This window comes from Bacillus pretiosus (assembly GCF_051294775.1).
Lineage (GTDB): Bacteria > Bacillota > Bacilli > Bacillales > Bacillaceae_G > Bacillus_A > Bacillus_A wiedmannii.
Genome location: NZ_JBPPHF010000002.1, coordinates 1,523,329 through 1,606,001 on the forward strand (window position 1 = coordinate 1,523,329; position 82,673 = coordinate 1,606,001).

The following is an 82,673-nucleotide window of genomic DNA, read 5'->3' on the forward strand; positions in this document are numbered from 1 at the left end:
TTGATCAATCTTTAATGAGTCCTAATGTACAGCTAGAGGAAGTCCCAGCTTTAAATACCAATCAATTCCTAATTAAACAAGATATGAAGGAATGGTCATCGGAACTCTATCCACAGTTAATTCTATTAAATTCAAAAAGTAAAGGATTTGTAACGAAATTTAATAGCTATTACCCGACATTAAAATCGTATGTAGACAATAAAGAAGATAGAGAAGGATTTTCGGATAGACTTGAAGTTCTTCAAGAAATGGCTATGACGAATCAAGAAAATGCGCAACGACAAATTAATGAATTAACAGATCTTAAATTACAGCTTGATAAAAAATTAAAAGATTTCGATACTAATGTGGCAACTGCGCAAGGCATATTAGGTACAGATGGAACAGGAAAAATAGATCAGTTAAAAAATGAAATATTAAATACCAAAAAAGCAATTCAAAATGATTTACAACAAATTGCATTAATACCAGGAGCTTTAAATGAGCAGGGATTTGCTATATTCAAAGAAGTTTATAGTCTTTCAAAAGAAATTATTGAACCGGCTGCTCAAGCAGGGATGGCAGCGTATAACAAAGGAAAAGAAATTAACAACTCTATTCTAGAAGCGGAGAAAAAAGCGGCGCAAGAAGCGACAGAACAAGGTAAAACTGCTCTAGAGATTGAATCGGCCAAAAAAGCAGCTCGTGAAGCAATTGAGAAAAGCAAACAAGGTGAAATAGCTGCAGCTGCAGCCGCAAAAACGCAAGAATATGACCTGATGAAAGCCATTGATACTGAAAAGATTAAGAAAACATTTGGTGTCTTCGCAGAAGTAAATAAACTAACAGCAGAGCAGCGAGCATATTTAGATGACTTAGAGAAACAAAACCAAAAAATATATGATTTAACAACGAAACTATCAATAGCAGATTTACAAAAATCAATGCTTCTTCTTTCACAAAATGATTTGCATACGTTTGCAAACCAAGTAGATGTAGAACTTGACCTACTAAAGCGCTATAAAGAAGATTTGGATCTAATAAAAAATAACATTACAAAATTATCTACTAATGTTGATGCAACTAACGAGCAGTCTCAAAAAGATACATTAAGACAATTAAAAAATGTAATAAGTTACCTTGAAGAACAGGTATATAAATTTTGATATTACGTTTTTCAAAAAAACTATAAAGATTATAAGAATCTAGCGAAAGAAGGAGAATAGTTATGAAAAAATTCCCATTCAAAGTGCTAACTTTAGCCACTCTGGCAACGGTTATAACTGCTACTACTGGTAACACTATTCATGCATTTGCACAAGAAACGACCGCTCAAGAACAAAAAGTAGGCAATTATGCTTTAGGTCCCGAGGGACTGAAGAAAGCATTGGCTGAAACAGGGTCTCATATTCTTGTAATGGATTTGTACGCAAAAACAATGATTAAGCAACCGAATGTAAATTTATCTAATATCGATTTAGGATCAGAAGGAGGGGAGTTGCTCAAAAATATTCACCTTAATCAAGAACTGTCACGAATCAATGCGAATTATTGGTTAGATAAAGCGAAGCCACAGATTCAAAAAACAGCTCGTAATATTGTAAATTACGATGAACAATTTCAAAATTATTACGACACTTTAGTAGATACTGTACAAAAGAAAGATAAGGCAGGTCTAAAAGAGGGCATAAGTGATTTAATTACTACAATTAATACAAATTCAAAAGAGGTTACAGATGTAATTAAGATGCTACAAGACTTCAAAGGGAAACTATATCAAAATTCTACAGATTTTAAAAATAATGTTGGTGGTCCAGATGGCAAAGGTGGATTAACTGCAATATTAGCAGGTCAACAGGCAACGATTCCGCAACTTCAAGCTGAAATTGAGCAACTTCGTTCTACTCAGAAAAAACATTTTGATGATGTATTAGCATGGTCAATTGGTGGTGGATTGGGAGCAGCTATTTTAGTTATTGCAGCTATTGGAGGAGCAGTTGTAATTGTTGTAACTGGTGGTACAGCAACACCAGCTGTTGTTGGTGGACTTTCAGCTCTTGGAGCAGCTGGTATCGGTCTAGGAACTGCGGCGGGTGTCACGGCATCTAAGCATATGGACTCCTATAACGAAATTTCTAACAAAATCGGAGAATTAAGTATGAAAGCAGATCGTGCTAATCAAGCAGTTCTTTCGCTTACTAACGCGAAAGAAACATTGGCATATCTATATCAGACTGTAGATCAAGCGATATTATCTCTAACAAATATTCAAAAGCAATGGAATACAATGGGCGCAAATTATACAGATTTACTGGATAATATCGATTCTATGCAAGACCACAAATTCTCTTTAATACCGGATGATTTAAAAGCTGCTAAAGAAAGTTGGAATGATATTCATAAAGATGCAGAATTCATTTCAAAAGATATTGCTTTTAAACAGGAATAGAACTGAAAATTAAAACCTAAATTGGAGGAAAATGAAATGATAAAAAAAATCCCTTACAAATTACTCGCTGTATCGACGTTATTAACTATTACAACCGCTAATGTAGTTTCACCAGTAACAACTTTTGCAAGTGAAATTGAACAAACGAACAATGGAGATACGGCTCTTTCTGCAAATGAAGCGAGAATGAAAGAGACCTTGCAAAAGGCCGGTTTATTTGCAAAATCTATGAATGCCTATTCTTATATGTTAATTAAAAATCCAGATGTGAACTTTGAAGGAATTACTATTAATGGATATGTGGATTTACCTGGTAGAATTGTACAAGATCAAAAGAATGCAAGAGCACATGCTGTTACTTGGGATACAAAATTAAAAAAACAGCTTTTAGATACATTGACTGGTATTGTTGAATATGATACAACATTTGATAATTATTATGAAACAATGGTAGAGGCGATTAATACAGGGGATGGAGAAACTTTAAAAGAAGGGATTACAGATTTACGAGGTGAAATTCAACAAAATCAAAAGGTTGCACAACAACTAATAGAAGAATTAACTAAATTAAGAGACTCTATTGGACAAGATGTTAGAGCATTTGGAAGCAATAAAGATCTCTTGCAGTCGATTTTAAAAAACCAAGGTGCAGATGTTGAAGCCGATCAAAAGCGTCTAGAAGAAGTATTAGGATCAGTAAACTATTATAAACAATTAGAATCTGATGGGTTTAATGTAATGAAGGGTGCTATTTTGGGTCTACCGATAATTGGCGGTATTATAGTGGGAGTAGCAAGAGATAATTTAGGTAAGTTAGAGCCTTTATTAGCAGAATTACGTCAGACCGTGGATTATAAAGTAACATTAAATCGCGTAGTTGGAGTTGCTTATAGTAATATTAATGAAATGCACAAGGCACTTGATGATGCTATTAACGCTCTTACTTATATGTCCACGCAGTGGCATGATCTAGATTCTCAATATTCGGGCGTTCTAGGGCATATTGAGAATGCAGCTCAAAAAGCAGATCAAAATAAATTTAAATTCTTAAAACCTAATTTAAATGCAGCGAAAGACAGTTGGAAAACATTAAGAACAGATGCTGTTACATTAAAAGAAGGGATAAAGGAATTAAAAGTGGAAACTGTTACTCCACAAAAATAGGGAAATATTAATTCTGTTGCAAAGTGAACCATAACATAGAGAGTCTATGATTACACTGTTAAACAGTAAAGCGTTAATTAATAAATCCTTATATATTAAAAAGGCGGAGTCTCATTAAAGACTTCGCCTTTCACTTATATATAAGTTATATCCAAATAAAAAGATAGCCATGTAGTTTACTTGTTTTTAAAAATTTGTAACAGAATCGATTAATAGAGGACAGGTTATATAGATTTGCTTAATAATATTGAATCTATGCAACTACATCGTCTTTTAATAAGAATAGGACTTGAAATCAAACTCTATACAGGAGGAATAAGAAAAGATGAAAAAAAAACCTTATAAAATACTGGCTGTATCAGCATTTTTAATTATGACAACTACCTATGCAGTCACACCAGTAGCAACCTTTGCAATTGAAACTGAACAAACGAACACTGGAGATATGTCTCTTTCAGCAAATGAAGAAAAGATGAAAAAAACTGTACAAGATGCTGGGTTATTTGCAAAAGCTATGAATGAATATTCTTATTTGCTAATTAATAATCCGGATGTGAGTTTTGAAGGAATTTCTATTAATGGGTATGCAGATTTACCTAGTAAAATTGTACAGGATCAAAAGAATGCAAGAGCACATGCTGTTACATGGAATACAAAATTAAAAAAACAGCTTTTAGATACATTGACCGGCATTATTGAATACGATACAAAGCTTGAAAATTATTATGAAACATTAGTAGAGGCGATCAATAATGGAAATGGGGATACTTTAAAAAAGGGGATTACTGATTTAAGGGGGGGAATTCAACAAAATCAAAAGTCTGCAAAAGCATTAATAGAAGAATTAACTAAATTTAAAAACGCTATTGGAGAAGATGTTAGAGTATTTGGAAGCCATAAAGAGACCTTGCAATCGATTTTAAAAAACCAAGGAGCTGATGTGGAGACTGATCAAAAGCGTTTAGATGAAGTTTTTGGACAAGTAAACTATTATAAGAAATTAGAATCTGATGGATTAATAATGGTGAAAATACCTTTTATCCCCACGCTTATTTCTGGTGGCATAATGATAGGTACTGCTAGAGATAATTTAGGTCGATTAGAGCCTGCTTTAGCAGAATTACGTAAAACTGTAGATTATAAAATTACATTAAATCGTGTAGTCGGAGTTGCATTTCATAATATTAGTGATATGCATAGTACGATTGATAGTGCTATTACTGCTCTTACTTATATGTCCACACAATGGGATGATTTAGACTCTCAATATTCGGGTGTACTGGGGCATATTGATAAAGCTGATGAAAAAGCTGATCAAAATAGATATAAATTTTTAAAGCCTAACTTGAATTCAGCTAAAGATAGTTGGAAAACATTAAGAACAGATGTTGTCACATTACTAGAAGGCATAAAAATTGCAGAGAAGAAAGAACAGGATTTTATGAATCTACTTCTTCCATCAAACGTTTTTTACTTTTATAAAAAAATCCATAACGCATACACTTTTGAAATAAGGACTGGAACAAATGCACCAAATGCGTCTTATAAAGTTATGAATTTAACTAAAAACACTGTTCATCATATGTGGAGTGGAGGTGCTAGTACAAGCATGTGGGCTGACTGGCTTTCATTCAATCCAAATGATGAATTTGCGGTGGTAGCAGTAGTGGATGGGAAAGAATATGTTGTGTATAAAGACAAAGTAGAAAATATAATGAACTGAATCTGAAAGTAACGAAGTAATTGGAGCTGGACAATAAACTAGACACCAAGTTAATTGAAAAATTGCAATGGCATATATCTCCTTATATCCTAGAATAATTTGCTCAAGAAAAAGAATTTGTTCAGCGAAAAAGTAAATATTGAACCAAGGAGTTAGTTGTATTATGTGTATGGTTTTACCGAAAGGTTTCAAGTACATTACTCATACAATTATGTAGTTATCCTGAAGCATCTACAGGTGTTCTTATCGACCTTGAAGAACTACTTAGCTTCCTAAGTGGAGTGATTTTATGCAAAATTAAGTGAACGTTTTTGTACATAGATTAGTTGACATTTATATAGTTTTTTTCCATTTTCAAAGATAGTTTTGTTTTTTATGTTATTTTTCAAAAATTACTGCTGAAATTTCTATATTCATGACTCAGCATATAATCATTGTTTGATGAAATGACATACCACGTCCCTTAGAGTTTCAGACATATTACGATAACTTAAAGAAAAAAGATAATAGTAGTCAACGGTTACTATTATCTTTTTTGAACTATTTTTCATTAAAATATCTCATCTGCTGTGCTCCTTATTTACTTTTCTAGATTTTATCCTAGTTTAAAATTTATGCATTTGAACTGTTTATACAATTTGTAGGATTTTTAGCTTTTTTGTCGAATACACTTAATGCAAGGAGGGACATTACATGATTATTAAAGACTATTTCATCAATCTTTCTATTTTTTCTTTATTAGTTAGCGCAGCGATATTTATTCAAGTGTTTTTGATTCATTCCAGGCGATATTTCGAAAAATTCTATGGAGGGATTATTGCAGTTACTTTGATGCTCTTTTCTTTTCCATACATGGGATTTTCCTACGATCTTCGAGTTGTTCCTCTTATTCTATCTTTTATTTACTTTGGTCGCATTGCTGGTTGGATTACATTAATTAGCATTATTATAATGCGTATCTTTTACATTGGAGGTTACTGGGAACCTCCTGTGATTGCTTATTTAGGTTTGGGTATCCTATTTTTTACTTTTAAAACATATTTTAAAAACCTTCATCCTTTTAAAAGTGCATCTTTATATTTTTTTGTTTTTGTCGGAATAAAGTGGTTAGTTGGTGTATTCTTTAATACTAAGTTACTTTACACTGGAGGCTTATTATATATAGCTTTAGGGCTTTTAATTGGGCTATTTCTTATGGAAGCCTACCAGAGATTATATTATTTAACACAGGACTTATCTAAAATGAATCGGGAATTAAAAAAATCCAAGCAAGAACTCACAGATACCGTACATGAGCTTCAAGGAGGGATTTTTAAATTTAAAAAAGTGGGTAAGCACTTTATACACACTTTATGTGATGGACAGTTTTATTATCAAAAAGGATTTTATTCTGAACAGGTGGTAGGGAAAAGCTTACGGACTATTGATGCTTCTATTGTTCCACCACATTTAGTTCCACAATTGATGAAGTATTATCTTCAGGCATGGGAAGGGAAAGAAATTATATTCGAATTACCCTGGCCAGATGATAAAACGATTATTCTTATTGCACTTAGGCCGATTAAACGAAATGGACAAGTTATGGAAGTTGTTGGTTCTATAGTCGATATAACCGAAAGGAAAAAGGTAGAATCAGAATTAAGAGCTACCAAAGAATTACTAGAATCATTTATAAAGCATAATGTAGATGCTATTACCATTTCTGATCGAGAAGGGCATATTTTACAAGCAAATAAAGCTTATGAAAAGATATTTGGATGGTCATTACAAGAAATCATAGGTAAGAGATTACCCTGTGTACCAGATTTCTTAATGGAAGAATCACTTAAGAATATTCAGAAAATTCTAACAGTAGAATCCGTAGTTACCAGATTAGAAACTGTTAGACGACGTAACGATGGAAGTCTTCTTGATGTCAGTCTGACAGTTTCTCCTATACTAGACGTAAGAGGAAATGTGATAGCTTTATCTGCAATATGTAGAGACATCTCTGAAAGAAAACAAGCAGAAAGAGAACGACAGCGATTACACCAACAATTAAAAGATAGTGAAATGAAGTACCGTGCACTAATCGAACAAGCAACTGATGCAGTATATGTAGTAGAGCTGAATGAAAATCATGTTCCAAGTCGATTCATTGAGGTAAACCCTGTTGGTTGTAAAAGATTTGGATATAGTAGAGAAGAGCTGCTCTCGTTACCATTTCCAAATGTAGTACCACAAGATTCTAAAATGATTGTAAGGTTGTTAGAAAAAATTAGAGAGGGACAAACTTCCTTCACTTTGCAAGATGAATATGTTTTTCCAACAGGAAAAATAATAACAACTGAGTTTAGTGTCCGTGTTTTTAACTTAAATGGTAAAAAAGTTTTCCTAAGTATTTCTCGTGATATCACTGAACGGCTAAAAACAGAAGAATTACTACGGAAATCTGAAAAACTTGCTGTCGTAGGACAATTAGCGACTGCAATGGCTCATGAAATTAATAATCCATTAACCGCAATGAAAGGGTTTATGCAATTACTAAAATCAACGGAAACTGAGAATAATCGGGGTTATATAAATATAGTATCATCAGAGATTGAGCGTATAGAAAGTATTACTAATGAATTTATGGCGGTAGCCAAACCACAGGTGGTAAAGATACAACCTAATGATATTAGTGTGCTAATGGATCAAGTTTTAATGCTACTGCAACCTCAAGCAATGATGAATAATATAAAAATTAGAATTGATTTTACACCTGGTATTCCACTGATTCCATGTGAAGGAAATCAATTAAAACAAGTATTTGTTAATATTATAAAAAATGCAATTGAATCCATGCCAACAGGAGGAGAAATTTTGATTCAATTTGATAAACTTGATAATAATCAAATAAGGATTCGCTTTATCGATCAAGGATGTGGGATTCCAAAAGAACGTATACCATATTTAGGAGAACCTTTTTACAGTATTAAGGAAGAGGGAATCGGCTTAGGATTAATGGTCTGTTATAAAATTATTGAAACACACCAGGGGAAGGTATTTATTGAGAGTGAAGTGAATAAGGGGACTATAGTTGAAGTCACTCTCCCAATTTGCACACTTCAAAATTAATACATTCTTTTACTGAAATTTTGTAAGTTAGTGAGCAGTTAGCTTTGGCTAGCTGCTTTTTTGTATATATTGTAATTGATTCTTCATATTACGGCTTTTTGATGTTTCATATATATATTTTATGGCTTTTAAAAACTCTGTAAGTGTTTTGTAATATTTACGAGAGACTTTTTTAACAGTTATGAGAGAGAAAAGAAAGATTTGTTATATATGATGAAATTAATCTTACTAGTAGGTGTTCTAATGGATCTAGAAACAAAGGAGGAAAAATAACAATGAAACAATTGAAGCCAGCAATTAGTGTATTAGGTAGTGTATCGATGGCACTGACTTTAGCATCTCCTGCTTTAGCAGATGTAAAACAACCGAATCCAGGAGGTACAGTTGAAATATTCAAAGAGAATGCAGATGTAAAAAAAGAAGATAAGAATTTCACGCTCGGATCTGATGGAGAAATAGGTTCACTCATTACACAAAACATTGAAATGGCAAACAACGATTGGGATAAAGATGGTATTTCCAACGACTTAGAGATTAATGGATATAAAATTGAATTCAATTCACAAACTGGAAAAAATGAAGCGAAAGCATGGGATCCCGAGAAGGATAAAGGGAAACCAAAATTTATATCGAATCCTATGAATGCAAATACGGATGGTGATCCTTTTACTGATATGTATGAGGTTGAGAATTATAACAACGATTCTGATACTAATTTCAATCCGATAGTTGCCAACATGCCGAATTTGCAAATTGGTGTCAAACGAATTGAAGTAATTCCTATTGCAACCATTACGGATAATAATGGTGGATCAGTTAGTAGAGGATGGGAAAAAAGTGTATCTACACAACATTCATTTAATGTAGGTTTAAGTGGTTCAGGTGGTGTAGAAGGCTCAGCAGCCGGTCCTGTTCCTTCCGGAAGTGTTTCAGCAAATGTGGGATACGGATATTCAAAAACAACTACGGAAACGGAGAGTTATACAAATAATTTTGATTGGTCTACTGCAACAACTGTGGATACAGCGAACGCAGCAAAATTACGTGTACATTTGGAATATAAGAATGTAGGAACAGCATCCGCTGAAAATGTTTCGCCTCATTTTAATATTCGTTTAGGAAACAAAATTATTAATACTGTAAAGGCAACACAAGATCGTTATAAAGCAAACTATTTAAGTACAGAAAAAGGTGGACGGAATAAAACAGAAGTAGTAATTGACAGTTTAGAAGGACAAGCAGATGCGAATATTGTCTTATCTTTGGATGAATTGAAAGCTGTTGAACAAGGGGAACTTCTTTCGATTGAAGTTTTACCTACAAGTACAATGGATTTATCTATTGAAAAAGGTGAAGAAATTATGCATTTGGGGGATTCAGGGAGATATGAGTCTAGAGTAAATGCAGCTACTGAACAATTAGAAACAGATATAGGAAATATACCAAAGTTTAGGGCATATACTCCTAAAGACAAATCTCTTGCTGATAAGCCAGTTTTATCCTATAACGAAGTTTTTCAACAGGTAAATATAGATACGAAAAAAGTAAATCATATTGTAAACAAGGCTAAAAGTACTAATAACGTATCAGTGGTTTCAGCTAATAATGGAACTGATGCATTGAACGATTTAAAAGCGGGACAGGGAGATCGCGGTTATTTACATAAAGACTCTGTACACGGAGCTTTTGCAAAACTACAGCACCCAACATTAGTAGAAGGTAGTTATGATTCTGTGACGCAAAAGATTAGGGCAACAATTTTACCTGGTTTATTTGGAGTGAGTAAAGATATTCCTACTACTTATAGTAAGAAATGGAATGCTCCGTCACAAACAGTAACACTGGTTAAACGTGAAAATGGATTTACATATGAGTCTAGAGAAAATATACACCCTATTAAATCTGAAATTGCTGCGCACAGAAAAGTTACATTTGAAATCAATGACGCACACAATCTAACGCCTACACAAAAGATTGATACTGAAATTAAAGCTAATAAAGAATTTGAAGATTATGTAGTAGATAATTCAGGTGAATTTGTTACAGAAGGAGTTCCTTATACCGTGGCTTCATATGGAAATACAGCTTATTTGGGAAGTCATCATGCAGGGAATAAATGGGAGTATCTTTGGGCTGAAAAATCTAGCGATGAAAAAGTGAATGTAATTATTGAAAGAGTAGGTCAACCTAAACCTGGAAAACCAATTAAAAAGGATGAAGAGGTATTAATTAAATTTCAAAATCCTATTTATTCAGATTATGCATATTTAAAACTTCAAGATAGTTATATCCATTTAGATCAAAAACAGAACGCAAGTACTTTTAAATTTAATCATGCATATCCAAAGAATTTCACTGGACACCATAAGCAATGGAACATACTATCTAATGGTAATAAGTTAAAGGTAGGATATTTAATCGATTATATGAAATATGGTAATGGAGAGAATGGGACTGATACTATAGCATGGAATCTATCAAGAGTTCAGTAATAGGTAACAGTTCTGTTGCTAAGTTTGAAAAGAGAACCGGAAATGAATTGTATCTGAAAAGTTAGATGCAAAAATTTAGGTTACTATTAAGGAATGAGTTCGATGTTGAATCGGACTCATTCCTTTTAATTTATATATGATTTAGAAACTACTATTTTAAATACTTATCTAGTCATATAAGTAATCAAATGTTAAGATTACTATCTGTATTACATGATTTATTTTCCGAATTTTCATTCGTTTCGAGGGTGAAATGTGGAATTCTGATTTATTTATGTGATTAGTTTTTATATCTTTACCTATAAAGATATTTTTATTGGATAATAGAAAAAATTTTTTGTTATTGGTGAAAAAGAAGTGAGGATAGTATATGAAGAAAAGAATTTTAATCGTAGAAGATGAAGAAAATATTCGAGAAGTATGCAAACGGTATTTAGAAAGAGAAGAATATGAAGTTTATACCGCTGTAAATGGTAAAGAAGGTTGGGATTTATTTCTTACACATCAACCAGATTTAATTATATTAGATTTGATGATGCCAAAAAAAGATGGATGGGAATTATGCGAGGAAATTCGTCAACAATCAAATGTCCCTATTATTATGTTAACTGCTAAGGGAGAGGAAAGGGATCGAATTTTAGGCTTAACAATGGGGGCAGATGATTATTTAACAAAACCATTTTCCCCTCGTGAATTAGTATTAAGGGTTCAAATTATACTAAGAAGAGGAAGCCATGTACAAATACAAGCGAAAGAATCCTTATTGGAAGTGATAGAGTTTCCAGATTTAAAAATATATCCAAAGACAAGATATGTACTTGTTTGTAATAAGGAAGTGGAGTTAACGGTGAAAGAGTTTGAGGTACTTTATCTCATGGCAAAGCATCCAAAACAAGTATTTTCTCGCTCGCAGCTTCTTGAATTAATTTGGGATTTTGGACATGAAGGGGCATCAAACACAGTTACTGTGTTAGTGAGTCGTTTACGTGAAAAGCTCGAGAAGCATACGATAAAGAATCGTTGGATTCATACGGTTTGGGGTATAGGATATCGCTTTGAACCAAATGGAGGAAATGAAACATGAGATTACGTATTCAATTGTTACTCATGAATCTATTAAGTACTAGTATTATGGTAATTGCTATATGGTATAGTGATACGAAAATGTTACTTGAACCGGAACAAACGCGGTTATTAACAGTAATTGCATTTGTGGCATTCATTATTTCAACGTTTATTTATTGGTTAATGACACGTCCTATCATGAGATCTATACAAAATTTAATAAAATTGACGAAACAATTTAGTGATAGACACTTTGAAACGATGTATATAATTGGGCAAGAACCACGTGAGTTTAAAGAATTGGCAACAGCCTTTCAACAGATGGCAAAAAAATTAGAAGAAGGGTTTACTAAGTTAGAGGAACAGGAAAACTCTCGTAAGGAGCTAATTACCAATATCTCACACGACTTACGAACACCTATGACTAGCATGCAAATGATGATAGAAGCATTACAAGATAACCTGATTGAAGATCCTGAAATGAAAAAGCAATACTTAGCAACGGTTTTAAAAGAAATAGAAAGATTAAATGGATTAATTAACGACTTATTTGATCTTTCAAAGTTAGAGTTTGAGCAAGTAGATTTTCACCCAAGTTTCACACATTTAGATAAAGTTCTATTAGATGTATTAGAGTCACATTCTGTCTTATTAGGAAACAAACAAATCCATGTGCAATTGGATGTCCCTGATACATTACCTCGACTTTTGATTATGCCTTGTAAAATAGAAAGGGTCATAGGTAATTTATTACATAATGCAATTCGATATTCTCCTATCTCTGGAACAATTGAATTGACTGTAGTGGAAAATAAACCAACTCAACAGGTCCAATTCACTTTGCGGGATGAAGGAATGGGAATTTCTCCAAATGATCAATTACGCGTATTTGAACGTTTTTTTAGAACAGATCGATCAAGAAGTTCACAATCTGGAGGTTCCGGACTTGGATTAGCTATTGCAAAATCATTGATTGAAATGCACAAAGGGGAAATTGGTGTACGGAATCGCGCAGATGGTAAGCAGGGAAGTGAATTTTGGTTCACTCTTCCCATCACATCAGTAAAAAAATAAGACGGCTGAAAGACTTTTGTAACATTTACGTTAGAAAAATGAAAGACCTTCTTGTTAACATACTACTACACAGTATGTTACAGGAGGTTTTTTACTTTATGAAAAGAAAATATGTATGGCTTATAGGTGGTTTGATAATTGTATTGGGGATTTTATGGTCATTGTTCCGACCAGAGAAATTATTTATTGATAAGCACGTAAATGAATCATTGCCACAAGCAGAGATACAATCAACTGAAGTAAGGCAACAAAGTGATCGAGTAATAAGGGAAGGTCAGTTTCAAAACGGTGTCCATGAAACAACTGGAACGGCAAAAATTTACCAATTAGCGGATGGAAAACGTGTTTTACGACTTTCTGATTTTGCAACATCTAATGGGCCAGATGTACGAGTTGTATTAGTTCCTACAAATCGCTTAAAAAATAATGAAGACGTGAAAAACTATCAGTATATTGAATTAGGAAAATTAAAGGGAAATAAAGGAGACCAAAATTATGAAATTCCTGAAGGGATAGATGTAAGTGAATATGGTTCGGTTTCTGTTTGGTGTAAAAGATTTAATGAAAACTTTGGTGCGGTTTATTTTAATAATTAAATATGAACTTAAAATTTCCTCTTACAGGCAAAATTCATCGGGGTAATGATAATAGTTGCAGCGGACTTAGTTGCTAAGAAGGGCACTCATAAGAGTGTTTTTTTCATATTCTTCAATTTTTGTATATTTTAGAGCTATTGGACGTTTACGGAGAGATTTTATTTAGTGTGGAAGCGTATTGTCTGTGAATAGAAGGATGAATAATATGTTACAGGAAAACATTACTCTTTTATAACTTAATTTTGAAGGAACATATACTTTTTTCATTTATCGGCTTGTAAAGAAGTATGGAAATTAAAGTTTATAATTTAAAAGTCAGCTTAAAGATGCAATAAGCAATTTGAATAGTAATCTTAAGTAAATAAAAAAGAGAGAGGAGCATCGATGAGCTCTTCTCTCTTTTTAAATCTAATTAGGGTTTCCATAACTGTAAAGGGGATGGTGTAAATTGTTGGATATTACCAAAATATCACTTTAAGTTAAGATTATAAAAAAAGAAGTTCCTTTTTTCTGACAATGAATATTAATACAAAATTAATGATTAATATTCAAAAATGATTTTATAGTTCATTAATTTATTACTTGCTATCTATATTAATCATTTATTACAACAGCTTTCATGTCCAAAATTAAATGTTTCAACAAAGGATAATATAAGTATCATTATAATGATTTTCCAATATAATCAATGTGTTAATGAAAGGAACTCTGTGTTATTTTTGCTTTTCTACTAACTAATACAGCTTCAAACAAAGGACACAATTGCTACATGCTAAGTGTAATCTATTACCCATTCAAGATTCTGTTTATTCAATCTTTCTAAAAATAAAAAAATATTGTACTCATAAATATACAAGCTATAATGAGGGCGTCGAGAAAGAATTTATTACCTCTAGAGAAAGTATCAAACCTAGTTTTTTTGCAAAAATCCTAATGACATTGTAAGTAACCTTTTAAATTTGGACATACTCACATGATTACTCTAAGAAAGGTATGTGATCAAAAGGAAAAGTGTATTTGACACGAGAATGAAAGCGCATTCAATTAGATCTTGTTTTGAATCAGTCATTTTAATAACTTAGATTCAACTGTAATTAAAAATAATAAATTATGGGGGTGCTTATATGAACATGAATGTAGCATCTATTAAAGAAAAAAAGGTTGTTAAATACAAAAGTTGTTTTGATGTGATTGGGCCCATAATGATAGGTCCTTCAAGTTCACATACTGCAGGTGCTTTGGCTATTGGAACAGTAGCCAATAAATTATTTCAAGGTCTTCCAAAAAAAGTCGTGGTAAGGTATTATGAATCATTTGCTGAAACCCATAAAGGTCACGGAACTGATTTTGCAATTATTGCTGGGATATTAGGATTTGCTGCCGATGACAGCAAAGTGCCAGATGCTATTGAAATAGCAGAATCTAAAGGAATTGAAATTACCTTTATTGAAGAAGCAGGTGATAGTCCTGCTGGCCATCCAAATACGGCAGATGTATATTTAGAGGATGAAAATCGAAGTATTAGAACGATGGGGATTTCGGTTGGCGGTGGATTAATTGAAATCAAACATGTTGAAATCGACGGATTTAACTTAGACCTGCAGGAGCCATTGCCAGTCATTATTGCAATTTCCGAAAGAGCTGACTTTGAATTTGTCTTACGCAGGATCTTTAAACAATATGATGTGGAAATAAACAACTTTCATAGTTTAGAAGAAAACAGGAAATATTTATATGCATTCGCTTTGGATTCGCTATTGCCTGGTAATGTCCAGGAGGAATTAGGAAATTTAAGCAATATAGCTAAGCTCATTATTCTTTAGTTACATTAAGGAGTGAAAAAATATGTATATGGCCATAAAAGAAATTGTGGATGCAGCTAATAAAAGCCAAAAGACAATTTATGAATTAGCAATTGAACAGGAAATTGAACAAACTAAATCTACTTATGAAGAAGTTTGGAGTAAAATGGAACGAAATTTAGCGACTATGCAAAATGCTATAAATAAAAGTATCGAGGGCGACGGTGTATTTTCTCCAACTGGTTTAACCGGAGGTGATGCTGTTAAAATTAAAAACTATCGAGAAAATAGGAAAACCCTTTCTGGAGATTTGATGGTGTTAGGGATTCAAAGTGCTATCGGTGTTAATGAAGTAAATGCTGCATTAGGAGCTATTTGTGCAACTCCAACAGCAGGTGCGAGTGGGACGATTCCAGGAGTCCTTTTTAGTATTAAAGATACGTTGCAGTTAAGTCATGAAGATATGATTCATTTTCTATTTACTTCAGCGTTATTTGGAACGATAGTCGCAAACAACGCTTGTATTTCAGGAGCGTACGGAGGATGTCAAGCTGAAGTAGGCAGTGCCTCAGCGATGGCGGCTGCAGCTGCGGTTGAAGCTGCAGGTGGAACACCACAGCAATCTTCTGTAGCTTTTTCGATTGCATTACAAAATTTACTCGGTTTAGTTTGTGATCCGGTCGCTGGTTTAGTAGAAATTCCTTGTGTAAAGAGAAACGCCATTGGAACGGCAAATGCTTTAGCAGCAGCGGACATCGCATTAGCCGGCGTAAACAATATCATCAATGCTGACGAAGTCATTGAAGCGATGTATAGAGTTGGAAGACAGATGCCTCGCGAATTAAGAGAGACAGGTTTAGGTGGAATTGCAGCTACACCTACAGGGATTGCCATTAAAAATAAAATCTTTGGAGAGAAATAATCAAATCAATGAACAATTATCGGGTATATTGTGAAATAGTTAACAATCTATTCTCTATTGCTCGCCTAAGGATGTCTGTATATTGGGGGAATTACTAATAAAATATACCACTATATAATTGGGATATTTTATAATTTGTAACAACCCCGTCAGGTTGATGCTTCGCCAATTTTTTGATTTTGATTAACTTAGAAGAAGGATATACGATGTGGCGCACTTTGTAAGCAATTCATTTTTCAAGAACGGTCTATATTCCGATGCCTTAAATAGAGAAGTAAGAATAGAAAACTAGGAGGAATTATTATATGAATGGGAATACTGCAAAAAACATAGAATTTCAAGTTGATAATACTGCAGTAAAAAATGAGAAATATCTAGACTCTAAAAAGTGGCATAAACAGGATACTACCTGGGCATTGAGTCTATTTGGAACAGCAATTGGAGCAGGAGTACTCTTCTTACCTATTAATGCAGGTTCAGGTGGTTTATTATCATTGCTGCTAATTACCATACTTGCATATCCTGTTATGTATTACTCACATAGGGCGCTTGCTAAAATGATATACGCTTCTAATTCTGCTGATGAGGGGATTACAGGTACAATAAGAGAGTATTTCGGAAATAAGGCAAGTATAATTTTTAACATAGTATATTTCGTTTCAATTTATACGATCGTGCTGATGTATTCGGTTGCACTTACAAATACTGCAAGTAGTTTTATTGTGCATCAATTGCACATGCCGGAGCCTCCAAGGGCCATTTTATCACTTGTATTAGTACTCGGTCTTATCACTATACTAAATTTTGGTCAAGATATTACTGTAAAGATAATGAGCATGCTAGTATATCCTTTCATTGTTTCTCTACTTTTTATCGCAATATCTTTAATTCCACAGTGGAATACGTCAATGCTAAGTTTTTCAAGTGTTTCTACTGCTTCAACTGGAACAGGATATTTTGGAACAATATGGATGATACTACCAATCATAGTATTCTCGTTTAATCATTCTCCTATGATTTCGTCATTCGTTATGAAACAGAGAGCTACGTATGGAATAGATGCTACTGATGCCAAGTGTGCTCAAATACAAAAAGTTTGTTATATCATGACATTCGTTGTTGTTATGTTCTTTGTTTGGAGCAGTACTTTAAGTTTGACTCCAGATGATCTTAAGGTGGCAAAAGAACAGAACTTGTCAATCCTATCATATCTTGCTAATGAGCTTAATTCGCCAGTAATTACTATTGCGGCTCCTATCATTGCGTTTGTGGCTATTACAAAGTCTTTCCTTGGCCATTATATAGGAGCGTATGAGGTAATGCGTGACATGATTATTAAGTCCGGTAAAAAACGTGGGAAAGATTTAGGAGAGAAAACAGTTAAGACAATGATTCTTACTTTTGTCGTATTAACATGCTGGTATGTTGCTTATACAAATCCAAGTATTCTTGGAATTATTGATGCCCTTAGCGGTCCGTTAGTTGCTGCTATCTTATGTCTATTACCGATGTATGCAATCAATAAAGTACCAGTACTAGCTAAATACAAAGGGAAAATGAGTAATGTATTTGTAATTGTTATAGGAATACTTACTGTTCTAGCAAGTATTAAGTCATTATTCTAATTCTCTATTGTTCGTTCGGATGCAAAAATAGTAGGATATGAAAAGAGAATAAAAAACTTTTAGCGGAACTGAATTATATATTGTTAAACCATAGAGTTTATGGTTTTGGACAAACTATTCACCTTGGATAGTTTGTCCTTTTTTGATTATATGCATAACTTCTATTGCAGCATTTTTTTTAAGCTGTTTGTAATGATTTTAATCCAAGCATTTGAGGGCGCCTAACCATGTGCATCAAGCTAATATTTTAAAGTATCTCACATCTGTTTTCTTAGGTTAATGGGAATGGGCCGGTCCCCCATGTATGGCGAACAACTAAACTGGCTTCCTTATATCCTATGTCCGAAGCCAGTTCATCTCTCACATACTCACTTCGCGTTCCTTGAGGAAGGAATCTTCTTGGTTAGATTTATAAACTTAACTTATTGAGCTTAGGGTGATACTCCCGTTACAATTTTGATAGTTCATTGACCACACTTTCTAAAAATTGCTCTACCTTTTTTTTTGTAGTATCTGGCGAATGATAACCAATTGTAAATGTAAGTCTTCCATTATAAGAGCTTGCCCCCATTGTAAAGAATGGTGCATACATAATTGGTGATGTTATATACCCGTCCTGAGCTTGAACTTCACCAAACTTAATAGGTTCATCAGCTATCGATCCGAAATTAGTAAGTAACGGTAAAGCCATTCCCATTTGTAAAGCCCGTTCATATTGCTGTTTATACATTTCCTTAACTTCAGATAGCTTTTTACTTGCCAGTAACTCCATTCCTGCGGCTGAAGAAAGACCTGGATTTTGAGATTTTATTGTATCCATTGATTCTTTGACTCGAACTAGAGTTTGATTAAATGAGTCATCATTTTCCATTTTAATCACTGGCATTTCCATCCCGGATAAGTTGCAAATTGAACCAGTTGTATGATTAGGGAGATATCGGCGTAAATCAATTGTTAAACCAACCATTTTTTCTGCGGTACGAGGTTCTGCATACACAGCGAAATGTGATAAAGAGCGGAAGTATGCAGTCAGGATTGCATCATTTAAGGTAGCTTGTTGTGCCTTTGTCCATAGGGTTAAACGTAGAGTTTGCTCAAGGCTTAACCGTCGCACGGCTATTTTTGGATAAGCATTTTTGTTAGGTTGAGATGGAAAAGACCATAATGCTGCTTGTTGTTCTTGGCTGGGACGATACGCACTTTTTATGTCTGTTATTCCAGTATATTTGAATACAGGTGATTGATCGCGAAAACCCTCATTTTTTGCATTAAATCTCTTTATAATTTCATCCTTAGACTGTCCCAGAGAAAGGTGAGTATAAATTGCTCCCAGCAAATTAATATATTCCTTGACTCCAGCACCATCTGAACAAAGATGAGATAATTTAACAACTAATATATTTGTTGAAGTGCCTCGTAATAATTTTGTCTGAACCATAGGCCCTTGAATAGGATCTCCAGATTCCTTTATAAAATCTATTGCCATCACTTCAAGATTTTGATCATCTCCTTCTGCAAAAAAACAAATTGGTGAGTTAGTACTAGATGAATGTTCCTCCCAATAAGGCATATCACTTTCTACAAAACGGCTGTTTAAAACGGGCTGTAATTGTAACGTTATTCTTACTGATTGTTCAAGTACCTTTTTTGATATACCTATAGGAAAATAAAGAACGGCATTAATTTGTTGATTTGCGGAATAAAGACCAAGTATATAATTCATTCGATCTTGAGGTGTTACTGAATATTTCCTTTGTTCCATAATTTTCTCCCTCTTTTCAAGCTATTTTTGGTTACAATCTTGTTTTTCATAGGGTTGTAACTTTTTTAAAGGATCCATATTGTTTTATTTTCACTTTTTTAGTATTTCACTTATGAAAGTATGATTTCTGTATTGGTTCATGTTGTTATTGGTATTAATAATATTCATCAATTTTGTTTGGTTTTTGTATAAAAGTAGATAAATTTTATTTTCGTTTGATTATATATAAACATTTTACATAAATGTTTGTGTATAATCTACAAAAAATAATCGAGTCATTTTTATCTTTTTTCGACAGTATCTCCCATCTATTTACTAACGCTATCCCAACATCACACAAATTGAGTAGAAGGTCTTCTGACATAAAATATACACGTTGTAACTTCTAATCTTACAATATTGTAAGATTAGAAGTTAGATAGTTAGATAGAAGTCATTAACTTATGAAAAAATCACATCTATAATCCAGATATAAATCATTAATTAAAGGAGTATTCTAGTGAAAAAAATTATAAGTTATGTGGTGGTTATTGCTATTTTTATAGGAGTAGGATTAGGAGTAAAACGTTATGTGCAAGGTCCAGGATAACCAGTCGATGGGATTCTAGTTAGTGGTACTGCAGCTGATATAGAAAAAGTCAAACAAGAATTTAAAAATGATATTAAACAATCTAATGAAGTAAATATAAAAGTAATACAAACAAAAAGCGAATATAGATAAAAATTTTTTGATACATTTCTGAGTATAAAAATTTAATTATACGAAAAAGTAGATTCGGTTAGGGTATCAGAAAAAATTAAATAACTTCAATTGTAAAAAGATAAAAAAGGAGCGGAAATACGCTCTTTTTTTATTTACCTTACTATTTTTAGGAGGTTAGTATGAATAAGATATGGATAAAGGGTGAATAGCATTTTTATTGATGAAATTTCATTAAATATTCTTGTGGAATATATGTGAAACATTGTATAGAATAAGCAAGAATGCCAAAAATTATAGGAGGAAAGTTGTGAAGAAAAATAAGAGTTTAGTAAGTTTTTTAGGGGTGTTTATTATGTTGTTTTCTTTTTGTTTTCAAGGAAATGTACAGGCAGATGTAAATACTGTTCAATCTGGAAAAATCAAATCAGGAAATGTAACGGTATGGGAAGTTGGAAATGTGGCGAAAGTGTTAGCTGATGTAGAGCGTTTAAATTTAAATACAGTAAATGTACCAATTCAAGTAGATATTCCGAATGTAACTTCTACGAACATGGTAATTAATCAAGCGCAAAAGCAACAGGCTATTCTTTTAATTCAAGAATTATTAAAGCGTAATATTCAAGTTATTGTGGAACCGTTCCCATATATTCAGCAAGGAAATGTTGGGGAGACGGAATGGAATCCAAGTAATATTAATGATTTCTTTTGGAATTGGAAAACGGTTATTCTACAAGATATTTTTAATTCGATTACAAGTAAATACAATGTGTACGGGCTCAAGATTGCCTCTAATTTCGTGAATATGGAATATGCAGAAGGATATTGGAGCGATACGATTGATTTCGTCCGTCAGCAATATAAAGGAAATGTTTTGTATCAAATGAATTGGTGGTTAACAGCAAGCTTTGATCCATCTTATGAAGCGAAGTTTATAGAAAAAATAAATCGTCCATATTTAAAAAAGGTGGATATTGTTAGTATTGATAGTTGGTTTGAAGTTTCAGGAAAAAGAAATCCATCATACGAAGAAGTGAAGCAAAGTTTATTTGCCACAACAGTATATAATCGTGGGCAAAATGTTGTGCAGCAGTTAGAACAATTACATAATGCAACAGGAAAACCGGTTTATTTTGGTGGATTTAACGTTCCAGCACGTGAACTTGGACTACAAAATCCGTGGAATCCAGATGTATCTAATGTGTTTTCAAAGGACGTACAATTAAACGGGTGGCGTGCTTACCGAGATGTATTAGAACCAAAACCATATTTTAAAGGTTTTTCAATTTGGTTTATTGGCTCTCATAATAGTACGCATGCGTATCAAATACATAGTAAAGAAGCAGAGGCAGTTATTAACGGCTGGTACCGAAAATAATTTTTATTAAATAGGTAAGTTTTGAATTTTACCACATATATTTCTAGTGAAAGGCCTTTCACCATCTTATCACCTAGGGGGCAATCATAATGAAATTTTTGTCTTACCTTACAGTAATTTTGGTGATTCTTGGCGGTTTGAATTGGTTGTTTGTAGCGTTAGATTACAATGTAGTTGAGAAATGGTTTGGTTCTATGCCGGCGCTTGTGGACACTATTTATTGGCTCATTGGTCTTTCTGCTATTTATCAAATTTTTGATCGGTTCTTCACGGACAATTAGCAATTATACTTTATTACTAGAGTGTTAAGTACGATTATGTACTTAACACTTTTTTGTATGTTTATAAAAAAGTAGTTTGCACATGCAAGCGATTCCATTGCGTCTTACGCCGTAATAATAGAAAACAAATTGACCACGTATTATATTTTAGGTTATAATTCAGAAAGTTTAAAAATTAATAAAAATAAGAAATAGGGAGGTTATCAGGGTGATGGAGAGAGTATATAATTTTTCAGCTGGACCATCAATACTCCCTTTGCCAGTTTTAGAGAAAGTGCAAAAGGAGCTTGTAAATTATAACGGGACAGGCATGTCTATTATGGAAATGAGTCATCGATCTTCTTATTTTCAAAGTATTATAGATGAAGCAAGTAGCCTAATTCGTGAATTAATGAACATTCCTGATGAGTATGAAGTACTGTTTTTACAAGGCGGTGCGTCATTACAATTCTCTATGATACCGTTAAATGTAATGAATACGTACAAAAAAGCAGGGTACGTATTAACTGGCTCATGGTCTAAAAAGGCGATGCAAGAAGCTGAAAAAATAGGGGAAGTACAAGTGCTTGCTTCTTCTGAAAAAGAGAAGTTTACTACAATTCCTAAACTGGATGGTTTACCAAATGATGAAAAACTAGATTATGTACATATTACAACGAACAATACAATTGAGGGTACGAAATATGTGGACATTCCACGTTTAGATAGAGTACCGCTCGTTGCGGATATGTCCTCAAATATTTTATCAGAACAATATGATGTTACGAAGTTTGGTCTTATATATGCGGGAGCGCAAAAGAATTTAGGGCCAGCGGGCTTAACGATTGCAATTATAAAAAGAGATTTAATTGGGGGAGCAGATCGCTCTTGTCCTACGATGTTAAACTATGAAACTTACAGCAAAAATAACTCCTTATATAATACACCGCCATCCTTTAGTATTTACGTAACGAAACTTGTACTAGAGTGGTTGAAAGAGCAAGGCGGGGTATCTGCGATTGAAGAACAGAATAGAATGAAATCTTCACTTCTTTACAATTTCTTAGATGAATCAAAATTGTTTACTTCACCAGTTGATCCTACGTATCGATCACTTATGAACATTCCGTTTACAACACCGTCAGAAGAGCTGAACAATGAGTTTTTACAAAAAGCGAAAGAACGCGGCCTTGTTACGTTAAAAGGGCATCGCTCAGTCGGTGGTATGCGTGCAAGTATTTACAATGCGATGCCAGTACACGGTGTACAGCAATTAGTAAATTATATGAAGGAATTTGAGCTTGAGAATAGATAGGGAGATGGGGATATGTTTCGTGTTCAAACGTTAAATCAAATTGCGGAAAAGGGTTTGCAAGTACTTAGCGGAGAGCGTTATGAAGTAGGGGATAGAATGGACCACCCAGATGGTATTTTACTTCGTAGCTATTCTTTACACCAAGAAGAATTTTCAAAAGACTTAAAGGCGATTGCAAGAGCTGGTGCTGGTGTAAATAATATTCCTGTCGAGCGATGTACAGAAAAAGGGATTGTAGTATTTAATACACCAGGAGCGAATGCCAATGCAGTAAAGGAACTTATTATCGCCAGCCTTATTATGTCTTCACGTAACATTATTAACGGTGTAAGCTGGACGAAAAATTTAGAGGGTGAAGAAGTACCGCAGCTTGTTGAATCAGGAAAAAAACAATTCGTTGGATCAGAAATTGCAGGGAAACGTCTAGGTGTAATTGGCCTCGGCGCAATCGGTGCTTTAGTTGCGAACGATGCGTTAGCTTTAGGGATGGACGTTGTCGGATATGATCCTTACATTTCAGTTGAAACAGCATGGCGCCTTTCTACACATGTACAAAGAGCATTTAGTTTAGATGAAATTTTCGCAACATGTGATTATATTACACTTCATATTCCTCTTACGAATCAAACGAAGGGGATTATTGGTGAACACGCTGTAGAGAAGATGAAAAAAGGTATGCGTTTATTCAATTTCTCTAGAGGAGAACTTGTAGATGAAAATGTTCTTCAAAAAGCGTTAGAAGAAGATGTTATTACGCATTACGTAACAGACTTCCCGAATGAAAATGTGATAAAGATGAAAAATGTAACAGCGACGCCTCACCTTGGTGCATCTACATCTGAATCAGAAGAAAATTGTGCAATCATGGCAGCGCGCCAATTACGTGAATATTTAGAGACAGGAAATATTCGTAATTCAGTAAACTATCCAAACGTCGAACTCCCTTATATCGGAAAGAAACGTATTACAATCATGCATCAAAACGTTCCGAACATGGTAGGACAAATTACAGGATGTTTAGCAGAACATCATATTAATATTGCGGATATGATTAATCGTAGTAAACATTCTTGGGCGTATACAATGATTGATATTGATAACGGAATTGATGATATAATAAAAGAGAACATTGTGGAAAATATAAGCAAAATTACAGGTGTTGTAGCCGTTCGAATGATTGTGTAAAGGAGAGAGGAAAACTTGGCAAAAATCCGACCGTTTCGGGCCATTCGTCCAGTAGAAGAAAAAGCAGCGGAAGTTGCAGCTTTACCGTATGACGTATTAAATAGTAAAGAGGCAAGAGAGGTTGTAAAAGGGAATCCGTATTCTTTCTTACACGTTGATAAAGCAGAAATTGATTTAGACCCGGCACTTTCACCGTACGATGATCGTGTATATGAAAAAGCGGGTGAAAATTTAAATCGATTTATACGAGAAGAAGTATTCATACAAGATGAAGAGCCATCACTGTACATTTATGAACTGACGATGGAAGGAAGAACGCAGTCAGGTCTTGTCGTTTGTACATCTATTGATGAGTATGAAGATGATACAATTAAAAAACATGAAAGAACGCGTCACGAAAAAGAATTAGATCGTATTCGCCACGTAGATGTGTGTGATGCAAATACGGGGCCTATCTTTTTAACGTATCGTACAAAAGAAGATGTGAAACGTATCATTGCAAGCTGTAAAGAAGAGCATGCGCCAATCTATACATTTACAGCAGAAGATGGCGTGGAGCATGTTGCCTGGAAAATAGTTGATGAGGATGTAATTGCTACTTTAGTAAACGCATTTGAAGATATTTCTAATCTTTATATTGCAGATGGGCATCATCGCTCAGCATCAGCAGCAAAAGTAGGGCTCATGCGAAGAGAACAATATCCGAATTACACAGGAGAAGAAGAGTTTAATTTCTTCCTATCTGTATTATTCCCTCACGATGAATTATCCATTTGGGACTATAACCGAGTTGTAAAAGATTTAAACGGCTTATCAGAAGAACAGTTTTTAAAGCAAATTGCACAATACTTTTATGTAGAAGAAGCAGCTGTTTCTCCGTATAAACCAAATGAGCCAAAAACATTTGGTATGTATGTAAACGAGAAATGGTATAGACTCACAGTGAAAGAGGAAACGTTTGATGCGAATGATCTCGTTAAAGGTTTAGATGTATCTATTCTGCAAGATCATTTATTAAGCCAAGTACTTGAAATACACGACCCGCGATCTGATTCACGCATTGACTTTGTCGGAGGAATCCGCGGATTAGAAGAACTAGAACGCCTTGTAAATAGCGGTGAATATAAAGCAGCGTTTTCATTATATCCGACATCAATGGAAGCTTTATTATCAATCGCAGACGCTGGAGAAATTATGCCGCCGAAGTCAACGTGGTTTGAACCGAAACTGCGTAGTGGGTTGTTTATACATTCTTTAAAGTAAATATAGACTGCTTTAGATTGAAAAACCGAAATGATTATAGTTTCGGTTTTTCTTATTTATAAAGTGTTTTTGAGGAGGGGTATAGATGAAATTGCAAGTAGGCGAAAAAATCACCTTTGAACGAACTTTTACGAAAGAGGATGTTGTTTTATTTACAGAAGTATCGAAAGATGAAGGTATTCATCATGTTACGCCAGATGAGCAGGGGAGATTTGTAGTACAAGGCCTGTTAACATCAACGCTACCTACAAAAATTGGCGGTGATTATAACGTACTAGCTCGCAAGATGGATTTTGAATTTGTACGTCCTGTTTTTAGCGGTGATACGATTCGTTGCGACGTAACTATTGAAAAATTTGAGCTTGATGAAAAAAATCGTACAAAAATTATTGCGATGTTTATATGTAGGAATCAACTTGAAAAAGAAGTTATGAAGGGGAGTTTTTCTGGGATTATTCTTTAATTGGTAGGAGAAGTAATGAATAAGTGGGGGCCCATGCTTCTCAGGCTTCGAGTTTTCATTCCCCTCAGAGTGTATACTCTTTTCTTAACAATTAGAAAAGAGTTGAATAAGCTCTTCAACAAAAAGGACATTCCTAGTATTACAAGAAATGTCCTTTCCACTACATTATAGGATATTTTGCTAAATTTCAAACTCTAAAATCAGTTTACTGGTTTGACCTGTAAACTGATAATGATAGGACCCTCTCAGACTTTCTAAGTTACCGGTAGCTTTAATAATTGTTCCTGGAGAATCTAAATTTCCTTTATCAAATATTCCTTGCTCTATAGCTGTAAATGTTCCTTGTTGTCCCTTATAAATTCCTTCAAAGTGTAAAAATCCAGAAATTTTAGCAGTAGCCAAGTGACCATCATTTATATTTGAGTCTAAATAATATAATAAGTATTCAACAAAAGCTTTTCCTTTTAATTCCCCATCAATATCATATTCAACATGAGCAATATTAATAGGAAAATCTTTTTTAGTATCATCGATTGGTTTTTCATCCCATTTACTTACTGTAAATGTTACTTCCATACACGTAATCTCCCTCCAATTATATACTTTTAAAAAGTATCCATTCACATTCATATCTCATAGGAGTGATTTTATTCACTCCACGCCACTTTCTAAAATAGAGAAAGATCCATTTCCACAATCAATTTCTGCCATTGCGCCGTAAGGTAAAATAAACTTCGGTTCAGTATGGCCAAAATTTAAATTATAAAGAATCGGCAAATCTTCTAAGTTATGTTCTTTCATTACTTGCAGTATTTCGTGTTTATATTCTTCATAATACATTTCGTCTTTTGGTTTACCAAAAATGATACCTTTTGCTTTTTGCAGAATGCCTTGCGCTGCATAATTTCGTAACCAATACTTTATATAACTTGGTTCTGGATGGTCTTCAGAAGTTTCAAAGAAAAGGATACTATTTTCCCAATGTTTTTTCTCAGGCCAAAGTTCCGTTCCTTTTGCAAATTCCAATACTTCTATACAGCCACCAATCAAGCGTCCTTGTACGGTAGTAGAGCCTTGAAGTAGTTCATAGTCATTGTTTTGTTGCATCGTACGCCTTGTATCTTTGTTTACCTCTATCCATTCTAAACGCTCACTCGTCCATTTATGAGCTAGTTGAATCTCGCCAATCATTTCATTGGAAAAGAGAGTTCGATTTACCATTTCAACCGTATATGGATCCATCTCTACATTTTCAGCAAAGTCGGTCAAAATTGCTGGACCGTAAAAAGAGGAAAGACCTGCTTTATGGCAAAATAAATGTGAAATGGTAACGTCAGAGTATCCCATAAAAATTTTCGGATTTTCACGTATTACATTAAAATCTATATGAGGAAGTAAGCGAATGCTATCTTCACCGCCAATATTAGCAATAATTGCTTTCACGCGCGCATCTTTAAATGCTGTCATTAAATCTTCCGCACGAGCCTGTGGGTTGTTATAAATGAATTCGCTACCTTTTAAACTATTTGGCATTGGGATAACGGTAAGACCGAAAACTTCTTCTAATCTTTTAACTCCTTGTTCATAACGCCATCTTATTTCAGAATCACCTGCGCCTCCCCATGAAGGACTTACTGTTGCCACGATATCACCTGGCTGTAATCTGTTTGGTTTCTTTAACATGTTAACTCCGCTCCTACATAATGTAATGGACTACGATTATACAAACTATAGTATTGAAAAATATGATGCATGACATTACTTTCTTCATCATCAATCCGTTTACCTGCTGGTATTCAAGAATTCAGTCTTAGTGTTGAATATAGGAATAATCGATTTATATTTGAAAATTACAGTATGTAACATTGTATGAGAAAGATGGTTGATATTTTCTACAATCTGTAACTGTAATGATTATAAGTGGGCCGTATTCAATCCGAAAAATAAAATCATCATGAATGGAGAGGTTACAGCTTTTCCTGAACAAGAAAGCTATCGCCTTTAGGCACTTGAGATGTGGATCCGGAGTGTCACTAAAAATCGCAACGTTCGTGGTACTTTAAGTGTCTGAAGTATAGGGAGTCTCTTCGTTTTTTTGTTGGGGTTTTTAGGGGAGTATTCTTTAATTATTAGATAGAGAGATAAAATAAAATACACCTAATTAATAGGTGTATTTTTTAGAATTGAAAACCACATAACATCGAATGGTTTTCTTGTAAACATATAGGTACAGTAGTATAGAGTGTTTTTAATTTTGTTAACTTACCAACCTGTACCATGTTCAGAATTAGCAGGAGCACCGCCAGTGTCACCGATGTTTAATGCAGGAGCCCAAGTATCTGCATGTGAATCTAATTTTGAGCTTAAATCAGCATGTGTCTCTTGTTTAGGAGCAGGGAAATGTTCGTGCCCCTCAAGTTTCGGAGCCGGCGTATCACCAACATTATAAGCAGGAGCGCCAGTATTACCATGCGCTTCTAACGTAGGAGCAAAGAAGTCAGCGTGACTCTCTTGTTTAGGAGCCATTCCTTCTCCATGAGTATTTGTATAAGAAGGAGCCCAAGTATCCCCTTTATTGTATGATGAAATAGGAGGTCTGCCATGATCATAAGCAGGAGCGCCACCGCCATCCCCAATGTTTACTGATTTCGGAGCAGGAACATCGCCATGCTCGGCTTTCACAACGCCGCCATCCCCAATATTTACACCAAAAAGACCAAAGCTAAATACCGATAAACCTACAACAGCTGTACTAATTTTTCTTTTCAATCTATATCTCTCCTTTTGTATTGTTTTTTCATTTTGTCTAAACGTGGTAGATAAAATGAAATGAATCGTAAAAAATTACCAATTATATTACGATATACGAATAATTCTGTGTAATATTTTGTAAAACCTTTTCGGAATTTGAATTTTATGAAAATAAAATTCGACAAGGTTCATTTTTCAATTAGTTGAATAGATTTTGATTGAGTTTTTATAAAGGTATTCGCTAACTTTAGGATTGAAAGCAGCTCTTAATTTTTTATAGTCTGTTCATAGGTTTATTGTAACTTTGAATTAATTTAGCTTTTGTAATTTGAGAATCTAGTTCTCTCGCTGTATATTTAAAAGTTACAGTATGCAACATTGCATAAGAAAGATGGTTGCTATTTTACACAACCTGTAACTATAATAGTTACAGGTTGGTCGTATCCAATCAAAAAATATAATCATCATGAATGGAGAGGTTACATATGGGTATGAAAAAATTAATTTTAGCAGGTGCTTTAGGGATCGCAGCATTATCAGGAACGAATTTACCAGGATTAGAACTATCAAAAGCGAGTGCAGCTTCTATTGAATCGAATTTCTCGACGTTAGAAGGACGAGTAGTAGAAGTAGATAACGGTGTAATTGTTGTAAAATCTAAGCAATATGAGGAGCCTGTAAGTGTATATATAGATTCTCTTTCAAATGTGAAAGTAGGAGATGAAGTAAAAGCTACTGGATCTATGATGCGTAATTTTACTGAATATATGGTTGCAAATACAGTTGAAAATACGTCAAATAAATTAGGTATGCACATGAAAGAAGATGGTTCTCCTGATTATGTGATTGGGGAAGTATCAAAAGTAGGAACGAGGGAAGAGGAGGGAGACGGTGATACTAAATATGTTGTAGTTGAGTATCCATCGCTAAATGGGAAGAAAGGTATTATTGATGTTTTCTTAACAAAGGGACAAGTATTTAATACGGGTGAGAAAGTAAAAATTGATATGAAGTATGTGGGCTGGGGTGGAAGTTCTATTAACTGGAACACAACAGATCATATTGAAAAAGTTCATGAGGTAAAGAGCGACGTTGAAAATAATGATGATGTTTGGATTTGGTCTTAATTAGACGCTTGTAAATAACAAATGTATCATGCAGTCCCCATCGAATCATCATATGTATGATAATTCGATGGGGACTTTTTGTTTTATGTTTTTTTGAGAATAACGGATTTTTGATTAGAATATGATGTTAATACTGGAGTGAAGGTGAAAAAAACAATATGGAAAGAGGTGTTTAAGGGTGGAGCAAGATGAGGTTTATCCCGCTTTAATGGGCAGTAAGACCCCCACCTCAAAATGCAGTGAAAGCAAAGAAGTTAGGTGGGGAATCAACTGCCCATAAAAGTCCGATTGGTTCAACTAATAATCAGTGGGGGATGAAGAAAACCCCCACCGATTAAAGTTTCACTTTATTTACGAGCTAAAAAAAGGGTGGAGAATTTAAAAGCGTTTTATATTCATTTAACGGTTTATATACTAGTGAACGTAATGCTTTTTATTATAAATATAAGTTCTGATTCAAGTAAATTATGGTTTTTATATCCACTTGCAGGTTGGGGGATTGGTATCGTTATACACGGATTGACAACTTTTCCATTTGGGGTATTCGGAAAAGAGTGGGAAGAACGAAAGATTAAAGAATATATGGAGAAAGATAAGTAAATTTATTTCTGAAATGTATGAATATAAATCTCTGTGATAACATGTTTGATGCGAAGTCTATTCTATAGCTTCGCCTATTTGTTTTGTATTCGAAGTTTGTACGAGTGAGTGTTCATATTCATTTTTTAGCATCAATTGCATGTGAAATCAAAACTTTACTTGTAGTACATAATAAATACAGTTGTTTTACTTTTTAAATTACAAGTGGATATAGGATAAAGTTGTTTTATCATCCTATATTAAAATAAAAATAAACCACTGTTCGATTTGAATATTCCACGATATAATGGTGAGAGTTTATGACAGAATAAATATTTACATAAGAAGTGAGGTACTGTATGAAAAAAAGAACGACAGACATTATTTTTATTATTATTGGTGCATTTCTTTTTGCGTTAGGTGTCAATTTGTTTGTTATCCCGAACGAGTTTGGTGAGGGTGGAGTAACTGGTATCACGATTATTACGTATTATTTATTTGAATGGTCACCAGGCTTAGTTAACTTAATTTTAAATGCGATTTTGTTAATAGCTGGTTATAAATTTTTAAATAAGATTACAACAATTTATACGATTATCGCTGTAGTTACGAACTCGCTATTCCTTCATTTGACAGAAGGTTGGACGATTGCTTCGGATGAAATGCTCGTAAATGCCATTTTCGGAGGAATATTTATTGGTTGCGGGATTGGTCTTATTATTCGTGTTGGCGGAACAACAGCAGGTACTACCATCTTAGCAAGGATGACGCATAAATATTTAGGATGGAGCATTAGCTATGGTTTACTGTTCTTTGATTTAATTGTTGCGTTTTCATCTTATTTCATCATTGGTGCAGAAAAACTGATGATAACAATTATTATGCTATATGTAGCAACGAAAGTGATGGAATTTGTAATTGAAGGTTTAAATCCGAAGAAAGCCATTACGATTATTTCTGATAACCCGAATGAAATTGCCGGAAAGGTAACTACATTAATGGGCAGAGGGGTTACTGTGTACTCAGGTCATGGCTATTACACGAAAACGCCGAAGGAAATTCTTTATGTTGTTATTAATAAGCAAGAAGTAGTCAAGCTAAAACGGATTGTTCAAACTACAGATCCGGCTGCGTTCATTGCTATACACGATGTTCGTGACGTATTTGGAGAAGGATTCGTTGATATTTCTAAAGCATAGAAATTACTTTTCATTAAAATAATCTTAATACTAAAACGTAAGAATCTATTTTGAATAATCTTTTTTCAAAATAGATTCTTTTTATTTATCTTAAAATGTTGGTTTGTTTTTCTTTTTCTTGCAAAAAATCCAATTGTTTTTTAAGGTAAGGATGTAGAAGGATGAACAAGAGAGGGTTTAATGAAGATGATACATATTTTATTAGCTGATGATGATAAGCATATTAGAGAATTGTTACATTACCATTTACAAAAAGAGGGGTTTAAAGTTTTTGAAGCAGAAGATGGAAAGGTAGCACAAGGCGTATTAGAGAAAGAAAATATTCACCTTGCGATAGTAGACATTATGATGCCGTTTGTTGATGGCTATACGTTATGTGAAGAAATCCGGAAGTATCATGATATACCGGTTATTTTATTAACTGCGAAAGATCAGTTAGTTGATAAAGAAAAAGGATTCATTTCTGGTACGGACGATTATATTGTAAAACCGTTTGAACCAGCTGAAGTTATTTTCCGTATGAAAGCATTATTGCGTCGTTATCAAATGCTTAATGCTGATATGATTACGCTGCACGGTACGACTATTGATCGAAAAGGGTTTGAAGTGAAGTGTAACGGTCAAACAATTTTACTACCGCTAAAGGAATTTGAATTGTTATCGCAACTGGCTAGTTATCCTGGAAGAACATTTTCAAGGGAAGAATTAATTGAATTAGTATGGGGAATGGATTTTGAAGGGGATGAACGAACGGTTGACGTTCATGTGAAACGACTGAGAGATCGCTTCTCAAAACGAACAGATGATTTTCAAATTACGACAGTACGCGGACTCGGTTATAAGTTGGAGTTGAAATAAAATGAAATCATTATACTCTAGATTTGTTTTTATGACGGTTGGGATCATGCTACTTAGCAGTATTATCGGTTTTTTATTAACAAATGTGTACTATCAAGTGAAGTTAAAACCGTACAACAGTGAAAAGATTTTAATGTATGCGGAAGAAGTAAAATCGTTATATGAAAAGCAAAGTGAAGAAAATCAAGAGGCATACTTACAGTCTATTGCGAAGTTAGGATATGAAATTTATATTGTCGATGATAAAAAGAATGGAAAACGTATCGGCAACGCGTTTCGTAAGACAACAATAAGTGATGATACCGTTCATAAAGTATTGAATGGCGAAACGTTTAATGGTGTTTCTACGTATCCAACACGTCTCTTTATTACAGGTTTTTTCGATAATGAATTAATAAATAGTGTCGGTGTACCAGTGCGACACGGTGATAAACAGTACGCTTTATTTATTCGTCCTGACATTCAGAACCAATTTGGCGAGATGCGAATTTTCTTAGCGGTATTACTTGGGTTTATCGTATTATTAAGTATTATCTTTATAGCGATTGCAGCAGGTTATATCGTTCGTCCCATTCGAACATTTACGAAAGCGACTCAAAAGATTGCAAGTGGTGAATATGATATCGAATTAGATGAAAATCGAAAAGATGAAATTGGTACATTAGCAACTAATTTTCAAAAGATGACGAAAAGTATTAAAGAATTAGATGAGATGAGACAAGAATTCGTTTCGAATGTTTCACATGAATTTCAATCGCCACTTTCTTCTATACAAGGGTTTTCGAAAACATTGCAAACAGAAAAGATGAGCGTGGAAGAAAGAAACCATTACTTACAAATTATTGAGGGCGAAAGTAAGCGAATGTCTAGTTTATGTAAACAGTTACTTACGCTAGCTTCACTAGATAAAGAAGAAAAAGTATTACAAATAAAAGAACTCAATTTGCAGAAGCAAATTAAAGACGTTATTTTTATGCTCGAATGGAAATGGCGTGAAAAAGATATCGCCGTTGAATTTGATGTGCCGGATATTACAATACAAGGTGATGAAAACTTACTTCATCAAGTATGGAGTAATATTTTTACGAATAGCATTAAGTTTTCAAACGACGGCGGAACGATTGAATTTGTTGTAGAAGAATTAGAGTCGAGCGTGATGATCTCTATATCAGACAACGGAATCGGTATGGAAAAAGAAGAAATGGATCGTATATTTGATCGTTTTTACAAAGTAGATACTGCAAGGGCAAGAAACGTAGAAGGTAGTGGTTTAGGATTATCGATTGTGCAGAAAATTGTTGAACTGCATAACGGAAACGTTTCAGTATATAGTACGAAAGGGGAAGGGACTACTGTTCAGGTGGAGCTTCCGAAATAGATGGAAGAGGCTGCTTCGGAACAGCCTCTTCTTTTTGTCATTTTTTGTCGATAAATCGATATAATCGGAAAATCGCTGATATAATTTGAGTTGCGCCGATATATTATGAAAATCGCTGATATAATCCGAGTTGCGCTGATATATTTGAAAAATCGCCGATATAAATTTCACGTACTGCCACTTCTGCTATAAAGCTGTACTTTTCCCGCGCTCTACTTTAAACCGAACCCCAAAAGTATCCCCTGTAATCTCATCAGCTTTCGGCAATGCTCGTAATTTTGGATGAAGTAGCCATACGAGAGAAATAAATAAAATACCGATGCTAGCGAGCGCGAAAATGAGTTGGCTACTAAATAGATTTGCGGCGTATCCACCAATTAAAGAACCGAACGGAATAGCAATTGTGCCCATACTTCGCATGACTGAGTTTATGCGTCCAATATACTGATTTGGAATTACAATTTGACTAATTGTCGCAAATAATATGTTGGTTGCACCAATTGGAATCCAGGCTAGACCGAATAAGAGAATAGACAACCACTGAAACGGTACGATTGTAGAGAGAAACCAAAAGATAGCACCAGTCGCAAAGCCAATAATAGAGACACGGCCAACATTACGTTTACCAACCCATGAACTGCATAATGCTCCAATTAAACTGCCGGCTGATATAGCGGCTAAGAAGAAGCCATATGATTTCACGCCTCCTAAAGAATCAGCGAAAGAAGGGAGTATTGCCATCGTCATACCGATTGAAAAATTAGCGACTACTGAACCGATTAAGAATACGCCCATTAATGAACGGAAGACGATCGAAAAACCTTCTTTTAAATCAGTGAAATATTGTTTAGTTGAAAGTGATGTATTGGTTTCTGCTTGCTTTGGCATTTTCAATGAAAAGAACAAAAGGGCAGTAATCGCGAATGTAATAGAGTCAATTACATATAAAGTGATTGCGCCAAGTAGTGCTACTAATATGCCAGAAAGCGTCGTGCAAATTAAATCAATGCCTTGATACGCAAATGAAAAGAGAGAATTTCCTTTTAATAGTTGTGTTTTATGAAGTAGAAGTGGTAAAGCTTTTGACTGTGCGGGATAGGCGAATTGTTCGATAAAGGCTACGATGGGCATGATGATGAGTAGTAGTTGAACTGTTAATAGATCGAAGTAGTGTGTAATAGGAATGATTAAAATAAGAATGCATTGCAGAACTTGTGTAATGACGAGAGTGTTTTTTATTGACCATCTATCAACGAATGGACCAGTAAGAAATTGTAATGCAGAAGGTAATAATGTAAGGAAACCAGCCAATCCAGAATAAAAAGGATTACCACTCAGCTTGTATACGAGCCACATCGCGGCTACATAATACAAACTATCTCCTATGTTTGTAAAAATTCTCCCTAAAAACAATAAGAGGAAATTCCGGTTTTTTAATAAGTCCATTTAATCTACTCCTTTATAAAAAATTTATTCGGTAAAATAAATTTGACCGTTACTGTAAAAAAAATCGTATTACGATTTTTTTTCTTTTTTCACAAATCTCTGCATTGCTTTTTCATCGATTTGTAGTGCAGTAGTAGAGATGTAATAAGATTTACTATTTGGATCTTTATCTGCGTCTTTTGCGATATCATTTAATGCAGCCATTAATTCATGAAATTTTTTCACCCACACTTGAAATTGTTCTGGCGTGGCATCAAACTCCCAGCAAGATGAAACGTAATTCCACTCAGCTGGATCTTCGCTTACTTTTCGTAATGTAAAAGCTTCTTCTGGTGCAGCGAGAATATGACTTTTCGTTCTTTCCGTCATTTGTAAAAAGATTTGGCGACCTGATTCGCTTAATATTTCTAAATGAGGTAATAGGTCCGCGGCAGGGGTGAAGCCTCTAGCGACAGATTGATAAAACTTTTGAATGATGCCATTCTTTTCTTCTGTATAAACAATTTCTATAAAACCATTCTTTTCTAATTCTTTTAAATGATAATGAATTTTAGCCCTTGGAATGCCGAATTTATCAGATAGTAGTTGTCCTGTATAAGGACGTTCGCATAGACGCATCATCATTTCGACACGAAGTGGATCGCTTATTGCTTTTAGTTGGCTATAAGTAGTTAGTGTTAACATGGGCTTCAACAAGATCAACTCCTCAAATAAAATTACTCGGTCAAGATTATTTGACTGAATTGTATCAAGGATTCTGATTATTTTTAATACTTTCCGAAAATTAAATCTTCTCCTCTGTAATCTTCTGTTCATATTCCGTTCATATTTCTTTTTTATGATAAGTGCATAGAAAGAAAGAGGAAGGAGCGAGCGAAATGTTTTTAGCTCTGCGTGAATTAAAACAATCAAAATTAAGATACGGATTAATCGGACTGATTATGGTGTTATTATCATTTTTAGTTCTTGTTATTTCAGGATTAGCAAATGGATTATCATATGATAATGCTTCATCGATTCAAAATATGGAGGCAAATAAGTTCGTTTTAGCAGATGATGCGGAAAATAAATTACTTCGTTCACAAATTAAGAAAGAAGATGTAGATAACGTAGTCAATCAAGTAGGCGACAAAGAGGCCGTTCCGTTTCGTGTGAAAGTTTCAACGTATGAAAAGAAAGATAGTTCGAAAAAAGTGGATGTTGCTATTTTCTCAAGTGAACGTGATTCATTTTTAGAACCGAACATTGTAAAAGGTGAGAAATTAGGCACAGCAAATAACGAAATGGTTGCTGATGAATCAATTAAAGAAAAAGGAATCGATATTGGAGATACAATTATTGATCCTGTTTCAAAGAAAGAATTTACAATCGTTGGATTTACGAAAGATCAAATGTTTAGCCATACACCAGTCGTTTATGTAAATGAAGACGTATGGGGATCTATTTCACAACCAAACCAAAAAGATTATAGTGCAATTGCGCTGAATACAGATAAAGAAATTAAAAATGCACATGTTATCGACAAAAAAGAAGTACTGCAAAGTATTCCAGGATTTAAAGAAGAGCAAGGAACATTAACGATGATCATTGCATTCTTACTTGTTATCGCTGCGTTACTAATCGGTGTATTCTTCTACGTTATTACACTGCAAAAAACACAGCAATTAGGTGTATTAAAAGCAATCGGTACAAAGAACTCTTATTTAGCAAATAGCTTAGTCGTGCAGGCGTTATTCTTATCAGTCGTTGCGATGGTAATCAGTATTGTTCTTGTAAAAGGATTAGAACAAATTTTACCAGCGGGTATGCCGTTCTTATTAACAACACCGATGATTGCACAATATGCAGCAATCTTCATCGTAATTAGTATTTTAGGAACACTTATTTCGTTATACCAAGTATTAAAAGTTGATGCATTAGAAGCAATTGGAGGCGGGATGTAATGACTTCATTATTAAAATTAGACAAAGTAAGTAAAGTGTACGGAGAAGGGAATACGGAAGTAACAGCCCTTCATCCGATGTCGCTTAATGTGAAAGCTGGAGAATTTATCGGAATCGTCGGTCCTTCTGGATCAGGGAAAAGTACGTTATTATCAATCGCGGGTGCGTTATTATCACCGTCAAAAGGGGATATTTACATTCGTGAGCAAAATATTACGAAGCTATCAGAAAAGGAAATGACAGACATTCGTTTGAAAAAAATCGGCTTCATTTTCCAGTTTGCAAATCTTGTTCCATATTTAAATGTAAAAGAACAATTGCTTTACATTGCAAAGCTTAAAAAAGAAAACAAACAAGACTCAGAAAAGCGTGCGGATCATTTATTAGCGGCATTTGGATTAGGAGAAAGAAAAAGTCATTATCCAAATCAACTATCTGGCGGGGAAAAACAAAGGGTAGCAATCGCTCGCGCGTTCATGAACAACCCAGATTTAATATTAGCGGATGAACCAACTGCAAGCTTAGACTCAAAACGCGCACGTGAAGTTGTAGAAATGATGAAACGTGAAGTGAAAGAGAGCCAAAAAGCAGCAATTATGATTACGCATGATGAAAGAATGCTTGATGTATGTGATCGTATATTGACGCTAAGAGATGGGAAGTTAATATAAAGAAAAAGGACAGTCGCACATAAATGTGCGGTTGTCCTTTTTATAAAATATAGTTATAAGGGCCTTATTTTGAGAATAACGCTTTAATTTTATTTCGTGTAATTAATAAAACGCCGCCTAATACAGATAACATACCTAAAGCCATATTGTTTGATTGCTCACTACCAGCGTTAGGAAGTTCTCTAGCGTTATTGTTTGTGTTTGTAGTACCAGTCTTTGTTTCTGTTTGTTTCGATTGAGATACTTCATTAATTTTGTTATCTACATTTTGCTTCGTTGTATGTACCTCAGCTAATTTGTCCTCAATTTTTTTCTCAGTATGTTTAAAGTCGTTAATTTTAATATCTAAGTCTTGTTTTTTCTTTGTTAAATCATCTGAAACAGTTTGTTTCGCTTGTTTAATTTCGTTAATTTTATTTAGTAAATCTTCTCTAGCTTTTTGTAATTCAGCTAGTTTGTTTTTTACATCTTGTTTCGCTAGTTCTAAGTTAGCGGAAAGACTATCTAAATTGCCTTTAATTTTCTTAAGTTCCTCTAACGTATTTCCAGTATGCGGCTTATTTTCTTTTAACTCAGCAAGTTTGTCCTCAGCAGTTTGTTTTGCTTTTTTTAACTCAGCTAATTTTTCATCTACCTGTTTTTTAACTTCCTTAAGTTCATTAACCTTTTGATCGATGTTCTCTTTATGTTGCTTCATTTCATTCACTTTTTCATCGACAGTTTGTTTATGTTCTTTAATCTCATTCACTTTATTATCGATATTTTGCTTATGTTCTTTCACTTCAGCAACTTTATCTTCTACTTGCTTTTTATGCTCTTTAATTTCAGCGATTTTATCTTCGGCGATTTGCTTGTCCTGCTGAAGTTTTGCATCTAGCTCTTCTTTACGTTGTTTTATTTCGTTAATTTTTTCATCAGCAACTTGTTTACGCTCATGTAGTTCATTAACCTTCGTGTCAACATTTTCCTTAACTTGGTTAAGTTCATTCAACTTTTGATCCACGTTTTCTTTGTGCTGCTGTAATTTCGCATCTAATTCTTGTCTATGTTGCTTAATTTCAGCTAATCGATCTCCTGTACTTTGCTGAGGAGTAGCATCAGTTACTTCCGCATGAGCAGAATTTGCGCCAGCAATCATTGCTAAAGCTAGTGTAGACGCAGCGATAGTTTGTTTTGTTTTCATATTTTTGTACCTCTTTTCTTTCATATGCATGAGCTGTTTTGTGTAAAATTGAGCATATAGAAGTAGATTATCTTATCATTATATACCATGTAGGATGTCTAGAGGAAGTATTTGCATAATAATCTATCATTATGTAATGCTTATATTCTATTATTTTTGGGTAGGGGAGAGATCTTTAGCTAGATGAACAATTTCTTCTATAGTAGAGTTTACATCCTTACGATTACGAATAACAAACAAATAATCAGCCTCGTTTTCTATCGGATCGACCACATCTTCATGTTGCAATTCAGCTTGTTGTCGATCGAGTACTTCTTTGAAATTAGAATATCCACCTCTAAAAATATTGGTACTTCGCGTGCTTCGAGCTACTCTTTCGTAAAGTACATCATTTGGAATGTCAAAATGAACGAGTATACGTACATATTCCTCTTTCTGAAACAATTCATTTAGCAAATACATCCGGCCGTTTCGGCTTCTATTTGAGTTGCAAATAATAAGATGTAAACTTGTATGTTCTTTTGCATAATCAACAATGAATTTCGAAAGACCGTGTTTAAATGTATTTGGGCCTTCGTCCGGCTGTAATTTTTCATAATGCGTGTTAATGAATTCAGCTTGGTTATCTTGATCCATAACGAAAGAGTGGGGTAACTTTTTTTCTAGTTCTTTAGCAAATGTAGTTTTTCCACTGTGTGTTTTACCTACTGTAATGATCACTAATCGTTTCATATTGGCCTCCATATGTATTGTTATCATTTGGGGTATTCGGTGTGAATCGACAATTTTCCTGCCAGAGAATATACAAAGTTTCGGAGTGCTAGTAGGCTGAAAACTTGACAAAAAAACTTATTTATGATATAATTTACCAATATAAAAATAAAGTGTATAATAGGGTTCTCCTGGCCAGGGGAACCCTATTTTTGTTGTGAAAATGAAGGTGTGTATGTGCGTGAAAAAAGGTGAAGCGAGTGTAACGTCGCTAGTATCAGCTTTCGGAAGGGCGTACCATAGTGAATTTGATAGTCCTAAAATCTTTGATGATTATGTAGCTAAAGATTTTATTTCACAAAAAGAACGTAACGATATTGAAACGAATATGGTTCAAGGGATCCATTTTTTCAATACAGAAATTGCACAAAAGTTTCAAAATAATCCACAAGAAATATTAAAATGGATTACACAAGTTCAATTATCACCAACACCTTTGGCACGTGCGGCATATTGTGAGAGAGTATTGCTACATGAAATTACATTAGGCGCAAAACAATACGTCATACTCGGTGCAGGCTTAGACACATTTAGTTTTAGACACCGAGAGTTAGAAAATAAAATAGAAATATTTGAAGTGGATCATCCTTCTACGCAAGCGTTTAAAATACAAAGAGTGAAAGAAGCAGAGTATGAACTTCCAAACAACCTTCATTTTATTTCGATGGATTTCACGAAAGGATTTTCCAGTGAACAGTTACGGAATGAAGGATTTGAAAATAAAAAGACTTTCTTTAGCCTATTAGGTGTTACGTACTATTTAACGAAAGAGGAGCTTTCTAGTTTAATAGAATACTTATTCGAGATGGTTCCAGAGGGGAGCTCTATCGTATTCGATTATCCGGATGAAAACTTATTTACAGAAAAGGGACTGTCCAATCGAGTGGAAAATATGGTGAAAATGGCTGCAGTAGGCGGAGAACCGATGAAATCGTGTTTTTCTTATGCTGAAATGGAAGCACTGTTAGAGAAGGCGGGCTTACTCATTTATGAGCATTTATCGCCAGAAGACATAAATACATTATATTTTGAAGGACGAAACGATTATTTAAAAGCTTTTGAGACGGTGCATTATGTGCATGCGGTGAAGAAGTAAGGAATTAGTAGGCATGGGGAGAAATCTCTGTGTCTTTTTTTATGAAAAAAGGAGATGGGGTGCAGTGGTGGAAAGTATTAAATACATTGCTATTGGAAGGCGGGGAATGATGAAAAATTATATAGGGATAGCCGCTGCTATAAGCATTTTTATCCTTTAAATTGTTTTTCTCTATTTCAACCCATATAGCAATTAAATGCTTGATAATAAATTATATATCACTGTATTTTTCATATTCTTACTTCCTTCTTTTCTAGCAGTAATTGCGGTAGTGGCAAGGAAAAAGGCTTTTATGGTCGTTTGCTGCATTTGGATGTTGCCAGGAACTCTTTATTTAGATGTAACGGCGATACCTAGTTTATGGAATACATACGTTATACTTTTCATAATGTTTAGCTATTGTTTGGACGGAGAGGAGAAATGCTTAAAGAAAGTAGTTCTCTTTTTTTTATTCATGTATTGAAATGGTAGTGAAGGGACGAAGGTGTAATGAAGCAGAAACTATCGAAATTAGCAGATATACTAGTCAATCATTCTACAAAAGTACAGCCTGGTGATCAAGTGTTGATCCAAAGTGTTACAGAAATAGATCCCGCAGTCGTTCGTGAAATTATTAAGTCCGTAGAAAAAGCAGGTGGATATGCGCATGTATCAATGCGCGATGTGTCTGTAACGAGGCAATTAATTTTGTCAGGATCTGAAGAACAATTTAAGTTGTTAGCAGATTGGGAGTGTTACCGATTAAGTAAGATGCAAGTGTATATTAATCTCCGAAGCCCTAGAAATGCATATGCATTAGCAGATGTACCAGCAGAAAAAATGAAATTATATCAAAAGGTATTTGGAAAAGCGCATAGTGAAGCAGTGTATAAAACGAGATGGGTGACAACGCGAATTCCGAATGCAGCATCTGCACAAGAAGCGAATATGAGTACTGAGGCTTATGAAAAATTTTATTTTGATGTATGTACGCTAGATTATAATAAAATGTCCAAAGCAATGGAGCCATTAAAAGAATTAATGGAAAAGACAAAACGAGTGAGGATTATTGGAGAAGGAACGGATTTGGAGTTTTCCATTGAAGGAATAGGCGTTTTAAAGGGGGATGGCACGGATAACATTCCGGATGGCGAAATATATACAGCACCTGCCAAAGGTTCTGTAAATGGAGTAATAACATTTAACACAGTATCTGTTCAACAAGGTTATGCATTTCGAAATATAAAGTTACATATGAAGCATGGGAAAATAATAGAGGCATATGCAAATGATACAGAACGAATAAATCGAATTCTTGATACGGATGAGGGAGCAAGATATATTGGAGAATTTGCACTGGCGTTTAATCCCTATATATTACACCCGATGAATAATACGTTATTTGATGAAAAAATAAACGGTAGTTATCATATAGCAATTGGAGATTCGCTACAAGGTGCAGACAACGGAAATAAATCAGCGATACATTGGGATTTAGTAAACATTCAAAGGCCAGAGTATGGCGGCGGTGAAATTTGGTTTGATGATGTACTGATAAGAAAAGATGGACGGTTTATTTTACAAGAGTTGTTCGGATTAAATGAAGAAAATTTGAAAAGATAAAAACTACGTTTATTTAAGTAGGCTACATAAAATAATCAATCTTTTTCATAAAAATTTAAGGAAGCCAAAAGAACCCCACACATTTTAATCAAAATGTGTGGGGTTCTTCTTTTTATAGAATAAATATTTGCAGCAATACTTTGGTCAAATTCTAATTAAAACTAAAATCCACCTTTTCTATTATAAATTTTTGTAGTTTGGAATATATCTATTTGATTAACCAAACTAGTATTTTAGGGGCCTTAACTGAAACAATAAATATAACTTCATATCAATCTTTTTAATGAATTTCATTGCCCTCAGATAAAGGACAATAGTAGGTATTTGATTTTTATTACAATTTTGTAAGGTTAAGTAATGAAAATCGATGGAACGGGATATTAGAATGGAATACTCTGATTGATGGGTAGAATATTCTGAAAAAAGGTGGAGCAAATGAAGAATAGACAAAAAGCATCGATAATATGCAAAAGTATTTTATGTTTAATGATTTACATATTTATTACGAATGAAGCATGGTTTACAAATGTGGTGAGGGCAGAATCGGGCACGTTGACTGATAGGAGTATAGAGGATTTCAAAAAAAAGCTGGATGAACAGGTACCAAAATGGCAGGGGAATTATGAGGTACCAGGGGTTGCAATAGGGATTGTACATGAGGGGCGTATTGCTTATACACTAAACTACGGTTATGTAGATAAAAAGACAAAAAAAGCGGTGAATGATGATACATTATTTCAAGCTGGTTCCATATCTAAAAGCCTTACAGCGTGGGGAATCCTACATCTTGTAGATGAAGGGCATTTATCACTAGATGATCCCGTTGGAAAATATCTGACCAAATGGAAATTACCTAATTCAGAGTTTAATAATAATGAAGTCACAATAAGAAGATTGTTAAGCCATACAGCAGGGCTGTCTGCACATAAAGGATACCTCGGGGTTACACCAGGGAAACATCTTGACTCTATTGAGGAGTCTCTGTCTGGAAAAGGATGGCTTAATGAACCAGTGGAGGTTACCAATAAACCAGGTTCAGAAACAATTTACTCTGGTGGCGGATATACAATTTTACAACTTGTAATTGAAGAGGTTACCGGAATACCGTTTGATCGTTATATGGAAGAACAAATTATGAAACCTTTAGGAATGAAATCTAGTTCATTCTTACAACGTCCTGAAAACCATAACCTTTCGAAAGTGTATGGATATTTTGGAGAGGAGCTCCCTAGTTACCAATTTACCGAACAGGCTGCTGCAGGTCTTAAGACAAATGTTACGGATATGATGACATTGATACTTGCAAGCATGGATGCACATAATAAAGGGAATGGTGTCATCAAAAGTGAACGTGTTACGGAAATGCAAAAGCCAGTATTAGGGGAGAATGGTTTAGGTATATTTGAAAAAAAACTATCTAATCAATGGAAATTAATTTATCATTCTGGTGACAATCGAGGGTGGCATTCTTTTTATGGTTTCATTCCTAATACAAAGGATGGATTGGTAATCCTCACGAATAGTGAGGGTGGTATAGACTTACGACAGGATATTTACCACGCATGGATTCAATATGAAACTGGAAAATTACCTGAAAGTTACTTCTCTCTAGCTGAGCAGAGAAAAAACAACTCTATTACATCCATTGTTATTGGAGCCACACTTGGTTTATATTTGCTGCTATTTGTGATTAGATTGTACAAAGGTAGAAGAACTTTCATTTTTAAGCAAGAGAAGAGATCCTACATCGGATTAGTAGTTAGGACATTTTTACTTATTATTACTGCTATCCTCGTTTTTTGTGCTGCCTATTTTTGGAGAGTTTTCAGCTTGAATTCCGGTAATACAATAAATTTTATTCTAATAATGGTATGGATTATAACATTATTAATTAGTGGATTTTTCCCGAAAATTAGAAGTAATAAAAAACAACGTATGAAACTAAAAGATTTAACATCAAAATTTACATGTATGTAATGTTAAAAGCTAGAAAGCTAGATTGGCGTAAATCGCTAATTGTGGTTTGCAAAAAACGACAAAATCTCTTAAAAAACACTTAACTTTTAACGTCATCTATCTTTACAATCCCTCCCTATAATGTGAATTGGACAAGCATCTAAGAGAAAGCAGAACATGGCAGTTTGTACATTCTATTATTAGGGGGAGAATTTGTATGAAAAAGACAGTTGCTTCGTTAGCAGTTATGGCGGCATTATTGCCGACGTTTTCAGTGTATGCAGAAGGGAAAGAGCAAGTTCGAAAATCAGCTACAACTTTTAATGTTATTAGTGACATTCAAGGGGATTTAGGAGACTTTGATCATGTGTTAAAAGATATGAACAAAGTGACGCCACTTTCTAGAGCGCTTATTATGAATGGGGATATAACGCCAACTGGACAACAGTCACAATACGATGATGTGAAGCGTGTGTTAAACAAAAATAAGCATCCAGAGAATGTATGGTCAACTGTTGGGAATCATGAGTTTTATGCTGGTAAATGGACAGCTGATGGAAAGCTCTCTCAAAGTACATGGCCAAATGGTGTAACGGAAGAAACGCTATTTAACCGCTACTTACAATTTAGCGGGCAAGAAAAGGTATATCATAAAAAAGAATTAGACGGTTATCCGCTTTTATTTTTAGGAACTGAAAAATATATGAAATACCACGATTCAAAAATGTGGGATGAAGTATTTATGAGTGATGAGCAATTAGGTTGGTTAAAACAAAATTTAGAAGAATATAGCCAAAAAGATAAAAATAAGCCCATTTTCATTTTCTCTCATCACGTTTTACCGGATACAGTATCTGGATCAAGACAATCACCGTATTTAAATGACTATTTAAACGTGGATAAATTGTACGATATATTAAAAGATTACCCGCAAGTTGTTTTCTTCACGAGTCACACGCATTGGGATTTAAACTTACCGGACTGGGCTGGAAAAAAGAAAATTGCAGGCGGAGATGAAAAAGGATTTACAGTTGTAAATACGGGCGGTATTGAAACTGGATGGATGTCGGCTGGACCAAATGGCGGAGAGAAGACTGCTCCTGATGGCTATTCATTTAAACAAGGATTACAAGTGAAAGCATATGGTAACGATGTAATGGTAACAGCTTACGATTATAAACGTGATAAGGATATAAAGAAGCTATTAATTAGTGATGCGAAAGTCGCACAAATGGCACCAAATGTAACAGCTGACGATAGTAAAAATGTAATTGTCGGTGCAACGGAATATATGGAGTACTCTGTAGAAGGAACGAACGAATGGTTGACGTATAATCCAGGGAATGCTCCGAAATTTGATGGGAACAAGGTTGTACACGTACGTCATAAAGGCGAAATGAATTTAGAGCCAGGATTAACACAGCTTCTTCGATTTTCGGCAAATAAGTGATTAGTAAGGGCCTACTTTTTAATAAGTGGGCTCTTTTGTGTTGTCGTTTTTTATCGGTAAGTCGATATATTTCAAGTTATGGACGATATATTTGAAAAAATCGTTCATATAAACTTCATGTACCGAAATAAAGTGAAAGTTATTAATGTAATTTCACGTACCGTATTGGAGTTAAAATTATTAATACAATTCCATTCACAAAAACCGAATTCCAACACATTTTTCACCCAGAAAGATGACTTCATCATTTTTACATGTAATAATAGTATCGTTACATACATTGTGAAAGAAGTACAAAAGGAGCGTTATTAATGAATTTAGCTAAATTCCCGAGAAAAAAATATACAGAGTCATATACTCCAATTGAAAAATTAAACAATTTTTCTGAAGCACTTGGTGGGCCTACTATTTATTTTAAACGAGATGATTTACTTGGTTTAACAGCTGGTGGTAATAAGACGAGAAAGTTAGAGTTTCTAGTTGCAGATGCACAGGCAAAAGGTGCAGATACGTTAATTACAGCTGGTGGTATTCAGTCAAATCATTGCCGTCTAACACTGGCAGCTGCGGTAAAAGAAAAAATGAAATGTATCCTTGTATTAGAAGAAGGGCTTGAGCCAGAAGAGAAGCCAGACTTTAACGGAAACTATTTCTTATATCATTTACTAGGTGCTGAAAATGTAATTGTTGTACCAAACGGAGCAGATCTTATGGAAGAGATGCATAAAGTAGCGAAAGAAGTAAGTGAAAAAGGTAATACACCATATGTAATACCAGTTGGTGGATCAAATCCTACTGGTGCAATGGGATACGTTGCTTGTGCGCAAGAAATTATGGCACAATCATTTGACCAAGGAATTGATTTCAGTACAGTTGTTTGCGTAAGTGGTAGTGCTGGTATGCACGCTGGTTTAATTACTGGTTTTGCTGGAACACAAAGTCACATTCCTGTAATCGGAATCAACGTAAGTAGAGGAAAAGCAGAACAAGAAGAGAAAGTAGCAAAACTTGTAGAGGAAACGTCAGCTCACGTTGGTATTCCGAACTTTATCCCGCGCGAAGCTGTTACATGCTTTGATGAATATGTAGGACCAGGTTACGCGTTACCAACACCAGAAATGGTGGAAGCAGTTCAATTACTTGCGAAAACTGAAGGTATTTTACTCGATCCAGTATATACAGGTAAAGCAGTAGCGGGACTAATCGACTTAATTAAAAAAGGTACATTTAATAAAGAAGACAACATTTTATTCGTACATTCAGGTGGTTCACCAGCGTTATATGCGAATACGTCTTTATTTGCGTAAGTGTGAAAAGCATTGGGTATCCAATGCTTTTTTGTTATATAATGGAATTATTATGAAGTGAGAAGGGGGAGTATATGAGTACAAATGTAAAATGGACCATATATACGGTACTTAGCATTTCTATGTTACTAATTTTATTTGTGGCTTATGGAGTTTATTTATATTTCAATTAAGTGAAATGGTAACCAAACCAAAGGAAAAATAAAATAATTACTGTGTTAAATAGAGTAAAACATAAACCGATAATGGCTAAAATTTTCTTCTCAGATCGGCTACAAAAAGAGATAACTGCTAATATTATTGCTATAACAGCAGAAGCTAATATGAAATAGGCGAAAGGTACAACATATTCTACTCCAACTCTGTCTAAAATAGGTGAGAAGAGAAAGAGATTAATAGTAACGAATATACTTACAATGAGAAACGTATAACTTTTCCAAGTGTATGTTTGTAACTGCATGGAACGATACTCCTTTCTCTTTATTATGTATATTTTTAAGTTTAAATTAATTACCTTTATTTTACAAATTAAAATATTTTGTATTGAAAAGAGGGTATGAATATGAAAATTAGAAATTGGTCTCTAGTCTTTATTGCGATCTGTATACTCATAATAACCGGCTGTTCAAATATATCAGGCAATGAAGATCAAAGAATCCAAGTGCAAAAACATATTGGCGATAATGAATATGAAGATCTTAAGGTAGTGAAAGATAATAATGAAGTGTTGCAAGTAAAGAAAATATTAAATGATATTACTTTTGAAAATAAAAAAGTGGAAATGTCTCGTCCAGCTGATTATCACTTTATTTTTCAATTTAAAAATCCGAAAATAGAGGCGAAAGCTGTGTCGTATCAAATTTGGGTAAGCCCTAATAAGGATAAAATAGAAATCAAGACGGGGGATAATCGGTACGCTCAATTAGAAGGGAAACATGCAGCCACTTTGTTTCAGATTGTTACAGGGGAGAAACTAGTTGAATAAACGTATATAGGGTTATAGGAACTCAGCTCGTATTGTTCATTTTGGAGATAATTAGTATTCAACAAAAATAGCTATCTTTTTATATTGGAATAAATATTGAGAATCGGATAAAATGGAAATTGGACATTGACTTGATGAGCATGAGGTTCTCCGCTTATAAGCAGATTAATGAACATTAAGGTGTCCATTAATCCGCCATTGAATAATAATGCTAGGAAATATATTGTTTTTACAAAGATTCGATGTTATGTTTAATTTTCTCAATATAATATTTTCCTTATATAGGAGTGGCTATTTGAAGAAGTTAATATTATTAGTTTTATTGGCTACATGCTGTCTCACCATTGCAGGATGTTCTAATAATAGGATTACACCAAAGAATGAGTCTAAAACTTCAACATCTGTAAAGATTAAACGTATCAACAAAGCGTGGTACAAACATATTTAATAGTTTTAAGAAACTTGAAATTGTTGATGATAAAGGTCATAAGGTGAAATTCGTTAGGCTGATAGTAGAGGTTGTGAAACCTGGTGAAAAGCGGGAAGCATAGTTTGCATTTGAATTTATAAAAAATGCGAAATTAAAATATCCACAAAAAAGAGTCTACATATAGTCCTTTTTTTGTGGATATTTTTCATAAATAATAGACATTCTATGGTGCCTTCCTCTGATTTGAACCATCCGGAAATTATTTTACCAAGTTAAGTAGTGTCGCCCTTCAAAATTCGGCGAATGCGAGGGACCCGTAGTAGCTCGATTGATATGGTCCTTTTTTCACTTTATCTACCATCTTAATGTATCTGTCTATTAAAAAATCTAACTTTAATCGATTAAATGAGATGAAATCTGTTAAAAATAATGAAATTTCAGGAAAAATAAGGTACACTATTCAATGGTTTTGGTTTAAAATCGATTGACGTTAATGTATACGGGGGAAAGATTAATGAACAACAATACAGTAAATGAATCTGTTGAAGAAGTTGGGAAAAAACGGGTAAGATCAAAAAAACGCTTTACAAATTGGAAGCTAATCGCAGCGGGTGGCGGTTTCATTGCACTTCTTATTGGAGGAATGAGCTATTATCAAGCAACTCACTTCAATTCGAATGTTACGATTAACGATACAAAAGTCGGTGGTTTGAGCGCTGATCAGGCAATACAGGAATTAAAAACATCTGGACTAGCAAACAAAGTCTATATTGATCAACAACAAATTTTAGATGAACAAGATACAAAAACGGAATTGACGGAAAAAGACTTGCCACAAGTTAAGAAGCTATTAAAAAGTCAGTGGACATTTTTCCCTTCTACAAAGGAAAAAGATTATTCATTGCTACCGGAAAAAGCGGATCAGTATCGTAGTGAAACGATGAAAAAACTTGTAGAAGAAAAGCTCGTTTCTATGAATGAAAAATTAAAAGCGCCTCAAGATGCTATGGCGAAGCTTGAACAAGGGAAAGTTGTAATTTCGAAGAGCGTTGATGGAAAACAGTATGACGTTACAAATCTACTAAAAGATTACGACAAGCAGAAGCATAAAAGCGAAATTCATCTGAAGTCTGCATACATACAGCCTATTAAAGAAGACGATCCAATCATCAAAAAAGAAGAGAAAACATTACAAAATCTTCTTACGCAGTCTGTTGATTATAAAGTGCAGGATGAAGTGTATTCATTAAAAGCGAAAGATCTAATTCAAAATGCTACTATGTCAAAGGATATGAAAGTAAAAATCGATGCGAGCGACATTAAGAATAAGGTTGCTGAAATTAATAAGGCTAAATCTACATTACATAAAGACTTTGCTTTTAAAACACATTCTGGCTCGGTTATTTCAGTAAAGGGACAAGGATACGGCTGGGCACTAGATGTGGAAAAAGAAACAAAACAAGTTCAACAAGCCTTTGAGAAAGGCGAGAAATCGCTTTCTGCTTCTAATATTCACGGGAATGGTTGGGAGAAGGAAGGGATCGGCTATAAAACAACATCGAATAATGGCATTGGAGACACATATGCAGAAGTTTCTATTGCAGATCAACAAATTTGGATTTATAAAGATGGGAAATTAGTTGTCACAACCAATGTAGTAACGGGTAAACATAGCACGAGTGAAGATACATCACCGGGTGTGTGGTACGTTCTATATAAACGAACACCATACACGCTTAAAGGAAGCGCAGTAGGTAAAGCTGATTATGCAGTGAAAGTAGATTACTGGGTTCCATTCACAAATAGCGGACAAGGATTCCATGATGCAGGCTGGCGAAAAGACTGGGGAAATAATGCTTATTTAACAGGAGGATCAGGCGGGTGTGTAAACCTTCTTCCTAACGTTGCAAAAACTGTATATGATAGTTTGAACACGTATGATCCAGTTATTGTGTACTAGAAAATAGTTACATATTAAGAAATAAATAAAGCGGGAAATCTTACTTGATGGTATATGAAAAAACACCTCTTGAATTCGCATGCGAATTCAAGAGGTGTTTTTTGTTTGAAAACAAGAGTTCATTGCTTCTAAGAAACAAAGTAGAAAGAGATTAAGATGAAGAAACAAGTATTCAAATAGTCAATAAAATTGACATTGAATATCATTTTCACTTATTATAGAATCATTGCATTTAATTAGACATGACTTTTTTATTAATATAATAGATTTTTAATAAGGTGTCCCATTAAAGAATTTAAACGTAGGAAAGGGTAATATAAAAATGAACTGGAAAAAAGGCGGATTATGGATTATTATTTTTTTCATTGTAAAAGGTACGATTTCTACACTGTTAATCGTTACAGGTGCTAAATATTTTAATTTATCATTTATGCAACTTTTCGCACTAGTACTGATCTTATTACTGATTTCTCTCATAAGCCGAAAATTGCTGTATAAACATAAACAAAACAAAAAGCAAAAAGAGCTAAATATATAATGAAGCCCCAGAGACCTTTGGATTTCTGGGGTTTTATTTCGATAGTTTTTTCTACATGTATATCAACTTAACAGAAAAGGTTGTCCAAAATGATAAAATCGATGTTGTTTAAAATGTGTCAATTATTTTTACATAAGGATTGAAGAGAGCTTTTGAATCAATCTTTATTTGGAAGCTACAGATGCGCATAAATTATGCTTGTTTTTCCATTGGTAGTTTAAATGTAAACGTACTGCCTTCTCCTAATTTACTTTCAACTGTAATTTCTCCTCCGTGTAGTTCGACAATCCATTTTACCATCGACAATCCTAAACCTGTGTTTCCGGTGCTTGAAGATGTTCGTGCTGCGTCAACTCGATAGAAGCGGTCCCATATTTTCGTAATATGTTGCTCGCTGATGCCTATGCCATTATCGGAGACTTTACCTATTATGTTGGTTTCATCACGGAACAGTTGCATATGCACAGTGCCGTTCGCTTTGCTATAAGCAATCGCATTCGTTAGTAAATTCATTAATAAACGCATCATCAATGTTTGATCTGCTTTCATAAACAGGTTTTCCTCTATATGAGTTGTTATATCAATCGAAGCTTCTTGAACCATTAATGAAAGCTCTTCTACAACGATTTCCGTTAATTCACTCATATTGATACATTCAAATTGGAAAGTATTATGGTTTTCTTGGTCAGCTCTTGCTAATAATAAGAGTTGTGAGATTAGCGCGGACATTTTACGTGATTGCTTTAAAATTACTTCTAACGATTCTTCCATTTCTTTCGGATTATTCCTCAGTGATAAAGCGTATTCGCATTGTGAAATAATAACAGATGTGGGTGTTCTTAATTCATGAGATGCGTCAGATGTAAATTGTTTTTCACTTTCGAATGATGTCTCCAATCGCTCAAACATTTTGTCAAAGGTTTGTGCTAAATGATACATTTCGTCTTTCGGTGAACCTTGTAAATTAATTCTCTTCGAAAGGTCTTTACCATCACCAATTTTACTAGCTGAATCACTCATTTGTTGCACAGGTCGAAACGCTCTTTGCGTAATAAAATATCCTCCCACTGCGGAAATGAGAATAAGTAATGGGAATGAGATGAGTGTTACCACAATAAGCGTATTCATCGTTGATGATAATTGGTTCATGGTCATAATTCCACGAACCCAGACTTGCTCATCGCCGCCTGCATTATGGAGAAAATCATATACAATCCATTCTTTATTACCGTCTTTAATGGTTTGTATTTCATCGGATTTAAGCGATATCTTTTTATTAAAGCTTGTTGGACTATTTCCTGTCAGCAGCTCACCTTGTTTATTATAAATAATGATATTTACTCCATCTTCTAAGGGTTCAAAATCATCGTCCATCTTTAATTGTCCATGCTTATATTCAATATCTTCCATGCTTTCTTTTACTGTGCTCTTCAATTGATCTTTCATATTAAAAAGCAAAACTTTATCTGAAGAAGTTAAAATAAAAGCTAACACGAGTGCCATAATAATTACAATTAGCCCTGTATACCACAGGGTTACTTTCATTTTAATTGATAGTCTTTTCATGATTCTACTCGCAATACATAACCAGTTCCTCGTATTGTATGAATTAACTTCGTTTCAAACTGGCTATCAATTTTTTTACGAAGATAGCGGACGTAAACATCAATAATATTCGAGCCACCTTCATAGTCGTAATTCCACACATGTTGTTCAATTTTATCTCGTGTCAGCACAACGTCTTTATTACGAATCATATATTCTAAAATAGCAAATTCTTTACTGGAAAGAGTGATAACTTGGCATCCTCTTGTTACTTTATGCATATTGCAGTCTACCACTAGGTCAGCGATTTCAAACACATTAGATGTGCTTCCTGTATTTCTTCGCATTAACACTCGAATTCTTGCTAGCAGTTCGTCAAAAGCAAACGGCTTTACTAAATAATCGTCCGCACCTAAGTCGAGTCCTGTTACGCGATCATCAATTGTATCTTTAGCTGTAAGAAGCAAGACAGGGGTTGTATGATTGTCCGCGCGTAATCTTTGTAATACTTGTAAACCATCTATTCCGGGAATCATAATGTCAAGCACAATCAAATCGTAGGTAGCCATGTTTATATAATCCAAGGCATCTTCGCCATTCCCACATGCATCGACACTATAATGTTCTGCATTTAATCGTTTTACTAATATATTTTGTAAGTCTTGTTCATCTTCGACAATAAGAACTCGCATTACCATTCTCCTTTTCTTCTTATTAATATGTATCACTATAATTCCAAAACATTAAAGAAAGATTAGAAACTATTTAATTATATCATTTTATTTTTTTGTATATTAATCTTCCTTTAATGTTTGTTCAGTAATATAAAGGCAAGGATAAGGTGCACATGTAAAGGGAGGAAAATAGAATGGGAAAATGGATGTTGATTGGAGCATTCTCTTGTTTATTCTTAACAGCTTGTTCTACTCAAGCTGATAACAATACAGAAGTACAACAACTGAAAGTGGAAAGTGATACATTGCAAAAAGAAAGTGCTCAACTACAACAAGAACCACATAAAACAGGGCCTGCTGCGAATGATACGAAGCAAATACAAGATTTTAAAAATGAAGTCACATCTATCGTTGAAAAGGCAAATAATACGAAACCAGTTGGAGCAAAAGAAGAAAACTTAAATACGTACTTAGCAGCAAAAAAAGAAATTGATCAATTAGATGACAAAATAGATCTATCTGATAATCAGCTAGAAGCAGATTATCATGCTGGAACGATAACTATTGAACAATATAAAGCGCAAGAAAGGGAACACGATATACTGGAAGATCAATTAGAGCAAGCAGAAAATGCACTTGAAGCAAGATTCGGAATAGATGATTAATCATGAAGGAGTGGATGAAAATGTTAAAACATAAAAAGAAAATAATGATAAGTGTAATTGCTATTTTAGTAAGTGGTATTGCTATTGTTGGGGGATATTATGGTATGGGTTACAATTATGCAAAAAAGAATGAAAACTACACAGAGAAACAAGTTCGTGAAATTGCTTTAGCTCATACAAATGGAGAAATTATGAATGTGAAAAAAGAATTCGAATTAGAAGATTACAAATTAGCGCAATCTACATTTGAATATGAAGTGGAAATCAAAACACCTGATAATCTGTTAAATAGTTTAAAAGTTAGTGCTAGAACAGGTACAATAGAAATCGATAAAGAAGATTAAAAAATATCGACAAATAAAATATTACGTACTTGATTTTTGTTATCGGTAGCGAAGAAAAAGATGGTTCCCTAATTTTACAAGGGAATCGTCTTTTTTTGTTCTATGGATCTATGCATTTTTTATACATTCCTATCCTGGTGCGGTTTTAGGATTCTTGTCTGTTATTGGATTAACCGAAAAACTGTATAAAATCTTGTATACTCTTAGCGTGTTTTTTTGAAATACTGGCGGTACCCTATCGCTATCAAGTTGATCTCATACAACATCAATTATATTAGGGGGTGTTTCAGTTCTCGTTCTTTTTCATAATAAGTACTTGCCGCATTTGAAACATAGTAGGAGAACAAAGTGGAATGGCAATCAATTGCCCATACAAATGGCATTTCAATCGTTCTCGTTTTATCTTTTTACAATGATGAATATGAAATAATGACTTCCACTTATAAGAATGTGAAGAAGTGTTGATGCCGGTTGGACTGTGGTAAAGGTTGAGGGTGGAATCTAAGGGAATATCAGAGATGTGCATGAAAGGTTATTAATCTATCTTCTATGAAATCGTGGGATTATATATGCACTTATTATCCTGGAGATTTTAAAATAAAACCTACCTAATTATAGAAGTGATTTGAACGTAAGGAAATTGTAAGAAATGGATAAGAAAAAAGAAATTTTTATTGTATAGGATACAAATATAGAGAAGCGTAAAAGAGGGAGGGTAAATAGGAGATATTTATACGAAAAACAAACTAGTAATAAGACCATTCTAAATGAAAAAGTAATTTATGGTACTAACATACGTGTAAAAAAGAGAGGAGTTACTCTTGGTTATGACAGAATGGTGCTTGTAAACACAAACAATATGAAGATGATCTCTGTGTAGTTAGTAAGAAATAATATACAGCCGCTCATACTATATCAATAGAGGGGAAGAGCGTCTTATGAAAATATATGGTTAACTTTCATTTGCAGATTTGGCACTTTTCATTGCCGGAACTTCTTTATTATACCTAATACTAACCAAAATTATAAAAACAGGTTCCACTCAAAATATACTTAGTTCATTACAAATAAGTACTCAACGAGATTGTAATTCCGTCGAACAAGCAACGCGAGATACATTGCAATTTGGATACCCCGGGATACTCGCTAAAACTTCCCAAAGTAGAGAAACGTGGGGATATGCAGCTGGTGTAGCGGATATAAGAACTAAGAAATCGATAAAAACAGATTTTTGCTTTCGTATTGGAAGTGTAACGACTTAAACAATTTTTTCTTATTTGCTTGGTGGCAAATTACTGAAAGAATAGCAAATAAAACAAATACTCACTACAGTTCCTGCAGGAAAGGGAAGAATCAATGGATATGGTCTAGGAATCTATGAAATTAAACTTCCTAACGGTGTCCTGATAGGGGGACATACAGGTGGTATTCCAGAATTTGATACTTTTGCTGGAGGCGTATGTTGATTGTCAATTTGAACAGTATGAGTAGAGCCGAGAATCCTGGTCTTTTTAAAAGTATTTTACTTGTTGAATTTAGACGGTAGGGATAAAGGTGGGATAGTAGTTTATGTGATGCTCGTAATTGGACAAATAAAAGAAGAAATCGATCATTTATCTAAGGAGGCATTTTTCTTATGGAAAATAAATTATATGGGGTGTTAGCCGCTACCTTGGCTCTAACGATGAGCCTACCAACAGGAGCGATAGCGTCTTCTAGCAGTAAGACTGCGGTTGTAGCTAACCAAGAAGTTGCTAGCAAAGATTTGGAGAAGATTGCTGCAGAGAACGCTGCACTACTCACGGAGTCCTATGAGACGACTAGCGTGCAATATGCGCTGATTGATAATGGTAAGCTTATTTTGTCGGGACAGACAGGCAAGAACGACATAGAAGGGAAAGAGCCACTAACCAAAGATACTTTATACGGAATTGGTTCAACCAGTAAAGTATATACAGCTGCGGCTGTTATGAAACTAGTAGACGAAGGAAAAGTTGATTTGGATGCACCTGTTGCCCGCTATATTCCTGATTTCAAAATGAAAGATAAACGATATAAGCGTATTACACCGCGTATGCTGTTGAATCACTCCTCGGGTTTGCAAGGTTCGACGTTCAATAATGCATTTTTATTTAAAGATAATGATGCTTATACCCATGATATCTTGTTGCAACAATTGTCCAACCAAAACTTGAAGGCAGACCCTGGCGCGTTCTCAGTATACTGTAATGACGGTTTTACACTGGCTGAAATCTTGGTAGAAAGGGTCAGCGGTATGAGTTTTACTGAATTTCTACATCAAAAGTTTACAGAGCCGTTAAAACTGAATCATACGATAACATCACAAGACAAATGGGAAGACGAAAAACGGGCTGGACAGTATTCTCCGACATACCAGGGACAGCTTCCAAGTGAAATGGTAAATGTGATTGGTACGGGAGGAATCTCTTCTACTGCTGAAGATGTGGTACGATTCTCACAAATATTTATGGGACAGGGAAAAGAAATTCTCTCTAATAAAGCAGCCAAGGCGATGGAACAAGAAGAATATAAAAAAGGAATGTGGCCGGGAGATAGCGGAAATGTGTTCAACTATGGTCTTGGCTGGGATAGTGTGAAACTATACCCATTCAGTGAATACGGGATAAAAGCGTTGACTAAGGGTGGGGATACGATACTGCAACATGCTACATTGGTCGTGCTTCCAGAACAGAAGATGGCAGCAGCTGTATTGTCCTCCGGCGGCTCCAGTATGACAAATCAACTGTTGGCAAATAAATTGCTGCTAGCTAGGCTTAAAGAGAAAGGGGCAATTAAGGATATAAAACCAGATAAATCCTTCGGCAAGCCAGTCAAGGCTAAAGTGCCTCAAGATGTGGTAAAAAAAGCAGGATTGTATGGAAATAGCTACAGCGGTTTCAAAGTAGAAATTACGAAGAAGGGAGAACTGTTTTTACCAACTAAACCAGAAGAAAAATATGTATATACGGCGGATGGAAGCTTTATAAATGAAAAGGGTACTTCCAAGCTTAATTTCGTCACTGAGAAGAATGGAAAAGTTTATTTGAGAGAGAGCACATATGAATTATCGCCGGGATTGGGGCAAAATGTGCTGACTCACTATTTAGCCCAAAAATTAGAAAAGAATGTGTTACCGAAGAAAACAGCTGCTGCATGGGCGAAGCGCGAGGGCGGAAAATTCTACCTCATTAACGAAAAATTTAATTCTATAAATTATCTAGGACAACAAATACCTCTTAACACACAAATTACGCTCAAAGATGGATATTGGGACGGCAAAAAAATTACAGGTCCGAATACGGCGACGCATCAAATTCAGATTCCTGTGATGAATGGACGGGATACAAAGGAAGCCCATTTCTATACAGAAGATGGTACTGAATATATGGAGATGTCCAGCTTTTTATACGTCAGTGAATCTAACGTAAAGCCCCTTGATACAGGTCAATTATCGAAAGTTACACTGCAAAAAAATGGGCATGCGAAATGGTTTACGATCCCACAAGAGGCAGCAGGGAAAACGATGAATGTGGAGTTGCCATCAGGAAGTTCATTCGCGGTGTATGATGAGAATGGAGTATGCGTCAATTTTACCTTTGTTAGTGACAATAACAAAGTAAAACTACCAGAGAACGGAACGGTTGTATTTGCTGGCGCACCGAACTCAGAATTTACAGTCGCATTGAACTAGTTACAACTCGGGGTAGACTTTAATAAAACAGTATCACTTGGAAAAGATATTTTATTTGTATCTTAAGTATTCCCTTAAATGATATTACACTTAAATTCTTAGCTTAATAGCAATGGGATCCCGCCCACATTTTAACGAAAATATACGCTAAGCAAATTCCAACATAAAGCGAGCCGAATTTTCTACTCTTAAGAAAAATTTCGGTTCGTTTTATGGTTTCATAACAAGTTGTTAACTGAACAATAAAGTTCTTTATTCGAACAGGCTACTTTCTTCAACAATCGGGCCAGATTGTTGAAGAAGAAATATAATAAAAATGCTTTTGATTGTTTTATTAAACGAATTAAACCGCAAAAAACAAGAAGAATTCCCCTCCCTTTACTAGTACACTAAATCCTATAAAAGGGGGGAGATCATGAACAATAAAGCCATTGGATTATTTCAAGGAATTGCGTTATACATTTCAGCTATTCTAGGATCAGGTGTCCTTTTTTTATCGGGGGTAACGGCCTCAATAGCGGGCCCTGCATCTATTGTATCCTGGGTTATCGTTATTATAATTAGTTTTCCGCTTGCTTATTCCTTTGCTAGTTTAGCACGGATATATCCTGATTCCGGTGGAGCAGCAACCTTTGTTAGAAATTCTTTTGGATATCATCTTGGCAATATCGTTGGGTGGTTTTATTTTGTAACAGCAGCAGTTGGTCAAACGATTGTATCTTTAACTGGTGCTTTTTACGTCAGTCAGGCATTTGGATTTTCGCATTTTGAAACAATTTTAATTGCCGTCTTTATTTTGGTAATTGCAGGTGTTTCCAATTATTACGGCGTAAATGTTAGTGGTAAAGTTGCATTGATTTTAAGTTCTTTATTACTGATTCTTTTAGCGTCAGCTGTATTTGTCGCGTTTCCAAGAATACAATGGGGAAATTTTACTCCCTTTGTTCCAAATGGATGGTTTTCTGTCGGGAACGCTATAACGGTTATCTTTTGGTCATTTTTCGGTTGGGAGGCGATTTGTAATCTGGCTGAGCACTTTAAAAGACCAGAAAAAGATATTGTCAAAGGAGCAGTTATTAGTGCAGTTGTCATTGGATTATTATTTTTAGCGCTAAGCCTTGTCACTATTGGAACGGCTACGTATGGCAGTCAAGAAAGTAACCTGTCTCCTATTGGTGTTATAATGGGAGATACAGTAGGCGGAGGTGCCAAAGCGTTACAGCTGTTTTAGCTTTAATTATTTGTACAGGGACAGCGAATGCTTTTGTAGCCAGCCTAACGCAATTAGGATATTCATTAAGCAGAGATGGCGCTTTCCCAAAGTTTTTCTCAAGGCTGCATGCAACTACTCAAATTCCAAGACAGATGGTATTGTTTGTTATCTGTTTTTCGGTAGCAGGTGTGTTAGTGACAAAAGTTTTGTCACTAACGTTTGATGATATTTTGTTTATACCAACTTCTCTTGGGATTCTAGTTTATGTTCTTTCAATGGCAGCAGGCGTTAAATTATTTAGGAAGAACACACCGGCATGGTGGGCATCGTTAATCTCTTTCATTTTATGTTTACTGGTGATTCCATTTTTTAAATTGTATATATTTGTTCCATTAATTGTCGTGGCTATATATGCGAGTTATATGATTTTGAGTAATAAGATTTTCGCCTACAAGGGAGGATTAAAATCTAATGAAGGATCAAAATAACCTTTCCAGAGATACCATGTGGAAAGCAACAGTATCATGTGATTCAGCGTATGACGGGATATTCTTTTACGCAGTCAAGACAACTGGAATTTTCTGTCGGCCTTCTTGCAAGTCTAAGGTTCCTAATTATGAAAATGTATCCTTTTTTTTAAATGCGCAAGAAGCTCAAAGGTCAGGATATCGCCCATGCAAAAGATGCCGATCAGATCTAAATATAAAAATATACGACCCGTTCGAATGCGTTGTGGAAGATACTATGCGATTAATAAAAAATAATTATGTTCAAAACATGTCTTTAAATGAAATTGCATCAAGGGTAGGAGTTAGTCGTTTTCATTTAAATCGGATTTTCAAAGAAAGAACAGGGTATACTCCTCGAATATATTTAGAAAGGATCAGAGTTAAGAAAGCAAAGGAACTTCTCTTGACAACGGTCTTTAATAGTACAGAGATTGGTTATCAAACAGGCTATCAAAGTGTATCTAGCTTTTATAATGCATTTAAAAGAAATACAGGATTTTCACCGAGTCAATTCCGTGCTTTCCATAGTGGAAATACCGTAAACCAAGAACTTGACTGAATTCACGTTCTTTAACAAAAGATAGCATGAATTAACAAGAGTGCTTTGTACTCATCGTATTTTTCGATAAATCATTACTGATTGATTAAAAGTAAACAACTTTGTATTGAACAAGTTTTATGAACTTTAGTGGTAGCATCATTAGTGAAATGCTTTATAACAACTAATTAAGGAGGGATAGAATATGAGAAATAACTTTCAAATCGTTGCGTTGCAAGAGAAGGAGTTTAATAACCTATTTCTAATGGATGAAGAAGTATTAAAAAGTATCGGGGCAGTTAAAATAATAGCAAATAAAAATCCTGGATATCCTTGCAGGATAAGTTTGAAGGATGCAGAGGTAGGAGAAGAGGTAATTTTACTGAATTACCAATATCATAGTGTTAATTCGCCGTATAAAGCAAGTGGTCCTATATTTATACGAAAGGGAGCAACTACTGCTAAGCTAGATGTAAATGAAATTCCGCATATGTTACATCATAGGTATCTATCTGTACGTGGCTACAATACTGACTCAATGATTGTAGAAGCAAGGGTTACAGAAGGTGTAAATTTAAGAGAAAATATAGATGGAATTTTTGATAATAAAGAAGTAGAATATATTCACATTCTTAACGCTAAACCAGGATGCTATAACTGCCTTGTTAATAGAGTGTGAAAAAATTAAAAATGCAAACTTCTATTATCCTATAAGGGGTACCACCAATCGCTATTAGGCTACTTCAACAAACTATCCCCTAAAATGAAAAAATGCGCTATTCTTTTTGTAGAATCATAGGAAAGGATGGCGTTTTTGTATGTCTATTTCTGTATCTGATGAATTACAACTATTTGCTCAAGAGATTCAAAGTTTTTTATCTCCAAATACCTTACGGGATCTTGCTAGAGATGTTGGTTTCGTACAGCATCGATTTTCATTTTTATTGTTTTGAGGAAACTTTTTCTGTTAAGTCTATAGATTATAAAATAGAGTACTAAGCATCCGATTTGAAAGCAGATATCTTTCTTTTGGTCACCCAGGTACAGGAGAATCATTCTGTTTTGCCGATCCAGATGAAAAGTTAGGTTATGCTTATGGACAAACATAGATTTGGCATAGCTAATGAACGAAGAGAACTTGCACTAAGAAAAGCCCTTATACAGTTGCCTCTAAAAAAATGAAAATACGTAAAAAAAGTTGGAAATATTTTTTATGTTGTACGGTTTTGGGCTATGAATAGTGGAATAAATATTAAGTATTCAACAGTTCAAATAAAACGAGTCATCTTTTTATTTTAAGAAAAAAGATGACTCGTTTTATGCTAAAATTCACTTAGTGTATATTTTCGTTAAAATGTGGGTGGGCCCCCTTTTAGCAAAACCGGAGTGGAAATGATGAGTATAAACAGTTTTGTGGGATTGATAAAGGACGAATTATTAAAAGAGGTAAGCATTAGAAGTGAGGATGAATTCGAGCCCGTAGTAGTTAAAGATATTCCTAGACTTTGGAAGTGTTTAGGGATGGGGAATTATGCCGCAGTATTTATGCATAAAGAATACAAAGATTGGGTAGTGAAAGTTTACGCGCGAGAAGGAGAAGGAATTGAAAAAGAGTCAGAAGTATACCGAAGAATCGGAAACCATCCTTCTTATTCAAAGCTTATATATAAAGGAGAAAATTTCATAGTATTGAAACGTTTAAAAGAAATTACCTTATACGATGCTATTCATAAGGGGATTAAAATTCCTAAGCAGGTAATCCTTGATATCAATGAAGCTTTAGAGTATGCAAGGGCACAAGGATTAACTCCTTGTGACGTTCACGGGAAAAATGTGATGATGGAAAACGGAAGAGGATATGTAGTCGATGTATCTGATTTCTTAAAAACAAAAGAAGATAGTAAGTGGAGAGACCTAGAAAAGGCATATTTTACAATTTATTTGCCCTTCATTTATAAATTTCCTTTCCCGATTAAAATACCGTATTTTATATTAAACATTGTTAGACGTTCGTATAGAAAATATAAGAAACTCACAAAGAAATTCAAATGACTCAATCATCGCATCTTTTGAATGCCCTTAAAGTGCTACACGTAAGCAAAATAATTAACCATCCTATGCAAGAAAGTTAGGCTAGTTAATCGCATATGTTTTATGGAAGGGGTGTGATTGAACTATGGAACGACCGAATTGGGGAATTGGAGGATTAGTATTTGTTGGCTGTATGTTTCTTGGTGGAGGAGTGGGATCTATGTTAGGTAATGCTCAAACTGGATGGCTCATAGGAATGGGTGTTGGATTTCTTGGGATGGCTTTAACGAGACTGATCAGAAAGTAATATAACGGAGATTCTTAATACCATAAGAACTCGATACATTACAGTTAGAAGCTTTTTTTTATATAGGTCTCCATACATAGATAGGATTTTCAAGTCGCAGGATGGCACCTTAGGGTGTATTTTTTATGCTTTCTAAAAATGTCTTACCATATAATAGAATTCATTAGGTTCTGATAATCTTTTTTGTAATAGAATAGATTCATTACCGTTTCAGACCTTTGTATTCATTCATAACCTAATAGTAAAAGGGGGGGATGATGGAAGGTATGGCGTGTAATGATGAATTAATTTGTCAACAGTTTGCAAGAATTATTGGTGGTCAAGAAGGATTTGCCGGTGGAAAATGCGTGGCAACGATAAACCGGGATGAAATAAAGGCAACAATCTTAGGGAAACGTTTTAGGGTAACAAGTTCTTTCTCATTCGAATCAAGAGATCAAAAAACTGGACGGGCATTATGTTTAGGACGGGTAGCGCTCTTACAAAAAGAAGTCAATGGATTTGTTGCTACAATTATTAAACAAGGAATAATCGTTTCGTCTATACACAATGAGTGGTTATGTGATGATCCAAATTTAATCTACGTTAATATTGAAGACGTTGATGATCCGCTAAGCTTCGCAAGGAAAGTTAGAATAGCGTTATGTAATTAATTAACAAGTTTCTTTCGTTAAATGAGATGCTATTACATGCGGATTTTCAGTCGACTTTGGATGAACAGGAAAAAGATTCTATAAAGATTTGAATACTTTTCAAATAAATTAAAATTAAAAACCCGGTTCTTTCGTAAAGGAACCGGGTTTTTGCGTTTTGTTGGTGCTACCACACCTCTATAAAGTTATTAGATACAAGATAATAGATGTTTTTATAATTTGAAAGACGAGGAAAAGAATTTGGAGGGAGTATTGAAAGCATGTTTAAGAAGATGAAATCAATGGAGAAAAGGAACTGGTTTTTAAGTCGGGGCTATGGACCTATCCTCTCGTTCTAATCCACTAAAAGAAGAACTTCCCCATACCCATTAGACTACTAAGCATTCCAATTCCATTCATGGTGCCTTTTCCTACTGTCAGTAAGTTTCCAAGCATTCCTGGCTGACCGTTATTCCCCCATCCCATAGGACTTACCTGTCCTCCCCATCCTGGAGGGTTTCCAAAAATACCCCAGTTATTATTGGTATTAAAATTAAAAGCTTTAGCTGGTGGCGATAGTAAAGCGGCGAGATGACCTTGTGCGAACATCCCTGTATGATTGAATGGTTGAGCCCAGGGTAAGGGAGGTTTTTGGAAATTACCTGCATGGCCTGGTAATGGAGTCCAATTAGCAGGATGTCCTTGGGGCATCATCCCTGCATAATGGATTGGCTGACCTAAAGAGAAGGGAGGGGGCTCGGGATTGAAACCCGTATAGTTGGCTGGTGAATCCCAACCAAATGGATAGACTCGACAACTCCAATTCTCAGGAATCTTCACATCATTCATTCCTTCAGCTTTAGCTATTTGGGGCTGTAAATATAATGATGACATTGCAATTTGGTTATTATATTGCTCTCCATTTCCCTCTGAATTCAAATACCAATATTGGTGCATAAGTTTATTCCCCTCACTTTAAAAATGTAATGTTAGACTTAGCCTATGTAATATTCCTTTTTATGGATGGTTACATAACTAGGTTTACAAGCCTGTATTTAAAGGAATAGGTGTATTGACTTGTTGATGTATCCCGCAATTTGTGGGCCATAAGACATCACCACCTCAAAATTCAGTGAAAGCGGCTGCCTGTAAAAGCACCACTGATTAAAGTTTCACTTTATTTTAGAAGGGTATTTTCAATTGCTCCTTTTGTTTAATTCAGCCTAATTTAATTTCGGTTAACAAACGTGTTTATAAAAGTTTAATCAGTAAAAAAATTTTAACATTTTATGTCGAGCAAGTAGAATTACTAAAAAGAGAATATCCATTCGAAGAGTTTGGCAAAATACTGAAAGGATAATGTATTCTTGTGCAGATATGCAAACGATTTGAACTAATTAATGGAATTTATAATGAAGGGGCAAATGAATATATGAGTGAAACGTTACATAAAAGAAAACCACCATATGTAATGCTTGTAATCCTTTTTATTGGGGCATTTGTTTCATTTCTAAATAACTCGCTTTTAAATGTAGCCTTGCCATCAATAATGAAGGATTTAGACATAAAAGATTATTCAACGATTCAGTGGCTTTCTACAGGGTATATGCTTGTAAGTGGTGTATTAATTCCGGCCTCAGCATTTTTAATAACCCGCTTCTCCAATAGGAGCTTATTTATTACATCTATGTTGATTTTTATTCTTGGTACGGCCTTAGCGGCTTTAGCACCAAACTTTAGTTTATTACTTTCTGGTCGGATGGTTCAAGCAGCAGGTTCTTCAGTCATGGGGCCTTTGTTAATGAATATTATGCTAGTAAGCTTTCCAAGAGAAAAAAGGGGAACAGCGATGGGGATTTTTGGATTAGTTATGATTACAGCTCCAGCAATTGGACCGACACTATCGGGTTATATTGTAGAGTATTATGACTGGCGTTTGCTTTTTGAGATGATTTTACCGTTAGCAATCATTAGCTTACTGTTAGGGGTTTGGAAATCGGAGAATGTCATGAGACAAAACAAAAATGCAAAACTTGATTATCTCTCATTACTATTATCTTCTGTCGGTTTTGGCGGTTTGTTATATGGATTCAGTTCTGCAAGCTCCGACGGTTGGACGAATAAAGTTGTTTTAACAACCTTAATCATAGGCGCTATTGCCCTAATTACTTTCATTATCCGTCAATTAAAAATGAATGAACCGTTATTGGATTTACGTGTTTACAAGTACCCAATGTTCGCACTTGCGTCTGTAATTGCGATTGTTAATGCAGTGGCCATGTTTTCGGGTATGATTTTAACCCCAGCTTATGTACAAAACGTCCGCGGTATTTCACCGCTAAGCTCTGGGCTGATGATGCTTCCAGGTGCGGTAATAATGGGAGTTATGTCACCAATTACAGGTAAACTATTTGATAAATATGGCCCTCAGATTCTTGGTATAGTAGGACTTTCTATTACAGCCGTTTCAACTTATATGCTGGCAAACCTGCAACTCGACTCTAGTCACACACATATTATTCTTATTTACACGCTGCGGATGTTTGGGATGGCGATGGTGATGATGCCACTTATGACAAATGGCCTTAATCAATTGCCAACTCGCTTAAATCCGCATGGTACAGCTGTTAATAATACAGCTCAACAAGTATCCGGTTCAATTGGTACTGCTATTCTTGTTACGATTATGAATTCGGTAACAAAAACAAAAGCTGAAAGTCTAATGGCTGATGTAGATCCAACAACCTTCACAGAAGCTACGAAGGCAATGTTAACTCAGAAGGCTTTATTATCTGGAATTCAATATTCATTCTATGTAGCGCTTGGCATGAATATTGTTGCACTACTATTAGTTTTTTTCGTTAAACGTGTAGATACAAGCGCGGAAGCTGTCGAGAGGTTAAATCGGTAGAGTAAAATAAACCTTTAGATCATGACTCCTATAAGTTTTTACGGTTTAGTTAGACTATGAAGAAATGGGAATTTCTGCTGCTAAGGCGCTGGTATTTAAAGCTGGAAAAGAACCAGTGAAATAATTATATATAGTAAAAAGGATCTGATATTCATATCAGATCTTTTTTCATTAGCAACACAGTATACTTACTTATCTTATTTGTTTGAATTGACATTAGAAACTACTGGTTTTCCCAATACTACAATCTTTAGCTCTCAATTTCTGATAAACATTATCATAATACACTTCATTTTAATTTAGTATTTTTTCTGCAAGTTATAAATGTAATAGCAACAAACAAATTAGGTTACGAACCTTATAAGCAATATCATAATCGTGAATAGTTAGGGAAAAGATAAAATAAGGTAATCAATTACATATCTTTATCCCAGGCGATTCATTGCAATCTTCTTTTTATTGAATGGGATATTTTATTTTATGCTTTTTTGAAAGGGTGTTTTTAATGGATAAAAAAGTATCTGCCATTCCTCAACCGAAAACATATGGATTGCTGGGGAATCTCCCATTAATCGATAAAGATAAACCGACCTTATCCTTTATCAAGATAGCGGAAGAGTATGGTCCCATTTTTCAAATTCAAACTTTAAGTGATACCATCATTGTCGTTTCTGGGCATGAACTGGTAGCAGAAGTCTGTGACGAAACAAGATTTGATAAAAGTATAGAGGGTGCTTTAGCGAAAGTTCGCGCCTTTGCTGGAGACGGATTATTTACAAGCGAGACTCATGAGCCTAACTGGAAAAAAGCTCATAATATTTTGATGCCTACATTCAGCCAACGAGCAATGAAAGATTATCATGCTATGATGGTCGATCTTGCCGTACAACTCGTTCAAAAATGGGCACGGCTTAATCCGAATGAAAGCGTAGATGTACCGGAGGATATGACTCGCCTTACATTGGATACAATTGGTCTATGTGGTTTTAATTATCGATTTAATAGCTTTTATCGTGAAACCCCTCATCCTTTTATTACTAGCATGAGCCGTGCTCTAGATGAAGCGATGCACCAATTACAGCGGCTGGATATAGAAGACAAACTCATGTGGAGAACGAAACGTCAATTTCAGCATGATATTCAATCTATGTTTTCCTTAGTGGATAATATTATTGCTGAACGTAAAAGTAGTGGAAATCAGGAAGAAAATGATTTACTTTCCCGTATGTTAAATGTGCAGGATCCGGAAACTGGAGAAAAATTAGATGATGAAAATATTCGTTTCCAAATTATCACTTTCTTAATAGCTGGGCATGAAACAACAAGTGGATTATTATCTTTTGCAATCTATTTTTTATTAAAGAATCCAGATAAATTGAAAAAAGCTTATGAAGAAGTAGATCGTGTTTTAACAGATCCTACTCCAACATACCAACAAGTTATGAAACTTAAGTATATCCGGATGATTTTAAATGAATCGCTACGTCTATGGCCTACAGCTCCAGCATTCAGTCTCTATGCAAAAGAAGATACAGTGATTGGTGGGAAATATCCAATTAAGAAAGGAGAAGATCGTATTTCTGTTCTTATTCCACAGTTACATAGAGATAAAGACGCGTGGGGAGACAACGTGGAAGAATTCCAACCTGAACGATTTGAAGAGCTGGATAAGGTTCCTCATCACGCTTATAAGCCATTTGGAAATGGTCAACGGGCATGTATCGGTATGCAGTTTGCACTTCATGAAGCTACACTCGTAATGGGAATGCTTCTTCAACATTTTGAATTCATTGATTATCAAGACTATCAGCTGGACGTAAAACAAACATTAACGCTAAAGCCTGGTGATTTTAAAATTAGGATTCTACCCCGAAATCAAACTATTAGCCATGCTACTGCTCTTGCGCCTGCAGAGGAGAAACTGAAAAACCATGAAACCAAGCAGCAAGTTCAGAAGACTCCTTCTATTATTGGGGCTGATAATCTTTCACTTCTTGTTCTGTATGGATCGGATACAGGGGTAGCAGAAGGCATTGCAAGAGAACTAGCAGATACAGCTAGTTTAGAAGGTGTTCAAACGGAAGTGGTAGCTCTTAACGATCGAATTGGAAGTCTACCGAAAGAAGGAGCGGTTCTTATTGTAACTTCTTCTTATAATGGAAAGCCGCCAAGTAATGCAGGACAATTTGTGCAGTGGTTGGAAGAATTAAAACCGGATGAGCTAAAAGGTGTTCAATACGCAGTTTTTGGTTGTGGAGATCATAATTGGGCGAGTACTTATCAACGAATTCCAAGATACATTGATGAGCAAATGGCTCAAAAAGGAGCAACAAGATTTTCTAAACGCGGGGAAGCGGATGCAAGTGGTGATTTCGAGGAACAGCTCGAGCAATGGAAACAAAGCATGTGGTCTGATGCGATGAAGGCATTTGGATTGGAACTTAACAAAAACATGGAGAAAGAACGCAGTACATTAAGTTTACAATTTGTTAGTCGTCTTGGAGGATCTCCTCTTGCGCGAACATATGAAGCAGTTTATGCATCTATACTAGAAAATCGTGAACTTCAATCATCTAGCAGTGAAAGAAGCACGCGACGTATTGAGATATCCTTGCCAGAAGGCGCTACGTATAAAGAAGGAGACCACCTTGGGGTGCTGCCAATTAATAGTGAGAAAAATGTCAACCGAATTTTAAAACGCTTTGGATTAAACGGAAAGGATCAAGTCATATTGAGCGCGAGTGGGCGCACTGTAAATCATATACCTTTAGACAGTCCTGTTAGTTTATATGACCTTCTGAGTTATAGTGTTGAAGTGCAAGAAGCAGCCACTCGAGCACAAATACGAGAAATGGTGACATTTACAGCATGCCCTCCTCATAAAAAGGAATTGGAATCATTATTGGAAGAAGGAGTTTATCATGAACAAATATTAAAGAAACGTATATCAATGTTGGATCTTCTTGAAAAGTATGAGGCTTGTGAAATCCGATTTGAACGCTTTTTAGAACTTCTTCCTGCGCTCAAACCGCGTTACTATTCTATTTCAAGCTCTCCACTCGTTGTACAGGATCGTCTGAGCATTACGGTTGGTGTTGTGAATGCGCCTGCATGGAGTGGGGTAGGGACATATGAAGGAGTCGCTTCTAATTATTTAGCTCAGCGTCATAATAAAGATGAGATTATCTGTTTCATTCGAACGCCACAATCAAACTTTCAATTACCTGAAAATCCAGAAACACCAATTATCATGGTTGGACCAGGTACTGGAATTGCACCATTCCGTGGATTCTTGCAAGCACGTCGCGTTCAAAAGCAAAAAGGTATGAAATTAGGACAAGCACATCTATATTTTGGTTGTCGTCATCCTGAAAAAGATTATCTCTATCGTACAGAACTAGAAAATGATGAAAGAGATGGATTAATCTCTTTACACACAGCTTTTTCTCGCCTAGAAGGATCTCCTAAAACATATGTGCAGCATTTAATAAAACAAGATAGAATCAATTTAATTTCGTTATTAGATAATGGAGCTCATCTTTATATATGTGGTGATGGAAGTAAAATGGCTCCGGATGTAGAAGACACCCTTTGTCAAGCCTATCAAGAAATTCATGAAGTCAGTGAACAAGAAGCAAGGAATTGGTTGGATCGTGTGCAAGATGAAGGGCGATATGGAAAAGATGTTTGGGCTGGTATATGAATTTTTCTTAATTGGATAAGTACTATTTCATTCACGAACTTCTTTCGACTAAGTATAACTTTGAACAAAATAAACTGCTTTATAAAAACCCTGTATTTTTTATTGAATATGGGGTTTTCTTATTTTTAAATAAAAGGGACGTATATGTTGATTCAAAATCCAATAATCTTTATGCTTTATATAAACAACATGGTAGATTTGAAGTACTTAATAAAAAGGGGAAACATCAGGGAGAAGTAGACTTTAATTTAAACTCAACAAAATGCGTAATTGTTGTTACTCATTCACAAGAAGTTGCAAAAAAATCAGATCGAGCATTTTATTTAATTAAAATGAAGTTAGTAGTAAACGAAATTAAGAATAGTTAAGAAAAAGCTATTTTCGCTCTTAATTAACATAATTTTCGAAATGTATGAATGCTAATATTTGTTATATGATATATTTATCAAATTATTATTCATGTAGTTTCTATGATGAATCTGTATGATAGTTTAAGGGTTGAATGTGGATTTGAAATAAAGAAACGATTTTTTGAGAGGAGAAAAGTAAATGTTTATAAGAACAGAAAGATTATTAATACGAAATTTTGAATTCAAAGATTGGCAAGCTGTCCATGAGTATACATCAGATAGCGATGTTATGAAATACATACCCGAAGGGGTTTTTACTGAAGAAGATACAAGAAACTTTGTAAATAAAAATATGGGTGAAAATGCAGAGAACTTTCCTGTGATACTGGTAGATGAAAATATTCTGATTGGTCATATTGTTTTTCATAAATATTTTGGTGAGCATACTTACGAGATTGGATGGGTATTCAATCCTAAATATTTCAATAAAGGATATGCTTCTGAAGCAGCACAAGCTACATTAAAATATGGGTTTAAGGAAATGAAATTACATAGAATTATAGCTACATGTCAGCCACAAAATATCCCGTCATATCGATTGATGGAGAAAATTGGAATGAGAAGAGAAGGATATTTCAGGAAGTGTATACCCCATGGAAATGAATGGTGGGATGAATATTATTACGCTATTTTAGAAGAAGAGTAGTGTCTCAGAACGCATTGTTCAAATCCCGTTTCATAAACTGATTGCAGCGATTGAGAATAAATGTATAAAAGAAGGTATACGATTTTTAAAACAAGAAGAAAGCTATACTTCAAAAGCTAGTTTTCTTGATAAAGATCCGGTTCCAGTTTGGACTAAGGATGATAAGACGTATTATCACTTTAGTGGCAAACGAATGACTCGTGGTCTGTACCAAAGTAAAGCAGGAACATGTATCCATGCTGATATTAATGGTGCGCTGAATACATTGCAAAAATCAAGAGTTGTAGAATTGGATGACAATCTCACAGTGAAAACGCCGATTCTATTAGAAGTGCAAAAACGTAAGGCTGTTGCTTCGCGCATAGCTTAGTGGGTGCGTCAACCATCCATGTGTACTCGACTTGTCGGGGCTTGTAGCATACGCCGGATTCATCTGAGTGGTGGCTTCTTCCATAAGGAAGAATTGCTCTTTTTTGAAAGGGTGGTGCAAGTGGGAAAACAATAGTTCGTTGCCAGTACCAACCAAAAACATACTTGGGGTGCTACCATAAGGTGGTATGAATGCTAGAGCGTCAACTGTCTAGCGATAGATGAAAAGACCTAGCGTTCTAACTCAAGCCCCCACTGAAACGTGTCACCTCAGTGGAGGTAGTTGACCATAGAACTGTTGCCACATTAATAAATACTTTAATTGAACATGGGCTTTCGCTGGATAAAATAATCGAACCACAATCAAATTTGGCAGGGATAGAGAAAATGCCAGATTTAATAAACGAATCGCGAAGTCCATCTTTTATTATAATCAAGTCAAAAAAAATAATATTTAAAAATATAATATTTAAAAATATCTACCGCAATCTGGGAGCTTTTATTGAATTATGAAAACAGCCTTTAAACTGTATGCATTCGAATTGAAAATATTGAACTTAGGAGTGAGTGAAAATGGCATATTTATTACAAGTTGATTTCCCGTTTGAAGGTCCTTTTGGTGAAGAAATGGAAAAAGCATTTTGGGATTTAGCAAAAAGTATTAATGAAGAAGAAGGATTCCATTGGAAAATATGGACGGAGAATCAAGAAACGAAAGAAGCTGGAGGCATTTATGTATTTGAAAAAAAACAAGATGCTGAAAAATATGGAGAAATGCACAAAAACAGACTTCAAACATTTGGTGTTAAAGATATTAGAGTAAGAATTTTTACCATCAATGAAAAGTTAACGAAACTGAATCGTGGTTATAGTAAATAATAAGGGGAATTCAAAAAAAGAAGGGGATAATCTCTTCTTTTTTTGAATTCTTCTTTACTAGGATTTCTAGAAATTTGAACTGTTGTTGTGAATGAATTTAAAGCTGCTGAAACAAAATAGACCCACTTGAGCAAAAAAACTTGCAAAACTAAAAAAAGAGATGTATATTAATTGACGCATCAATCATTGATATATCAACTGTTTTCAGTTAGAAAGAATTGGTGAGAAGTTTGAAGAATGCGTTGGTATTAGTCAATCTCGATTGGAATTGCTCGCTATGTACCAACTATGCTTCTATCGATCAAGCAGCCGACGAAGGGAATCGTTTCCTAGTTGATAGAATTCACAGTTGAAATAATATAGAACTGATATTAAGGAGAGAGGGGGTAGGATGGTATGGAAATAATCGCAGCTATTTTAGTCGGGATTGTAGCATTAGAACATTTGTTTATCATGATCCTCGAAATGTTTTTTATTAATTCAAAAGTAGCGAAACGTGCTTTCAAATTACCGAAGCATTTAGAAGGAGATAAAAACGTAGCTGTTATGTTTGCAAACCAAGGGTTATATAATGGATTTTTAGCCGCTGGTCTCATTTGGGGACTTATAATTGGGTTTACGCCAATTGGTTATATGGTTCAATTATTTTTCGTGATTTGTGTGGTGATCGCAGCTATTTTTGGAGGTTTCACATCTAATAAATCAATTATTGTGAAACAAGGACTTCCAGCTATTTTAGCATTGGTTGCTCTTTTATCTATGATGTAGAAACAAAGTTTTTCAATAAAAGAAACAATCTTTCCTAAAAATGACTTTGCATACTCTTAACTTTCTAGGTATGTGGCGCTACCTCAGTAAGAAAAGAAATAGGGAAAACACCCTATTACATTTTATTAATATAATAAAATGTAATGACTAGATCCAAAATAATGATAATAATGAGAAGTGATAAGTGTATAAATGCATCAGTTTTACCGTGTAATAAAGACTTTCTAAAGAAATCCCATTCTGTTTCATAGGAAGGCTCTATCCAATCCCGTTGCAGACCTAACACCATTCCATTTATGAAATAGACAATACTTAATAGAATTCTTCCAACAAATACGGCAGCTACTTTTAAATTCCAATGCTTTATCTTGAGTATATAAAGGATTGGAAAGAGTATAAGTATCCAAAAAATAATAATATAGATTGTATTTACCATTCTCTACTCCTAACAAAATGCTTGTTTTTAATATAGGTGAGTTTTTGGATGGAAGGTATGTTTTATTGTTACTAGTTAAAAACAAAGGCCGGAATTCCGGCTCTTTTTCTATCCCGCAAAATAAAGGTTTACTTTATCTCTCCGTCTCAAAAAACTCAATCCATTCTCCATCAGGACCAGCGAAGAATATGTAACGTGTTCCATCTGGTAATGTTTCAATTTCTTCTCCTAGTAAAAAGGTTACTTTGTGTTTCTTTAGTCTTTCGATTTCATCTTCTAATGAATCCACTTTAAAGCAAATGTGATGTACTTTTCCTTCTGCCGGAAGAGAAGAGTTGTAGCCTTCAATTAATTCGAGTATCGTTTCCTTCGATTCTTCCACACCTAAAAAAGCGAGTTTTAAGTCGGGATTCGGGTGACCCATACGTTTAATGAGCTGTAAGCCAACTACTTCTTCATAAAATGAAATAGATGCTTCTAAGTTTGCGACCATAAGACCGACGTGTTCAATTCTTCTAACTGGCATGTAGATCCCTTCTTTCTGAAAAATATATACAATATGTTATTGAAAATTAAGAAAATAAGCAAGATAAAAACCTTACAAATTTTAGCGTGTTATATGGTATAGTGAGAAAGTATGTTTGGGGAGAAGGAAGGAGATTATACGATGAATACACCTACTCAAACTCCTTCATTATCGGCAACGATGAAAGAGTGGCATTATGCATTAGCGTATGAAATTAAACATTGGAAAACGATAGGTGGTAGTAAAATTTCTATCATAAACGGTCGTTTTTTATATACAGATTATGAAAGTACAGTATACGTATTTCAGCTCATATCGGAAGTAAGCTTACCGGAAGGTTCACCAATTCGAATTGAGTTTGATGGTGAGGAAGCGACAGGAGAAGTATTATCTGTACATGGATTAGAAATAGAACTGAAATTAAATGATTATATACAAGGTGAAATACGAGAAGCTGTTTTATACAGTGAACCGTGGCAATTGTTAGAGCAACTACAAGAGCGATTGAAAGAGGCACATAAAGATAAGTTAAAACGTAATCGTATAAAGCGTCTTGTTGATGGGACGAGCAGTCCGAAACATATTGAGAAGATGAAAAATCCGAAAAATGAATTGGCATATCGTTCATTTTATAATCCGACAACGTACGTGTGGGGACCGCCTGGAACAGGGAAGTCCTACAATTTATCACGTATTATTTCGGCTCATTATCAAAAAGGAAAATCGGTACTTGTGTTGGCTCATAGTAATGCGGCAGTAGACGTATTAATGAGTGAAGTAACGAAGCAAATTGAGAAGAAAAAGAAATGGACACCTGGCGAAATTGTTCGTTACGGTTATAGTCAACATGAACATATAAGAAATCATGAAACATTACTTACGTCGAAGCTAGTTGAAACGACGAACGGATCATGGGGAGAAGAAAGACTCTATTTAGAGGAAACACGACAAGATCTTCGTGAAAAGATTTTATCATATAAAGCGACTTCTGCTGATAAGAAGCGTATACAAGAGATTGAAAGTGATCTTCGAAAGCAAAAAGCGAAAATTAAAGAAGTAGAAAAAGAATATATTGAAAAAGCGAAAGTAATCGGTGCGACTTTATCGAAATGTGCCATTGATTCACTTATTTATGAGCGTACATTTGATTTAGTTGTCGTAGATGAAGTGAGTATGGCATATGTTCCGCAAATTGCATTAGCAGCTTCACTTGGAAAACGTATCGTCGTTTGTGGGGACTTTTTACAGTTACCTCCAATTGCGATGGCGAACCATGAACTCGTTCGAAAATGGCTTGGGGAAGATATGTTTTACCATGCTGGGATTGTTGAGTCTGTCAATAAATCAGAAGCACATCCGAACCTATTTATGTTGCAGGAACAAAGACGTATGCATGCGGATATATCGAAGTTTACAAATTCATTTATTTATAAAAATAGAGTATATGATCATCCGTCTGTTTCAGAGCGTAAAGAACTTGCGCGATTGCAACCGTTCGCAAATGAGGCAAGTGTTTTATTTGATACGAGCTTAATGGGAGCCTTTTCGTTAAAGGACGCTGCTTCTGGTTCTCGATTTAACATTATGTCTGGTTTAGTAGCGATGCAAATGATGTTAATCGGACTGTTAGATGGTGTTCAATCGATCGGTGTTGTTACACCTTACAGGGCACAATCCCGCTTTTTATCAACGTGTATTAGAGAAATGTTGCAGAGAACGAAATATCAAAACATACCAGTTTTAGCGGCGACGGTTCATAAGTTTCAAGGTTCTGAAAGAGATATGATGATATTTGATACGGTTGATAGTTATCCGCAAGAACGACCTGGCGTGTTATTCTTTGACCATAAAAATCATCGCCTCGTCAACGTTGCAGTGACAAGGGCGAGAGGGAAGTTCATTCAATTATCAGATTGTCATTATATGCGTAAAAACCTTTCGAGAAAACAAGCGTTATCACAATTAACAGCTCATATAGAACGTCACGGAGATGTGTATGATCGTACGACATCAAGACAATTGTGGGAGCGGAAAATTTCGAAACGTTTACGCTGGTTTATGGAAATGAATCTTGAAGAGCCGAAAGGGTTATTGAAAGATATTTTAGCCGCAAAACGAAAAATTATTATTTCACTTCCAAGTACAAAGCAAGTGGATAAGCGAGTCTGGCAAGCGTTAATGCGTACAAATGCGCAAATAACAGTGTATAGTGATGGACCAGTTCCGTTAAAAAATGTAAAGTTACAAAGACAAAATAAAGCATTCCCGTTTATCGTAATCGATGATGAAATCTTTTGGGCAGGAGCACCGCTCACATCTCAAATGATGTTTGAAGGTAGTATCGAATTTCCGTACGTATGTGCAAGATTACAAGCACCGGAAACAATTGGTGTGTTAAAAGGATTTTTAGATATTCGGTAAATTCGGATAGGAATTCCTTGACTTTTAATTGGAATGAACATAGAATGAATATAATTTAATATAATCTTATGAAAATTCTTATCACGAGAGGTTGAGGGACTGGCCCTATGACACCTCGGCAGCGGATTCTTTTATGAATACTGTGCCAATTCCAGCAAGGTAACTTGAAAGATAAGAAAGAAGCTCATTTTGACTGTAAATGCAGAAGCCTCTTTCTATCTTTTAGAAAGAGGCTTTTTTATGTGAAAATATAAGGGGGAAGAGAAATGGGAGCGACTGGAGTAACGTCACAAAGAAAAACAATTGAAGAGAGTATAGAAAGAAATAAGGAAAAGTACATAGAAACAAGTCACGATATTCATGCGAATCCGGAGATTGGTAACCAAGAGTTTTATGCATCAAGAACGTTAAGTTTATTACTAGGTAGTGCAGGGTTTCAGCTGCAGCACAATATAGCTGGACATGAAACAGGTTTTATCGCGCGAAAAAGTTCAGGAAAACAAGGGCCAGTTATCGCATTTTTAGCTGAGTATGACTCTTTACCAGGACTTGGTCATGCGTGTGGTCACAATTTAATTGGCACAATTAGCGTTGCGGCCGCGATCGCATTATCAGAAACGCTTGAAGAAATTGGCGGAGAAGTTGTCGTGTTTGGTACTCCAGCTGAAGAAGGAGGACCAAATGGTAGTGCGAAAGCGAGTTATGTAAAAGCGGGGTTATTTAAAGATATTGATGCGGCACTTATGATTCATCCGAGCGGAAAAACAGCGCCAACGAGCCCTTCACTAGCAGTCGATCCACTTGATTTTCATTTTTACGGAAAAACAGCTCACGCCGCAGCTTCACCTGAAGAAGGGATTAACGCATTAGATGCGATAATTCAACTTTATAACGGTATTAACGCACTTCGCCAACAACTTCCATCAGATGTGAAAATTCATGGCGTTATTACCGAGGGCGGAAAAGCACCTAATATTATTCCTGACTACGCATCAGCAAGGTTCTTCATCCGTGCAGCAACGCGAAAAAGATGTGCAGAAGTAACAGAAAAAGTAAAAAATATCGCACAAGGAGCAGCGTTAGCAACAGGCGCAAAAGTGAAAATCCATCAATTCCAAAACGAAATCGATGAACTACTCGTAACAAAAACATATAATGACGTCGTAGCCGAAGAACTAGAATTACAAGGTGAAGACGTAAATCGGAAAGAAAGATTTGGCATCGGCTCAACAGACGCAGGAAACGTAAGTCAAGTCGTACCAACAATTCATCCGTACATTAAAATCGGTCCAGATGACTTAATTGCGCATACGAATGAATTTAGAGAAGCAGCACGTTCAGAACTTGGAGATAAAGCGTTAATTACATCCGCAAAAGCACTAGCGAATACGGCGTATCGATTAATTACGGAAGAAGGGCTGTTAGAGAAGGTGAAGGAGGAGTTTAGAGAGGCGCAGAGGAATCAGGGGTAAGGGTACTCTATTAGAAGAGGAATCTAATTAATAAGTAGAGATACAAAAAAGAACATTGAAATATCAATGTTCTTTTTTGTTTACTAATCATTGATTTTGTTGGTTTTTCTCATAAAAGAAAAACTTTTACTGTTAGCGGGGGATAATACGTATCTCTTTATCAGAACGACAACTTCTCCTCAAACTCACTCTTTAAAACAATTAAAGGAGACGATAATCCAAATTGCATTAAGGAGTCTAAAAATGTAGCGAGAGAATCCATCGAATCGCTCATGACCTTCATCATATAATTAAACTCCCCGCTAATTCGATATAAATCAGTTACTTCGGGAGCGGCATTACAAAATTGGATGAAATCAGAGCATTGACTCGTTTTAAACATGATGAATGCTTGAATGTTTTTATTAATTTTAGAAGGCTCAAATTTTGTTCGGCAAGCCGCTATAACTCCTTAATCTTCAAGTTTATTAATACGCTCTTTTACAGCAGGTTGCGTCATGGATATGATCCGTCCTATTTATGAAACGGAAATTCTCGCATTTTCATATAACAAGTTTTTCTACATGAAGCTACACTCTAGAAAACAGGATTTAGGGGAATCAGACATGAGATATTTTAAAGGAAAACAATTCAAGTAAGATGTTATTTTAGTAGTTGTCGGCTACTACTGCCGTTTTTCTTTCGGTTATCGTGATGTATCTGAAATCCTGAAAGAACGTGGTATTTCAGTGAAACCAACAACCATCATGCGATGGAGTCATAAATATGGCAATCCCATCTATCGAATTTGGAAAGTGAAAAATAAATCTGCACGCTTATGAAACCATTCATACCCTATATAAACAAAGGCGAAGTCTTCAAAGAGACTCCGCCTTTTCAACATACAACGAACTTCAACAATTACTAGCTACTTCCTAAACATTGTTCTGCATTTACCAACCTGTTTATGCTTTTTTCAAACTTTGCAACAGAACCAGTTTAACCATTATCATGTTCATGGTACTTTAGGTTATTTAAGTTCAGTTGAGTTCAGAAAACGAGCCCTTAAAAAAGCAGTCTGAATTTGTGTTGACAATCACACCTCCATCAATACTATCAAAAGAACCTTTATACTGTTACAGCTTGAGAAATCCATTGAGCAGTTAGTTCAGGAGATTCAACAGGAAACTGATGACCGTACTGAATACGTGTAATATCCAAGTGTTCAAACTGCTTTGGGACATGATGATCCTTGTCCAAAGCTCCCCATAGTATCTTAATTTTCCTCTTATCCCATGTCTCGGGATTTAACTGGATGGATTTTGATATAGTTAAGCAAGACATGACCGTAGCGTTAGTTTTGCGTATACGGGGGGATTTTAAATCACGGACTACAGAATGAGCGTAATTACTCAATAATTGACTCGATGTTCTGAAGCTATTGGTTTGAATTAGCTCTTTTTCCAAACGGGCGGGCTCCATATATTTTAGAACGAAACTTGTAATACGTCGAAATCTATATTTAGGTTGGATAGGATGCAGTACTGGCTGCAATAAAATGAGTTGTTTGATCAGTGAGGGCAGCCGTTCCATCACTTGAGCCGCAATCAATCCGCCAAATGAATGCCCCACTAATATAACGGGTCTGTTCAACTCAGTGATCATAGTGGAAATGCTCTCTACATAGCCTTCTATCACAGAAGGATTATGGTGATAAGGGGTACGCCCAAATCCAGGTAAATCTACGAACCAAGTATTTAAACCGCTTAAAAATTGTGAGAGGGGCAAAAGGGCATCGGCATTGCTGAACGTCCCATGAAGAAAAATAATAGGTGTTTCATTCCTATCTTTCTCTAGCGAAACTAAGTTAGCCCTTCTTCGTTGACTAAAATCTTTCTGCTCATTTTGATTCAGGCCTAAATGATTTAACCGATAATCCAAATCACTAATGATAAAAGGGAGCGTGGACGGAACTACGAATGAATTTCTGCCGTTCCTTTGTTCTATTTCTAATTTACTGTAAACAGGGAATTCCGACTTAACAAGAAAACTCATGGATTCTTTAGGAATACCAAGCATCTTATCAGCACCCATTCTAAGCACAGTTTTCAATAACGGAAGCGGTATAGTTCCTAACGGCTTTGTTGTCTGCAATTCGTGTGCCATGAGTTTGATGAAAGTTCGGATCGACGGACTTTCTTGCTTAGAATCTAAAAGATAGTAGGTATTGCTTGATAACCCTTCTGTGTTAACAAGTTTTGAAATAAACGAAGCCACATGGTCAATATGAACCATTGGTAACCAATAATCGTCGCCGCCTGGAACAAGCGGCATAAGATTTCGCCTTACGGCATCGACTAAGATACTAAGGCCTCCAATCTGTTCTGTTTTCCCTGAGAAGGAGTCTCCGACGATTACACTAGGATTAACAGTAGATAAGGGAATGCTCATGTTATGAAGAGATTTTCGTATATAAGAGTCGGCTAAAAACTTCATTTTTTCATAAGGTGGTTGATTGTCCAGCAAATGATCTAGATCCAACAATGCATTTTGTTCATGATAGGGACTCATAAAGCCTGCGACATGGATAAAATGCTTTAATTCTTTTTCAGCGTGGATATCCTGTGCTAGCCGAACAAGGGATTTTGCAGGGGTGAGGAAAGACTGTTCAGCTTCAATGAGGTTCAACTCAATATTCATTGGACCTCCTGCGTGAATAATTAGATCAGTTGCAAGTAATTGTTTGTAGCTGTCATCACTTAAACCTAATCGAGGCTGCGTTAGATCACCGATAACAGGAACAATGTTGTTCTGTTGATCGGGTGCCAGTTGATTGATGATGGTAAGAAGACGATTTTTTTGACGTACAAGTACATAAATCTGATGCTGAGAAGCTAACTCAGCGATTAAATGACGTCCAATATAACCAGTTCCGCCAGTCATGAAGATATTCATAATAAAAACATTCCTTTATTATTTTATATTACTAACTAGTACTAATGTATCTAAAAATATTACTTTAGCATGGAGGCTAAAGTAGGAAATAAATTTTTGATCATATCTTGGTTGTTAGAAGCTTGAGCCAAGAAGAGAGCACCCTCAATAGAGGAGACAATCAACATAGCTGTTTGTTTAACGGGCAGCTCTTTCTTTAGTTCTTGTCGTGCAATCCCTTGGGCTAAAATCAATTCAACACCATGCAGCTGTTTTTCAAAAAAACTCTTGATTCTATCTCTAATTTCAACCGCGTCAATAGGCGTCTGTGTATACAGAGTCAGGAAAGGACAACCGCCAAGGTAGTTATTTTTTTCAATAGTATCGCTTAAAATGTGGAGTACCGCTTCTAATTTCTCTTGAACGGTGAGCTCATTTTGAGACACAATATAATTAATTCGCTGTTCGTAATGTGCTATCAACTGATTAACAATAGCGAGCAGCAGCTCCTCCTTGCTCTTAAAATAATAATAAATGTTCGTTTTTGAAACTTTGCTATGTGCGACTATGTCGTCCATGCTTGTTGCTAGAAAACCTTTAGTAAGAAACAATGTAAAAGCGGATTGCAGAGCAATATCTTTATTAGTAAGTGTATTTTTTTTCATATTAGTACTATACAGTACTATAAATGGAGAGTCAAGGGAATGATTGATGAAATGCATAGGGGTTCGACCGCACATCCATCAACTTAAGAAAAGTAAACATTCCAAAAACAAAAAAATGAGCTACCTTCTCAAAGTAACTACCTGTAGAGAAAGAAAGAGTTCATTTAGTGGGTACTTCAAAACCTTAGCTTGATTGCGATGGGGTCACCATATCAAAAAAAGAAAATTGTACGTTTAGACATATTTTTCAACCGCTTCCTGTACGTTAAGGGACTCGTTATTTTTTTTTACAGTTTTTTATTATGAAATTCTAAATAATTAATTATAATAGATGAAAAAAACGATCAATAGTTGGGGGACGGAAAGGATTCGAATTTACATTCTTTCTCAATACATATTATGGATAAATAAAGTAAAATATGGGTTGGGTTATGTCTCATGTTGTGTTAATCCTAACAATAACTAAGGGTACATAATATGCTTTCATACCTTTGAATGATTTTGTTATAGGAGGGATGGAGATTTAAATGGCTCAAATTGTTGGTATTGATAGATACCTTTGTACTGGGGCTTTAATCTATATGCGTGAGGGCCTTTCCCTAAGTCTTGTCAGGAAGTAAGGAACAGTAAGCAAACACTGATATAATATGAATAGAGAAGAGGAATGCCTTATGAAAATACGTAGTCAAATTACATGTGCAAGTCTGGCCTTTTTAATAGCTGGAAGTTCCCTGTTATATACAACACCAACCTCAATTGTAAAAGCAGAGCCCACTCAAAATGTATCTAGTTCGTTACAAACAAATACTCAACGAGATCGTACTTCCGTCAAGCAAGC

Annotated in this window: 65 protein-coding genes, 8 pseudogenes and 1 riboswitch (1 of these 74 running past the window's edge); of the genes and pseudogenes, 56 read left to right on the plus strand and 17 right to left on the minus strand. The window is 35.0% G+C overall.

The annotated features are described in order from the left end of the window. The 12 genes from hblC to ACSG5Z_RS16165 form a co-directional block, all read left to right on the plus strand. Positions 1 to 1,145, plus strand: the 3' portion of a protein-coding gene (hblC, locus tag ACSG5Z_RS16110) for a hemolytic enterotoxin HBL lytic component L2 (RefSeq protein WP_088064481.1). The gene continues 175 nt to the left of window position 1, outside the view; 1,145 of the gene's 1,320 nt are visible here — the last part of the coding sequence; its start codon lies beyond the left edge, outside the window; the stop codon is at positions 1,143 to 1,145. A gap of 62 nt (positions 1,146 to 1,207) precedes the next feature. Further along, positions 1,208 to 2,428, plus strand: coding sequence for a hemolytic enterotoxin HBL lytic component L1 (gene hblD / locus ACSG5Z_RS16115; protein WP_002128070.1), 1,221 nt, complete (start codon positions 1,208 to 1,210; stop codon positions 2,426 to 2,428). A gap of 36 nt (positions 2,429 to 2,464) precedes the next feature. Further along, positions 2,465 to 3,592 carry a hemolysin BL binding component B gene (gene hblA / locus ACSG5Z_RS16120; protein WP_098145988.1) on the plus strand — a complete coding sequence of 376 codons (1,128 nt, stop codon included), beginning with the start codon at positions 2,465 to 2,467 and terminating at the stop codon, positions 3,590 to 3,592. A gap of 325 nt (positions 3,593 to 3,917) precedes the next feature. After that, positions 3,918 to 5,315, plus strand: coding sequence for a hemolysin BL regulatory component HblB (gene hblB / locus ACSG5Z_RS16125; RefSeq protein ID WP_435711744.1), 1,398 nt, complete (start codon positions 3,918 to 3,920; stop codon positions 5,313 to 5,315). 693 nt (positions 5,316 to 6,008) lie between these two features. After that, on the plus strand, positions 6,009 to 8,414 hold the full coding sequence (locus ACSG5Z_RS16130) for a PAS domain S-box protein (RefSeq protein ID WP_435711745.1): 2,406 nt from the start codon (positions 6,009 to 6,011) through the stop codon (positions 8,412 to 8,414). 275 nt (positions 8,415 to 8,689) lie between these two features. Beyond that, on the plus strand, positions 8,690 to 10,906 hold the full coding sequence (locus ACSG5Z_RS16135; protein ID WP_435711746.1) for a binary toxin-like calcium binding domain-containing protein: 2,217 nt from the start codon (positions 8,690 to 8,692) through the stop codon (positions 10,904 to 10,906). 370 nt (positions 10,907 to 11,276) lie between these two features. Further along, a complete protein-coding gene (locus tag ACSG5Z_RS16140; RefSeq protein ID WP_002017159.1) occupies positions 11,277 to 11,990 on the plus strand; it encodes a response regulator transcription factor in 714 nt (237 codons plus the stop codon). Next, complete coding sequence (locus tag ACSG5Z_RS16145; protein WP_137015031.1) at positions 11,987 to 13,045, plus strand: sensor histidine kinase; 1,059 nt, start codon at positions 11,987 to 11,989, stop codon at positions 13,043 to 13,045. The genes ACSG5Z_RS16140 and ACSG5Z_RS16145 overlap by 4 nt, the downstream gene beginning before the upstream one ends. A 98-nt stretch (positions 13,046 to 13,143) precedes the next feature. Beyond that, on the plus strand, positions 13,144 to 13,641 hold the full coding sequence (locus ACSG5Z_RS16150) for a DM13 domain-containing protein (protein ID WP_002017161.1): 498 nt from the start codon (positions 13,144 to 13,146) through the stop codon (positions 13,639 to 13,641). A gap of 1,124 nt (positions 13,642 to 14,765) precedes the next feature. Further along, the gene (gene sdaAB / locus ACSG5Z_RS16155) at positions 14,766 to 15,464 is read left to right on the plus strand and encodes an L-serine ammonia-lyase, iron-sulfur-dependent subunit beta (protein ID WP_435711747.1); all 699 of its coding nucleotides are present in this window, start codon (positions 14,766 to 14,768) and stop codon (positions 15,462 to 15,464) included. A 22-nt stretch (positions 15,465 to 15,486) separates the two neighbouring features. Then, positions 15,487 to 16,365 (plus strand): L-serine ammonia-lyase, iron-sulfur-dependent, subunit alpha, encoded by an 879-nt coding sequence (gene sdaAA / locus ACSG5Z_RS16160; protein ID WP_088063992.1) that lies wholly within the window; start codon positions 15,487 to 15,489, stop codon positions 16,363 to 16,365. Between the two features lie 305 nt (positions 16,366 to 16,670). Beyond that, entirely contained in the window at positions 16,671 to 17,990 is a 1,320-nt protein-coding gene (locus tag ACSG5Z_RS16165; protein WP_087984204.1) for an aromatic amino acid transport family protein, read from the plus strand. Between the two features lie 448 nt (positions 17,991 to 18,438). Here the strand turns inward: ACSG5Z_RS16165 and ACSG5Z_RS16170 are convergent, their stop codons facing one another. Next, the gene (locus ACSG5Z_RS16170) at positions 18,439 to 19,752 is read right to left on the minus strand and encodes a condensation protein (RefSeq protein ID WP_137014224.1); all 1,314 of its coding nucleotides are present in this window, start codon (positions 19,750 to 19,752) and stop codon (positions 18,439 to 18,441) included. Positions 19,753 to 20,762: 1,010 nt separating this feature from the next. Between ACSG5Z_RS16170 and ACSG5Z_RS16175 the strand changes: the two genes are divergently transcribed. The 6 genes from ACSG5Z_RS16175 (at position 20,763) to ACSG5Z_RS16200 (ending at position 26,316) form a co-directional block, all read left to right on the plus strand. Continuing rightward, a complete protein-coding gene (locus tag ACSG5Z_RS16175; RefSeq protein ID WP_098148047.1) occupies positions 20,763 to 21,830 on the plus strand; it encodes a glycoside hydrolase family 113 in 1,068 nt (355 codons plus the stop codon). Between the two features lie 89 nt (positions 21,831 to 21,919). Further along, entirely contained in the window at positions 21,920 to 22,111 is a 192-nt protein-coding gene (locus tag ACSG5Z_RS16180; protein ID WP_000670803.1) for a DUF378 domain-containing protein, read from the plus strand. Positions 22,112 to 22,322: 211 nt separating this feature from the next. Next, positions 22,323 to 23,405, plus strand: a complete 1,083-nt coding sequence (serC, locus tag ACSG5Z_RS16185; protein ID WP_087984264.1) for a 3-phosphoserine/phosphohydroxythreonine transaminase — start codon at positions 22,323 to 22,325, stop codon at positions 23,403 to 23,405. A 12-nt stretch (positions 23,406 to 23,417) separates the two neighbouring features. Next, positions 23,418 to 24,590, plus strand: coding sequence for a 3-phosphoglycerate dehydrogenase family protein (locus ACSG5Z_RS16190; protein WP_087984206.1), 1,173 nt, complete (start codon positions 23,418 to 23,420; stop codon positions 24,588 to 24,590). A 15-nt stretch (positions 24,591 to 24,605) separates the two neighbouring features. Further along, positions 24,606 to 25,853 (plus strand): DUF1015 domain-containing protein, encoded by a 1,248-nt coding sequence (locus tag ACSG5Z_RS16195; protein ID WP_435711748.1) that lies wholly within the window; start codon positions 24,606 to 24,608, stop codon positions 25,851 to 25,853. An 85-nt stretch (positions 25,854 to 25,938) separates the two neighbouring features. Next, positions 25,939 to 26,316 carry a hotdog family protein gene (locus ACSG5Z_RS16200; protein WP_262749683.1) on the plus strand — a complete coding sequence of 126 codons (378 nt, stop codon included), beginning with the start codon at positions 25,939 to 25,941 and terminating at the stop codon, positions 26,314 to 26,316. Between the two features lie 180 nt (positions 26,317 to 26,496). Here the strand turns inward: ACSG5Z_RS16200 and ACSG5Z_RS16205 are convergent, their stop codons facing one another. The 3 genes from ACSG5Z_RS16205 to ACSG5Z_RS16215 form a co-directional block, all read right to left on the minus strand. After that, the gene (locus ACSG5Z_RS16205; RefSeq protein WP_137014218.1) at positions 26,497 to 26,892 is read right to left on the minus strand and encodes a DUF3224 domain-containing protein; all 396 of its coding nucleotides are present in this window, start codon (positions 26,890 to 26,892) and stop codon (positions 26,497 to 26,499) included. 75 nt (positions 26,893 to 26,967) lie between these two features. Beyond that, positions 26,968 to 27,999, minus strand: coding sequence for a S66 family peptidase (locus ACSG5Z_RS16210; protein WP_435711749.1), 1,032 nt, complete (start codon positions 27,997 to 27,999; stop codon positions 26,968 to 26,970). 579 nt (positions 28,000 to 28,578) lie between these two features. Beyond that, positions 28,579 to 29,085: a hypothetical protein gene (locus tag ACSG5Z_RS16215; RefSeq protein ID WP_137036167.1), complete on the minus strand. Its 507-nt coding sequence runs from the start codon at positions 29,083 to 29,085 to the stop codon at positions 28,579 to 28,581. 467 nt (positions 29,086 to 29,552) lie between these two features. Between ACSG5Z_RS16215 and ACSG5Z_RS16220 the strand changes: the two genes are divergently transcribed. From ACSG5Z_RS16220 to ACSG5Z_RS16240, 5 genes are all read left to right on the plus strand, one after another. Continuing rightward, positions 29,553 to 30,194, plus strand: coding sequence for a hypothetical protein (locus tag ACSG5Z_RS16220; protein WP_435711750.1), 642 nt, complete (start codon positions 29,553 to 29,555; stop codon positions 30,192 to 30,194). Between the two features lie 333 nt (positions 30,195 to 30,527). After that, complete coding sequence (locus tag ACSG5Z_RS16225; RefSeq protein ID WP_435711777.1) at positions 30,528 to 30,794, plus strand: 2TM domain-containing protein; 267 nt, start codon at positions 30,528 to 30,530, stop codon at positions 30,792 to 30,794. A gap of 338 nt (positions 30,795 to 31,132) precedes the next feature. Next, on the plus strand, positions 31,133 to 31,972 hold the full coding sequence (locus ACSG5Z_RS16230; protein ID WP_000747488.1) for a YitT family protein: 840 nt from the start codon (positions 31,133 to 31,135) through the stop codon (positions 31,970 to 31,972). A gap of 180 nt (positions 31,973 to 32,152) precedes the next feature. Beyond that, a complete protein-coding gene (locus ACSG5Z_RS16235) occupies positions 32,153 to 32,830 on the plus strand; it encodes a response regulator transcription factor (protein WP_087984214.1) in 678 nt (225 codons plus the stop codon). Between the two features lies 1 nt (position 32,831). Then, complete coding sequence (locus ACSG5Z_RS16240) at positions 32,832 to 34,208, plus strand: sensor histidine kinase (protein WP_087984215.1); 1,377 nt, start codon at positions 32,832 to 32,834, stop codon at positions 34,206 to 34,208. Between the two features lie 186 nt (positions 34,209 to 34,394). Here the strand turns inward: ACSG5Z_RS16240 and ACSG5Z_RS16245 are convergent, their stop codons facing one another. Both ACSG5Z_RS16245 and ACSG5Z_RS16250 read right to left on the minus strand, forming a co-directional pair. Next, positions 34,395 to 35,654, minus strand: coding sequence for an MFS transporter (locus tag ACSG5Z_RS16245; protein WP_435711751.1), 1,260 nt, complete (start codon positions 35,652 to 35,654; stop codon positions 34,395 to 34,397). A gap of 69 nt (positions 35,655 to 35,723) precedes the next feature. After that, positions 35,724 to 36,347, minus strand: coding sequence for an ArsR/SmtB family transcription factor (locus ACSG5Z_RS16250; protein ID WP_435711752.1), 624 nt, complete (start codon positions 36,345 to 36,347; stop codon positions 35,724 to 35,726). Between the two features lie 185 nt (positions 36,348 to 36,532). Between ACSG5Z_RS16250 and ACSG5Z_RS16255 the strand changes: the two genes are divergently transcribed. After that, positions 36,533 to 37,597 carry an ABC transporter permease gene (locus ACSG5Z_RS16255; protein WP_435711753.1) on the plus strand — a complete coding sequence of 355 codons (1,065 nt, stop codon included), beginning with the start codon at positions 36,533 to 36,535 and terminating at the stop codon, positions 37,595 to 37,597. Continuing rightward, positions 37,597 to 38,268, plus strand: coding sequence for an ABC transporter ATP-binding protein (locus tag ACSG5Z_RS16260; RefSeq protein ID WP_087984219.1), 672 nt, complete (start codon positions 37,597 to 37,599; stop codon positions 38,266 to 38,268). Before ACSG5Z_RS16255 ends, ACSG5Z_RS16260 begins: the two co-directional genes overlap by 1 nt. A 64-nt stretch (positions 38,269 to 38,332) precedes the next feature. Here the strand turns inward: ACSG5Z_RS16260 and ACSG5Z_RS16265 are convergent, their stop codons facing one another. Continuing rightward, positions 38,333 to 39,451 (minus strand): LPXTG cell wall anchor domain-containing protein, encoded by a 1,119-nt coding sequence (locus tag ACSG5Z_RS16265; RefSeq protein WP_137015112.1) that lies wholly within the window; start codon positions 39,449 to 39,451, stop codon positions 38,333 to 38,335. Positions 39,452 to 39,601: 150 nt separating this feature from the next. Further along, positions 39,602 to 40,183 (minus strand): AAA family ATPase, encoded by a 582-nt coding sequence (locus tag ACSG5Z_RS16270; protein WP_137014696.1) that lies wholly within the window; start codon positions 40,181 to 40,183, stop codon positions 39,602 to 39,604. A gap of 214 nt (positions 40,184 to 40,397) precedes the next feature. Here ACSG5Z_RS16270 and ACSG5Z_RS16275 point away from each other — a divergent pair, with 214 nt between their 5' ends. The 5 genes from ACSG5Z_RS16275 to cuyA all read left to right on the plus strand — a co-directional run bounded on the left by ACSG5Z_RS16275 (position 40,398) and on the right by cuyA (position 47,633). Next, positions 40,398 to 41,318: a class I SAM-dependent methyltransferase gene (locus ACSG5Z_RS16275; RefSeq protein WP_435711754.1), complete on the plus strand. Its 921-nt coding sequence runs from the start codon at positions 40,398 to 40,400 to the stop codon at positions 41,316 to 41,318. Between the two features lie 489 nt (positions 41,319 to 41,807). After that, positions 41,808 to 42,920: an aminopeptidase gene (locus tag ACSG5Z_RS16280; protein ID WP_435711755.1), complete on the plus strand. Its 1,113-nt coding sequence runs from the start codon at positions 41,808 to 41,810 to the stop codon at positions 42,918 to 42,920. A 435-nt stretch (positions 42,921 to 43,355) separates the two neighbouring features. Then, positions 43,356 to 44,897, plus strand: a complete 1,542-nt coding sequence (locus ACSG5Z_RS16285; protein ID WP_435711756.1) for a serine hydrolase domain-containing protein — start codon at positions 43,356 to 43,358, stop codon at positions 44,895 to 44,897. A 196-nt stretch (positions 44,898 to 45,093) separates the two neighbouring features. Next, the gene (locus ACSG5Z_RS16290) at positions 45,094 to 46,326 is read left to right on the plus strand and encodes a DUF4073 domain-containing protein (RefSeq protein WP_088063976.1); all 1,233 of its coding nucleotides are present in this window, start codon (positions 45,094 to 45,096) and stop codon (positions 46,324 to 46,326) included. A 311-nt stretch (positions 46,327 to 46,637) separates the two neighbouring features. After that, positions 46,638 to 47,633 carry a D-cysteate sulfo-lyase gene (gene cuyA / locus ACSG5Z_RS16295; RefSeq protein ID WP_001046585.1) on the plus strand — a complete coding sequence of 332 codons (996 nt, stop codon included), beginning with the start codon at positions 46,638 to 46,640 and terminating at the stop codon, positions 47,631 to 47,633. Positions 47,634 to 47,802: 169 nt separating this feature from the next. Here the strand turns inward: cuyA and ACSG5Z_RS16300 are convergent, their stop codons facing one another. Beyond that, positions 47,803 to 48,093, minus strand: coding sequence for a hypothetical protein (locus ACSG5Z_RS16300; RefSeq protein WP_088609341.1), 291 nt, complete (start codon positions 48,091 to 48,093; stop codon positions 47,803 to 47,805). A gap of 102 nt (positions 48,094 to 48,195) precedes the next feature. On the opposite strand from ACSG5Z_RS16300, the gene ACSG5Z_RS16305 reads away from it, so the two are divergent. The 3 genes from ACSG5Z_RS16305 to ACSG5Z_RS16315 all read left to right on the plus strand — a co-directional run bounded on the left by ACSG5Z_RS16305 (position 48,196) and on the right by ACSG5Z_RS16315 (position 51,546). After that, on the plus strand, positions 48,196 to 48,618 hold the full coding sequence (locus ACSG5Z_RS16305; RefSeq protein ID WP_435711757.1) for a YhfM domain-containing protein: 423 nt from the start codon (positions 48,196 to 48,198) through the stop codon (positions 48,616 to 48,618). Positions 48,619 to 49,562: 944 nt separating this feature from the next. Next, on the plus strand, positions 49,563 to 51,008 hold the full coding sequence (locus ACSG5Z_RS16310) for a L,D-transpeptidase family protein (protein ID WP_435711758.1): 1,446 nt from the start codon (positions 49,563 to 49,565) through the stop codon (positions 51,006 to 51,008). Positions 51,009 to 51,330: 322 nt separating this feature from the next. Next, positions 51,331 to 51,546, plus strand: a complete 216-nt coding sequence (locus tag ACSG5Z_RS16315; protein ID WP_001104093.1) for a hypothetical protein — start codon at positions 51,331 to 51,333, stop codon at positions 51,544 to 51,546. Positions 51,547 to 51,738: 192 nt separating this feature from the next. Here ACSG5Z_RS16315 and ACSG5Z_RS16320 read toward each other — a convergent pair whose 3' ends face one another. Both ACSG5Z_RS16320 and ACSG5Z_RS16325 read right to left on the minus strand, forming a co-directional pair. Next, positions 51,739 to 53,112 (minus strand): sensor histidine kinase, encoded by a 1,374-nt coding sequence (locus tag ACSG5Z_RS16320; RefSeq protein WP_435711759.1) that lies wholly within the window; start codon positions 53,110 to 53,112, stop codon positions 51,739 to 51,741. Next, complete coding sequence (locus ACSG5Z_RS16325; RefSeq protein ID WP_435711760.1) at positions 53,109 to 53,783, minus strand: response regulator transcription factor; 675 nt, start codon at positions 53,781 to 53,783, stop codon at positions 53,109 to 53,111. The genes ACSG5Z_RS16320 and ACSG5Z_RS16325 overlap by 4 nt, the downstream gene beginning before the upstream one ends. 176 nt (positions 53,784 to 53,959) lie before the next feature. On the opposite strand from ACSG5Z_RS16325, the gene ACSG5Z_RS16330 reads away from it, so the two are divergent. From ACSG5Z_RS16330 to ACSG5Z_RS16380, 11 genes and pseudogenes are all read left to right on the plus strand, one after another. After that, positions 53,960 to 54,430 (plus strand): hypothetical protein, encoded by a 471-nt coding sequence (locus ACSG5Z_RS16330; RefSeq protein WP_087984230.1) that lies wholly within the window; start codon positions 53,960 to 53,962, stop codon positions 54,428 to 54,430. A gap of 20 nt (positions 54,431 to 54,450) precedes the next feature. Then, on the plus strand, positions 54,451 to 54,774 hold the full coding sequence (locus tag ACSG5Z_RS16335) for a PepSY domain-containing protein (RefSeq protein ID WP_137015192.1): 324 nt from the start codon (positions 54,451 to 54,453) through the stop codon (positions 54,772 to 54,774). Positions 54,775 to 55,745: 971 nt separating this feature from the next. Next, a pseudogene (locus tag ACSG5Z_RS16340) lies at positions 55,746 to 56,030 on the plus strand (serine hydrolase domain-containing protein); the annotation flags it as partial. 380 nt (positions 56,031 to 56,410) lie between these two features. Continuing rightward, positions 56,411 to 58,486 (plus strand): serine hydrolase domain-containing protein, encoded by a 2,076-nt coding sequence (locus ACSG5Z_RS16345; RefSeq protein ID WP_435711761.1) that lies wholly within the window; start codon positions 56,411 to 56,413, stop codon positions 58,484 to 58,486. Positions 58,487 to 58,901: 415 nt separating this feature from the next. Further along, positions 58,902 to 60,187 (plus strand): annotated as a pseudogene (locus ACSG5Z_RS16350) (APC family permease). Further along, positions 60,171 to 60,767: a bifunctional transcriptional activator/DNA repair enzyme AdaA gene (locus ACSG5Z_RS16355; protein WP_435711762.1), complete on the plus strand. Its 597-nt coding sequence runs from the start codon at positions 60,171 to 60,173 to the stop codon at positions 60,765 to 60,767. Before ACSG5Z_RS16350 ends, ACSG5Z_RS16355 begins: the two are co-directional and overlap by 17 nt. A 184-nt stretch (positions 60,768 to 60,951) precedes the next feature. Next, positions 60,952 to 61,425: a DUF1203 domain-containing protein gene (locus ACSG5Z_RS16360; RefSeq protein WP_262749709.1), complete on the plus strand. Its 474-nt coding sequence runs from the start codon at positions 60,952 to 60,954 to the stop codon at positions 61,423 to 61,425. Positions 61,426 to 61,564: 139 nt separating this feature from the next. Further along, positions 61,565 to 61,699 carry a hypothetical protein gene (locus ACSG5Z_RS16365; protein WP_262749752.1) on the plus strand — a complete coding sequence of 45 codons (135 nt, stop codon included), beginning with the start codon at positions 61,565 to 61,567 and terminating at the stop codon, positions 61,697 to 61,699. Positions 61,700 to 62,141: 442 nt separating this feature from the next. Next, positions 62,142 to 62,798 (plus strand): protein kinase family protein, encoded by a 657-nt coding sequence (locus ACSG5Z_RS16370; protein ID WP_137014324.1) that lies wholly within the window; start codon positions 62,142 to 62,144, stop codon positions 62,796 to 62,798. Between the two features lie 124 nt (positions 62,799 to 62,922). Then, complete coding sequence (locus ACSG5Z_RS16375) at positions 62,923 to 63,084, plus strand: hypothetical protein (protein WP_033691926.1); 162 nt, start codon at positions 62,923 to 62,925, stop codon at positions 63,082 to 63,084. A 266-nt stretch (positions 63,085 to 63,350) separates the two neighbouring features. Beyond that, a complete protein-coding gene (locus ACSG5Z_RS16380; RefSeq protein WP_097858734.1) occupies positions 63,351 to 63,737 on the plus strand; it encodes a DUF1259 domain-containing protein in 387 nt (128 codons plus the stop codon). A 342-nt stretch (positions 63,738 to 64,079) separates the two neighbouring features. Here ACSG5Z_RS16380 and ACSG5Z_RS16385 read toward each other — a convergent pair whose 3' ends face one another. Next, positions 64,080 to 64,673, minus strand: coding sequence for a hypothetical protein (locus ACSG5Z_RS16385; RefSeq protein ID WP_435711763.1), 594 nt, complete (start codon positions 64,671 to 64,673; stop codon positions 64,080 to 64,082). 475 nt (positions 64,674 to 65,148) lie between these two features. Between ACSG5Z_RS16385 and ACSG5Z_RS16390 the strand changes: the two genes are divergently transcribed. The 8 genes and pseudogenes from ACSG5Z_RS16390 (at position 65,149) to ACSG5Z_RS16425 (ending at position 73,402) form a co-directional block, all read left to right on the plus strand. Next, a complete protein-coding gene (locus ACSG5Z_RS16390; RefSeq protein WP_435711764.1) occupies positions 65,149 to 66,627 on the plus strand; it encodes a DHA2 family efflux MFS transporter permease subunit in 1,479 nt (492 codons plus the stop codon). Positions 66,628 to 67,132: 505 nt separating this feature from the next. Further along, complete coding sequence (gene cypD / locus ACSG5Z_RS16395) at positions 67,133 to 70,330, plus strand: bifunctional P-450/NADPH--P450 reductase (RefSeq protein WP_435711765.1); 3,198 nt, start codon at positions 67,133 to 67,135, stop codon at positions 70,328 to 70,330. A gap of 260 nt (positions 70,331 to 70,590) precedes the next feature. Next, positions 70,591 to 70,698, plus strand: a pseudogene (locus tag ACSG5Z_RS16400) (ABC transporter ATP-binding protein); the annotation flags it as partial. Positions 70,699 to 70,879: 181 nt separating this feature from the next. After that, on the plus strand, positions 70,880 to 71,386 hold the full coding sequence (locus ACSG5Z_RS16405; RefSeq protein WP_087984241.1) for a GNAT family N-acetyltransferase: 507 nt from the start codon (positions 70,880 to 70,882) through the stop codon (positions 71,384 to 71,386). A 4-nt stretch (positions 71,387 to 71,390) separates the two neighbouring features. Continuing rightward, a pseudogene (locus ACSG5Z_RS16410) lies at positions 71,391 to 71,756 on the plus strand (zinc ribbon domain-containing protein); the annotation flags it as partial. Positions 71,757 to 72,034: 278 nt separating this feature from the next. Then, positions 72,035 to 72,268 (plus strand): annotated as a pseudogene (locus ACSG5Z_RS16415) (hypothetical protein); the annotation flags it as partial. Positions 72,269 to 72,328: 60 nt separating this feature from the next. Then, on the plus strand, positions 72,329 to 72,634 hold the full coding sequence (locus ACSG5Z_RS16420) for a monooxygenase (protein ID WP_073515595.1): 306 nt from the start codon (positions 72,329 to 72,331) through the stop codon (positions 72,632 to 72,634). A gap of 396 nt (positions 72,635 to 73,030) precedes the next feature. After that, on the plus strand, positions 73,031 to 73,402 hold the full coding sequence (locus ACSG5Z_RS16425; protein ID WP_087984243.1) for a DUF1304 domain-containing protein: 372 nt from the start codon (positions 73,031 to 73,033) through the stop codon (positions 73,400 to 73,402). Between the two features lie 115 nt (positions 73,403 to 73,517). On the opposite strand, the gene ACSG5Z_RS16430 is transcribed toward ACSG5Z_RS16425, so the two are convergent. Both ACSG5Z_RS16430 and ACSG5Z_RS16435 read right to left on the minus strand, forming a co-directional pair. Next, positions 73,518 to 73,838, minus strand: a complete 321-nt coding sequence (locus ACSG5Z_RS16430) for a hypothetical protein (RefSeq protein WP_262749718.1) — start codon at positions 73,836 to 73,838, stop codon at positions 73,518 to 73,520. Between the two features lie 133 nt (positions 73,839 to 73,971). Continuing rightward, the gene (locus ACSG5Z_RS16435) at positions 73,972 to 74,364 is read right to left on the minus strand and encodes a VOC family protein (protein ID WP_088063956.1); all 393 of its coding nucleotides are present in this window, start codon (positions 74,362 to 74,364) and stop codon (positions 73,972 to 73,974) included. Positions 74,365 to 74,475: 111 nt separating this feature from the next. Between ACSG5Z_RS16435 and ACSG5Z_RS16440 the strand changes: the two genes are divergently transcribed. After that, positions 74,476 to 76,785 carry an AAA domain-containing protein gene (locus ACSG5Z_RS16440; RefSeq protein WP_435711766.1) on the plus strand — a complete coding sequence of 770 codons (2,310 nt, stop codon included), beginning with the start codon at positions 74,476 to 74,478 and terminating at the stop codon, positions 76,783 to 76,785. A 75-nt stretch (positions 76,786 to 76,860) separates the two neighbouring features. Further along, positions 76,861 to 76,963: riboswitch (SAM riboswitch) on the plus strand. Between the two features lie 88 nt (positions 76,964 to 77,051). Then, on the plus strand, positions 77,052 to 78,257 hold the full coding sequence (locus tag ACSG5Z_RS16445) for a M20 family metallopeptidase (protein ID WP_435711767.1): 1,206 nt from the start codon (positions 77,052 to 77,054) through the stop codon (positions 78,255 to 78,257). Between the two features lie 160 nt (positions 78,258 to 78,417). On the opposite strand, the pseudogene ACSG5Z_RS16450 reads toward ACSG5Z_RS16445, so the two are convergent. Next, positions 78,418 to 78,810, minus strand: a pseudogene (locus tag ACSG5Z_RS16450) (Lrp/AsnC family transcriptional regulator). A 91-nt stretch (positions 78,811 to 78,901) separates the two neighbouring features. Here ACSG5Z_RS16450 and ACSG5Z_RS16455 point away from each other — a divergent pair. After that, positions 78,902 to 79,075 (plus strand): annotated as a pseudogene (locus ACSG5Z_RS16455) (IS6 family transposase); the annotation flags it as partial. 289 nt (positions 79,076 to 79,364) lie between these two features. On the opposite strand, the gene ACSG5Z_RS16460 reads toward ACSG5Z_RS16455, so the two are convergent. Continuing rightward, positions 79,365 to 81,191 (minus strand): alpha/beta fold hydrolase, encoded by a 1,827-nt coding sequence (locus ACSG5Z_RS16460; RefSeq protein ID WP_088063954.1) that lies wholly within the window; start codon positions 81,189 to 81,191, stop codon positions 79,365 to 79,367. Between the two features lie 59 nt (positions 81,192 to 81,250). Further along, entirely contained in the window at positions 81,251 to 81,835 is a 585-nt protein-coding gene (locus tag ACSG5Z_RS16465; RefSeq protein WP_241661615.1) for a TetR/AcrR family transcriptional regulator, read from the minus strand. A 671-nt stretch (positions 81,836 to 82,506) separates the two neighbouring features. Here ACSG5Z_RS16465 and ACSG5Z_RS16470 point away from each other — a divergent pair. Next, positions 82,507 to 82,673 (plus strand): annotated as a pseudogene (locus tag ACSG5Z_RS16470) (serine hydrolase domain-containing protein); the annotation flags it as partial.

Coding starts and splice junctions, on each gene's coding strand:
- hblD (WP_002128070.1), top strand. CDS start 1,208: ATGAAAAAATTCCCATTCAAAGTGCTAACTTTAGCCACTCTGGCAACG.
- hblA (WP_098145988.1), top strand. CDS start 2,465: ATGATAAAAAAAATCCCTTACAAATTACTCGCTGTATCGACGTTATTA.
- hblB (WP_435711744.1), top strand. CDS start 3,918: ATGAAAAAAAAACCTTATAAAATACTGGCTGTATCAGCATTTTTAATT.
- ACSG5Z_RS16130 (WP_435711745.1), top strand. CDS start 6,009: ATGATTATTAAAGACTATTTCATCAATCTTTCTATTTTTTCTTTATTA.
- ACSG5Z_RS16135 (WP_435711746.1), top strand. CDS start 8,690: ATGAAACAATTGAAGCCAGCAATTAGTGTATTAGGTAGTGTATCGATG.
- ACSG5Z_RS16140 (WP_002017159.1), top strand. CDS start 11,277: ATGAAGAAAAGAATTTTAATCGTAGAAGATGAAGAAAATATTCGAGAA.
- ACSG5Z_RS16145 (WP_137015031.1), top strand. CDS start 11,987: ATGAGATTACGTATTCAATTGTTACTCATGAATCTATTAAGTACTAGT.
- ACSG5Z_RS16150 (WP_002017161.1), top strand. CDS start 13,144: ATGAAAAGAAAATATGTATGGCTTATAGGTGGTTTGATAATTGTATTG.
- sdaAB (WP_435711747.1), top strand. CDS start 14,766: ATGAACATGAATGTAGCATCTATTAAAGAAAAAAAGGTTGTTAAATAC.
- sdaAA (WP_088063992.1), top strand. CDS start 15,487: ATGTATATGGCCATAAAAGAAATTGTGGATGCAGCTAATAAAAGCCAA.
- ACSG5Z_RS16165 (WP_087984204.1), top strand. CDS start 16,671: ATGAATGGGAATACTGCAAAAAACATAGAATTTCAAGTTGATAATACT.
- ACSG5Z_RS16170 (WP_137014224.1), bottom strand. CDS start 19,752: ATGGAACAAAGGAAATATTCAGTAACACCTCAAGATCGAATGAATTAT.
- ACSG5Z_RS16180 (WP_000670803.1), top strand. CDS start 21,920: ATGAAATTTTTGTCTTACCTTACAGTAATTTTGGTGATTCTTGGCGGT.
- serC (WP_087984264.1), top strand. CDS start 22,323: ATGGAGAGAGTATATAATTTTTCAGCTGGACCATCAATACTCCCTTTG.
- ACSG5Z_RS16190 (WP_087984206.1), top strand. CDS start 23,418: ATGTTTCGTGTTCAAACGTTAAATCAAATTGCGGAAAAGGGTTTGCAA.
- ACSG5Z_RS16200 (WP_262749683.1), top strand. CDS start 25,939: ATGAAATTGCAAGTAGGCGAAAAAATCACCTTTGAACGAACTTTTACG.
- ACSG5Z_RS16205 (WP_137014218.1), bottom strand. CDS start 26,892: ATGGAAGTAACATTTACAGTAAGTAAATGGGATGAAAAACCAATCGAT.
- ACSG5Z_RS16210 (WP_435711749.1), bottom strand. CDS start 27,999: ATGTTAAAGAAACCAAACAGATTACAGCCAGGTGATATCGTGGCAACA.
- ACSG5Z_RS16220 (WP_435711750.1), top strand. CDS start 29,553: ATGGGTATGAAAAAATTAATTTTAGCAGGTGCTTTAGGGATCGCAGCA.
- ACSG5Z_RS16230 (WP_000747488.1), top strand. CDS start 31,133: ATGAAAAAAAGAACGACAGACATTATTTTTATTATTATTGGTGCATTT.
- ACSG5Z_RS16235 (WP_087984214.1), top strand. CDS start 32,153: ATGAAGATGATACATATTTTATTAGCTGATGATGATAAGCATATTAGA.
- ACSG5Z_RS16240 (WP_087984215.1), top strand. CDS start 32,832: ATGAAATCATTATACTCTAGATTTGTTTTTATGACGGTTGGGATCATG.
- ACSG5Z_RS16245 (WP_435711751.1), bottom strand. CDS start 35,654: ATGGACTTATTAAAAAACCGGAATTTCCTCTTATTGTTTTTAGGGAGA.
- ACSG5Z_RS16255 (WP_435711753.1), top strand. CDS start 36,533: ATGTTTTTAGCTCTGCGTGAATTAAAACAATCAAAATTAAGATACGGA.
- ACSG5Z_RS16260 (WP_087984219.1), top strand. CDS start 37,597: ATGACTTCATTATTAAAATTAGACAAAGTAAGTAAAGTGTACGGAGAA.
- ACSG5Z_RS16265 (WP_137015112.1), bottom strand. CDS start 39,451: ATGAAAACAAAACAAACTATCGCTGCGTCTACACTAGCTTTAGCAATG.
- ACSG5Z_RS16270 (WP_137014696.1), bottom strand. CDS start 40,183: ATGAAACGATTAGTGATCATTACAGTAGGTAAAACACACAGTGGAAAA.
- ACSG5Z_RS16275 (WP_435711754.1), top strand. CDS start 40,398: ATGTGCGTGAAAAAAGGTGAAGCGAGTGTAACGTCGCTAGTATCAGCT.
- ACSG5Z_RS16280 (WP_435711755.1), top strand. CDS start 41,808: ATGAAGCAGAAACTATCGAAATTAGCAGATATACTAGTCAATCATTCT.
- ACSG5Z_RS16285 (WP_435711756.1), top strand. CDS start 43,356: ATGAAGAATAGACAAAAAGCATCGATAATATGCAAAAGTATTTTATGT.
- ACSG5Z_RS16290 (WP_088063976.1), top strand. CDS start 45,094: ATGAAAAAGACAGTTGCTTCGTTAGCAGTTATGGCGGCATTATTGCCG.
- cuyA (WP_001046585.1), top strand. CDS start 46,638: ATGAATTTAGCTAAATTCCCGAGAAAAAAATATACAGAGTCATATACT.
- ACSG5Z_RS16300 (WP_088609341.1), bottom strand. CDS start 48,093: ATGCAGTTACAAACATACACTTGGAAAAGTTATACGTTTCTCATTGTA.
- ACSG5Z_RS16305 (WP_435711757.1), top strand. CDS start 48,196: ATGAAAATTAGAAATTGGTCTCTAGTCTTTATTGCGATCTGTATACTC.
- ACSG5Z_RS16310 (WP_435711758.1), top strand. CDS start 49,563: ATGAACAACAATACAGTAAATGAATCTGTTGAAGAAGTTGGGAAAAAA.
- ACSG5Z_RS16315 (WP_001104093.1), top strand. CDS start 51,331: ATGAACTGGAAAAAAGGCGGATTATGGATTATTATTTTTTTCATTGTA.
- ACSG5Z_RS16320 (WP_435711759.1), bottom strand. CDS start 53,112: ATGAAAAGACTATCAATTAAAATGAAAGTAACCCTGTGGTATACAGGG.
- ACSG5Z_RS16325 (WP_435711760.1), bottom strand. CDS start 53,783: ATGCGAGTTCTTATTGTCGAAGATGAACAAGACTTACAAAATATATTA.
- ACSG5Z_RS16330 (WP_087984230.1), top strand. CDS start 53,960: ATGGGAAAATGGATGTTGATTGGAGCATTCTCTTGTTTATTCTTAACA.
- ACSG5Z_RS16335 (WP_137015192.1), top strand. CDS start 54,451: ATGTTAAAACATAAAAAGAAAATAATGATAAGTGTAATTGCTATTTTA.
- ACSG5Z_RS16345 (WP_435711761.1), top strand. CDS start 56,411: ATGGAAAATAAATTATATGGGGTGTTAGCCGCTACCTTGGCTCTAACG.
- ACSG5Z_RS16355 (WP_435711762.1), top strand. CDS start 60,171: ATGAAGGATCAAAATAACCTTTCCAGAGATACCATGTGGAAAGCAACA.
- ACSG5Z_RS16360 (WP_262749709.1), top strand. CDS start 60,952: ATGAGAAATAACTTTCAAATCGTTGCGTTGCAAGAGAAGGAGTTTAAT.
- ACSG5Z_RS16365 (WP_262749752.1), top strand. CDS start 61,565: ATGTCTATTTCTGTATCTGATGAATTACAACTATTTGCTCAAGAGATT.
- ACSG5Z_RS16370 (WP_137014324.1), top strand. CDS start 62,142: ATGAGTATAAACAGTTTTGTGGGATTGATAAAGGACGAATTATTAAAA.
- ACSG5Z_RS16375 (WP_033691926.1), top strand. CDS start 62,923: ATGGAACGACCGAATTGGGGAATTGGAGGATTAGTATTTGTTGGCTGT.
- ACSG5Z_RS16380 (WP_097858734.1), top strand. CDS start 63,351: ATGGCGTGTAATGATGAATTAATTTGTCAACAGTTTGCAAGAATTATT.
- ACSG5Z_RS16385 (WP_435711763.1), bottom strand. CDS start 64,673: ATGCACCAATATTGGTATTTGAATTCAGAGGGAAATGGAGAGCAATAT.
- ACSG5Z_RS16390 (WP_435711764.1), top strand. CDS start 65,149: ATGAGTGAAACGTTACATAAAAGAAAACCACCATATGTAATGCTTGTA.
- cypD (WP_435711765.1), top strand. CDS start 67,133: ATGGATAAAAAAGTATCTGCCATTCCTCAACCGAAAACATATGGATTG.
- ACSG5Z_RS16405 (WP_087984241.1), top strand. CDS start 70,880: ATGTTTATAAGAACAGAAAGATTATTAATACGAAATTTTGAATTCAAA.
- ACSG5Z_RS16420 (WP_073515595.1), top strand. CDS start 72,329: ATGGCATATTTATTACAAGTTGATTTCCCGTTTGAAGGTCCTTTTGGT.
- ACSG5Z_RS16425 (WP_087984243.1), top strand. CDS start 73,031: ATGGAAATAATCGCAGCTATTTTAGTCGGGATTGTAGCATTAGAACAT.
- ACSG5Z_RS16430 (WP_262749718.1), bottom strand. CDS start 73,838: ATGGTAAATACAATCTATATTATTATTTTTTGGATACTTATACTCTTT.
- ACSG5Z_RS16435 (WP_088063956.1), bottom strand. CDS start 74,364: ATGCCAGTTAGAAGAATTGAACACGTCGGTCTTATGGTCGCAAACTTA.
- ACSG5Z_RS16440 (WP_435711766.1), top strand. CDS start 74,476: ATGTTTGGGGAGAAGGAAGGAGATTATACGATGAATACACCTACTCAA.
- ACSG5Z_RS16445 (WP_435711767.1), top strand. CDS start 77,052: ATGGGAGCGACTGGAGTAACGTCACAAAGAAAAACAATTGAAGAGAGT.
- ACSG5Z_RS16460 (WP_088063954.1), bottom strand. CDS start 81,191: ATGAATATCTTCATGACTGGCGGAACTGGTTATATTGGACGTCATTTA.
- ACSG5Z_RS16465 (WP_241661615.1), bottom strand. CDS start 81,835: ATGAAAAAAAATACACTTACTAATAAAGATATTGCTCTGCAATCCGCT.